88 protein-coding genes, 1 tRNA gene and 4 pseudogenes (1 of these 93 cut by a window edge) are annotated in these 115,343 nt (G+C 62.4%); 62 read left to right on the top strand and 31 right to left on the bottom strand.

Annotated elements, in window-relative coordinates; all coding sequences use genetic code 11:
- From QF047_RS10825 to QF047_RS10810, 4 genes are all read right to left on the bottom strand, one after another.
- A protein-coding gene (locus tag QF047_RS10825; protein WP_307276681.1) for an acetyl/propionyl/methylcrotonyl-CoA carboxylase subunit alpha crosses the window boundary here: on the bottom strand, positions 1 to 700 show its 5' portion. 692 nt of this gene lie to the left of the window's left edge; only the first 700 of its 1,392 coding nucleotides appear in the window; it begins with the start codon at positions 698 to 700; its stop codon lies off the left edge, out of view.
- Positions 697 to 1,239, bottom strand: a complete 543-nt coding sequence (locus tag QF047_RS10820; RefSeq protein ID WP_307276678.1) for a biotin/lipoyl-containing protein — start codon at positions 1,237 to 1,239, stop codon at positions 697 to 699. Before QF047_RS10820 ends, QF047_RS10825 begins: the two co-directional genes overlap by 4 nt.
- Positions 1,236 to 2,339, bottom strand: a complete 1,104-nt coding sequence (locus QF047_RS10815; RefSeq protein WP_307276675.1) for a PEP/pyruvate-binding domain-containing protein — start codon at positions 2,337 to 2,339, stop codon at positions 1,236 to 1,238. The genes QF047_RS10820 and QF047_RS10815 overlap by 4 nt, the downstream gene beginning before the upstream one ends.
- A gap of 93 nt (positions 2,340 to 2,432) precedes the next feature.
- Positions 2,433 to 4,322, bottom strand: coding sequence for a PEP-utilizing enzyme (locus tag QF047_RS10810; RefSeq protein WP_307276672.1), 1,890 nt, complete (start codon positions 4,320 to 4,322; stop codon positions 2,433 to 2,435).
- Positions 4,323 to 4,537: 215 nt separating this feature from the next.
- On the opposite strand from QF047_RS10810, the gene QF047_RS10805 reads away from it, so the two are divergent.
- The 11 genes and pseudogenes from QF047_RS10805 (at position 4,538) to QF047_RS10755 (ending at position 16,855) form a co-directional block, all read left to right on the top strand.
- Entirely contained in the window at positions 4,538 to 5,338 is an 801-nt protein-coding gene (locus QF047_RS10805; RefSeq protein ID WP_307276669.1) for an IclR family transcriptional regulator, read from the top strand.
- Positions 5,331 to 6,167 (top strand): IclR family transcriptional regulator, encoded by an 837-nt coding sequence (locus QF047_RS10800; RefSeq protein ID WP_307276665.1) that lies wholly within the window; start codon positions 5,331 to 5,333, stop codon positions 6,165 to 6,167. The genes QF047_RS10805 and QF047_RS10800 overlap by 8 nt, the downstream gene beginning before the upstream one ends.
- 120 nt (positions 6,168 to 6,287) lie before the next feature.
- Positions 6,288 to 7,118 carry an amidohydrolase family protein gene (locus tag QF047_RS10795; RefSeq protein WP_307281888.1) on the top strand — a complete coding sequence of 277 codons (831 nt, stop codon included), beginning with the start codon at positions 6,288 to 6,290 and terminating at the stop codon, positions 7,116 to 7,118.
- A gap of 301 nt (positions 7,119 to 7,419) precedes the next feature.
- Entirely contained in the window at positions 7,420 to 8,610 is a 1,191-nt protein-coding gene (locus tag QF047_RS10790) for a 4-hydroxybenzoate 3-monooxygenase (protein ID WP_307276662.1), read from the top strand.
- Between the two features lie 92 nt (positions 8,611 to 8,702).
- A complete protein-coding gene (locus QF047_RS10785) occupies positions 8,703 to 8,951 on the top strand; it encodes an FCD domain-containing protein (protein ID WP_307276659.1) in 249 nt (82 codons plus the stop codon).
- Positions 8,952 to 9,309: 358 nt separating this feature from the next.
- Positions 9,310 to 9,951: a biotin transporter BioY gene (locus tag QF047_RS10780; protein WP_307276657.1), complete on the top strand. Its 642-nt coding sequence runs from the start codon at positions 9,310 to 9,312 to the stop codon at positions 9,949 to 9,951.
- 15 nt (positions 9,952 to 9,966) lie between these two features.
- A complete protein-coding gene (locus QF047_RS10775; protein ID WP_307276654.1) occupies positions 9,967 to 10,278 on the top strand; it encodes a CHY zinc finger protein in 312 nt (103 codons plus the stop codon).
- 460 nt (positions 10,279 to 10,738) lie between these two features.
- Positions 10,739 to 11,698 (top strand): DUF2971 domain-containing protein, encoded by a 960-nt coding sequence (locus tag QF047_RS10770; protein WP_307276651.1) that lies wholly within the window; start codon positions 10,739 to 10,741, stop codon positions 11,696 to 11,698.
- Positions 11,699 to 11,852: 154 nt separating this feature from the next.
- Positions 11,853 to 12,115: pseudogene (locus tag QF047_RS10765) on the top strand (hypothetical protein); the annotation flags it as partial.
- Between the two features lie 1,150 nt (positions 12,116 to 13,265).
- On the top strand, positions 13,266 to 14,621 hold the full coding sequence (locus QF047_RS10760; RefSeq protein WP_307276648.1) for a hypothetical protein: 1,356 nt from the start codon (positions 13,266 to 13,268) through the stop codon (positions 14,619 to 14,621).
- A 1,421-nt stretch (positions 14,622 to 16,042) separates the two neighbouring features.
- The gene (locus QF047_RS10755) at positions 16,043 to 16,855 is read left to right on the top strand and encodes an aldo/keto reductase (protein ID WP_307276643.1); all 813 of its coding nucleotides are present in this window, start codon (positions 16,043 to 16,045) and stop codon (positions 16,853 to 16,855) included.
- 180 nt (positions 16,856 to 17,035) lie between these two features.
- Here QF047_RS10755 and QF047_RS10750 read toward each other — a convergent pair whose 3' ends face one another.
- Positions 17,036 to 18,160, bottom strand: a complete 1,125-nt coding sequence (locus QF047_RS10750) for a DUF4192 domain-containing protein (RefSeq protein ID WP_307276641.1) — start codon at positions 18,158 to 18,160, stop codon at positions 17,036 to 17,038.
- A 431-nt stretch (positions 18,161 to 18,591) separates the two neighbouring features.
- Here QF047_RS10750 and QF047_RS10745 point away from each other — a divergent pair, with 431 nt between their 5' ends.
- Positions 18,592 to 19,416 (top strand): trans-acting enoyl reductase family protein, encoded by an 825-nt coding sequence (locus tag QF047_RS10745; protein WP_307276638.1) that lies wholly within the window; start codon positions 18,592 to 18,594, stop codon positions 19,414 to 19,416.
- 68 nt (positions 19,417 to 19,484) lie between these two features.
- Positions 19,485 to 19,820, top strand: a complete 336-nt coding sequence (locus QF047_RS10740; protein WP_307276635.1) for a hypothetical protein — start codon at positions 19,485 to 19,487, stop codon at positions 19,818 to 19,820.
- 155 nt (positions 19,821 to 19,975) lie between these two features.
- Here the strand turns inward: QF047_RS10740 and QF047_RS10735 are convergent, their stop codons facing one another.
- The 4 genes from QF047_RS10735 to QF047_RS10720 all read right to left on the bottom strand — a co-directional run bounded on the left by QF047_RS10735 (position 19,976) and on the right by QF047_RS10720 (position 24,956).
- The gene (locus QF047_RS10735; protein WP_307276632.1) at positions 19,976 to 20,692 is read right to left on the bottom strand and encodes an alpha/beta fold hydrolase; all 717 of its coding nucleotides are present in this window, start codon (positions 20,690 to 20,692) and stop codon (positions 19,976 to 19,978) included.
- A gap of 804 nt (positions 20,693 to 21,496) precedes the next feature.
- The gene (locus QF047_RS10730; protein WP_307276629.1) at positions 21,497 to 21,835 is read right to left on the bottom strand and encodes a hypothetical protein; all 339 of its coding nucleotides are present in this window, start codon (positions 21,833 to 21,835) and stop codon (positions 21,497 to 21,499) included.
- Positions 21,836 to 21,933: 98 nt separating this feature from the next.
- Positions 21,934 to 22,338 (bottom strand): YidH family protein, encoded by a 405-nt coding sequence (locus QF047_RS10725; protein WP_307276627.1) that lies wholly within the window; start codon positions 22,336 to 22,338, stop codon positions 21,934 to 21,936.
- 188 nt (positions 22,339 to 22,526) lie between these two features.
- On the bottom strand, positions 22,527 to 24,956 hold the full coding sequence (locus tag QF047_RS10720; protein WP_307276624.1) for an AAA family ATPase: 2,430 nt from the start codon (positions 24,954 to 24,956) through the stop codon (positions 22,527 to 22,529).
- Positions 24,957 to 25,972: 1,016 nt separating this feature from the next.
- On the opposite strand from QF047_RS10720, the gene QF047_RS10715 reads away from it, so the two are divergent.
- The 8 genes from QF047_RS10715 (at position 25,973) to QF047_RS10680 (ending at position 36,007) form a co-directional block, all read left to right on the top strand.
- Positions 25,973 to 26,752: a hypothetical protein gene (locus QF047_RS10715; protein ID WP_307276622.1), complete on the top strand. Its 780-nt coding sequence runs from the start codon at positions 25,973 to 25,975 to the stop codon at positions 26,750 to 26,752.
- A gap of 339 nt (positions 26,753 to 27,091) precedes the next feature.
- Positions 27,092 to 27,721, top strand: coding sequence for a hypothetical protein (locus QF047_RS10710; RefSeq protein ID WP_223994848.1), 630 nt, complete (start codon positions 27,092 to 27,094; stop codon positions 27,719 to 27,721).
- Positions 27,722 to 28,090: 369 nt separating this feature from the next.
- Positions 28,091 to 28,561: a mismatch-specific DNA-glycosylase gene (locus tag QF047_RS10705; protein ID WP_307276616.1), complete on the top strand. Its 471-nt coding sequence runs from the start codon at positions 28,091 to 28,093 to the stop codon at positions 28,559 to 28,561.
- A gap of 312 nt (positions 28,562 to 28,873) precedes the next feature.
- Entirely contained in the window at positions 28,874 to 30,274 is a 1,401-nt protein-coding gene (locus tag QF047_RS10700) for a hypothetical protein (protein ID WP_157238296.1), read from the top strand.
- 501 nt (positions 30,275 to 30,775) lie between these two features.
- Positions 30,776 to 32,386: a competence protein CoiA gene (locus QF047_RS10695; protein WP_307276608.1), complete on the top strand. Its 1,611-nt coding sequence runs from the start codon at positions 30,776 to 30,778 to the stop codon at positions 32,384 to 32,386.
- A 1,217-nt stretch (positions 32,387 to 33,603) separates the two neighbouring features.
- The gene (locus QF047_RS10690) at positions 33,604 to 34,053 is read left to right on the top strand and encodes a hypothetical protein (RefSeq protein WP_307276606.1); all 450 of its coding nucleotides are present in this window, start codon (positions 33,604 to 33,606) and stop codon (positions 34,051 to 34,053) included.
- A gap of 19 nt (positions 34,054 to 34,072) precedes the next feature.
- On the top strand, positions 34,073 to 34,681 hold the full coding sequence (locus QF047_RS10685; RefSeq protein WP_307276604.1) for a site-specific integrase: 609 nt from the start codon (positions 34,073 to 34,075) through the stop codon (positions 34,679 to 34,681).
- Positions 34,682 to 35,278: 597 nt separating this feature from the next.
- The gene (locus QF047_RS10680) at positions 35,279 to 36,007 is read left to right on the top strand and encodes an HNH endonuclease family protein (RefSeq protein WP_307276600.1); all 729 of its coding nucleotides are present in this window, start codon (positions 35,279 to 35,281) and stop codon (positions 36,005 to 36,007) included.
- Positions 36,008 to 36,163: 156 nt separating this feature from the next.
- On the opposite strand, the gene QF047_RS10675 is transcribed toward QF047_RS10680, so the two are convergent.
- Positions 36,164 to 36,376 carry a hypothetical protein gene (locus QF047_RS10675; RefSeq protein ID WP_307276598.1) on the bottom strand — a complete coding sequence of 71 codons (213 nt, stop codon included), beginning with the start codon at positions 36,374 to 36,376 and terminating at the stop codon, positions 36,164 to 36,166.
- 434 nt (positions 36,377 to 36,810) lie between these two features.
- Here QF047_RS10675 and QF047_RS10670 point away from each other — a divergent pair, with 434 nt between their 5' ends.
- The 4 genes from QF047_RS10670 (at position 36,811) to QF047_RS10655 (ending at position 42,275) form a co-directional block, all read left to right on the top strand.
- Positions 36,811 to 37,668, top strand: coding sequence for a GAF domain-containing protein (locus tag QF047_RS10670; protein ID WP_307276595.1), 858 nt, complete (start codon positions 36,811 to 36,813; stop codon positions 37,666 to 37,668).
- Between the two features lie 241 nt (positions 37,669 to 37,909).
- Positions 37,910 to 40,381: an EAL domain-containing protein gene (locus tag QF047_RS10665; RefSeq protein WP_307276591.1), complete on the top strand. Its 2,472-nt coding sequence runs from the start codon at positions 37,910 to 37,912 to the stop codon at positions 40,379 to 40,381.
- Positions 40,382 to 40,694: 313 nt separating this feature from the next.
- Entirely contained in the window at positions 40,695 to 41,375 is a 681-nt protein-coding gene (locus QF047_RS10660; protein WP_307276589.1) for a GAF and ANTAR domain-containing protein, read from the top strand.
- Positions 41,376 to 41,714: 339 nt separating this feature from the next.
- Positions 41,715 to 42,275, top strand: a complete 561-nt coding sequence (locus QF047_RS10655) for a hypothetical protein (protein ID WP_307276586.1) — start codon at positions 41,715 to 41,717, stop codon at positions 42,273 to 42,275.
- Between the two features lie 28 nt (positions 42,276 to 42,303).
- Here the strand turns inward: QF047_RS10655 and QF047_RS10650 are convergent, their stop codons facing one another.
- Positions 42,304 to 42,558: a hypothetical protein gene (locus tag QF047_RS10650; RefSeq protein WP_307276584.1), complete on the bottom strand. Its 255-nt coding sequence runs from the start codon at positions 42,556 to 42,558 to the stop codon at positions 42,304 to 42,306.
- Between the two features lie 278 nt (positions 42,559 to 42,836).
- Positions 42,837 to 43,544 (bottom strand): TetR/AcrR family transcriptional regulator C-terminal domain-containing protein, encoded by a 708-nt coding sequence (locus tag QF047_RS10645; RefSeq protein ID WP_307276581.1) that lies wholly within the window; start codon positions 43,542 to 43,544, stop codon positions 42,837 to 42,839.
- A 178-nt stretch (positions 43,545 to 43,722) separates the two neighbouring features.
- On the opposite strand from QF047_RS10645, the gene QF047_RS10640 reads away from it, so the two are divergent.
- From QF047_RS10640 to QF047_RS10610, 7 genes and pseudogenes are all read left to right on the top strand, one after another.
- A complete protein-coding gene (locus tag QF047_RS10640; RefSeq protein WP_307276579.1) occupies positions 43,723 to 43,998 on the top strand; it encodes a hypothetical protein in 276 nt (91 codons plus the stop codon).
- A 220-nt stretch (positions 43,999 to 44,218) separates the two neighbouring features.
- Positions 44,219 to 44,470, top strand: a complete 252-nt coding sequence (locus tag QF047_RS10635; protein WP_307276576.1) for a hypothetical protein — start codon at positions 44,219 to 44,221, stop codon at positions 44,468 to 44,470.
- Between the two features lie 487 nt (positions 44,471 to 44,957).
- Positions 44,958 to 45,119: a hypothetical protein gene (locus QF047_RS10630; protein WP_307276574.1), complete on the top strand. Its 162-nt coding sequence runs from the start codon at positions 44,958 to 44,960 to the stop codon at positions 45,117 to 45,119.
- A 135-nt stretch (positions 45,120 to 45,254) separates the two neighbouring features.
- On the top strand, positions 45,255 to 46,148 hold the full coding sequence (locus QF047_RS10625; RefSeq protein WP_307276572.1) for a diacylglycerol kinase family protein: 894 nt from the start codon (positions 45,255 to 45,257) through the stop codon (positions 46,146 to 46,148).
- 41 nt (positions 46,149 to 46,189) lie between these two features.
- Positions 46,190 to 47,011: an alpha/beta fold hydrolase gene (locus QF047_RS10620; RefSeq protein ID WP_307276569.1), complete on the top strand. Its 822-nt coding sequence runs from the start codon at positions 46,190 to 46,192 to the stop codon at positions 47,009 to 47,011.
- Between the two features lie 572 nt (positions 47,012 to 47,583).
- The gene (locus QF047_RS10615) at positions 47,584 to 47,988 is read left to right on the top strand and encodes a VOC family protein (RefSeq protein ID WP_307276566.1); all 405 of its coding nucleotides are present in this window, start codon (positions 47,584 to 47,586) and stop codon (positions 47,986 to 47,988) included.
- Positions 47,985 to 48,260, top strand: a pseudogene (locus tag QF047_RS10610) (winged helix-turn-helix transcriptional regulator); the annotation flags it as partial. The gene QF047_RS10615 and the pseudogene QF047_RS10610, both read left to right, overlap by 4 nt.
- A gap of 993 nt (positions 48,261 to 49,253) precedes the next feature.
- Here QF047_RS10610 and QF047_RS10605 read toward each other — a convergent pair.
- Both QF047_RS10605 and QF047_RS10600 read right to left on the bottom strand, forming a co-directional pair.
- A complete protein-coding gene (locus QF047_RS10605) occupies positions 49,254 to 50,297 on the bottom strand; it encodes a LacI family DNA-binding transcriptional regulator (RefSeq protein ID WP_307276563.1) in 1,044 nt (347 codons plus the stop codon).
- Positions 50,298 to 50,337: 40 nt separating this feature from the next.
- Entirely contained in the window at positions 50,338 to 50,922 is a 585-nt protein-coding gene (locus QF047_RS10600) for a DUF624 domain-containing protein (RefSeq protein ID WP_307276560.1), read from the bottom strand.
- A 201-nt stretch (positions 50,923 to 51,123) separates the two neighbouring features.
- On the opposite strand from QF047_RS10600, the gene QF047_RS10595 reads away from it, so the two are divergent.
- The 12 genes from QF047_RS10595 to QF047_RS10540 all read left to right on the top strand — a co-directional run bounded on the left by QF047_RS10595 (position 51,124) and on the right by QF047_RS10540 (position 66,369).
- Positions 51,124 to 52,401, top strand: coding sequence for an extracellular solute-binding protein (locus tag QF047_RS10595; RefSeq protein WP_307276558.1), 1,278 nt, complete (start codon positions 51,124 to 51,126; stop codon positions 52,399 to 52,401).
- Positions 52,398 to 53,357, top strand: coding sequence for a carbohydrate ABC transporter permease (locus QF047_RS10590; protein ID WP_307276555.1), 960 nt, complete (start codon positions 52,398 to 52,400; stop codon positions 53,355 to 53,357). Before QF047_RS10595 ends, QF047_RS10590 begins: the two co-directional genes overlap by 4 nt.
- Complete coding sequence (locus QF047_RS10585) at positions 53,347 to 54,216, top strand: carbohydrate ABC transporter permease (protein WP_307276552.1); 870 nt, start codon at positions 53,347 to 53,349, stop codon at positions 54,214 to 54,216. The genes QF047_RS10590 and QF047_RS10585 overlap by 11 nt, the downstream gene beginning before the upstream one ends.
- A gap of 23 nt (positions 54,217 to 54,239) precedes the next feature.
- Positions 54,240 to 55,088, top strand: coding sequence for a sugar phosphate isomerase/epimerase (locus QF047_RS10580; protein ID WP_307276549.1), 849 nt, complete (start codon positions 54,240 to 54,242; stop codon positions 55,086 to 55,088).
- Positions 55,085 to 56,134 carry a hydroxyacid dehydrogenase gene (locus QF047_RS10575; protein ID WP_307276546.1) on the top strand — a complete coding sequence of 350 codons (1,050 nt, stop codon included), beginning with the start codon at positions 55,085 to 55,087 and terminating at the stop codon, positions 56,132 to 56,134. The genes QF047_RS10580 and QF047_RS10575 overlap by 4 nt, the downstream gene beginning before the upstream one ends.
- Before the next feature lie 2 nt (positions 56,135 to 56,136).
- Positions 56,137 to 58,236, top strand: coding sequence for a glycoside hydrolase family 36 protein (locus QF047_RS10570; RefSeq protein WP_307276543.1), 2,100 nt, complete (start codon positions 56,137 to 56,139; stop codon positions 58,234 to 58,236).
- Between the two features lie 98 nt (positions 58,237 to 58,334).
- Positions 58,335 to 59,618: a mannose-6-phosphate isomerase, class I gene (gene manA / locus QF047_RS10565; RefSeq protein WP_307276539.1), complete on the top strand. Its 1,284-nt coding sequence runs from the start codon at positions 58,335 to 58,337 to the stop codon at positions 59,616 to 59,618.
- Between the two features lie 18 nt (positions 59,619 to 59,636).
- Positions 59,637 to 60,590 carry an N-acetylglucosamine kinase gene (locus QF047_RS10560; RefSeq protein WP_307276537.1) on the top strand — a complete coding sequence of 318 codons (954 nt, stop codon included), beginning with the start codon at positions 59,637 to 59,639 and terminating at the stop codon, positions 60,588 to 60,590.
- A gap of 74 nt (positions 60,591 to 60,664) precedes the next feature.
- Positions 60,665 to 62,593 carry a glycoside hydrolase family 127 protein gene (locus QF047_RS10555; RefSeq protein WP_307276534.1) on the top strand — a complete coding sequence of 643 codons (1,929 nt, stop codon included), beginning with the start codon at positions 60,665 to 60,667 and terminating at the stop codon, positions 62,591 to 62,593.
- A gap of 151 nt (positions 62,594 to 62,744) precedes the next feature.
- A complete protein-coding gene (locus QF047_RS10550; protein WP_373427761.1) occupies positions 62,745 to 63,758 on the top strand; it encodes an ABC transporter permease in 1,014 nt (337 codons plus the stop codon).
- The gene (locus tag QF047_RS10545) at positions 63,755 to 64,693 is read left to right on the top strand and encodes a carbohydrate ABC transporter permease (protein ID WP_307276528.1); all 939 of its coding nucleotides are present in this window, start codon (positions 63,755 to 63,757) and stop codon (positions 64,691 to 64,693) included. Before QF047_RS10550 ends, QF047_RS10545 begins: the two co-directional genes overlap by 4 nt.
- 47 nt (positions 64,694 to 64,740) lie before the next feature.
- On the top strand, positions 64,741 to 66,369 hold the full coding sequence (locus tag QF047_RS10540) for a hypothetical protein (protein ID WP_307276526.1): 1,629 nt from the start codon (positions 64,741 to 64,743) through the stop codon (positions 66,367 to 66,369).
- Between the two features lie 128 nt (positions 66,370 to 66,497).
- Here the strand turns inward: QF047_RS10540 and QF047_RS10535 are convergent, their stop codons facing one another.
- Complete coding sequence (locus QF047_RS10535; RefSeq protein WP_307276521.1) at positions 66,498 to 66,950, bottom strand: hypothetical protein; 453 nt, start codon at positions 66,948 to 66,950, stop codon at positions 66,498 to 66,500.
- A 799-nt stretch (positions 66,951 to 67,749) separates the two neighbouring features.
- Here QF047_RS10535 and QF047_RS10530 point away from each other — a divergent pair.
- Complete coding sequence (locus QF047_RS10530; protein ID WP_307276519.1) at positions 67,750 to 70,449, top strand: hypothetical protein; 2,700 nt, start codon at positions 67,750 to 67,752, stop codon at positions 70,447 to 70,449.
- A 149-nt stretch (positions 70,450 to 70,598) separates the two neighbouring features.
- On the opposite strand, the gene QF047_RS10525 is transcribed toward QF047_RS10530, so the two are convergent.
- From QF047_RS10525 to QF047_RS10500, 6 genes are all read right to left on the bottom strand, one after another.
- Positions 70,599 to 74,231 (bottom strand): heparinase II/III family protein, encoded by a 3,633-nt coding sequence (locus tag QF047_RS10525; protein ID WP_307276517.1) that lies wholly within the window; start codon positions 74,229 to 74,231, stop codon positions 70,599 to 70,601.
- 1,190 nt (positions 74,232 to 75,421) lie between these two features.
- Positions 75,422 to 75,637 (bottom strand): hypothetical protein, encoded by a 216-nt coding sequence (locus QF047_RS10520; RefSeq protein ID WP_307276516.1) that lies wholly within the window; start codon positions 75,635 to 75,637, stop codon positions 75,422 to 75,424.
- 217 nt (positions 75,638 to 75,854) lie between these two features.
- A complete protein-coding gene (locus tag QF047_RS10515; protein WP_307276514.1) occupies positions 75,855 to 77,225 on the bottom strand; it encodes an NAD-dependent succinate-semialdehyde dehydrogenase in 1,371 nt (456 codons plus the stop codon).
- A 29-nt stretch (positions 77,226 to 77,254) separates the two neighbouring features.
- The gene (locus tag QF047_RS10510; protein WP_307276512.1) at positions 77,255 to 78,904 is read right to left on the bottom strand and encodes a thiamine pyrophosphate-dependent enzyme; all 1,650 of its coding nucleotides are present in this window, start codon (positions 78,902 to 78,904) and stop codon (positions 77,255 to 77,257) included.
- A gap of 150 nt (positions 78,905 to 79,054) precedes the next feature.
- On the bottom strand, positions 79,055 to 80,728 hold the full coding sequence (locus QF047_RS10505; RefSeq protein WP_307276509.1) for an amidohydrolase: 1,674 nt from the start codon (positions 80,726 to 80,728) through the stop codon (positions 79,055 to 79,057).
- Between the two features lie 86 nt (positions 80,729 to 80,814).
- Entirely contained in the window at positions 80,815 to 81,756 is a 942-nt protein-coding gene (locus QF047_RS10500) for a LysR family transcriptional regulator (protein WP_307276506.1), read from the bottom strand.
- 125 nt (positions 81,757 to 81,881) lie between these two features.
- Here QF047_RS10500 and QF047_RS10495 point away from each other — a divergent pair, with 125 nt between their 5' ends.
- Positions 81,882 to 83,195, top strand: coding sequence for an MFS transporter (locus tag QF047_RS10495; RefSeq protein ID WP_307276503.1), 1,314 nt, complete (start codon positions 81,882 to 81,884; stop codon positions 83,193 to 83,195).
- Positions 83,196 to 83,289: 94 nt separating this feature from the next.
- Here the strand turns inward: QF047_RS10495 and QF047_RS10490 are convergent, their stop codons facing one another.
- Entirely contained in the window at positions 83,290 to 84,873 is a 1,584-nt protein-coding gene (locus tag QF047_RS10490; protein WP_307276501.1) for an amidohydrolase, read from the bottom strand.
- Between the two features lie 160 nt (positions 84,874 to 85,033).
- On the opposite strand from QF047_RS10490, the gene QF047_RS10485 reads away from it, so the two are divergent.
- The 4 genes and pseudogenes from QF047_RS10485 (at position 85,034) to QF047_RS22335 (ending at position 90,983) form a co-directional block, all read left to right on the top strand.
- Positions 85,034 to 86,257 (top strand): M20 family metallopeptidase, encoded by a 1,224-nt coding sequence (locus tag QF047_RS10485; RefSeq protein ID WP_307276499.1) that lies wholly within the window; start codon positions 85,034 to 85,036, stop codon positions 86,255 to 86,257.
- A gap of 43 nt (positions 86,258 to 86,300) precedes the next feature.
- On the top strand, positions 86,301 to 87,620 hold the full coding sequence (locus tag QF047_RS10480; protein ID WP_307276496.1) for an MFS transporter: 1,320 nt from the start codon (positions 86,301 to 86,303) through the stop codon (positions 87,618 to 87,620).
- A 352-nt stretch (positions 87,621 to 87,972) separates the two neighbouring features.
- Positions 87,973 to 89,217 carry a PLP-dependent aminotransferase family protein gene (locus QF047_RS10475; RefSeq protein ID WP_307276492.1) on the top strand — a complete coding sequence of 415 codons (1,245 nt, stop codon included), beginning with the start codon at positions 87,973 to 87,975 and terminating at the stop codon, positions 89,215 to 89,217.
- Between the two features lie 300 nt (positions 89,218 to 89,517).
- Positions 89,518 to 90,983 (top strand): annotated as a pseudogene (locus QF047_RS22335) (amino acid permease).
- 139 nt (positions 90,984 to 91,122) lie between these two features.
- On the opposite strand, the gene QF047_RS10460 reads toward QF047_RS22335, so the two are convergent.
- Positions 91,123 to 92,157 carry a DUF4192 domain-containing protein gene (locus tag QF047_RS10460; RefSeq protein ID WP_307276487.1) on the bottom strand — a complete coding sequence of 345 codons (1,035 nt, stop codon included), beginning with the start codon at positions 92,155 to 92,157 and terminating at the stop codon, positions 91,123 to 91,125.
- A gap of 1,560 nt (positions 92,158 to 93,717) precedes the next feature.
- Positions 93,718 to 94,119 (bottom strand): rhodanese-like domain-containing protein, encoded by a 402-nt coding sequence (locus QF047_RS10455; protein WP_307276484.1) that lies wholly within the window; start codon positions 94,117 to 94,119, stop codon positions 93,718 to 93,720.
- A 314-nt stretch (positions 94,120 to 94,433) separates the two neighbouring features.
- Between QF047_RS10455 and fdh the strand changes: the two genes are divergently transcribed.
- The 3 genes from fdh to nrfD all read left to right on the top strand — a co-directional run bounded on the left by fdh (position 94,434) and on the right by nrfD (position 99,972).
- Positions 94,434 to 97,769: a formate dehydrogenase gene (gene fdh / locus QF047_RS10450; protein ID WP_307276481.1), complete on the top strand. Its 3,336-nt coding sequence runs from the start codon at positions 94,434 to 94,436 to the stop codon at positions 97,767 to 97,769.
- 104 nt (positions 97,770 to 97,873) lie between these two features.
- The gene (locus QF047_RS10445; RefSeq protein ID WP_307276478.1) at positions 97,874 to 98,884 is read left to right on the top strand and encodes a 4Fe-4S dicluster domain-containing protein; all 1,011 of its coding nucleotides are present in this window, start codon (positions 97,874 to 97,876) and stop codon (positions 98,882 to 98,884) included.
- Complete coding sequence (nrfD, locus tag QF047_RS10440; protein WP_307276475.1) at positions 98,881 to 99,972, top strand: NrfD/PsrC family molybdoenzyme membrane anchor subunit; 1,092 nt, start codon at positions 98,881 to 98,883, stop codon at positions 99,970 to 99,972. The genes QF047_RS10445 and nrfD overlap by 4 nt, the downstream gene beginning before the upstream one ends.
- Positions 99,973 to 99,987: 15 nt before the next feature.
- Here the strand turns inward: nrfD and selD are convergent, their stop codons facing one another.
- Positions 99,988 to 100,968 carry a selenide, water dikinase SelD gene (gene selD, locus QF047_RS10435; protein WP_373427803.1) on the bottom strand — a complete coding sequence of 327 codons (981 nt, stop codon included), beginning with the start codon at positions 100,966 to 100,968 and terminating at the stop codon, positions 99,988 to 99,990.
- Between the two features lie 89 nt (positions 100,969 to 101,057).
- Between selD and QF047_RS10430 the strand changes: the two genes are divergently transcribed.
- The 6 genes from QF047_RS10430 (at position 101,058) to QF047_RS10405 (ending at position 106,614) form a co-directional block, all read left to right on the top strand.
- Positions 101,058 to 101,152, top strand: a tRNA-Sec gene (locus QF047_RS10430).
- Positions 101,153 to 101,189: 37 nt separating this feature from the next.
- Complete coding sequence (gene selA / locus QF047_RS10425; RefSeq protein ID WP_307276469.1) at positions 101,190 to 102,521, top strand: L-seryl-tRNA(Sec) selenium transferase; 1,332 nt, start codon at positions 101,190 to 101,192, stop codon at positions 102,519 to 102,521.
- Positions 102,522 to 102,523: 2 nt separating this feature from the next.
- Positions 102,524 to 104,320, top strand: coding sequence for a selenocysteine-specific translation elongation factor (gene selB, locus QF047_RS10420; RefSeq protein WP_307276466.1), 1,797 nt, complete (start codon positions 102,524 to 102,526; stop codon positions 104,318 to 104,320).
- A gap of 625 nt (positions 104,321 to 104,945) precedes the next feature.
- Entirely contained in the window at positions 104,946 to 105,362 is a 417-nt protein-coding gene (locus QF047_RS10415) for a CBS domain-containing protein (protein ID WP_306633168.1), read from the top strand.
- Positions 105,363 to 105,516: 154 nt separating this feature from the next.
- Positions 105,517 to 105,936: a hypothetical protein gene (locus QF047_RS10410; protein WP_307276463.1), complete on the top strand. Its 420-nt coding sequence runs from the start codon at positions 105,517 to 105,519 to the stop codon at positions 105,934 to 105,936.
- 240 nt (positions 105,937 to 106,176) lie between these two features.
- Positions 106,177 to 106,614 carry a hypothetical protein gene (locus QF047_RS10405; protein ID WP_307276460.1) on the top strand — a complete coding sequence of 146 codons (438 nt, stop codon included), beginning with the start codon at positions 106,177 to 106,179 and terminating at the stop codon, positions 106,612 to 106,614.
- A 110-nt stretch (positions 106,615 to 106,724) separates the two neighbouring features.
- Here the strand turns inward: QF047_RS10405 and QF047_RS10400 are convergent, their stop codons facing one another.
- The 4 genes and pseudogenes from QF047_RS10400 to QF047_RS10385 all read right to left on the bottom strand — a co-directional run bounded on the left by QF047_RS10400 (position 106,725) and on the right by QF047_RS10385 (position 110,470).
- Entirely contained in the window at positions 106,725 to 107,327 is a 603-nt protein-coding gene (locus QF047_RS10400) for a TetR/AcrR family transcriptional regulator (protein WP_307276457.1), read from the bottom strand.
- Positions 107,328 to 107,546: 219 nt separating this feature from the next.
- Complete coding sequence (locus QF047_RS10395) at positions 107,547 to 108,413, bottom strand: alpha/beta fold hydrolase (RefSeq protein ID WP_307276456.1); 867 nt, start codon at positions 108,411 to 108,413, stop codon at positions 107,547 to 107,549.
- Positions 108,414 to 108,463: 50 nt separating this feature from the next.
- Entirely contained in the window at positions 108,464 to 109,462 is a 999-nt protein-coding gene (locus tag QF047_RS10390) for an NADP-dependent oxidoreductase (RefSeq protein WP_307276452.1), read from the bottom strand.
- Positions 109,463 to 109,757: 295 nt separating this feature from the next.
- Positions 109,758 to 110,470: pseudogene (locus QF047_RS10385) on the bottom strand (SDR family oxidoreductase).
- 584 nt (positions 110,471 to 111,054) lie between these two features.
- Between QF047_RS10385 and QF047_RS10380 the strand changes: the two are divergent.
- The 3 genes from QF047_RS10380 (at position 111,055) to QF047_RS10370 (ending at position 113,558) form a co-directional block, all read left to right on the top strand.
- Positions 111,055 to 111,804 (top strand): GAF and ANTAR domain-containing protein, encoded by a 750-nt coding sequence (locus tag QF047_RS10380; protein ID WP_307276449.1) that lies wholly within the window; start codon positions 111,055 to 111,057, stop codon positions 111,802 to 111,804.
- A 95-nt stretch (positions 111,805 to 111,899) separates the two neighbouring features.
- Positions 111,900 to 112,652, top strand: coding sequence for a lytic transglycosylase domain-containing protein (locus QF047_RS10375; protein WP_307276445.1), 753 nt, complete (start codon positions 111,900 to 111,902; stop codon positions 112,650 to 112,652).
- Between the two features lie 243 nt (positions 112,653 to 112,895).
- Positions 112,896 to 113,558 (top strand): dihydrofolate reductase family protein, encoded by a 663-nt coding sequence (locus tag QF047_RS10370; RefSeq protein WP_307276442.1) that lies wholly within the window; start codon positions 112,896 to 112,898, stop codon positions 113,556 to 113,558.
- Between the two features lie 59 nt (positions 113,559 to 113,617).
- Here the strand turns inward: QF047_RS10370 and QF047_RS10365 are convergent, their stop codons facing one another.
- Positions 113,618 to 113,857 carry a hypothetical protein gene (locus tag QF047_RS10365; RefSeq protein WP_307276439.1) on the bottom strand — a complete coding sequence of 80 codons (240 nt, stop codon included), beginning with the start codon at positions 113,855 to 113,857 and terminating at the stop codon, positions 113,618 to 113,620.
- A gap of 9 nt (positions 113,858 to 113,866) precedes the next feature.
- Positions 113,867 to 115,300 carry a flotillin family protein gene (locus QF047_RS10360; RefSeq protein WP_307276436.1) on the bottom strand — a complete coding sequence of 478 codons (1,434 nt, stop codon included), beginning with the start codon at positions 115,298 to 115,300 and terminating at the stop codon, positions 113,867 to 113,869.
- Positions 115,301 to 115,343 lie beyond the last annotated feature (43 nt).

The raw sequence follows: 115,343 nt of genomic DNA, 5'->3' as shown, positions 1-115,343 counted from the left end.
AGTCGCGGTCCCCAAAAATCTGGGCGCCGCCTTTACCGTCACCAAATACCTGCACTTCCACGTGGCGCGCGGCCGGGTAGAAGCGTTCCAGGTACAGGGAGCCGTTTCCGAACGCCGCCTGCGCTTCAGCTGCGGCCTGGGGTGCCAGGTCCGCCAATTCTATGGAATCGCGTACGAGGCGGATGCCGCGCCCGCCGCCACCATGCACGGCCTTGATCAACAGCGGGTATCCGAGGGAGTCACCGAGTTCTGCGGCTGTTGCCGGGTCATCAATTTCAACGGCGACCGCCACCGGCACTCCGGCCGCGACCGCAACCCGGCGCGCGCTGCTCTTGTCACCGACGGCACGGAGCGTTTCCGGTCGGGGGCCGGCGAAGGCGATACCTTCGGCTTCGAGGAGCTCAGCGAGTTCGGGTTGTTCACTGAGGAACCCGTAGCCGGGATGGACCACGTCTGCACCTGCGTGGACGGCGGCTTCGGCAACATACTCGGGCCGCAGGTACGACCGGCCGGCCTGGGCGGGTCCTATGACGATGACCCGGTCCGCCAGGCGCGCTGCAAGTGAGTCGGTGTCGGCGGCGCTGGCGGCCAGCACGGGGCTGGCGCCGATCCTGCGTGCGGCGGCAATGATGCGCACGGCGATTTCGCCCCGGTTGGCCACCAGGACTACGGGCCTCTTTTCCTCGTGTTGCCCGTTCATGGCGATTCTTCCCCGGCAATAACGGCCAGCGGCTGGCCGAACTCGACCTGTGCGTTGTCCGCGGCCAGGAATTCGGTCAGGGTTCCGGCAGTGCCTGCCGTCACCGGGTTCATCAGCTTCATGACTTCGATGATGCCGATAGTCGTATCTGCCTCCACGGCCGTCCCAGGTTCGACAAAGGGCGGCGCCCCGGGGGAGGGGCTGCGGTAAAAGACACCGATGATCGGGGCTGTAACAACGCTGCTGTTCGAGGCCGGCTCTGCGGGAGCCGGGGCGGAAGGCGCGCGTTCATTCACGGCGGGTTCGGTAACGGCGGGTGCCGCCGAGGGGGCGGGCGCTGGAGCTGACCCGTTCGTTGACGGCGCAAAGGGCTGTGGCGCTGTCACGGCCGTTGGGGAAGTGACGGGCATCTCTGCCGAGCGTGAGAGGCGGACGGAGACGTCTCCGAACTCCACGGCGGCGGACTCGTAGGCGCCGTCGTCAAGCTGGGTGACGAGGTCAAGAACATCCTGCCAGCTCGGCGTGGACGGGGCGCTCATTTGGTACTACCCTTCGTTGCGGCGGCCACGAACCCCAGCAAGTTAGAGGTTGCCGTGGTGGTGTTCTTGCTTTTTTCTTCCTTGCGCTTTTTCCAGTTGGTTTCCGGGCGTGATTGGAGCAGCATGACCTTGGGCGTCCCGTCGGCGTCATGCTCCAGCGCCCATTCGATGTCCTGCGGGCAGCCGTAGTGCTTCTCCACGCGCAGGGCAATGTCAGCAAGTTGCATCACTTCAGGTTCAGTCAGGCAGGCCACGTCCCGGCGGGCTTCGTCCACGTCCCGGAATTCGACACCTACCCCGCCTGGGGCTGGAACGTATTCCTGGGCCTTGGAGGCGATCCGGGTTTTGGTCAGGGTAGGGCCGATTTTGTTCAGCCAGTACTCATCCGGGGTCACTTCACCGGAAACGACGGACTGTCCGAGTCCCCAGCTGGCGTTGATGGCGATGACGGACCGGTCACCGGTGCGCGGGCTGACGGTAAAGGTGACGCCTGCGACGTCGGCGTGGGCCATCAGCTGAACTGCCACGGAGATTTTGGAGGCTTCCGATGCATCGACTGCGGACATGCCGGAGCGGTAGGCGATGGCTTGCGGCGTGTAGAGGCTGGCCCAGCATTCACGGACTTTGGCGATGACGTCATCTTCGCCCACGACCCACAGGTAGGTTTCCTGCTGGCCGGCGAAGCTGGCGGCGTCGCCGTCTTCGTCGGTGGCTGAGGAGCGTACCGCGACCGGAACACGGTCGGGGTCGCCGGTGCCGCGCCGTTGCGCCGTTTCCCTTGAGAGCTGCAGATACGTTTCGCGGATCTCCTGCTCGATGGCGGCCGGCAGTTCGCGGCCCAGGATCAGGTCGACTGCTTCGTCGTGTGCCTGCTGCAGGGAGGCGTTGTTCTGCGCGTCGGCCCCGAGGACGATCCGTAGCAGCTGTTGCCGCAGGTCCGAGGCGTCCCGGTAGTCCTCGTAGGCGTCCACTGTGACGGCGAAACCATCAGGAACGGGCAATCCGGCCTGCACCATTTCGCCCAGACTGGCGCACTTGCCGCCGACCAGCGGCCGGTCGCCGCTGTTGAGTTCGTTGAATTTCCTTGTGTACTTTCCCACGGTGTTCTTCCTTCTTCGGTGGGGGTCGGTTCCGCCGGCAGCGTGTGTGCCGCTGCCGGCGGATGACTGTGTGTTGGGGAGCCGTGCCTTCTGTCAGGCGTCGGTGGACTCGCCCAGGATGGTGACGGTTCCGGCGTCGCCGTCAACGCGGATCAGCTGGCCGGTTTTAATGGTGGAGGTGCCGAAGCCGGTGCCGACAACCGCGGGCAGGCCGTATTCACGCGAGACGATGGCTGCGTGGCACATGATGCCGCCAATATCGCTCACTGCGCCGCGGATGCGGCCGAAGACCGGGGTCCAGCTGGGGCTTGTCACGGGGGAGACGAGGATTTCGCCTTCCTGCACGGTATCGAGCTGGTCGGGACGGAGCACTACGCGCGCACGGCCCTCGGCGATTCCGGGGGAGCCGGCGAACCCTGTCAGATGTGTCCTGCTGCTTCCGCCGTCCTGGGCCGTAAGCCACCGTTCGACGGTCTCCGGCGTGATGCCCCAGAGCATGATGGTCAGCGGCTCGTTGACCTCCCCGGGCACCGGGCCCAGGGCGGGTGGCGGGTTCCAGCTGCTGAGAGCTTCGTAGATTTCCTTGCGCCGCTTGATGATCTCTGGCCAGTGGTAGCCGCCCTGGGGTTTGCCGCCGGCGGCCCAGGCCATCTGGAGGTCCACGACGGCTTCTTCGACCTCGGCCCGGCGCAGGAAGAAGATGTCTTCAACGTCGTCCCAGAAGCCCCAGGTCTGCAGCAGCTTGCTGAATTCGCGGGCTTTGTTCCAGAAATTCGTCAGGAACCAGTGCTCGACATAGAAGTTGTGGTTTTCCACGTAGGGGAACACGGTCCGGGACAGGCCAAGGGCGGCATCGAAGGCGGGCAGGTCCTCCTCGTCCAGAAGGGAGCGGTAATGAACGACCAGTTCGTCACGTTCGGCCTGGAGCTTATCCAGTGGCCTTCTCAGGTCGTCGCCGCCGCGCAGCCTGACAATGTAGTCTCCGATGGCCTGGATCGGGAGCTGCAGATCGTCAATCCAGCTCCGGTGGGAGTGGTACATGCCGGACCCGTACGAGAAGTAAAACCAGGGGTCCTTGCTTTCCTCGAGGGCGGCTAGCCACGCTTTGCCTGCCTCAGAGTTTCCGAGGCTGCTGAGCAGGTCTTCTTCACTGTTGGCGGCATGGACGAGATCGCCGACACCAAGCTCCTCAGCCTTCCGGGCCAGGGCCCGCAGTTCGTCATCGGGACGGAAGAGCAGAACGTCAACACCGCTGACCATGCGGGAGATGGTCTGGTCATCGATCTCCGGGAAGTGCTCCTTGCACAAGGTCAGGAACTGCAGGTAGGCCGCGTAGCCAAGATTCAGGAATTCAGAATGCAGGGTCCAAATCTGGTCACCGTGTTCGAGCAGCCGGTGGTAGGCGGCCAGGAGCAGGTTTCCCTGGCTGGGACCGCGGTCTTCGGTCACTCGCTCGATGGCCTCGAATTCGGACAGCGGCGGAACTTCCAGCTCGTGGACGGCCCGGATGGCGCCGGTGACGCGTCCTTCCCATTCGGCGTAGAGGGTGTCCCAGTTCTGAAAGTAGTAGCCGGCCCGCTTGCCGAATTCCTCCGCCCGTCGTGCCTGTTCCTCGTCGTCTGGGCTGGGAATGGTTGACATGTAGGTGTAGCCGTTAATGACACGAACGTCCAGGCCTTTGGCCGGGGGCAGCGCAAACACACGGGTATTGGTTACCCCAGTGCCGGTGAAGGCACCGTCGATGGTGACCTGGTCAAAGGGGTAGGAGACTTCCGGGTAGTGCAGTGAGTTCCGGAACCAGGTCTTGGCAGAGTCTTCCGCCCGGCGCGTGGGCAGGAACCGGTTGTGGTAGGCGTACATTTCCTCCCACCCCTCGGCACCCTCGGGCGTCTGGATCTCGTAGGGATCCGGGAAACTGCGTTCCTGCCGTCCGTTCTGCACTGGAACGGCGTTTTCGTTCAATTCGCTGTCCGTGGTGGTCATGACTGCTCCTTTGCGTCCATGGGTGTCCGGGTGACAGGGGGACTGGTTTCCAGTGTGGACACATGTGACTCCAATCACCAGCAACCTTTTCACTCAGCGAAAAGAAACCTGGAGTAGGAGCTGAAAAGCTTCTTAGGGCGCGGTTGTCTTGCAGAGGCTTTTCACCAAGTGAAACTGGAGTTAGAGTTTGCTCTAAGCCCGAAAGGAGGAGGACCATGGCAGGTACTGATCCCGCTTCGCCTGGAAAATCAGTCACTGAACGGGCTTTTGCGGTACTCATGTCCTTCGACATGGACCATCGTCAAATGACCCTGTCGCAGATATCCCGCCGGAGCGGGCTGCCGGTGGCGACGACCTTCCGCCTGCTGAATCATCTCGAAGCCATTGCGGCAGTCGAACGGGATCCTGCAGGCCGCTACGCGATAGGCCCCAAAATTTGGGAACTGGGAATCCTCGCACCCACCCATGACGTTATCGGTATGGGAACCCGTCCTCTCTTGCTTCGTCTTGCGACAAAATCGGGAATGATGGTCCGCGTGTTCGTTTGCAACGGAGAGCAGGCGCTCTGCGTGGAAGAAGTTTTGGCCAATGGTGCCAGCGCGCCGGGCAGCGGGCCCGGAATGACCCTGCCCCTGGTGGATTCTGCCGCCGGACATGTCCTCATGGGAGGTATGACCCCGGCAGCCAGGAGCGCCTTGCCATTAACTCGCACGGCGTTCGCCCGAATGGAGGAGAGCATCACCGCTGCCACCGAACGAGGGTGGGCGCAGCAATCTGACGCGGCAGGTCACGTCGAATATGCCGTCCCGATCCGGGCTGAAGGCCGCCCGCCCATGGCCCTGTCCCTCAGCACACCGCCGGCGGCCTCAGCCGCCCGGCGGGCCGGGGTTTCCATCGAGACAATGATTCCCGAGATGCGGGGAGCCGCCCGCAGCCTTGCTGCCATCCTGGCACCCGCGCATCGGACCGGGGAGGACCCTCAAGCAACCACCGGAAGGAAGAACGGCGATGAGTGATGAGCCATACAAGAGCTCGGCGAAGTCCGTTACCGCGAGGGCGCTGGCCGTACTTGCCGCTTTTGATGTCGAAAATCCCCTGCTTACGCTCAGCCAGCTCGCCCGCCGAGCCGGGCTTCCTGTGGCGACCGTGTACCGGCTTGCCGGCGAGCTCGAAGACGGACGTTTCCTTGACCGGGACAATGAGGGCCGCTACGGGCTAGGGGTGCGGCTATGGGAGATGGGCCTGCTGACGCCTATCCACGGACGGCTCCGCGAGACTGCCATGCCGTTCCTCCTCAACCTTCAATATGACTGCAGGGAGACCGTGCAGCTGGCCGTCTGCGACGGCACGAATGCCATCTACATCGAAAAGCTCACCTCCAAGGTTTCCGTACCCCTTCAGAGCCGCATCGGCGCCCGCATACCGCTCCATGCCACAGGCGTCGGCAAAGCATTGCTTGCTTTTAGCCCCGAGGCCTTCACCGACGCAATACTCGCCATGCCCTTGGCCCGGTACACGCCGGATACGATTACTGACCGAAGGTCACTGTCGCGACAGCTGGTGCAAATCCGCCAAAACGGCTACGCCCAAAGCCACCAGGAATACCAGCTTGGATCCACTTCCATCGCCGCCCCGGTCCTCGTCGCCGGCAAAGTCCAAGCCGCAATCGGCATTGTCAGCTACAGCCTCAGGACCGACATGGCCCAATACGTTCCGTCCCTGCTTCACGCCGCCCAAGGATTGGCCCGGCGTCTCGAAGAGGCAGTCGGAACAGCGTATCCGAGCATAAGCGAACCGGTGCCGGAGCACGGCGCTAACGGCACGGATCCGATGCCTGCTCTGTGACCAGCCGTTCAGTATCCCGAGTACCGCCCGCTATCGACCTGTAAAAGCCCTGCCCTGAAAGAGGATTGACCTGTGTCCTACACACTCCAGCTGGACGTCGAATCGCTCGTCGCCATCGACATGCACGTCCACATCGAAGTCGATGACCACGGCCATAACGCACTGCCCTCACCACTGGTGGAAGCAGCCAGCAAATACTTCAAGACAAGCGGCCCCCGACCGGACCTGAACGCCATCGCCGACATGTACCGGGAACGCAAAATGGCGGCCGTGGTCTTCACAGTGGATGCTTCCAGTCACCTCGGCCACCCACCAAACAGCAGCGAAGAGATAGCCCGCGGCGCAGCCGAAAACAATGACGTCCTGATCCCCTTCGGATCCGTGGACCCGCACCACGGCACCAAAGCCATCAGCCGCGCCGTCCGGCTAGCAGAGGACTACGGCGTACGCGGATTCAAGTTCCACCCCAGCGTCCAAAACTTTGACCCTAGCGATACAACGTTCTACCCCTTGTACGAAGCCCTACAAACGCTCAATCTGCCGGTCATTTTTCACACAGGCCAAACAGGCATCGGATCCGGACTTCCCGGAGGATTCGGCATAAAACTCGGACTATCAAACCCCATCCTTCTCGATCCCGTGGCCGCCGATTTCCCCCAGCTACAGATCATCATGGCCCACCCTTCCGTCCCCTGGCAGGAGGAGGCTCTTGCTGTAGCCACCCACAAGAAGAACGTCTGGATAGACCTCTCCGGCTGGTCGCCCAAGTACTTTCCAGAAAGCCTTGTCCGCCAGGCCAACTCGCTTCTCCAGGACAAGGTGCTGTTCGGCTCAGACTTCCCCCTGATCACGCCAGACCGGTGGATGAAGGACTTTGCGCTGCTCGATCTGCACGACGAAGTCCGACACAAAATACTCAAAAGCAACGCAATTCGCCTCCTCGGACTCTAGCCAGGGGTTCACGCGGCTTGCGGCTGCCCCGGATACAGAGCCAAAGGGAATAGCCCACCGATGCTGCGCACGGCGTCGCTTGGCGTCGTGTTCCCTTGCACGAAATGCACCTGCAGGAGTTGGTGCCCGCGCTACAGAACTCCACCGAGGGGTTGGGCGCTACGTGACAGATCCATAACCGCAACCCCATTCAACGGAATGTGTGTGTCCGGACCAACAGAGCGCGACGCACACTGGTTGCCCGCCAGACCTACAACCCGGCACCGCTCAAGCGGAGCCCCGCAACGAAGCGAGACGCGCCATGGCAGCACGCAAGACCGTCACCACCCAAGTAGCCATCATGGGAGCCGGGCCCGCAGGGCTGATGCTGTCCCACCTGTTGGCTAAGGCCGGCATTGAATCCACGGTCATTGAAGTCCGCAGCCACAAGGAAATCTCCGAAACCGTCCGCGCCGGCATCCTGGAACACGGGACCGTGAACATGCTGGTGGACAGCGGCGTCTCGGACCGGGTGCTGCGCGACGGCGACCGGCACGACGGCATCGAACTGCGGTTCAACGGCGAGAGCCACCGCGTCGATTTCAAGGACCTCGTGGGGGAGTCCGTGTGGCTGTACCCGCAGACGGACGTCTTCCTGGACCTCGCCGCGCGCAGGAAGGCCGACGGCGGCGACGTCCGCTACAGCGTCACCGACACTACCGTCCACGACCTCGAAGGCAAGCCAAAGGTCTGGTTCACCGACTCCGACGGCATGGAGCATGAAATCCAGGCCGACTTCCTGGTGGGCGCGGACGGCTCCCGGAGCCACTGCCGGTTCCAGATTCCAGAGGCGCACCGCAAGTGGTACTTCCACGAGTACCCCTTCGCCTGGTTCGGCATCCTGGCCGAAGCCCCGCGCAGCTCGGATGAGCTGATCTACGCCAACTCGGACAACGGCTTCGCCCTGATCAGCCAGCGCACCGCCACAGTGCAGCGGATGTACTTCCAGTGCGACCCCAAAGAGAATGTGGCCGAGTGGGACGATGACCGAATTTGGGCCGCGTTCCGCAGCCGCGTCAACGGTAACGGCTTCGAGCTCAAGGAAGGGCCGGTCATCGAGAAGATGGTGCTGCCGTTCCGAAGCTTCGTCCACACCCCCATGCGGTACGGCAACCTGTTCCTCGCCGGCGACGCCGCACACACCGTCCCGCCCACCGGAGCCAAGGGCCTGAACCTGGCCATCCACGACGTCAAGGTCCTCTTCGAAGGACTCGACAGCCACTACAACTCCGGGTCCGACCGGCTGCTCGAAACCTACAGCGACCGTGCCCTGGAGCGGGTGTGGAAGGCGCAGCAGTTCTCCTACTGGATGACCACCATGCTGCACACCCCCACCGACGCGGACGATTTCTCCCGCGCCCGCCAGCTGGGCGAACTGAACTCCGTTGTCTCCTCCAGGAACGGCATGGCCTACCTCGCCGAGGCCTACACCGGCTGGCCCGGCACGCGGTAACTGCAGCCTTCCTGGACATCTCCGCCGTGAACGGAGGGCTTCGCTGATCACTTCTCGCTTGCGGAAATGAACCGCGCCTTCCACTTGCAGCTGTGGCGCGCCACCCACGGTCCATCACTCATCGGACTGCTGGAACCCTGGACCAGCAGGTGCGCCGGTACACCCTCAACACACTGACCTACCCGGGCAGGTGGCCCGTGGTGCTGGCCGACTACGCCGAACTGCTGGCCGCCATTGAGAACGCCGAACCGGAGCGCGCGGGGGAGATCGCCGCCCGCCACATGTCGGACGCCTTAGGCATCAGGTTGAAGATGTACGCCGAAGATCCCAGGCTGCTCTAGGGCGAATCCGCGCCCTGGCGGCGTTCCTTACAAGACCCGCCGGCCGATGTTCCTGCATACTCCGTCGCAACAGGAAACCCGAGAGTCGGGTGCAGGGCATCAACCGGCGCAAAGAGGTGGGCCAGGATCCAAAAAGCCTGGCCCACCTTGCTATGCATAATTTGAGGCAGGGGGTCAGAAACTCGACGCGGATACCTTTGTGTTGAGGCCTTGGACGAGAGCTCTGCAAGGCAGATCGCTGGTTTGTGGCAATTGATCCACAGATCGTCGGCGCAGTCGTGGCTTCGCTACAAAATGACCGTAGACAGGGCTCTGTAGCCTTCTTCGGAGGACCCGACCACCATTCACAGGAGGAACCATGAGCCACCAGACGACCTCGACTTCGGCACCGCGCCGCCCGGCCCAGACCAGCCCCCGCACGCCGCGTCGGTTGTGGGATGCGCAGTCGCTGGCCCTTATCTCCGTGTTCGGCGCGTTGATTGCAGCCTCGGCGGTCGTCCCGGGCATTCCCGTCGGGAGTTTCGGGGTGCCTATCACGCTGCAGACCCTCGCCATCATGGTGACGGGCCTCGTCCTGGGCGGATCACGTGCCGCCGCAGCGGTGGCGCTCTACCTGCTCCTTGCGTTCGCCGGGCTGCCGATCTTCTCGGGCGGCCGGGCGGGCCTGGCCGTCCTCGCCGGCGGATCCGCCGGATACATCGTGGGGTTCGTCCTCGCCGCTCTGCTCGTTGGCATGGCCGCCGAGCAAATCATCCGGCGCGTCCCCGCCAAGCGGCGCGGCCTTTGGTTCTTCCTCGTTGCCATTATGGTGACCGTGGTCGCATCGCACATGCTCGGCGTGCTCGGCATGATGGTCAACCTCAAGCTGTCGTGGCAGGCTGCTTTCGCCAGTGACCTCATCTTCTACCCGGGCGATATCGTGAAGGACGCCGTGGCATCCGTTGCGGCTGTGGCCGCGCACCGGGCCTTCCCGGACATCCTCGTGCGCCGCGTGAAGTAAGCGAGGCCCAGAGCCATGAGGATCTTCGGCAGGATCGTAGACGACGAAACCCGCTGCATTCACTACCACACCGACGTAGATGTGATAGCCATAAAGTTCAAGTGCTGTCTTCGGTACTATCCCTGCCACCTCTGTCACGAGGAAGAGACAGATCACAAGGTCCAAACTTGGCCCAGGAACGAATGGGCAGAGCTAGCAGTTCTATGCGGTGTCTGCAAAGGCGAGATGTCCATCCACGCTTATCTGGCAACGACATCTTGCCCAAACTGCGCCACACGCCTGAACGAACGGTGTGCCGCCCACACGCATTTTTACTTCCAGACCTGAACGGAACCTCTCCGATGATTCCCCGCGAAGGGCGACGCCAGCGCACAGCGGCTTTGCAGTGACACCCCAGGGCGGCAGTGTGCCTGCCCCAGCGCAGCCACACCACAAGAGCTCTTGCCTTCATTTGCGCCTGAAAAGAAGCACACGCGTTGCCTTTGAGAAGCTCTAGGGGACTGCGTCGACGAGTGGTCTAATCCGCTTCTGCCCTTTCTGCTGAAGAGCCGATAACGGAGATTCGGTAAAGCTGACGAGGCTTGGCTCTACTGGCTGGGGAAGAGGACGGTGTCCAAACTTGGTGCCCGAATATCAAGCCCTGCTCTTGGCTGATCCCCGTCGCCTCGCATCCCTGCTGCCCACCATGCTGATTCGGGGCAAAGCCTTCACCGAGCAATGTGCTGTTCGCGAAAACCGTCATCCACTCATGCCACAGACTTACAACGGCATCAAATAAGGTCGCTACATGACAGTAAACCCGGTGGACGACGTTCCATGGAGCTACGAGCCAGACGACTTAGTGTGGCATTACACCAACTGTCCAGCGTTGAAGAATATCCTCACCAAACATGAGCTTTGGGCAGGGAACACAGCGTTCATGAACGATACGGGAGAACGCAGACTTGCCGATCAGTACCTGCGGGACGCCAAGAGAAGGATGGGAGAAGTCTTCCCTCCCGTGCTGGACTCCTATCTGGACCACGTGGGCGATTGGTACGACAACCTACGATTTACCGGTCCGAACGCCCCTGATGGTACGCGGTACCTCCTGAGTGCTTCGAGGAGCGGCGACTCACTGACTATGTGGCGCGGATACGCTGGCACCGACGAGGTTTCCTACGCCGTCGGGCTAGATCGTCGCCAGTCCTTGAGGATTCTGGCGCATGCAAGCCTTGATAGGAGCCGGGTGGGGCGGTCCAACGACGTCAAAGGTTGGTTCGATGTGTCATACGATCCACAACGCGCTAAAAAGAGGGCTAGAGTCGCCGTCCGCGAAATCTTGGATACCTACTCCGTCGCTTCGGGCAATGAGGATTCTGGCGATGCAGAAGTCTTCAACAAGATCGAGGACGTGACTGAACAGCTTCGGGACGAAACGAAGCATGAAGGGTTCCGCCACGAAGAAGAGTCGCGAATCATTGTAAAAGCGGAGCAACAGTTAGCTCGCTACCGGCCCGGCAAACTGGGGATGATTCCCTACGTAGCCATCACAGGTTCCGACGGCTCTACTGACCCTGTGGTGCATATAGCCAACAAATTGCCGATCCGTGAGATATTCATTTCTCCTGGCAGAGATAGGTTTTATTCTGCTCGAAGTCTCAACTTCCTCCTCGAGAACTGCGGTTATGGAGGCTCATATTTCGAGCCTTGGCATGGCCTGATCAACGAAATCAAAATCCGAGTATCGAGTACGCCGTTCCGCTAATGTGAGGATCGCGGACGTCCTCGTAATTCGGCCCCACGAAGGCCATTTCGTCACGGATCCCGACTGCCGAACCAGGACAGAGGCGAAGCGCATCCCGGACCTTTCCGGGCCTCTCCCCTGGCCGTTTCCGAACGCCGATGATGGAATTTCCGTCACGCTGCGGCCGCGTCGGCGACGGCACAACGATGGCGCTGGCAGGGGAGCGGTTCACCCCAGCTTGGCGTGCCGCCGGATCCTGGCCCGGCTGATTGAGGAGCACGGAGCGGAGGAGCTCTCGTATTCAACGATGCGTGACTACGTGCGGGTCCGCCGGGCGCAGATCAATGTGGAAGCCGGCCGCAGGGTTGAGGTGTTCGTGCCGCAGGAACACGAACCCGGCGCTGGGCCTAGGTAGATTTCGGTGAGCTCTGCACTGTGCATCGATGTCGCCCTGAGTCATGGTCGCAACGTGATTCCGGCAGGTGACAAATGGAATCCCGTCGATCCCGTGTATGACATCAGACGCCTTGTGCGATGGCTGCGGATCGATTATCTTTTACAACATCTCGAATAGTGTTCCGATTAGCGGAATAAGTCGAGTTCAGCCCGGGACAGAGAGGTGCCGAGGACATGTTTGATTCAACTGTGATGGAGCCCGCGAGCGATTCGCGCAGGCGTCGGTTCAGATCATCGAAAGTTGCGGCGACCGTCGCCGCAATAGGCGTGGCGGCGCTGGCGGGGGGCCTGCTGGCTCCCGCGTCCGCTGCAGCCGAGGCAGCGACATGCCAGTTCGTGGGTGCATCTCCCGTTCCCGGCACTGACGTCGAGGCGCCGCTTGCGGTCGATGCAACCTGCGTCGATCCGGACTACAACGAGAGCACATTGGTGATCGACAGCACGGCTTCGCTCGTGCACGTCGATTCGAAGGGCCAGGTGTTTCCGTACACAGAAGTCAAGGGGCACTTCCCGGTTATGGACACGCCGGATTCCCTGCCTCCGGGCGTGAAAAAGGGCCCGACGCTGAACCAGCAGGACATCGTCTGGAGATTCCCTGCCCGCGAATATTTCAAGAACCGCTCCTTCCAGCACACCTACCCGCTTCAGGGCACGGGTCCGCTCGACCTCAACGAGGTGGACCTAGGCTTCGCATTCGCCAACGGCGCCTTCACGGTGAAGGTCAACCACGGCAATCCATTCGGGGGCTACCGAGTGAACGCCGCCACGACGAAGCTTGCCAAGGTTTACGCCGCTCAGCACTACGGAAGCGCCGTCCCGATCAACAGCTATCTGTGGGGACAGAGTGGTGGCTCGGTGCAGACGATCGGTGCCGCTGAGGCCACGACCGGGGTATGGGCGGGAGTGATCCCCGCAGTCATCGCGCCCACAGGTCTGATCGTGCACTCCTTCCAATGGCAGGCCCTCTACGCTCTCGCGTTACCACTGGAGACGCGCTCACAAGTTCGACAGAACGCTGAAGCCGGAAGCGGGCGCAGCATCTATGACGGACTAGATGCCGAGCAGCGCTCGATACTCGACGAGTTGCTCTCAAGGGGGATTCGCTCGCAGCGCCCTGGGCAATGCCCTGACCGTGGATCTCGCAAACGGCGATCAGATCCCGGTCGGAGATGCGACGGTGGGCACCGTTGTCGGTCCTCTCCCTGGCGTAGCCGGCCCCAGCCTGGTTTACGGCCCGGGATCGAATACCATTCGCGCATTGGACGAGACCTACGAGGACGATTTCTGGTCGAAGCCCGGCTATGCGGGCGCCAACCCGCCGAACTACCTCTCGGCCGCGAAGGTGGATGGTTACGCGACGATCACCGACATCGTCCGAGACGCCCAGGGCGTCCCGACCGCGCTGAAGTTCGATCCAGCCACGGTCCCTGCCCTCGGGTCGATCGGCGACCGTCACATGGACTACTACGTCTACGACGGGGAAGGGACCACGCGCACCATCGACAGGACGGATCCGACCAATCCCGTCTTCTCTCTGACGGGCGTCCTGGATACCACGACCAGCACCCTGGCGTTGCCGGTCAACACCAATGTCCTTTCCGCCACCGTTCCTAACAGTTCCGTGCTCCTGGACGCCCTCGACGTGGGCGACAAAATCCGGATCAACAACAGGTTCTTCCTCGCCCAGGTGCACTACCCACGCCACTCCATCCTCACCAACGGCAGTCAGGGCTACGACCAATACAAGGAGATTAACGGCAAAGCGAAGTATCCCCAGCGCGAAGTCCAGATCGTTTCGACCCCGAGTGGCTCCATGGGCGGAATCAGGGAGTCGGGCAACATCAAAACCAAGATGATGGTGATGGAGAACCTGGCGGACGCCAACTCCTACCCCTACGTGGCCGGGTTCTATCAGCAGCAGGTCGAGAAGGCCTTGGGCAAGCGCAAGGCCCAAGAGAATTTCCGAGTCTATTACCAGGAGCACGGCGGGCACTCAAACACCGGTATCGTCCAGGGGATCTTTAACCAGATGGTCCTTGATCTTGTCGCCTGGGCCGAGCAGGGCGTTGAGCCCAAGCCGTCGTCGAACTGGCAGATTGACTCACAGACGCAGGTCGTCCTGCCACAGACCGCGGCGGACCGCAAGGGCCTGCAGCCGGTGGTCCACCTCGCGGCTAACGGTAATGAGCGTGCGGAGGTCGGCGTTCTCCAGCCGGTCAACCTGTCTGCCACGATCGAGATGCCGCCGACCACGGGCAAGATCATCCAGTACAGCTGGACGATCGAGCGTAAGGGCGCGCCCGCCGTCACTGAACCGGCAAAAGTGCTCGCCACCCCCACCAATGTGGTGACCGCCAGTCGGCCCATGAACTTCGCGATCCCGGGGGAGTATGTCGTGACGCTGAACGTCGTCGGCGATCGCAATGGAGTCGCGGGAACGAGTACTCCGCTGGAGAATCTCGACGAAGTCCGCGTGGTCGTCCGCTAACCACCCAGTATCCCGAGGGGGCCGGCAGCACAATGCCGACCCCCTCGGTTGCGCCGCCAGCAGTGCCGCCCCTGCTCCCAAATCCTCCCTTGCATCGAGGAGGAGAAACGCCTCATGGCGTGCTGCTTGGCGCGGAGGAAGGTGCCACGAGTGACTTCGTCCATCTGGTTCATCCGTCGCAGGTGATGCCAGCGGATGTAGCGGCCGGATCATGTCTCGATGCTGAGGATCTTTGGTCCGGTCGATGGCATCAGCAGACCAGGTCTCGTAGCGCGTTCGGAGTTCGTCGTGCCGGGGGAGAACCCCGTGCTCTATCAGGAGGCCACGAACGTACTCCCGGGTCCTCGAGTCGGGCAATGCGTCGAAGATTTCGTGGATGATATTTGGGGCGACGGTGAGGTTTCGGAGGAAGGCTGTGACGTGCTTTTGCTGGATCCAAGTCAGGCCACTGTTGGCCCGTTTCATCGACTTCAGGGCCGCTGCCAGTGGGATCAGTTCGCTGGCCATTGAGCCGGTGGCCGGGTTGGTCAGCAGGTCATCTACGAGATCGCCGAGGGCACAGGTCCAGCAGCGTCCACCGCTATAGAGTTCATCCTCTGCTCCGCACCGCGGGACATCGATGTTGAGGCGAACGCCCGAACAGCGCCGGCATGCCGGCTGCTCATCAAACATTCCGGGCAGGACGCCGTCGTGCCCGCAGGCGCAGAGCCCGCGGGTGCGTTTTGCTTGCTGGTAGCAGTAGCCGCAGACTCCGGCGTCGGGCCATCGAACGACTGTTTGATGGTGCTGGCCGCAGCGGCCGCAGGGGACCGCCCAGCGGATCGGGTCCTCTGCTTTGCGTGGCCTACCCACTATCCTCGGAAGCGACGAGGCGGACGCGTAGTTCCGAAGGCAGTGCAGCCCCAGTTCCTTCGGAAGCTCGACGGCGTCACGGGCAGCTGCGAAGGCATCCCCGAAAGAACCCAGTGACATCCGGGCTCCACGCTCGCTGGGCCAAAGAGCCGATGACCGGTCAGCCGTTGGGAACCGCTGCCGCATCCCGTCGGATGTCCAGGTCTTCAGCTGGTCCACGACCCAGTCAAACTCCGGAACGGTGAGGACGGTGCGCCGTCTGGGCCCGAACCCTGCGGTACCTTTGGCGAAACGGACCTGCAGGGCGCCGAACGGCCATAGTCGCTGACGTGGGGATTGGGGCCGGATCGGGGGCGAAACTTCCTGCCAACACAACAGCGGCAGCGGCCCTGATGAGCCACTCATCGGCGGTAAAGAGGGGCTCCGGAGTTGGCGGATAACGCAGGATGCTTGGCTGGCTGCGTAAACTCATTCACTGAGGCACCGAACCGTCCAGCTTTAGGTCCCCGCGCAGCCGAGCCGGCGACGGAAAATGTGACCGAAAACTGAAACATGTGGATAGGACAGTTATGGCTGACCGAGTTACTTTCCCTATCGCGATCGGCACAGCAAAGTTTGCTTTCAGCGATTTAGTGCGGTCCGAGGCTGTAAAGGCTTTAGTAGACGCTGTGAACGGCGGGGTGACGCTTGTGGACACGGCGCTGGCTTATACACGCCCGGGCATCGAGTCCTACGCAGAAGAAGTCGTTCGAGAGGTGATTGCCGAAGTTGGCAAAGACAGCGTAACCATCGCAACAAAAGGCGGCCACTGGCGCAGGGGAAACGATTTTCCCGTGGATGGAAGCCCCGGGGCCTTGCGCCGGCACTGTCTAATCAGCCTCCGGACACTAGGTGTTGAACGGATCGATTTGTACCAGCTCCACCATCCCGACCCCAAGCTGCCCATCGAGGAGAGCGTTGCCGCGCTGGCAGAACTTCGCTCGGAAGGACTCGTGGCAACAATTGGGCTGTCAAACGTCAGCGCTGATCAACTGGACCGCGCACGGACAGTGACCAAGATCGACGCTGTGCAGAATCGCCTCTCGGTGACGTCATCGGAGGATCTCCCTCTCGCCGCGGCATGTAGGCGCGCGGGGATCACTTACCTTGCATACCAACCTTTGAACGGTGGTGCCAATCCGGTCAGGGCGGTCCTTCGAGTCGCCCAAAGACATGGGGCAACTCCCCATCAGGTAATGCTCGCCTGGGTCATCGCGCAGGGGCCCGGAATTATCCCCATCGTAGGCGCGACCAAGACGCGGAGCATCAGGGAGGCCCTGCAAGCCGCTAACCTCCAACTCGACGCGGCGGACCTCGCCGACCTAGCCGGTGACGCACTCTAAAGGGGCAGCCATCGATGTAGGTGCGCGCTAAGTTTAGTCATCGAAAATCCGTTACAGTTCACCCCTTTTACAGGCACTCCCCCGGCTGTTTCGAAGAGCCGATAACCGACGTTTCGTCAACGAAGGCTGCGGGCCGGTTCGGTTTGTCGTGGCTGGTCTCGGAGCCGGTGGAGTAGCTGCTTAGCAGTGATGGTGGTACCCGCTAATGAGTTTTTTGTCCCCCGGTTGACCTAGGACAAAACTCGCTCTGCCGGTTCGCGCTTTGAGTGCCTCAGGCAGGTCGTAGGGCAGTGTTTTGTAGGCGGTGTTTTTGTTCATGTTCCAGCCGGCGACGATTCCGGAGCCGATCATTTGGTCGCTGAGGCGGGCGAGGCGGTAGGCGGGGTCGGTGTCGAGGGCGAGTTGGAGGAATTGGTGTGCTTTGCTTCCTCTGCCTTCCCACCAGTTGATGTAGCCGATGGCTGTGAGGACGGGTGCTGCGTGTTCGGGGCTGGTGCGGGTGTAGGCGTGCAGGAGCAGTTGTTGTGCCCATTCGATGCGTGACCATTTCGGTGCCTGGTCGGTTTGGGCGAACAGGATCTGTTGCATGGGTTCGTCGACCCCGGGGATGTCGGCGATGAGGCGGTCGCGGATTGCTGGGAATTGCAGGTTCGCGACGAGCGTATGGCAGTCGTTGTCGCTCGGGAAGGTCTTGGAGTCGAGCATGTCTGCCCAGAGTTCCCTGGCCTGCTGCAGCGCGGTGTTGGATGGCTGGGAAGCGATGGTGTCTATGTGATGTTCGACGGCGGCAGCTTTGGCCTCTGCCTGGTTGCTGGTCGGGACGGTGATGCGGTCGGTGGGTTCGACGAAACTGCCGCGGTAGATGAACTCGGCGTTGATCGCGCTTGTCTGGGTGGAGCTGACGGGCAGGGCGAGGCTGGTGCCGGGTTCGCCGTCGTAGGGAGAGAAGGTTTCGTCTCCTACGACGAGTCCGTCCCGGATGGTGATGCCTTGTTCGGCGAGGACCCCGGTAAGGGCGGCGATGGTGCCGGCATATGGTCGGGCCTGGCCGGGGCAGGCGGTTTCGCTGGTGTAGACGGCGAAGAGTATGGATGTGGCGGTGGTGTCGCTGGTGAGGTAGTGGGCGACGGTGCGTGCGTAGGGGAGTTCCTGGCCTGGTTGGCGGGGCAGATCGATGCGCAGGGTCGCGCCGATGCTGTTCTGGTTCATGGTGATGCAGACCAGGCTTTCCTGCGGCCAGAAGCCCAGGGTGTGCCCGATGAAGCTGAGGACATCTGATGGTGTTGTGATCGTGAGCTTTTCCATGATCCCGTGGTTCCCTTCACCCTCTGTGTTGCTGTGTATTCTGCGGTCGTTGGTTATGGCCGTCGTTCTGGTAGGGGACCACCCGCTGGGCTAAGGGGCTGGAGTGCAACTTGGGGAACCGACGCCGTGGGCGAAAACTTCATCTGGGGGCAATGCTTCATCGTTCCAGTGGAGAAGTTTTAGGTTCCGGGGTCGGCGCGGTAGCGCCCTCGTTGCGCGGAGGGTCCGCCCAGCGATCATGGGGCATATCAGAATGACAAACAGCGATACAGCTTTTACGTATCCATCGAGGGAAAAGAATCGAGCCGCATGACTTTCGGCCGATGCCATTCATCCTGCGGTCGAGAACGCGGATCAGTTCCGGTTGTTCCGAGGACCAAGGCAAGGAGCCGTGTGTCGGCGTGGAGTTGCCGCTGTGAAAGGCTGCAGTTATGGAGAACTCATCTCGGGAACATGACCTCGTTCTCTACGGAGCGACGGGTTTTGTTGGCCGACTGATCGCCGGCTACGTCGCGGAGCATGCACCGGCTGGCATGCGAGTCGGACTCGCGGGCCGGTCCAGGTCCAGACTCGAGGCGGTTCGGTCGCAGTTGCCGGTCGCGGCGCACGAGTGGGCCCTCATCGAAGCCGACTCGGAGGACGCGGACTCGATCGCCGCCCTAGCGGCGGGCACGCGCGTGCTCTTCACAACCGTCGGTCCATACGCGAAACACGGACTACCCGTCGTCGAGGCCTGCGCACGGGCCGGTACCCACTACGCCGACCTCGCCGGTGAGGTGTCCTTCATCCGGGAGGCGATCGATCGCTACGACGCCCTGGCCAGGACGAGCGGGGCCAGGCTCGTGCGCTCCTGCGGCTACGACTCCGTGCCGTCCGACCTCGCCGTACTGCTGCTTCATCAGGCAGCAGTAGCCGATGGCGCTGGCGGTTTGGGTGAGGTCCAACTCGTTGCTAGGGCCAAGGGTGGCATCAGCGGAGGCACGCTCGAGTCGATGCGCGGGCAGCTCGACGCGATGCAATCGAGCACCGCCCTGAGGTCATTAGCCGCGGACCCCTACGCTTTGAGCCCTGACCGCACCCGGGAGCCGAGGACACAACAGCCTCTTGACGCCGGTCCTGTGCGCCGTTCCGATGACGGCACCTGGACCGCGCCTTTCATCATGGCCGCGGTCAACACTCGGATAGTGCGCCGCAGCAACGCATTACAGGGCTGGGCCTACGGCCGTTCCCTTCAGTACGGCGAGGTGATGGGGTAGCCCCCGGACCAGCAGGAGCGATCATCGCCAGGGCAATAGCACTCGGGCTCCGGGCATTCACGGCCGCGATGGCGTTCCCGCCCACCCGGCGCTTGCTCGACCGCTGTCTTCTGGCACCAGGTGCGGGTCCGAGCACCAGCACGCAGCGCGCGGGCTGGTTCCACTCCCAGGTAACCGCCCGCACCGAGGACGGCCACCGATACCAGGCGATTGCTGCCGGCCCCGGTGATCCCGGCTATGCCGCCACCGCCGTGATGGCAGGCGAGACTGCACTCGCTCTCACCCTCGACGGTGACCTGCTGCCGACCGCCAAAGGGTCGCTGACACCGGCCACTGCACTCGGCAACGTGCTCATCCAGCGACTCCGAACGGCCGGCCACACTTACCAGATAACCAAACATTGACCGGACCAAGCTGACTAGCGGCCCGATGGGACATTTCGTCTTCTGATGAGGGAACGTCCGAATCCGGCAAGGCTCCCATGACGGAAAGCACAAAGTTAGCCACCGGGGGGAATCCTCGCCCGCAAGCGAGCGGGGGAGAGGGCCGGCGGCGCATGTCACGAGCGGATGTCGAGGTAGTGCAGAACCGCCCGGGCCGTTTCCTCCGGAGCGCTGACGTGGGGGCAGTGCCCTGTGGCCCGAAGCTGCACCAGGGTGCTGTGTTCCAGATTCTTGTGAAGGTAGGCGCCCACTTCCGGCGGGGCAAGCCGATCGTCGGAGCACTGCAGAATCAGGCAGTTCGTATGCAACTTTTTCAGTTGAGGGCGGGTGTCGGAAAAAAAGGTCACCCCGGCGAAGTGCCGTGCGATGGACGGATTTGTCCGGCAGAAGCTGACACGCAGGTCCTCCGCTAATTCCGGCTCCTGCGGGTTGCCCATAACCATCGGCGCCAAGGCCGCGGCCCAGGCGAAATAGTTGCTGTCCAGAGACGCCAGCAGGCCCTCGATGTCTTCCCGCGAAAACCCGCCCACGTAGGCGTCGTAAGGGTCGTTCGTATGACGGGGTGAGGGAGCAAGCAGGACAAGGTGGGAGAAACGGTCGGGGTCCTGCACTGCGGCGATCACGGCGATCATCGTGCTGACACTGTGACCCACCAGGATAACGTCCTCGAGGTCAAGGGCGGCACAAATCTCGAGCAGGTCCGACGCGTACCCATCCAGGGACCCGTACTTCTCCCAGTCATAGGCGCTGATGTCGGAATGTCCTGCACCAACATGATCAAAAAGCACCAGCCGGTAATCATCAACGAAATAAGGCAACAGCTTCCGCCACATAGCCTGATCGCAGCCAAAACCGTGGCAAACATCATCACAGGCCCATCCTCCCGGCCGAGTATGGTGACATTGTTCCGGCCAATTACCGCAGCAGCTGCTTCGATCACGTTCTCACTGACGCTCGCGTAGGGTGGTGTTTTGTCCCAGACTATCCACGGGAAATATAGAATCCTAGGGATCCTCCCACTATGACCTTCAAGGTGACGTCAAGTCGGCCCAATACATGCAAACGCACGGCTTACACCACTCCTCCGACATGAACCATGATCGCGATCAGAGCGTTGACGGGTCGTCTCGGGCGTCCCACGTTCGGTCAGCACTTGGAGAATGCCTGGGTGAAATCAGCAAGCCCGCATTTAGAAAACGACGATTTCGCGCCTTTTGTCAGCTGTGGCAGAGGGCCTAGGATGTGGCGGCCGGGGAAGTTGCTTGGTTCGTTTCGGAAGGCTCCTGCCGCAGTCTAAAAGAGCTGTGACAGCCGACCTCGGGACGGCTTTTGAGTTGCTCCAGTTGGCTAAAGCGGGGTGTGGGCATTGTCCACACTTTCGGGCTTGGATTCGCTGGTAGAGGCGTCGTATTGGCCCGGATTCCGCATGTTTCCGGGACTTCTCAGTGATTGCAAGGCCAGGAATGCAGTTCGAGTCCCACCTCGGGCACAGTGTTTCCGCAGGTCAGAGGCTTTTTGTCCTTCTAGTGTTGACAAAGCTTGACCTAGATGAGGTTTGAGGTGTAGCGGGATCGGCATGTCAGGTCTCTGACGGTCGTTATCTAGGCTGCGGTCCTAATTTCGGATCGAGCGGCTTTCTAGTCAATCACCGCATGAACTTCTGGGCGCCGTAGCTGCGGCGAGGTCGCCACGTAGGGTCGCCGTCTTCTTCTCACCAGGAGCGCGCTGCATCTTGTTAGGGGGCCAGGATAACGGCCACGCCCAGCAGCCCTAAGACCAGCCTGCGATGGTTGTCCAGAGCACAGCGGGATGTCGGCGTCGGCGGATTCGCGTGAAATGCTGTGCGAGCTGGCCTTGTAACGTTGGCGCTGGGTGAGGTAGATCGCAGCGGCCGTGCTGGTGGCCACGGCGACGAGCACCAGGATGGGGAAGCCGTGGTGGGGCAGCCAGCGTAGGAAGATTGCGCTCTCTGTCACCAGGGCCAGCACTGTTCTGCCCCATGCGAGAGTCGTCCGCTCCGGCTGGAGGCCGGGGCTCCGTGTGCGACAGCGGGCGGCCGGCGTGGTGGCACTAGTCAGCGCCAGAGGATAAAGACCAGCACGACGGCTGCGGCCAGCGCCCCGGCTCCGGCCAGCAGCGGCACAATCAGGGGTAGGGGCAGGGGAGCTTTGTTCCGCATGCTGCGTTCGACCCGTATCCAGCGCAGGGCGGCGCCGGCACTGAGAAGCATGCCCAGCGTGAGCAGCAGGACAGCGATGCCTTTCCTGACCGGTTCAAGGAACAAGTCAGCAGTGAAAGCTTCGATGGCGATGCCGCCAGCAAGGAGCGCGAGTGACGTTCGGATCCAGGCCAGGAACGTGCGCTCGTTGGCCAGGGTGAATCGTGGGTCGGGTTCTGTGCCGCCTGGGAGGAGCCGTTCGGCCAGCTTCCCCCTTCGACCAGGGGTCTGGCCGGGGTCTAGCGTCCGGTCAGCTTTCATCTAAAGAGCCACGGTGCGGAAGCCGCAGTTGCCGCCGGAGGATTCGGGGGTGTTCGATGTCTTGGCTGCTACCCTGCTCACCACGGCACGACCTCAGCCGGCACAAGCCGCCTGATCAACTGTCCACGACTTGCGGGCAACCCCAGGCCAGCCGCGCTCGATGTGACTGCAGGCAGGATGGACCGCCCTCAAGCAATTGCAGCTTCAAGGCCGCTTCCGGAGTTGGACGCCCGGCTTGCTAGAAGCACGGGGTCCAACTCCAACGCAGTACACATGTCCATAAAATGCTTGGCATCGTGGTTTCGCATGAGTTCAAACACGGCATGAAGAACGGAAACAGCCTCGGGACGATTGACTCCCCGCGTGGTCTCCACACGTTCTTGGTGCGAGTACTGATGCAGGTAAGTGACCATTCGCTGACGTGTCAGGCCTTCATCAACCTGGTCAATTGCTGCTTGCATCTGAAGTCTGAAATCACCCATTAGGGCGGGGAATTTGAAGCTAAGAAATCCCTCCAACATCCGTCGGCAAATGTTCGGCAGGATGATGGCCGCGTCCATCTCGTGCTCAATTGTGGGTTCACCTTGGCACGAGATCAGCGTTGAGGCCGCCCTCCAAAACAGATAGTGATATTCCGATCTCAGGCGTGTACGAAGCGCCTTGTGCTCCTTGTTTTGGTCAGACCCCCAATCGCGCCAGACGGGCACGCGACGTGCAACCCCCACTTCCACTCTCCTGCCCTGAGCCTGAAGCTCTAGAATCCTGAAGCGGCGCCCTTGTTTCATTACGCTACTCTGGAGCCGATCTAGTTGGTTGGACCAAATCCGAAAAAGTTCGAAGTTGTGGGTCATCAGGAAGACCTGGCCACAGTCGCGTGTAGGCTTCTGGCCGCATGAACAATCCAGTGGTGCTCCGCACGAGCAAACGGAAGGCTGGACCAATTCCGACCAAAGGAGGCTCGACGCGCCGACTGTAAAGTTCTCGTCCAAGCTAGACACGGGATCGTCAATAACGATGATTTGGTCACGACGGCTCCGACCTCCGGTGTTGAGGCTCCGAACGAAGTAGAGCAACGCCAAAGCCGTGCATTCCCCCTCACTCAGGTGCAGAGCCGGCTCGCCGTGCCTATATATCGCGTACCGATTGCCTTTCACAGGCTCGACCCTGAGGTCGGACCTGCCCAGAAGGGTTTGCAGACGCTGGTTTAGCCATTCGGCCGGGGGCGCAGGATCAAGTTCGGCATTTTCTAACTCAGTGATGACACGCCGAGTACCTTTGATCGCCTTGGCATTGTCTTCAACAGCCGTTGCGGCAGCGTCCGCATCATGCAGTGCCGCCATATAGGTCTCTTGTTGCTCACCGATCCAAAAGGCTTCCAGGTTTTGGCAAGCCGACTTCCGAACAGCTTCAAACCGGGTACTTCTGTCGTTGTGGGCAGCAAGGAGCTTCTTGAGCGGCCTGACGTCCGGAATAGAAAACGACTTAGTCCGCCAACTCTCCGGAAGAGGAGCCGCATCATGTAGGTGCTGCTGCTTGCGTTCGAGGAACTCCCGGAGCTTCTCCAGTTCGCTAAGATCTTTTTGAATTTGGATCTTCAGTGAGCTTCGAAGCAGGTCATATTCCGTCCGAAACTCTGGGTAGAGCAGTCCCGACTCAGGAAAAAGCGCGTGCAACTTGCCTAACGAAGCGACCAGGGCTTCGAGCTGTTTGCGGAGCAGGCGCAAATCATTTTGCAGCTCACGCGAGCTGGAGTCGAAGTGGCGGTTTAGAGCCTCTAGGCGCTCTCGAGACAAATCGCCGGTACAGAAGAGGCACACATGCTCATGGTTGTGGAGATCCAGACCTTGTTGTACCCAAGCAGCCCGTTCGGGGTGTGCTGCCAAAGTATCAATGACTCGTGCTGTTGGGATCCGATCCAAAAGATCGCTGAGGGTCGAACACGATAGAGGCTCTATAGCTGAAATCAGAGGTATGTCGACCTCCTCGAGGAACGTGCTCTGAGCTTTCGCTATCTCTTCTTCGGTCCTAAAATCACTGCGTTCCTCAAGCGGCATCGCGAAGGGTAGTCGCTTCAAGACGTTGCGAGCGTCGTAACCTCGACCGTAGCCGTCTACGCCGCCAAGGGTGGACGTAACGAGTGTCCCGATGCTTTTAAGAATGGCGTTAGGAAGCGCCTGCTTGCGCTTGGCTTCTTTCGTCAAAGAGTCGGTTAGGCGCGACAAGTCGTCCAAGCGCGTACGCGCGGCTCGGAGCTCTTTCTCACGGTTCGCGTTTGCTTGACCGATTGCCAAGAGTGCTTTGGCCTCGCCGACCGAAAAGTCGAAGCAATCGGCAACATAATCCTTGTTGAAGACTGCCATCCGATCCCAAAAGGCGTCCTCAGAAGATACAACGGTTCTCGTCTCTGTGATTCCCGTACCGGAAACCTCCACAGAGACGCCGGCTTCCCATGCATCGGGTGATTGGGCGGGGGAAAGGAGCGACGCTAAGGTCGACTTGCCAGTGCCGTTATTGGCATAGATGAGATTGATGTCGCTGAAGCCTGTGAAATCGCTGCTGGGAGACCAGTTCTGAAAGATGCGGAAACTTTTGATGGACCGGACGTTCTCTATGCGCAATTTTTCCCCCGACTTATATGTGCCTGTGTCATCCTAATTCGTGCTGGTGCCGTGTCGACGATGACACGGCGGCATCAGGAAAACTAAGAATGGACGGGTAGATATCGCCAAGGTCAGCTCAGCGTTCTCGCAGCTACTTCCACTCCCGTACTTTGAACGCCGATACTAAAGATTCTGTAGGGCTGGGGCAGTGGCGACTTTAGAGGGTATTTTCAGAAACGCCACCATGGTCGGGCTCATGTCGCCCGGCAGCACTGTGAAAATCGTGGATCACACCCACGTGGACACCCATGAGAAAACGTCCGTCCGCACCTTCATTTTTCTGTCTTATGCTCTGATGGGACAGGAGCAATCATCAGCCCGGGACCCGAGGCGCGTACGCAAGAAACTTGACAGGATCCAGTAAGGTCAAACTTAGAAGAAGCTGCCCTCCTCCTAGCGCAAGATCCGATTCTGCAGCACTCGAGGACCGGAGCTGCAGACCGACCCGCGGCGCTGAATTTGCCTGGCGATAGTTACCCGAACCCTCGACTTGCAAGTGACACGGAAGTCGCGGGAACATCGGGCATAGCTCAAGAAGGACCCGAGCCTGCCGCAGGGGTCATCTCTTTGCGAAGGCCGCAAGCACTGCTGATGATCTGCGTGCACAGTTAAATTTGGAGCGACTGCTAACGTAAGAAGTAGATACCAACGTGCGCTGTTACGCGTAACCAAAAACCATTGACACGACCCGCTATCAATGCTTCGTATAGGCAGTCTGATAGCCAGCGTCAGACCGTGTGATCATCGCCGTTGAATTGGTAGCGGCATACGGGGGATACTGCCTCAACAACCTTCGAACCTCTGCAACAGCAGGGGTTCTTTTCTTTTAAGCACCGAAAGGAGCCAACCTCTACGCCCTAAGTCAGCCTCAAAATCATGACCGCTAAAAGGATCGTCCCCTGGACGGTCCTTTTCTTTTGCCCCTATCCGAAACTTCCGGGCGCCGCAGACGCCCTCAGACACGAAAGGTAACCATGAAGTCACACCCATATGCACGCTTCATCAACTGGACCGCGGCGACTTACATCGAGGAACGCCAACCGGGCACCGGGCAGTCTCAGGCGGTACTCACTTGGCTACGGGCCTATGGCATTACAGCCGCAAGGGTCGACACCTTCCTGCGGCTTCACGGCCGGCACTCCGCGACGATGCCCAACGCGCTTGTCATGGACATTCTGGAGCTCAGCAACTCAAAGGTCCGCCAAACGCTCAAAGACGAATACCTTCTCGATGCGCTGCTCCATACGTGGAACTCCCTGGCGGATGTCTACGGCAGGGCCGCTACCCCGGCCAACCGCGAAGTGGCCAGACTCCAGCTGATGGTTGAAGCCGGCCACGCGCTCATCACGGCAGAAGGTACGGGATACCCCGGAGAAGAGACATTGCTGAGGAGGTACTGGCTGGAGACCGAGATGTTGGACCTTTCCCGGATTCACAAAGGCACAGCTGATTTCAAAGATGTCGGCAGTGACCTCGAGTACATCAAGCGGCAGAGAAAGGAGCTTCCACAGCGGCCAACTCCTGTGCAGCTCCCACAGCAGCAGCAACCTACAAAGCCGACTTCAGCGCACAGGAAGACGCCAAATGGTTCGGCAAACCCGCGCCCTGGCGCCTTCACGCCTGCCCAGGACCCGGATCGACTCCCGCCCCTGCCGACCAGCGGCCGCCATTGGCGTAAGCCCTCTGCAGATCTGAACGATGGACTGTATGGAAACTGGCGCGACCGTTGGGACAACACGTTGCCCGAACGGTAAAGCAGGCGACTATAACACCCGCCGCTTACGGTCACTGAAGGCGGCGTCCGCGATCGACGCGTCACGCAAGTGATTCTCGGGCAGTAGATGTACGTAGGTCGAGGTTGTGGTGGTTGTGCTTGGTGACCTAGCTGTTCCGTAGCTTGCGTAGACGTGTGCATTCGCTTTGCGTCCTGAATCTTCGTCGTAGTCTTCACTCCACGGTGCAGCCTGGGTTTCCGGTGTCAATGGCCTCCCTTCCGGTCGTATGGCGAGCCGTACTATGCTGGCTTTCCATACAGCGGACGCGGCTGGTGGCGTTAGGCCGGATCTCTAGGGTGTGACTCCGAAAGGGAGGACATGGCTTCTTTCAAAGAACGTATGGCAGCTGCCAAGGATTCGATTGTCAATACCTACAAGGAGGCGGCTGCTGAGGATAAAGCCAAGCGAGAGGAGAAGACAGCCGAGGAGAAAGCCAAGCGAGAGGCGAAGGCAGCCGAGGAAAAAGCCAAACGAGCGACACTCATCTTGGAGTTGACCAGCGTCAAGGGCTTTTTGAGGCTGTACCCCGACTTCATAGAATGGAAGCTAGGCATAGGAGTTGCTGACGACGTGCAAAGGATTCTGTACAGCGAAGTTAACTCTGTAAGCATGCATGGCTCGATCGCCCCACCGGGCGGCGTTACCGCAACTTTCTTGTCCGGTGGGATGAACCTTTTGGCACCGAAACTGAAGTCGATCACGCTGAATGTCGGCGGAGCCGCCCACACGTTTGAGTTCAACTTGGAGACCACCGACAAGGTGCGCGAAGCGGTCGACCTCATCTCCCGGAAATCTTTTGAGGCGAAAAAGAAGCCTACGCAGGCCCTTGCAACGAACGCACCGAGCGCCGCCGACGAGATCGCGAAGTTGGCTGCGCTGCGTCGAGACGGCGTACTTACCGACGGAGAGTTCACAAAAGCTAAGGCCACGCTTCTCGGGGGCGATTAGGCCGCCCCTCCAGGGGCCCGAAAGTTGCCCTTGGAAGCGGTTTGCGCGGAAGGCAGAGCACATTTCCTGCCTTGCTTGAGGGTATTAATCTCATCCTTCTTGACTGCGTATTAGCCAGTCCGCAAAAAGTCCGCAACAAGGCATATTCGGACCATCACAGCCAACACGAGTATCTCTGAGAATAAGCCGAAGTCCCGCACCCCTCAACAGGGACTGCCCCGGCTCTTGTTGACTCGGGGTCTTAGGCCGCTGTGAGCGCGGTCCGGTTGATTGTTTCTGAAAAAGTGTAGCGTCCAACGCTAAGCCTCAGTACGCCCGGAAACGTTGGAAGCCCGATACCATGAGGCGCCTAGGCGAAGGAGACGGGGAATGGAAAGAGCGGGTCTGCCGGACCGAATTGCTGCAGGAATGCAGGTGCTCATCAGTGGGGATAAGCCAAAGCCAGGCGGCAAGAGCCTCCAAAAAGGCCACTACTACGCGGACGGCGGCAATGCGTTCTGGGGCCTTCTCTACGACTCCGGGCTGACCTCCGAGGCGTTGACCTGGCAGGATGATGAAGACCTTCCGCGACTGGGGATCGGTTTGACCGACCTAAACAAGTCCGACGAACTTGGCTCCGGCCACGCGCGGTGGGAGGCACTGGTGCGCGAGTTCCGGCCTCAGTGTGTGGCCTTCAACGGCAAGGGTGTTGCCGAAGATTACGTCGAGCACGCCGATCCCGGTCAGCGTGTCGAGATGGGCCTTCAGGACTGGAGAATCGCTGGTAGCGAGTGTTCGTGCTGCCCAGCAGTTCCGGTGCGAACAGGGGCGGGGGCCGGCTCGATTGGTGGGCGCGGTTAGCCCTGCATCTGGGGCGACGCAGCGACAAATTGGGGGAGTAGGCCGACGTTTGAAACGGCGTCGGTGCGAGCGGAGCCCCATGGCGGCCTCCCGGGCGGGTCCGTCCTCCTGAAGCGTTGATCTTTGCACGCGGTGTTTCGGGCATGGAGCCAGCCGTTGCTTTGGCGCGTACACGGCAGGCGTTACACCGCGAATCCTTGGATGCCAGGGGCAGGAGGGGACACCGAGTGATGATCTTGCGAACGATAGTTCCCGAAGGCCCATCGGGGTCGACAGCTTCGCCCCATTGCGCGAAGCCTGTAGAAATAGTGGATGACCACGGATGAGCCTGACTACTTTCTTTTCATTGGAGACGTTGACAGCGAATCGGCCACAACGAAACTGAGGTCAAGCGGTGCCACGTATCATAAGAAGCTGCTTAGTTCGAAGCCTGAAAATTGGGCCAGGATCGTCACCATGATTACCTCGCCGCACTGTCGTGGTGTGCTTGTCGTTCTGAGACGCAACGACTACGAGGCAATGTGCCGACCCGAGTATGAAGAAGCGTCTAGGGCCCTGCTGGATGCTCTCGCCGACCGTTCTCACGCGGTTCTCGTCCATGAGGCAGTATTCCTCACCGACGAGCAGCGCGCGGCCCACGATGTCCCGGCAGATGAGCGTTCGAGGGAGAATGTCTTTCCTCTCGGGCTTAGCGATGAGGATCGCGCCCTCTTCGAATCTATGAGGGAGGAATGGGAGGACCCCTTCAGAGCGATTTCCGACGCCACTCGGGAGCGCGTGAACGCCATGCTAAGGGATCGTCAACTCAACGTCTTTCCGTACCGCACGAACGTGGAACGTTCGATCATTGCGAGCGGGTTCTTGGAGGACAATGAGCGGCACCTGCTCTTCCGCTTCTACGTCCCCAGCGGTCGTCTCTACGCGCAAGAGGCGGACGCTCTCCTCGGCCTGTTCCGCGAGTGGCTTGGCCAGACGGGCCACAGCCGCGTTCGTCAGGAGGGCTACAGCACTGCCGCCGGTCAGGTGTTCGAATTCTTCAGCGGGGACGGCCAGCCTGAGGGTGGATTGAGCCGCTACTTCGAGGATTTCTCCTCCTTCCTCGGTGACTGCGTGGCCACGCCAGCGGCCGCTGCCGCCCAACTGATAGCGAACGGTGTAGCGGAGGACGCGGCAGCAATTATTGTGTCGCGGTATGCGACCAGGGCACGCCGTCTCAGCCTCGACCTTAAGCAACGAAGGGAGGAGCGGATGCTGAGCTTGAAGCACGAACTCGAGAACATCGTCCTTGAGGTCGACGGGTTGACGAGTAGGAATGTAGAGGCTGTTTTGGACGAGATGCTTCCGCCTCCCGCGGCTATCGGGATTATCGAGGGGCCGAGGATGAACCCAAGTCATTCGTTAACAGTCAATAATTTCAATCCGCAGTTCATCAACGAGGTTACGGGTTCGGTGGTCCAGAACATCGCGGGAACCGTCAACCTGGGAGCTGAAGCGAAACAGTTGCTAGAACTCATAGCGACTTTTGGCGGCCACGAGCGCGCTCAGCTGGAAACGGCGGTTCATGAGCTTGAGGACGGCGGTGCGCGAGGGGCCGAACGTGTCGCGGCGCGCGGTCGTCTCAAGCGCTTCCTGGCGGACCTCGGTAACCGCGGGCTCGGCGTAGGCCTCAACATCCTGCAAAAGTACGTAGAACACAAGATCGGCGTCACGTAACCGGAAACCTGGACCCTTTGTAAAGAAGGCCGTAAGCCGGTCCGCTAGCGTGTGGCAGCCTGAGCTCATGTTGAGACGACCCGCCCCGCTTGAAACCCCTCTAAGACGGGGCGGAGAAAGTTTACATCGAGCCGGGATCTCCCGTCTCTATAAAGGATCGTTTGTTGAGATCGCCTATGGGGTTGGCGAGGCCGGAAGCGGAGGACTACGAAACGCAACGTGTCCCCATAGGTCTGCGAAACCCAGCGAAGGTTCCTGCATCGGCTCCGGAACCCCGGGGTCACCAACTAACGAAGGAACCGGCACGAATTTTCTTCCCTTGCTCGCCAACGCCCCTCCTCACCTCCGGCTGGCCGTGCTCGTGCTCCTGCATTAACCATCGAACCGCCGTGCCGTGCGCCTGGTACGCGCTTATTAGTTCCTCTGCTGCTGGCGACGCCGGGGGCTATACATTGATCCCTAGATATCAGCAGCAGAAATGGGGGAGCTTCTGTGCAATTAGTGGCGTACCTGAAGGGTGAACGCGTCGATGCCACACAAATGGTGCACGAACCGTGGCGGGCCTTGGCGAATCACCCTGACTACGCAAGCCTGACGCTGATTGAGTGCGGCCTACGTGCCAGCCGGGTAACACGACGAGGCAGACAGTTTTTCAAGCACTACCCAGACATTGAGTGCCCCATCCAGCACAAGTCTGAGTCAGCTCAACACCTGGCGATGAAGCAGGCGCTGAAAGACAGAATCAACGCGATGCCAGAGTGGCGTGCTGAGGTGGAGCACCCGCACCCAGACCGGATTTGGATTGCCGACGTCTTGGCTACTCATGCCAGCGGCAAACGACTCGCGTTCGAGGTACAGCTGTCACCGCAGAGCGAAGATGAGTACATTCGCCGGTCTCAGCGTTACGCAGACGATCGCATCGGGGCGGTGTGGGTCGTCCCTGACGACCTCGATTGGTTCCGGGTTCGGCTGCCGATGGTCGTTACGGGCTTCGGCAAGTCCAGCGACTTGCCCGAGGCGCCGGGGGCGCTGATGGACCTCGCCTCCTACCAGCCGTTGTTCGGCAAAAGAGACCGTGTTGGGGCTGCAGTGGACGCGGTCTTGCACCCGACCTTTTATTGGCCGCACGGAACGCCAAAGCATCAGCTAGATGAGATCGCCAAACTGGAGCGAATGAAGGCCGCAGCGGCGGCGGCGAAACTGAAGCGGGAAGAGGAGGCTGCAGAGTTGCGGCGCATGGCGGAGGAGAAAGCGGCGCTAAAGGCAGCGGAGAAACTGGCGCGGGAAGAGGAAACGGCAGAATTGCGGCGCCTGGCGGAGGAGAAAGCAGCGCTAAAGGCGGCGGAAGTAGAAGTCAGGTTCGTCGCGTCCGCCACAGCGCCGGCCGCCACAGATGCGCGCCCGATTATCGCTCCCAAGTGCGTCTGGGCCAGCGAAGTCCTGTGCATGGAGGGAGGCCATCCCATGATCATCTGGCGGTCGACGAAACCAACGACCCCACGGACGCCCGCGGACACCATGTGGCGCCCTCCGAGCGAGAACTTCGACAATGGCCGTGCTCACGTCGATGCATGGTTGGCTGCGGCCGGGAGCAGCTTAGCTAAGGCGAAGGTCTATCAGGTGAGGGGCCAGCCTATGCGACGGACATTCGTGTGCCCCGAATGCAAGCAGGTCGTTCAGGGCCGGTGGGTGTCCGCGCTACCTCCAGAGAAGTGGACGCTTATCGCAGAAGCAAGCGCTGCCTCCGTTGGGGCCCGCGATGTGCTGAACCGGAAGCCGCCCACTCAACCACGTGACTCTTCAGAGAAGCCACGGCCGGGACGGCTGCCCGTGCAGGTCGAAGAGAGCGACTGGAGATTCATCGGCCCACGCCGCAAGCCGTACTGGATGACCGAATCGGGGAACGAGGAACTGCCTTATCGCTTGGCCGCCAAGAAGGCCCATGCCGAACGAATGGAGCAGCTCCGAGCAAACCCCCGGTACCGCGTCAGCCCTAACGGATTCCGCTTTGAGTGCACAGACTGCGGAGGAGAGTTCGAGGACGACAACGAGGGCATCCATGCTGACAGAGGTTGCATCACCCCTGGCAACCGCCGCTTCGGCTGGCGGTAACGATGAAAGCCGCCTGTCTGTGTCTATCGATGAAGGACAGCGATCTGCGATAGGCGTCCCCACTGACGGACCGCTGCGGTCAGGTACCTTGGACTCTAAGGCTGGACGCCCCAACAAGGCGCAATGCGTCGGACCCTAAAGAGCTGGAATTCTTCATGCCGCGGGAGCCTCGACTTCCGCTTCCGCGGTGGAGCAACAGTTTTGGCGACGGAGTGCACAGCTTGCGTGCCTCGCTTGACAGGCTCGCCTTCGAACTTTGCCATGTGACCGGCCAAGCAGGAAACGATTCTCGAGCGGCTCAAGCAGGTGCAGCCCTGGCATTCGGCCAAACCGAAAACCCACGCGCTGGCCTCTTATCCACCGCCTAGATATCTTGGACAAACACCGAACCAAGGTCGACGTATTTGCGCTTCCAACGGGTTTGTCTCCGCACCCGAGAAACCAACGCAGATCTATTTCCCGTTGCCGAACAACCGGACCAATGGAGGGACAAGATCAAACATCTTGGCTCGATACCGTATGGCGCTGCTCGGCCAGCTCCAGCCATGGCTCTATCAAGAGACCATGCGCATTTTCTTGTTCGTCACGTCCGGAAGGTGGCCTGAGTCAAGCAATCCCGTGCCTGAACCGGAATGGGTCGCATTACCGCCCCTGAACCCATCCGGCCGGGCCGTTACGTCCTCACGGTCGTCCTCGCGGCCATGTAAAGCGTGATCATTCATGGATCACATTGTTCCTGAATGCCTCGAAAGTCTCCGTCAGGTTCATGCATCCGCGGCCCCACGTGGCGGCCACCTTCCTCAGTGAGCGTTCTCCCGATGTTCTCCTGGGCGTCACTACGACCGCCGAAGTTGTGTTTTGGCGTGAGCCAGCGGGCCATTTCGGGACAGACGTGGTCGGAAGCCATGAGGTCGTGCTGGCCTGGAACGGCTTCAATAGTGAAATAGCGGGTGTTGACAATGTCAACGCTTCTCGCTTCTTACTGGGGAGGAGACCGGCCGGACTGCTCCGGTTTCCGCATGTTTTCGGGGATTCCCAGTGTTTGCAAGGCCGGGAATTCGGTTCGAGTCCCACCTCGGGCACAGTGTTTCCGCAGGTCAAAGGCCTGTTGGAAGCTTTGGTGTGTACAAAAATCCAAAAAGTGTGTACACGAGCGTACCGTTTTTCGTATGGCAAGCATTGCTACTCGCACCAAAAAGGACGGTTCCAAGTCCTAAATGGTGCGTTGGCGGGATCCAAAGACCCGCGCTTCACAGGGCCTCACAGTAGCCAGCCTCACTGAAGCAGAGACGCTCAAGCGCCTGCTGGACGCCAACGGCCAGTCGTTCGAGATCGCGCAGCATGCCATCCTCTCCAACGAGAAGCGCACACCGACTGTTGCTGAGGTCATCCAGGAGCACATCGACTTGCTGATTCGTCCGTCGAGCGGAACCACAAAGACCTACCAAACCATGTTGGACCTCCATGTCCGGAACGTCATCGGCCACGTGCCCGTGGACAAACTCGATTACCGGCTCGCACTGGGTGAAGTCGATGATGGCGAAGGGCAAGGCCCCGAAGACCATCCACAACGTGCATGGCCTGATTTCGGCGGCCATGAATACGGCGGAGATGCTGGGCTACATTACTCGGAACCCCTGCCGCGGGGTTCAGCTACCGGGCATTGAGAAGGCCGAGGACGAGGCGATGTTCCTCACCCATGCAGAATTCAGCCTCATCATGGAGGGGATGCGGGAGCGGTACAAGGCCTTCACCAACTTCCTGGTCATGACCGGTACCCGATTCGGTGAGGCAACCGCCCTTACCGTGGCTGACGTCGACCTGCTCTCCAAGCCGCCCACCGCTCGGATCAACAAGGCCTGGAAACGGGACGGCCAGAACCAGTTCTACATTGGGGCGACGAAAACAGGTGCCGGCAAGCGAACCATAGGGTTGAACCCTGCGCTTGTGGAATTGCTGATCCCTTTGGTAGCGAGCAGGCCCGGGAAGGAACTTGTGTTCACGACGCCCAAGGGTGGGCGCATCATCCACAAGCTCTACTGGCACCACTACTGGGTGCCCGCCGTTCGCACCGCCCAAGCAATCGGCCTGACCAAGAACCCACGCATCCACGACCTCCGCCACACCCACGCGTCCTGGCTGATCCAGGACGGCGTGCCCTTGTTTACCATTTCACGCAGGCTCGGGCATGCCTCTACCAGGACTACTGAGCAGGTCTACGGGCACCTGATGCCGGAGGCCCTGCAGGCGGGTGCTGACGCTACTGAGCGGTCGATAACGGCTTTCCTGCGCTGACGGCCGCGCGGCTCAGCACGACGGGAGGGCTGTCCCCGGGTTCTCTTGCCTGACCCGTCAGTTCCGGTCATGTCGGTCGGAGTCCGAGCTGCCATGAAAGTGGAAAGTAGCGCCTTCCTTTGGAGATCCCGTGGAGATTGAATTCTTTGAACCCGCCGAAGCTGCTGCACTAATGCGCTGCACGGAGTCCTGGCTGCGGGAAGGCGCGACCAGCGGACGCTTCCCCCACGCATGCTGGGGAAAGGAAAGATCATTTTTACTTCCGAGCACATCCTGGAAATCGCGAAGTTGAGTGAGATTCTTCCCGGCAGCAGTGCGTGCCCGCTCTCGGTCAGTCGACCGGGGGCAAAGGAACGGCTTATTGGTACTCCTCGAAAGTCAGGTTGGCCACCGCGAACGGACCAACCACGTCGAGACATGTTCGCGTCAGGTCGGCAAAACAAGTGGCGATGAGCGGACGGACCGGCACCGGCCCGCCGCGAACCGTCCAAAGGGCCTTTCGAAGTAGCAGACTGTGATGGGCGCCACGGGCCGGCCTGCGTACAGCCGACGGCTGTGGGAGTTAGCGTGGAAGGGCCCGCTGACTGCAGAAGGATCATGAAGACCAACCGCTTTGCCACCAAGACCCTTACCGCTGTAACCGCCATTTTGTTGGCCGGCTCCCTGGCCGGTTGTGACGCTGCCGCCAACGCCTTTGAGGTCATCGAGTCAGCTCCAGGCAGTGCTACCAATGCCCCAGCCTCGGCAGACCCGGCCTCAGCCAGTGGCATTGCGAACACCCTCGTCCAACTGGAGCGCATCCCGGTGAAGGGTCGCGCCCCGAAGACTGGCTATTCACGCGACGAGTTTGGACCGGCGTGGGCCGACACGGACCACAACGGCTGCGACACCCGCAATGACATCCTCGCCCGGGATCTGACCAACGAAACGTTCAAGCCCGGCACCAACAACTGCGTGGTCGCTACGGGCACCCTGGCTGATAAGTACACCGGCACCAACATCAACTTCATCCGCGGCCAGGACACCAGTTCTGCCGTCCAGATCGACCACATGGTCCCCCTCAGCGACGCCTGGCAAAAAGGCGCACAGCAGCTCAGCGCCGATCAGCGCAAGGAACTCGCCAACGATCCCCTGAACCTCATGGCCGCTGACGGATCCACCAACAGCGCGAAGGGCGACAAGGACGCCGCCACGTGGCTGCCGCCGAACAAGGCGTTTCGTTGCGAATACGTCTCAAAGCAGGTGGCGGTGAAGGCCAAGTACAAGCTCTGGATTACTGAAGCTGAGCACGATGCCATGGACGGGGTTCTCAACGGCTGCCAGTAGTGGTGGCTTGCTGACGCCACGCCGCCATGGCGACGATGACGTCCTGCTGCACCGCAAATTTTGTCAACGCCCACAAACTATGCCAAACATGGAGCGTGCGTGAACGTTTCTCCTCACAGTTCCCCGGCCCCCGAACGCGATACGGGAAATAAGGGTTCACCAGTCGGGGGCATCGACGGCCACGTTTGACGGAACTTCAACGTCGGCAGGGTCGAGCTCCGGACGGACCCTTCGGAACCGCAGTGAGTGCCGGAACGATTGGCCAGACCATGCGGCGTCGGCAAGGACTTCAACGACGACGGGATCGACGAGCGTCAGCTCGGTAGGGGATGCGTCACGGTTGAACCGGTCCAGTGTGGTCCCTTTCACCACGGCCGGCCATGGGTGGGGTCCCGCAGTGGGCTGCAACCAGCGGGAGAGCGTCCTGCTGTCCGCGCTTTCAAGGGGGAGCTGTGGCCAACGATTCGCAGCTCGCCACCGATAGGCACGGCCACGATTTCTGTCGGCCGCTTGATGGGGCCGATAACGGCTGCGCAGACGACGTCCACCTCCGAGACGTGCTTGGCTTTTAGCCACATTCGTTTCCCGCCCTCATAGGGTTGACTGGAACACCGCCACAGCACATGATTCGCTTTCAACACGCTCATGACAAGGCAACAGCAAGACAAACTGCCTAAGTTGAGAACCACCGCGGGCCGCCGGCCGCCGGGGTTGGACCAGTTGCGCGACAGAGCCCGATCGGCCCTACTTCGACTCCGCGGAGGGCTGGCCGCGGACGCGAAGTAGTAAGTAACCTTATTAGGATGGTTTTGCGGCTGCGGAAGACTTTGTTCCCTGAAAATGAGACCTCGTTGGAGGTGGACGGCATGGATGAAGAAGTACAGCGGCGGCTTGAGCTCGCTGCCGCGCTCGGTTTAGATCCGCGGTATCTCCTGGCTGCTAAATCAGGTCGTTCGCGGTGGTCGAACCTTGAGTTGGACACCTACCTGTTTGGCGCCGCGGCCTTGTCCAGACGTGATTACGGCCATAGTGCCGGCAAGAGAGCCAAGCGGCCCCCTGCGGGACGGCAGCAGGAAGCCTCATCCCCGGCAAAAGCAGGAAGACCCGGGTGGCGCCCAACTAATCAGAAGAGGACCCGTGAGCATGCGCTGTCGACGCTTGGGGCCGCCGGCAAGTTCCTGCTTACGCCCGAACAAGCAGAGAGGGAACGCCTGAAATCGCTGCACGAGACGGGCCTGCTACAGACCGGGCCGGAGGAAATTTTCGACCGGATCGTAGCTGCCACCAGGAAGTTCTTTGACGTCGGTGCTGCGTCACTGTCACTTATCACCGAAGACGCTCAACACTTCAAGTCCGCCGTCGGGCCTCTCCGTGAGGAGACTCCCAGACAAATCGCGCTTTGCACGGCGACCGTTGAACGGAACACGATGCTGATCATCAACGACGGGCTCACCGATGACCGCTTCGCGTCCAATCCCCTCGTCGTCGGAGAGCCTCACATCCGCTTCTACGCCGGCTACCCATTACACGGGCCACACGGCTGGAACATCGGCACCCTCTGCATCATTGACCAAAAAGCCCGGGCCTTCCCCGCAGCTGAACAACAGGTGCTCCGGACACTCGCCGCAATCGTCCAGCACCATATAGACGCAGGCACCTAGCGCACCCTGATCCCTTGGAGTGGTCCGCGTGGCTCATACAGACCGTGACGGAGACCTCCCCGGTCGAGCCATAACCCGCAGCGCTGGATCATCTGCCGTCTAGCCGAATGTCAGAGATCCTGATGGGTCTGGGTCAAGAAGAGGGCAGGAAAGGGGTGTCCAATGAATATGGGCCCATTGTATAGTTCACCCACAGACGCAAGCACGTGGGACGATACTGGGCGGACCTCGGAGGCGATGAATGGCTGGGGAGCATCACGACGATTTGCTGATGCAGTCGCTGCTGCTTGATGAGATCGGGCAGTCCGTGATTGGAATGGACAGCCACTGGCGGGTCACTTACTGGAACCGTGCCTCCGAGCGTTTGTATGGTTTCAACGCATCCGAGGCGTTAGGGATGACACCCCTTGATTTGCGTATCGTCGGCAATTTTCACGCAGCGGGGCCAGGGCCAACCGGAGAGGAGATCGCCGAGCGGGTAACCCGTGGCCAGGACTGGGCGGGGGAGTTGTGGATGCGTGACCGGGCCGGGAGGGAATTCCCGGTCCACGGGACGATCAGCCCGATCAGGGGCCGCCACACCGTGCCGGTGGACATCGTGGCGATTTCCAAAGACATCACCGACAGGAAACACCAGGAGGCGATCCTGCGTCGACTCTCGGCGATGGTGGAGTCCTCCGGAGACGCGATCATCGGCGCTGACATGGATGGAAAGATCACCAGCTGGAACGCGGGCGCGGTGAGGATGTTCGGCTGGAGTTCTATGGAAGCCATCGGGCAAACCCCCGAGCTGTTTACTACCGCGGACGCTGCGGACGACAATCGGGTCGCTGAGCGGATCCGCAGCGGTACCTTCGTCCCAGGGCTGGAGGCGCGGTGGCGGCGCAAGGACGGGTCGCTGATCGATGTGGAACTGACAGTCTCCCCTGTTTACGGACAGGACGGTGAGCTGGCTGGAGCCTCCGGGATCGCCAGGGACATCACGCAGATCAAACGGCTGAAAGCCGAAGCCGAAGCCGAGCGACGCCGGCTCCTGGCCGCCCAGGAGATGGCGCACGTGGGCAGCGTCGAGCACACCGTGGCGACCGGGGAAACCTGGCATTCGGAGGAATTCGTCCGGATCCTAAGGATGGACCCCGATGAGTCATCATCCCGCGAATGGATGCTGGAGCGGACCCACCCGGAGGACCGCGATCTCGTCCGCCAGGTATGGCAGGACCTGGACGCAGGCCTGGGATCGGCGGACTTCGAATACCGGATCATCAGGCCCGACGGGGGCCAGCGGTGGCTGCACTCGCGGATCCGCAGCGTGAACGACCCGGACGGGAAACCGCTTCGGTTCCTTGACACCGTACTGGACATCACCGAACGGAAGAACGCTGAACAGATCCTGGAGTGGCAGGCCCGCCATGACGCGCTCACCGGCCTGCCCAACAGGTACCTGATCACCGAGGTCCTGCAGGGCTTCCTTGACCGGGGAGGCCGCCCGGTGGTGATGTTCGTCGACATCGACCGGTTCAAACTCGTCAACGACGGCATCGGCCACGGAGGCGGCGACAGAATTCTGATGCTTCTGGGGGAGCGCCTGCTGGCCGCGGTCAGGGCCGGGGAAACGGTCGGCCGGTTTGGTGGTGACGAGTTTGTCATAGTTTGCGAGAACTTGCTGATGCGCGGTGCCAGGGTGCTGGCTGAACGGATCAGGGAATGTACCAGGCTTCCTTTTGACGTTGACGGGCGTCAAGTTTTTCTCAATGTCAGCGTCGGCATTGCGCTGGCCGGGCCGGATGACACTGCCGAGTCCATGCTGCGTGGTGCTGACACGGCGATGTACCGGGCAAAAGCATCCGGCGGGGACGCTTCAGTTGTCTATGACGTGCGGATGACGAGACGGGCCACCGGCCGGCTGGACCTGGAATCGGACCTGAGGCTTGCCCTGGACCGGGGAGAACTGCGCCTGAACTACCAGCCGATCATCGACCTCGAGACGGAGGCTCCGGTGGGCTTTGAGGCGTTGCTCCGGTGGAACCACCGCGAGCACGGCGTCATCACGCCGGACACCTTCATTCCCATCGCCGAAGAGACGGGCCTGATCCTCCCGATCGGCACGTGGGTCCTGCAGGAAACCCTCCGCCAGGTGCAACAATGGCGCCAGGAGGTGCCCGGCGCGGAAAACCTTTCGGCGGCGGTCAACATTTCCGGGCGCCAGCTCGTGGCCAAGGATTTCCCGGACATCGTGGAGGCTGCAATCCTTGCCTCCGGCATCGACCCTGCTGCGGTGCATCTGGAAATCACCGAAACAGTGCTCATGGACGAGCCGGACCTGCCCAGGGAGACCCTGCAGCGTCTTCGGCGCGTGGGCGTGGGACTCTCCATCGACGATTTCGGCACCGGCTATTCCTCGCTGAGCTATCTCAAGTGGCTTTCCGCGCGGACTCTGAAAATCGATCGGACCTTCATCGAGGGACTTGGCATCGACTCCCACGGGCGAACAGTGATCGAGCTCGTCCTGGGCATGGCCAAAAGCCTGAAACTGGGCGTCATCGCAGAGGGCGTTGAAACCAGCGGCCAACTCACCGAGCTACGGCGGCTGGGTGTACGCCTGGCCCAGGGATTCCTGTGGAGCAAACCGATACCCTCCGAACACGTCCCTGCCTGGCTGAACACTCTCTCCACAGATACGCGCCTCCAGGAACCCGCACAACGGCAGGCATGATGCAGGCTCCCAACCCGCAACGTTCCAGTGCAGGCCGCAGAGGAGGACCTCCGCTTGGTCCGATACAGCGCGGCGCCCTGCTCCAACACGCGTGCCACCTCCCTGGGATTCGCGTTCGTTAGCAGTGCGTGCCTGCTTTCCACCCGTGAGGGGCCATACTCAGAGGAAGTGCTGCGTTTGCGGCTTCGCTGTCCTTGAGTCCCCCATCCGGGGGCTGCTGTTTGGGCACAAACAAGGAATGAGGCCAGTCATGGCCCTCGAGCCACGTCGATTGCTTTCAGAACTCGTTGTCGATCATCTGCAGGACCTTGTCTTGAAAACTGAGGACGTGAGGGAGATGCTGGACGAGCTCGCTGACTTCACGGCATTGACACTGTCTGATCCTGCGATTGCCTTCTGCAGCATCACGTTGATTCGTCACAAGAAGCCCGTGACGGTGGCCAGTAGCGAAAGAGGAGCAGTGAGGCTCGATGAAACCCAGTATTCGGCCGGGGAGGGGCCCTGCCTGACCGCCATCCGTGAACAGGCTCCCATTCACGTCCCCGACCTCGTGCGGGAACACCGCTGGCCTGCCTACACCGCCGCGGCGGTAGTGGAAGGAGTTGGTTCAAGCCTGTCCGTGCCGTTGATCCTGGAAGGCGAAGCCGAAGCGGGCTTGAACATGTACTCCACCCGCTCGCATGGATTCAGCGGTGAGGACATCGGAAGGGTTGAATCCTATGCGTACCACGCGTCCAAGGCCCTTCGGCTCGCGGTGCGGATCAGCCAACTCGCCGAGGCCAAAACCCATCTGGCAGCCGCGATGGAGTCCCGCACCGTCATCGACTTGGCGGCCGGGGCCATCATGGCGCAAAACCGGTGCAGTCAGGAATCAGCAATGAAGATCCTGAAAATCGCATCTCAAACCCGCAACGCCAAACTACGGGACGTGGCTGCATCCGTGGTCGCGTCACTGTCCCAGGACCCGAAGGTGCACACGCATTTCGATGCTTAGCTACCTGGGTAAGAAACGGTGACGCAGGGGACGACGACAGGGACTGCATGAGGGCTGGACGCATAGGGGCCTTGGGGTCAAGCTGTGAAAATGCCGCCCTTGTCGCTGTGATTCCCGAGCCCAATTGGTCCAGACATGGGGGGAGTGTCCTGCAAAAGTGTCCCAGGTCCCCGGAGCAGGGACACGTTGGGGTCATGCTCTGCCATACCGTAGAGCCCGGGTCTACGACGGCTGACGCCATGCGGAGACTCGGTGGCTGGCTCACCACCAAACCCATTCACGCGACTGCATTGGGCACACCACAAAAAGCGGTAACCCAGGGTGTGGAATCCTTGGAGCATGATGGCGCTGAGTTGGCAGTTGATGACGACCGGCGTTTTCGTAGGCGGCGGCAGGTTGGCGGTTCCTCTGGCAGAGATCTGGAGCACGGACCCGGTGACGCTTCGGGACGTGGTCATGGACCGGAAGGCAATGAGTGCCAGGCTGGGGGAGTACCCGAGCCTGGAGCGGGTCTGGGCGTTGTCCCTGCTGGGCCGCGACGGGCAGGCGGTTGCCGAAGGCCGGTTGCTGCTGGCTGGTTCGGCGGACCGGTTCCGGCCCTTGCTGGTGTTGGCCCACGCCTGCCGGCGTTCGCACCGGTGGCATGAGGCGGCGTTGCTGCAGGAAGAGGCCCTGCGCCTTGCTTCGTCACCGGCGCGGGAGGCTCTGGTCCGTTACGAGATCGGGGTGCGTTTCTTTGATGAAGCCCTCTACCGGGACGCGGCAGCTGAATTGGAATGGGCTTATGACCTGTACCGGGCGGCGGGCCGTCAACGCATCGCCAGGCTTTGCCTGCCGGCGCTTGAACGGGCACGGGAGGTTCTGGCTCTGTCCCCAATCCCTGACCACCCGCCTATCTGAGGCGCGCCCGATATCGGCCCTCGCCGTGTCAGACCAGGCTGGGTTGGCTTGCGAGTATGTAATCCACCACGGCGGGGCCGGTCACGGACAGTTCCGGCCAGTGGTTCCGGCCGCCGCTGTGGTGTTCCGGCGTGTGGCCTTCTTGTCTCATTGCTGCCAGAAGGGACTTGATTGAGCCGGGCTTTTCGGCGTTGAGCAGACACCAGCTGAGGTACACCCCGTAAATTTCGTCTTCACGGAGGCCGGGCTGCTTGCCGGGGACACGGGTGATGCTCTCGGACAAAAAACGGCTGTAATTCGCGACGCCCATTTCTGTGACCCTTCTGCTGGTGAAGCCCTACGATCTTTGTTTGTGCTGGTTGCCCCGGCTGCGGATCCGCACACAGGCAATTCGGGGCCGTGGAAGCAGCGGATGGGTCGGCATAGCCGTTATTTTCTGGGCGTCACCCCCTCCTGCAACTTGTCGCAGGGCGTTTCGCCGTGCTGCACCCCGGTTGATCTGCGAGGGGGCGATCTCGGGCGCGCGGTTCGTCGTTGATGATTGGTGCGTCCGGAACGTGCTTATTGTTGTCGGCGCTGTGGTGGGGAGAGTTGTGTCGCGAGGCCGGTGAGGAGGATGCTGAGGCCTTGGTCGAGTTCGGCGGAGCCGTCGTAGTCCGCGAGGACGGGGCCCAGTGCGCGGAGGTGGGGGAAGTCTTTTGCCGGCAGGCGGTGCAGGCCCAGGCGCAGGACGGCTTCGTTTTCTTCCGGGTCCACGATGTATTCCTGGAGTTCGTTCAGGATGTGTCCGTAGAGGAACCCGTAGTAGGCGCGGTATACGTGCAGGGCATCTGCGGGAGTGAAGCCGGCCTCGATCAGCAGGGTCAGGATCTGTTCCAGCGGGCGCAGTGTCCCCAGCGGGCGCATGCCCAATGGGGTGGACAGTGGCCGGGTGACCAGCAGCGGCACGACGTTGGGGTGCCGCAGGGCCAGGAGCCGGAGGTCGTGCGCGATCCGGCGCAGCTGGGCCTGCCAGTTCGGGTCATCAGGAAAGATGGCCAGTTCGTTCAGGACCATTTCCGACACCCCGTCCAGCAGGGCTGCCCGGTTGGCCGCGTAGCGGTAGAGGCTCATCGGATCCCGGCCGAGTTCCTGGCCCAGCCGGCGCATGGTCAGGGCGTCAAGTCCTTCAGTGTCCACCAGTTCCAGCGCCGTGGAGAGAACGAGTTCCCTGCTCAGACGGGCCTTGGACGTGCCTGCCTGGTTGGTGGATTTTGCGGGGGAGGCCATGAGGGGTCCGTCCTGTTCGATGCGTCAAACCCACTCAGTGGAAGATACGTAAGCTTGCTTATTATTTAGTCTACGCCTAAAGTCTACAACGTAGAGAAGTTGTCGTACTGGTTCCAGTCAAAGGATCAGAGCCGGCATGGCCGTTACGGCCGCTCACACCAGAGCTCAGGAGCACCACTTGATTAGCCACACCCAGAACGAGCAGGCCAGCACGGTCCGCAACGCCAACGACATCAAGATCTCAACCCGGACCCTTGAGTTCGCCGTCTATGTTGGGGCCGTGCTCGCGACGATCATCACCGCGGCAGTCGTGGGGGACGACGCAAGCGAAAACGGTGTTGACGTTTTCAACGCCAATGATGCGATGCAGTACGTCACCTTCCTCACGGTCGGTCTGATGGTGGCCCGCGGACTGGCGAAGGCCGGCAACCGGGTTCATCACAACAACGCCTAACAGCGCTTGTCCGGCTTCCGTGCCGGATATTGACTGATCCTGGCGCGCCACCCTGACGGGTGCTGCGCCAGGATCATCCTGTCCCACCCTTGTTGATCCTGCCGGAACTGAACAAAGTTATGATCCGGCAGTTCCGCTCCGTGTCCCACGTGCAGGGCATTGAGCTTGAGGCCGCTGTAGCCGAACGGCGGACACCCGCACCGTAGTGAAAAGAGCCACCATGGCACATTCACAGTTCGACCAGTTCCTCAGCGACGCCACCTACCGTGACAGGGAGTCCGAGTCGACTCTTGACGGCGATTCCTTTTACGGCCTGTACACGAGTTGGTGTTACCTGTCGGGCAGAACCCCGACAGCGGAGCACGTCTTCTGGGCGGCGATGAATCAACGCGTCAGTCCAGGGCAGTGCCTGAAGATGAAGGGCCCGGCCGCTGCGGACTATATCCTCACCAGTTACGCGGCAGTGGTCTGAACGTCTCGATGAGCACAGCGTCGAGTAGTTACGTCCCCCGGGACACGCACCAGCCGCGCGGGAAACGCCCCTGGTGTGCCAACTGCGACACCGACCTGCACCTCATGGCCGAATCCCATGCCGTCAGAGGCAGGCGGACAGGAACCCTCGCAATCGCCGTCCACTGCTTAAATTGCTGGCAATCACGCGTGCTGGACACGACCGAAGAGCACCTCGCGGCCCTTCCAACACCTTCGGCGACGCAAGAAGGGCTGGTTCACCAGGACGATGGCTACTTGCACTGCGGAGAATCCATGTTCCTGCCCGGGCCCCGGGCTGACACCACCCTGCGGACGTTCCCTGCCCAGCACGGCCCCGCGGACTCACTGGCAGCCTATCTCGCGACCCAAGTCCTGCGCTGCCGGTGCGGGTTCCAGATGGAACTGCCCCGCTAACCAACCACCAAGTCGTATGCCCGGACACGGAAGAACCACAAAGGACCCCTCACATGATGAACACCAGCCACACCGCCGCACCCCCAGCCGCCGCCCGTGGCGGGCAGGGAACTCCAACCAGCATCGAGGACCTGGACCTCACACCCGAGGGCCTCGCCGACGCTCCGGCACACCAGCAGGACTCCGAAAGCATCGTCCATACCGGCAACAGCTAAGCGCTGGTCCCACTAGAACCGGGGGCCGGCGGCTGAAAGGCCAGCAGGACGATTCCCCCGAATGGCGCAATCCAAGGCACCCCGAGGGACGCGCAGCGTTGATCAGCGCCACCATAAAGACCAACGGAGAGCACCATGAGTACGACACGGACCTTTGAATCAATCATCATCATCTTCAACCCCAACAGCACCGGTGACGCGCCTAAACTTGCCGCCGATCTCCAGGCCAAGCTTGCCCGGCTTCTTCCCTACCCCGCAGACGTCACGCTCCAACCCACAGCCCATGCCGGGCATGCCATCGAACTCGCCCGCGACGCTGCCAGCAGCGGCCAGAACGTGTTGGTCATCTCCGTCAGCGGAGACGGCGGCTATAACGAGGCCGTCAACGGCGTCATGCAGGCCAACAACCCCAACGCGGTATGCGCCGTAATGGCAGCCGGAAACGCCAACGACCACCGGCGCACCACCGGAACCCAGCCACTGGAAGAAGCCATCTCAGAAGGGACAGTACGGCACATCGACCTGCTGCGCATCCGGACAGGCGACAACGCCGACGCCCAGTACGCCCACTCCTATATCGGGTTCGGCCTGACACCCGTGATGGCCATCGACCTGGAAAAAGGCAGTAAAGGCGCGTTGAAGGAAATGGTCTCCGTCATGCGCACCTTCTCGAAGTTCAAACCTTTCGAGATCCGTCAGAGCGACGGCAAACGCCGGAAGTTCGACAGCCTGGTTTTCGCGAACATCGCAGAGATGGCGAAGTACGCAACCCTCAGCGAAGCCGACAGCCACCCCGCCGACGGCAAATTCGAAGTCATCACCTTCGCCCACCGGGCAAAGTGGCGGGTCCTGCTCAGCGCCATGAAGGCAACCACTCAGGGACTCGGCGATCAGCCAAGCGTCAGCAGCTACCGGTTCACCACCCTCAAACCCATCCCCTACCAAATCGACGGTGAAGTGAAGTCTGTCGACGCCAAGACACCGGTCACCATCGAAAGCGCACCGGCCGCCCTCGCCACCCTGGGGTAAGCACAGGACGCCAGCAGATGACCGGAACGAAAGGAAAACCGGTGCAAGCCCCAAGCAACACAACAGATGAGGCAAAGCCGGCACACATCGGGGGAGCTCTGTCCTGGCTGCGCCAGCCATTGACGCCGCGGATCGTCAGCACGGAGTCCCTGACCTCGCACGTGCACTCTCTGGCGGGTCCTCCGGGCGCCTCGGGTCCGGTGTTCGTGCTGCTGCACGGCATCGGGATGTCCCACCGCTACTACCGCAAACTCCAGATCCACCTCGCCCGCCACGGGGATACCCACGCGATCGACCTGCCCGGGTTCGGCGCAACGCCCAGGCCGGACCGGCAGCTGAGTGTGGCCGCCTACGCGGCCCACATAGCAGCGGTACTTCAAAGGATGGGGCTCCTCCACGTTGTGTTGATCGGGCACTCCATGGGGACCCAGTTCGCGGCCGAACTTGCTGGGCAACGCCCCGACCTGGTCTCCCATGTCGTGCTCCTGGGCCCGGTGGTGGATCCGGCACACCGTACCGTCTTTCAGCAGTCCCTGGCGTTAAGTCTTGACTCACTGCGGGAAAGCCCCGTAGGCAATGCCATGGTCTTCACCGACTACCTCCGGTCCGGCCCGCGGTGGTACCTCACCGAACTTCCCGTCATGATGTCCTACGACCTTGCAGCGCAGCTGGCTTTGGTACCCCAACCTGTGCTGGTTATCCGCGGTTCACGCGATCCCGTAGCACCAGGGCCCTGGTGCGAAAAACTCGCCGCAACCGCCCTGCACGGACGCTTCCTCGAAATACCGGGAAAACCCCACATGGTTCAGCATGGTGCCGCCGCTCTCACCACAGCCGCCATACTGGCCCTCACCGGGGATTAAAACCCGACCAGGGGGCTTGCCTGCTATGAGTTCGTGCGCGGAGGCTCCCGGCACGGCAGCGTGCTGGTAGGCAAGAGCACCAGGCCCAGCCGTTTGTGAAACCAAAGGAATGATCTTGGCCCGGCATTGGCTCACCTCTCGAAGTGGGTTGCTGTCCCGGCCCTTCCGGAGACGCAAACGACGATCTCCTCCGCAAGGTCGCTAAGTAACTCGTTGCGGTGACTGGAGCCGAGCCGGAGCCGTTCGTGGCGCGCGTTTTGGGACAATTTCCGGGACAGTCCGAATACGCGAACTCGGGGGATTGGGATCGGTGGGGGAGTGTCCCGCTATGAGTGTCCCAATTCTAAGGAAGTGGGACACCGCTAGTCCTTTGGCCTGGCGGGCTGCAGATAGGGACCTTCACCGGGCAATAGAACGAGCGGGGTATACGTGCATCTCGACACCCGCCTTGGCGCGGGCAAAGCGTTGGAATCTTTGCGCCCGTTGGCCGACCGGCTTACGGACACCCGGTCCGGCGTGTTCTGCGCGGCCGAGGCTTGACGTCTCACTTGCATTTTGCAAGTATGGGCCGCATGAGCCTTTTCATCACCTGCCCCGTTGAGAGCGTCGAGCGCGCGACTGCCTTCTATACCGCCCTCGGCTGGACCCTCAACGCCAAGATGTCCGATCACAACGTGTCATGCTTCGCGATCGCGCCCGAGCAGTACGTCATGCTCGGCAGCCGCGAGATGTACGCGAGTGTCGGCGGCGCCGAGGAGCTGGTCGGCGGATCCGACACCCCCTCGAAGGTCACGGTCTCATTCGACCTCGGCAGCCGCGAGGCGGTCGATGAGCTCACCGAGCGCGCCGGCGGCGCCGGCGGGCGGATCGGTGACACCGACGACTACCCCTTCATGTACCAGCGCCAATTCGACGACCCTGACGGCTACCACTACTCACCGTTTTGGATGAAGCCGGACGCCGATCCGACCGAGTGAGCAACCTCGCCGCGGCCCTCGACATCGTCGGAGCACGGTGGGCCCTGCTCGTCGTGGAGCGGCTGCTCGACGGGCCACAGCGCTACGGCGATCTGCAGCGCGACCTCGGTGTGCCGACCAACATGCTCGCGACCCGCCTGCGCGAGCTCGAGGCCGCCGGCGTACTGTCCCGCCTGCCCCTCCGGCACAACACCCGGGCCTACGCGCTGACCGATCGCGGGCTCGCCTTGCGCGAGGCGATCGTCGCGCTAGCACGCTGGGGCGGCGAGGAGTGGCCTAGTCGTGGCCCGGAATCGCGATGCGCTCCGACAACCTCCCCCGCAGCTACCGCGCCGGCGCCAGCCTCTCCGCCACCCTCGTATGGATCAAATCAGACTCGATCAACAGGGCCTAGTAGCGCCTCAGAAACTTGAAGCTTCTAAGACACCCGAACGGGCTAGGCACCGCGCAGCCACTCCCTGTGAGTTGCAGCGGTGATGGCGTGGTTTCCGCAGCGCTTTGTAGCGGAGCGGCAAGTCCCGTAAGCCCATCGGCATACGGCCAGTGCACACCCCACATGCCGTGCGAGAAGACGTATTGTGGTCCGCATGTCCGTCCTCGTTGAAGTCATCGCGGCTGTAGTCCAGGGCGTTCTCGAAGCCGTAGGTGATCTGCTTTTGCACCGTAACTCAGGCGATCATCAGGACGAAGAGTGATCTGAATCAGGCTGGTGGAGCTCCCAGATTCCCATTAACCTGTGGCCTGGATGTGAATAATCCGGGCGCTCCCTCGCGAGGTGCGCCGTGCGCCATATAACAGTGTGAAAACACCGCCAGCTATTGCTGAATGCGAATCGTTCGGTCCCCGCTTCCCCCAGGTCAGCGATGCCTTCGTGAACTGTCCCGTTAGGGAGTTCGGCTTACGGCACCAAGGGTGACAAATAGCGCTGCGAAAATGCGGCCACTTACGCTGCGATTCACACCCATTGCAATCCTTGCGCGTCTCATCGAATCAGTCGCACCGCAGCGTTTCACAAGTCCTCAAGGTTAGCGAGACACTTCGCACGTACCCGATCCGCTGTCCAGTCACCGGAGCCTCCAACCCTTGCCCTGTCAGGTTGAGTGCCAGGCTCGTCCCAGAAGAAAGTCAAGGCGTCCGGCCCCCATTCGTCAGGTTGGGGTGTGGTCTAGCTGGACCATTTCGCCTGAGTTGGTTCCGGACCTGAGTCCAGTTACATAGGGGTCGCGTACGCCTGTGGACGTACCGACAGTTGCCCTGCACGGCGCTCACCGGGAGGGGGAGGCTACTGGCCGCAGACCTGGTGCGGCGGTGGACTCTCTTTCCAGAAGTTGGGGTCGGACCGTTGAGTCAGCAATGTCCTCCGCTCCGGACAGCTGCTGTTGGAGCAAACGGAAGGCTCTAACACCGAGGTCCTTGAAGTCGGGTGAGACTGTGCTCAGGGCGGGCCATGTGAACTCGCTGAAGGGCTGGTTGTCCCAGCCGATGATGGAAACCTCGTCGGGAACCGCTACTCCTTTCTCGGTTAGTGCGCGGAGGGCTGCGAGAGCGAGTCCGTCATTTGAGCAGAAGACAGCTGTTATTCCTGGGTCGGCGGCGATCCGGAGTCCTTGCTCGTAGCCCGATCTCGGAGCGCGCGAGGCTTCGAGTACAGGCGGCGGTTTGATGCCGGCATCCGAGAGTGCATCGTGCCATCCTTGGTATCGCCCCGAGAACTGGGTCAGGGGATAAAGGCCCAGGTGATGGACTGTTGAGTGTCCCAGGTCGAGCAGGTGTTGCGTGGCCTCGCGTCCGGCTGCGTACTCATCAATGAACGCGTAGGGAAATCCGGGCTGGCCAGCTGAGAACCCGGATGCGGCGACAGTGAGTATGCTCTTCGGCAGTTGCTTAAGCACCTCTGCGCCTGATGGATCGAAGTCGAGGACGATGATCCCCGCAAGCTGCTGTTGCAGGGCTATTTCGAGCGCGGCCTTCACATCCTGGTCTTCTGAAGATTTCACGGCCGATATCACGACGGAATAGCCTGCTCCCTGCGCCACCTCCTCGATGCCGGCCAGCGTGTTGGCGTAGCCATAGGTGGAGGTGCTGGCAGCAAAGATCGCAATCATCGATCGTTCGCCGCTCTTGAGTGCTCTGGCTAGTGAGCTCGGCCGGTAATTCAGCTCTTCGATCGCAGCCAACACCCTCTGCCGACGCTCCTCGCTGACCGGGATGTTTCCGGTTAAAACGCGCGAGACTGTTGGTACGGAGACACCCGCAAGGCGGGCCACGTCGGCGATCACCGGTTGGCGGGAATCTTTCGTAATTCTCATGTCCGTCCTTGCCGTTCCAATTTGAGCTTCATGGGGAAGGTTATCCCGTGGCGCCCTGGTGGGCGCGCATTTGTTGGCGGACCAGAAGCCAAGCGAGAAAGGCAGGGACTAATCCGCTGCCCAGTGGAATCAACGTCGGCAGGCGGAAGGCCAGAAGCAGCCAGGTGCTCAAGACAACCACACAGCCGGCAAGGGGCAGGGCCTTAGCCAGCATCAGACCCCGAATCGAAATCAAAAGTTCCCGGCCTGTGACGTCATCCTCAGCAACCATGGACACTGCCAACAGTGCCACGTAAGCCGCGGCCGCAATGCCACAGATCGGGATGATTACGCACAGTGCCAGCACGCCGGCAGCCCCTGGCGTTGCGAGCCAGAACAATATGGAGAAGACAGCAGCAGCAGTGGCTACCGGCACGGCCAAGCCCAGGTATCCAAGACGGGACCAGGCCCAGGAGAACTCCCGGAAGAAAGACCGGGCCAACCCGGGGCGCTCTTCGATGACCGCCTTGCGCAAGGCGCGCTGCAGAGCGACGGCCGCAGGAACCATGGTGAAAAGCGGAAGGCTGACGAGCAGGAACAGGACCTGCAGCAAAAGGGTGTCCCCGACCGTTTCCAAAGCAGCCATCACTGCTGCACTTCGTGGTCTGCGCCTTTGCTGTTCCATAACTTCCATTCACTGTCTGCAGCATCATTGCCGGGGGAGCGGCGCCGCTTTACGTCTCATCATCCTATTGAATGACCATTGTGACTTGCGCCTCTGATATCGATATCATACACTCAATGCAGCGCCATCCAACGCCGGATGGCTACATCAGGAGGATTTGATATGGCACGTCGACGTGCAGGATTTCTCGCGCTGGCAGTCGCCGGCACCCTGGCCCTTGGAGCCTGTGGCTCCGGGGGCGCATCTACTGCCCCCGCTTCGAACCCCGCTGAGGTGACAGGGACTCTTCGGGTCCTGGTTCCCAGCTACCCAGCCAGCAACGAAGGTAAAGCCGAGCTTGAGAAGGTAGTGGCATCCTTCAAGACGAAGTACCCGCAGGTAACTGTTGAACCTGACTTTGCCACCTTCGACACCCTCAACCAGAAAATCTCCACTTCCATCGCTGGAGGCCAGGGATACGACGTCCTGGTGACCGGGATCGGCTGGGTACCTCCGTTTGCCGCCAAGAACGTCTTTGAAGACCTCTCAACGTTCGGCGCCACCGCCGAATCGCTGGGCAAATCGACGAACCCCGCCCTCGTCCCGGCTTCGGAATACAAGGGCAAGGTGTACGCCGTTCCGTTGATCGCCGGGCCCAAGCCTTTGGCCCTGCGCAAATCACTCTTCGAGAAGGCGGGTCTTGATCCGTCAAAGCCGCCGACAACCATGGCCGAAATCAAGACCGCTGCCGAGAAGCTCACCGTCAAGGATGCCGCCGGGAACATCACCCAGGCAGGCTTTGACTTCTGGGCCGCGCCGGGTGGCTACCGCCAGGACTTTGTTGCTCTGCTCGGTTCCTTGGGCAAGCCCCTGTACAACACCGACGGTGAGGCAGAGTTCGCCGGTTCCGAGGGCGTTCAGACCCTTGAATGGATGAAGGGCATGGTGAACAACGTGCAGAAGTACGGCGCGCAGAACGCCGCGAAATCCCCGCTGGTCAACACGGGCGAAGCTGCCATGGGGTTCACCGGCGGATATATTGACTGCTCGGACAAGGGCGTAGGCAAGGCCGTCTGTGACGACCTCGTTTACTTCAACGTCGAAGACAAGGAAGGCTCCATGTTCACCGGCGGCCAGCTTGCCTCCGTGGGTAAGAGCAGCAAGCTTAAGTCAGCGGCGTGGGACTTCATCCAGGAGCTGAGCAAGCCAGAGGCTGAAGCCGGCATCGCGACTCTGAACTTCGCGGTACCAGCAGGCAAGGACGCCGCGGAGTCGCCGGTCGTAAAGTCCAACCCCGCAAGCACGTTCGTGGCCGCAAACCTCGACGACGCCAAGTTTGAGGGCGGAGCCGCAAACTGGCTCGAATTGCGTGGGACGTTTGGAACAAGCCTTGACGATGCCCTTCTGGGTAAGAAGTCAGTCGAGGAAACGCTCAAGGCTCTGGAGCAGCAGTCAAAGTGAGCACTCTCAAAGAGACCAAACCAGCGGTGCGCGCGGCGGGGGCGGCTAACACCCGCGCCGCGCGCCCTGCGGGGCGGAAGTCACGTCTTACCCGACAGCAGTCCCGCGCCGGTTGGCTGCTCCTGGCACCGGCCCTGCTGCACTCGACATTCTTTCTCGCCGTGCCCGCCCTCGCCGCAATCTTCCTGAGCTTCACGAACTACGATTTTTCCGGCGCCTGGCAGATGATCGGCACGGAAAACTACGTCGAGCTGTTCCAGGACGCCCGCTTCCAAGCGGCGTTCCGCAACACCATCCTTTACACCGTCGTCGTCGTTCCGCTGTCCATGGTTTTGGCTCTGATCATAGCGCTGGGACTAAACCAAAAGATCCGAGGCCTCGGTTTCTTCAGGACGGTCTACTACCTGCCCGTCGTGACCGCGACCGTGGCGGTCGCCTCGGTGTGGCTCTGGATCTACCACCCCAGCGCCGGCCTGGCCAACGCCGTAGGGAGCCTCTTCGGGCTGACCCGCTCTGAGTGGCTGAATGACCCCGCCACAGCCCTGCCTGCTCTGATGGCCGTCGGCATCTGGCAAGGACTGGGTGCCAAGATGATCGTCTATTTGGCGGCTCTGCAGGGCGTCTCCAACGAACTGCTTGAGGCCGCGAACCTGGATGGCGCCAATCGCTGGCAGGTTTTCCGCAACGTCATCTGGCCCGCCCTCGGCCCGGCCCACTATTTCGTGCTGATCACCGCCATCGTTCAGACGTTCCAGGTCTTCGACCTTGTCTTCGTCATGACCAAGGGCGGTCCGGTCAATTCCACCACCGTGCTGACCTTCGACATCTACAACAACGCCTTTGAAGGCCTCCGCCTCGGTTACGCCTCGGCCGAAACGGTGATCATGCTCATACTCGTCGCTGCCTTCATCTACCTGGGTGGTCGTTCACAAAGGAAAAACCAGGATGCGCAGTAAGAATCTCACGCCGGGGCGCGTAGTCCTCTATGTCGTACTCTCACTGGGCAGTCTGCTCATGGTCGGCCCGTTCATCTGGATGATCCTCACCGCGCTCAAATCAAACAGCGAAGTTAGCACGTTCTCCTGGCTGCCCACGGAATTCCACTGGTCCAACTTCGTGGAGGCCATGGACGCAGCACCATTCCTCCGCTATTTCTGGAACAGCCTGGTCCTTACCCTTGGGGAAACCGCGCTGACGCTGGTTTTCTGCACCATGGCCGGATACGCGTTGGCAAAAGCTCCGATCCGCGGCGCAAAGGGAATCCTGAACTATTTCATCGCCTTGATGATGGTTCCCTTCCAGATCATTCTGGTGCCGTTGTTCCTGCTGGTGAAGTCCATTCCCCTCTTTGGCGGCAATGACATCCTCGGGATGGGCGGAACCGGGTGGCTCAACACCTGGTGGGCTCTGATCATTCCCTTGGCGATCGCACCGCTCTATACCTTCCTGGCCCGCCAGTTCTACGTCACGCTTCCTTCCGAGCTGGCCGACGCAGCGCGGGTGGACGGACTTGGAGAGTTCGGGATCTTCTTCCGGATCATGACGCCCCTGGTCAAGCCGGCCCTGGTCACCATCGGTGTCTTCCAGATTGAAGCGGCGTGGAACAGCTTCCTGTGGCCCCTCATCGTCACCAACTCAGATGAGCTCCGGCCCCTGCAAGTGGGGCTCGCGATCTTCTCGCAGGATCCTCTGAACGTGCAATGGCCCTACCTCATGGCCGGCGCTACGCTCGCCACGCTGCCCATGATCATCCTGTTCATCTTTGCCCAGAAACGTTTCGTTGAAGGCATGGCCAGTGCAGGCCTCAAGGGCTGACCCTTCCAAACAAGAGGAACAACATGATCACGCCGTCAGCCTCAACGCTGGGCGCACCCGGAGTACCCCTGGACGTCATCCTGGCATGGTTGCAACAACACCGGATCCATGGCATCGAACTGCGGTTCGCACCGGGGGAAATCGCCGACCCGGGCTTGGGTACTGCGGCCCGGAACGAGCTCCGGCGCCGAATTCAGGCAGCAGGTGCGCAGGTCACGGGCATCGCTAGTTACGTGAAGGTCGCTGCCCCCGGTGCCGATGAAAGTGTCGTCGCCGAGCTCATCCAGGCAATCGACTTCGCCAGGGATCTCGGGGCGCCAATGGTCCGGGTATTCCCCGGCGCAGACACCGGGCCCGCCGCCTTCACCGAAGTCCCGCCCCTGGTGGAATCACGTGCAGAGGTGGATGAGCGGGCGGCAGGAAGGCTCAGTGCCGTCACCTCCTACGCGGCTGGTCTCGGCGTCCTTCCGGTGCTGGAGACCCACGATTCCCACCCCACCGGAAAGGACGTCGCAGGGATTCTGAACCGGGTAGATGGACCCGTGGGGGTGGTATGGGATGTGCTGCATCCCTGGCGTGTAGGCGAACCGCTGGACGAGACGTGGAACACGCTCCAGCCCTGGCTGACGGCCGGCCGCGGCTGCCTCCAGATCAAAGACGCCGACATGCCCGCCAGCAGTGCACCCCTGCCCATCGGCGAGGGTTCATTGCCGACCGAGGAGTTTGGCCAACTGCTGGTCCGCAACGAATACCGCGGCCCGGTCACTCTTGAATGGGAAAAGGCCTGGTACCCGCAGGCGGCGCAACTGGACATCGCACTGGATTCCGTCCGGGCGTGGCTCGACAGACATTGGGAAAAGGACATCAATTGAGTGCAGCACTGCACAGCACCACCGCGTCAGGAACGCCTGTGTTCAGGCCCAAAGTGGCCCTGGCAATGCAGGATGCCGACCTGCGGGACGCCCTGTTTTCCAAACGCCTCCGCAGCCGGCTCGAATCGATCTGCGACTGCGACTTCAGCATGGTCATCCAGGACTTCGACACGACGCCCGACGAAGCCATCCGAGACGTCGATGTTCTCCTCACCGGTTGGTTCTCTCCCCGCATCGACGCAACGGTTCTTGCCCGCATGCCCCGGCTCAAGCTCATTGCCCACGCAGGCGGAAGCGTCAAGGGCCATGTCCTGCCGGAATGCTGGGAACAAGGCATCATCGTGACAACGGCTGCAGAAGCCAACGCATTGCCCGTGGCCGAATACACCCTCGGGCTCATCCTCCTGGCAGGAAAGTCAGCGATCACTGCCAGCCACCTCTACAGGCAGCGCCAAACCAAGATTGACCGGGAGCTGGAGTTCCCGGACACCGGCAACTACGAGCGGGCCATCGGAATCGTCGGAGCCTCCACCATCGGAAGGCTGGTCCTTGAACGCCTGCGGCCCTTTGATTTTGATGTCACCGTGTATGACCCAACGATCAGCGACACCGAAGCGCTCCGGCTGGGCGCCCGCCGGGTAAGCCTGGATGAACTTATGCGCTGCAGCGACATCGTGTCCCTGCACGCGCCGGTTCTGCCAGAGACCCTGCACATGATCGGTCCCGCCCAGCTTGCCGCCATGAAGGACGGCTCGACCCTGATCAACACGGCCCGGGGGGAACTCGTGGACCACAACGCACTGGTTGCTGAGCTGGAAGCAGGCCGGCTCAATGCTTTCCTGGACGTCACTTCTCCGGAGCCCTTGCCCGCCGGCCACCCGTTGTTTACCCTCCCCAACGTCCTGCTGACACCCCATATTGCCGGTTCGATGGGTACCGAGCTGCACCGCTTGGCAGCCTACGCGATCGATGAAATTGAACGTTACGCCGCAGCCGCCCCGCAGAGGTTCCCGGTCAGCCTGACCGACCTGGTGAGGATGGCATAGCAATGGAAAACAACAGCTACATTGAATGGTCCAACGGCACCCTGCACGTGGCGCTGCGCATGGGAAGGGACAGCCCTGTCGGCGTCGCATACCTGCACCCGGCCGAAGCTCCTCCGGCACCGCTGGCTTCCGGTCCTGCACTGGTGGAAATCCTCACCGTGGAGGAGGGAAGAGCCAGAACCAGCCAACGGTACGCCGAATCCACCGTCGGTAAACGCCTCAGGTACGTCAGTCACGCCGCCGCATCGGAGGGCAGTTGGAACATCCTCACAGTGCTCCAGCGCGACACTGAAACCGGCCTGGAAGCAAGAACTGTCCTCCGCGCAGCCGACGGCGCAAGCACGGTACAGGCCGTGACGACCGTCCGCAACACCGGACTCAAACGCGTCGCGCTTCAGGCCGTCACCACATTGGCCCTCCCACTCCTGGCCGGACACCAGCCTGCCGAGGCCACAAGTTTGCAGCTCGCCTCGGCCACCTCACAGTGGCTGGGCGAAAACCAATGGACCCTGAAGGACCTGCGCCGGTCCCTGCCGGATTTGAACCTGGGCCTTCACGAACAGGACCAGCGCGGGCATCTGCTTCGCGCTTCGACCTCTTCCTGGTCCACTGGGGGGCCTTTGCCCACAGCGGCACTGGTTGACGCCGACGACCAGTGGTGCTGGATGTGGCAGGTCGAACACAACGGGGGATGGGCCTGGGAACTAAGTGAGACCCGTGACGCCCTCGGCCTCGCCCTGCTCGGCCCGACAGATGATCAACACAACTGGCTCCATTCCCTAGAGCCCGGCGACGAATTCACTACCGTCCCAGCCGCCCTGGCCATCAGCCGGGACGGTCTGCAGGGGGCGCTTGCCCAGATGACCGCGCACCGCCGGGCGCTCCGGGGCCCCATTTTTTCGGGCCGGCCGCCCGTGATCTACAACGACTTCATGAACACCCTGATGGGGGATCCGAGCACCGAAAGGCTCCTTCCGCTGGTCGCAGCTGCCGCTGACGCCGGTGCTGACATCTTCTGCATTGACGCCGGCTGGTACGACGACACAACCGACTGGTGGGACGCTGTGGGGGAGTGGCAGCCCTCAACTGCACGGTTCCCCAACGGTCTCTCCGAGGTCACTGACGCCATCAGCTCCGCAGGCATGGGTGTCGGGCTCTGGCTGGAACCGGAAGTGGTGGGCGTCCGAAGCCCCATGGCCGTATCTCTCCCCAAAGAGGCATTCCTTCAGCGCCGTGGTGTCCGGGTGGTAGAACACGGCCGGTACCACTTGGACTTCAGGCATCCGGCAGCGAGAGCCCACCTCGACGAGACCGTGGACAGACTCGTGGAAGACTTCAGCACGGTCTATTTCAAGCTCGACTACAACATCACCGCCGGTACCGGAACTGATCTCGGCACCAGCTCCTCCGGCGCGGGCCTGCTCGGACATAACCGGGCCTACCTTGACTGGCTGGACGGTGTGAAAGCACGCCATCCCCAGGTAATCATCGAAAACTGTGCCTCCGGTGCGATGCGGCAGGACTATGCGCTGCTGGCACGCCTTGACCTTCAGTCGACCTCGGACCAGCAGGATCCGCTGCTGTATCCGCCCATCGCAGCCAACGCCTTCCTCAGCGTCCTTCCCGAGCAGGCAGCCAACTGGGCCTACCCTCAGCCCGAAATGGACGACGAGGAAATACGGTTCACCATGGCAACCGGGATGCTCGGCCGGATGTGCCTCTCGGGCTTCCTCGACAGGATGACAACCAGCCAGTTGGCGTTGGTAAGCGAAGCCGTATCAGCGCACAAGGAAATACTGCCGGAGATCCAAACCTCCACCGCGTTCTATCCGTCAGGAATACCCCTGTGGAATGACCAGTGGTTATCCGTGGGACTCCGGGCTCCTGCAAGGGACTTGGTGACCGTCTGGCAGCGCGGTCATGCACAGAACGAACTGCCCCTGCACCTGCCCCGTTGGGCCGGACAGGAAATCACAGTTCTCTGGCTGGGATCGGGCAAGGGTTTCGAGACGAAGTGGGACCCCTCCGGGTACTTGTTCCTCTCCGCGACATCAGGGACCGGACACCCTTACGCAGCGACCTTCACTGTGCAAGCTGCATAGGGCACGCCTGCACGGGTGAAACCCAATAGTTGACGACTCCCTCCCACCGCTAAACCCGTCCGCGCCATTTGCGGTTCCTGGTTCCGAGAGAAGAAGCTATGTACAAACTGAACAACCGGATCAGGGATTACGCCTGGGGTTCCACGACACTCATCGCTGACTACCTTGGCCGCACACCCTCAGGTGCCCCTGAGGCGGAGATGTGGATCGGCGCCCATCCAGGAGCGCCGTCAGTGGCAGTCCTGGACACCGGCTGCGAATGCTTGAATGAGTTGATTGGTGCTGATCCGGAAGGCCTGCTGGGGCCGGACAGCCACGCCGCCTTCGGGAGCACACTGCCTTTCCTGATGAAGGTGCTGGCGGCTGAGTCTCCACTGTCACTTCAGGTACACCCGACACGGGAACAGGCCGCGTCCGGCTTCGCAGCCGAAGATGCTCTCGGCGTCCCGAAAGATGCCCAAACACGCAACTACAAGGACCCTAACCACAAGCCCGAGATGATTCTGGCCCTCACGGACTTCGAGGCCTTGTGCGGGTTCCGCCCTGCAAGTGAGACCAAAGCGGTTTTCGACGCGCTTGTGACCTTTTTCAGGGAGACAGGGGCCGAAATCCCCGAGGTCCTGCAGCAGGCCAGCTCCGCTCTTGCCAGCGCCGAGGACCCAACTGCTATCCGTCAAACCTTCACCGGACTGATCAGGGGCGGCGATGAAGTCTCCGGTGCGGTTGACGCCGTGGCGGCGCTGCTAGGCTCGGCGATCCCCGAGGGTCCCCACACCGCGGCTTTGAAAACGGCGCTGGAGCTCAGTGAAGCGTATCCAGGGGACCCTGGGGTTTTGATATCCCTGATGCTAAACAGGGTTTCCCTTCGTCCAAACGAGGCCGTTTACCTGCCTGCCGGGAACATTCACGCCTATCTGCACGGTTTGGGCATCGAAGTCATGGCTTCCTCCGATAACGTGCTGCGCGGCGGACTAACCGCCAAGCACATTGACGTTGAAGAACTGTTGAGAACAGTCGACTTCACGCCCCTGCCCGTTCCAAGACTTGCCGCAACTTCTCCCGCAGAAGGGCACCTGATCTGGCAACCTCCCTTCGACGAGTTCCAATTGCAGCGGATCGAGCTGGAACCCCGAACCCCAAGCATGGAGCTTCCAGCAGGGCTTCCGGTGCTTGTCTTAGTGGCCTCCGGCAGTGGCCTGCTAGACACCAGACTGCAGACATTGGAACTGGGGAAAGGCGACAGCGCTTTTGTCGGAGCCAATGAAAACCCTATTACGTTGCGGGCAGGCAGCACGGAACCACTGGTTGCCTTCGTCGCTACCACAGGGATCCAGCAAGCGATACCCCATTCACGGCCCGCCCGCCCTTCGACCAATCCGTAACGACACGGCAGGCATGATATGACCAACTCAGCGAACTCCCTGTTCACCGCCGACGGGGTCCCTACGGCCAGTGGCGCAACCGGCGCCTTGATCGGCTTGGATATCGGTGGCACCAAGACTCACGGCGTGCGGTTCGAAAATGGCGTGCCTGTCGCCGACAGTATCGCCGGCAGTGCCAACATCCAGAACGTCAGCCGGGAAGCTGCCCATGCCCACCTCGCAGAGCTTTTCGCGGATATTGGCTACGAAGACGTCGGGGAGGTATACGCCGGTGCCGGCGGAATCGACACGGAAGCCGATGCCGAAGCCCTAAAAGCTCTCATCGCCCCTTTCGCACCGCAAGCCCTGACCACCGTCGTCCACGACTCCCGGCTGCTGCTGGCAGCAGGCGGTGTCAGCAGCGGAGTGGCCGTCATCGCCGGGACGGGGTCAGCGGCTTGGGGACGGAATCCGCGCGGAGTCGAGGCACGGGCAGGGGGCTGGGGATACCTGCTGGGAGACGAAGGAAGCGGATATTGGCTCGGCCGGGAAGCTGTCCGCCACAGCCTGCGCAGAATGAACCAAGGCTACGAAGCGGACGCCCTCACACGGAGTCTCCTCCGCGCATGCGATCTGGATCATCCGAATCAACTGATCGCGCTGTTCCATTCGGCGGGCACAGGACGGCGGTACTGGGCGCAGCAGGCACGTCTGGTAGTAGACGCCGCTGACGCTGGACACGTTCCTAGTCAGAAGATGCTTGACCGTGCCGGGCAGGATCTCGGTGATATGACAGCGCAAACGCTGTCTCAATTGGGCATTACCGGACCAGTGGTTCTGGGCGGAGGCCTTGGCATGCACGTACCGCGGCTTCAATCAGCTTTTCGTGAAGCCTTGGCCAAGGACGGAATAACCGATGTCCGCCCGGTTACCCAAGCCCCTGTCTTCGGTGTCACCCAGCTCGTCGCCGAACATCTGGCGAGGTTGGCCTAGCAATACCGTAATTTCTCGCTCCTCAAACATTGTCAAAAATTTAGTCCGCCGCGTTGAAGCGGCATGGAGGTCCTATGCAAACCGTTCACGCTCCCGCAACAGAAACGATCCCGGTCGCCCCCTCGACGGGTGTTCTTTCGCCACTGCCCCTGCCGGCTGTATCCCTGTCGGGAGGCTTCTGGGGGGAACGCCAGGAACTGAACCGCGCCGCCATCATTCCCCATGGCGTCTCCTGGGTCACCCGGCTTGACTGGCTGGGCAACCTTGAGAAGGCGGCTGGCAAGGAAAAGTACGAGCACCGAGGACGGGAATTCGCCGACTCTGAAATCTACAAGCTGATCGAAGCCATGTCCTGGGAACACGCCCGCTCCGGCGCAACCGAACTCGACGAGGTTCTGGACGCGTTCATCGATAAGCTGGCCGAAGCCCAGGACCCAGACGGCTACGTCCACACCTTGTTTGGCAGGCCCTGGCAGCAGCCACGCTACTCGGATTTCAAGTGGGGCCATGAACTTTACTGCTTCGGCCATCTTATTCAGGCCGCAGTAGCCAACCACCGTGCCACGGGAGCAACAAAACTACTGGACGTTGCCCGGAAACTGGCCGACCACGTCTGCACCATGTTCGGCCCCGATGGGCTGGATAAAGTATGCGGGCACGCCGAGATCGAGGTAGCCCTCGTGGAGCTGTACCGGGTCACCTACGAACGGCGCTACCTGGACCAGGCCAAGACCTTCATCGAGCGCAGAGGCACCGGAACGCTGCCCCTCTTCGAATTCGGCCAGGCCTACTGGCAGGACGACACGCCCGTCCGCGCGGCCACCGTCCTGCGCGGCCATGCCGTCCGTGCCCTGTACCTCGCCGCCGGCGCCGTCGACGTTGCGGTTGAAACCAACGACACCGAACTCCTGGACGCCCTGAAGCTCCAATGGAGCAACACCGTCGCCCGCCGCACCTACATCACCGGCGGAATGGGCTCACACCACATGGACGAGGCCTACGGGGAAGACTTCGTGCTCCCGCCGGACCGCTCGTACTGCGAAACATGCGCAGGCGTCGCCTCCATCATGTTTAGCTGGCGCCTGCTGCTGGCAACCGGTGACCCGCAATACGCGGACCTGATCGAGCGGACCCTATACAACGTTGTGGCGACCTCCCCCTCCGCCGACGGCAAGTCCTTTTTCTACGCCAACACCCTGCATCAGCGCTCCACCGCGGGGGAAGCACCATTGAACGAGGACGGCGTCTGTATCCGCGGAGGCTCCAGCGGCCGTGAAGCATGGTTCGAAGTGTCCTGCTGCCCGCCCAACGTCGCTCGGACTCTGGCAAGTCTCAGCTCCTACGTCGCAACCACTGACACTGCCGGTGTGCAAATCCACCAGTACGCCGCAGGACGCATCCGCGCCGAACTGGGCCCCGGCGCCCTGGTCCTGGATGTGGAAACCGACTACCCAACCACCGGTAGCATCAAGATCACCGTGGTCGAAGCGCCAGATTCGCCGGTCAGCATCAGCCTGCGGATCCCCGGCTGGGCAACAGGAGCGACAATGGACGCCGGCGAGGGCGCGCAGCCTTCCGTACCTGGCACAGCCACAGTCACCAAGGCTTTCCTGACCGGGCAGGAAATCAGTCTGAAACTGCCCATGGAGCCCAGGTTCTCCTGGCCCGATGACCGCATTGACGCTGTCCGCGGCTGCGTTGCCGTCGAACGCGGCCCCGAAGTCTTCGCCTTGGAATCCGTTGACCTGCCGGCCGGATGGGAGCTCACCGACGCCCACATCGACACAGCGGCTGGCCTCGGTGAGAAGGACGGCACCGTCACCGTACAACTGGCCCCACTGCAACGGGAGCCATCAAACCGTTCATGGCCCTTCGCAGGCGAGTATGACACGCCTGCTGGTCCCACGCGCGCGGTGGCATTGATCCCTTACCACTCCTGGGCCGAACGCGGCAGCTCGACCATGAGGATATGGATCCCGGTACACACCCCGGTCATTCCCTAAGACTTAAAGCCGGCCGGTGTGACTTGAACAACACACCGGCCTGCCTTACGGTAGTTCGTGATATCGATTTCATTCCGGGGTTTTCCTTCGATGCGCAGGGCCGCGTCCCCCAGTTCAGCAAAGCTCGACTCCAACAAAGGCGTCAGGAACTATGTCCAACATCAAAACGACCTCCTTGGCTGATCCGGCGCGTACGCAGGATCAGCAAACCGGGCCAGGTCCACAAGCCGAGGCTCGCGGGCCCGCCAGGAATAAAAGCACGTTCAGGTCGCGGCTTCGCACCGACTTGCCTCTGCTGCTGCTCGCCGCGCCAGGCATCCTGCTGATCCTGGCTTTCCATTACGTGCCGCTCCTCGGGAACGTCATCGCCTTCAAGGACTACCAGCCGTTCATTGGCATCTGGGACAGCCCGTGGGTGGGATTCGAGAACTTCACGGTTCTCTTCAACGGCGACGCGGCATTCATGAGGGCACTCGGTAACACGCTCATCATCCTGTTGCTTCAGGTCGTGCTGGTTTTCCCCGCACCTATCGCACTGGCTCTGCTCCTGAACAGCCTCATATCCGATCGGGTCAAGCAGTGGGTCCAGAGCATCCTCTACCTGCCGCACTTCATGTCCTGGGTCATCGTTGTGGCAATATTCCAGCAGATGCTCGGCGGTGGTGGATTACTGAATTCCATGCTCCGCTCGGCGGACATGGCCACACTGTCGATCATCGGCAACCCGGACCTCTTCAAGGCGCTGATCACATCCCAGGTGATCTGGAAGGACACCGGGTGGGCCACCATCCTCTTCCTGGCGGCGCTGGCTGGAATCGACCAGTCCCTGCACGAAGCCGCCGCAGTGGACGGGGCCTCCCCCTGGCGGCGGATCTGGCACGTTACCCTTCCGGACCTGCGCGGCCTGATCATCCTGTTACTCATCCTCCGTCTGGGCGATGCACTCACTGTCGGATTCGAACAGATCATCCTCCAACAGCAACACGTCGGGCTGGAAGTTTCGGAAGTACTGGATACCTACGTCTTCAACAACGGCGTCATCGGTGGCGCATGGGGTGTCAGCACCGCAGTAGGACTGGTCAAGGGAATCGTTGGCCTCGCCCTGGTCCTCGGAGCCAACAAAATCGCCCACATGTTCGGCGAAAGGGGCGTGTACCAATCATGACCAATTCCACCCTTAGCAAGCGCAAGGCCTCGGCGCGGGCCCGGCGCCTTGCCGGCACCGAGCGTCCGATGTGGATGGGCAGGCCCAGCCCGGCCGTGCAAGCCCTAAAGGCTATCGTCCTGACCCTCGCCTGCGTGCTGGTGATTCTGCCTTTTATTGCGGTGATTTCAACAAGCCTGTCCGATGAGGAGACGGTCCGGCAGGCCGGCGGGTTCGTCCTGTGGACCACCGAACCGACTTTCGCCGCCTACCAGCAAATATTCTCCGGCGGGGTTGTCACCCGCTCAGTACTGGTCAGCACCGGCGTGACCCTGGTCGGCACACTCATCAGCATCGTCACGACCGTGGCCCTCGCATACGGGTTAGCCCGGCCCAAGACCCTGGGCGCGAAACCGCTGTTGATGACCGTTCTCTTTACCCTTCTCTTCGCTCCGGGACTGATTCCGTCCTACCTGATGGTGAAAGAACTCGGGCTGATTGATTCCTACTGGGCACTGATCCTTCCGGTCTGCGTGAACGCCTTCAATGTGATCGTCGTGCGGTCCTTTTTCATGGACATCCCACAGGAACTCATCGACAGCGCCCGGATCGACGGCGCTTCGGAGTTCACCATCCTTAACAAAATTGTTCTGCCGTTGTCCCGTGCCGTGATCGCCGTGGTCTCCCTCTTCTATGCAGTGGGCTACTGGAATGCCTTTTTCAACGCCGTCCTCTACCTCAACGACAACTCCAAATGGCCTCTACAGCTCGTTCTGCGCACCTTCGTTGTCCAGGGCCAGACCTACCAGCAGTCCCTCGACGGCTCCATACCGCCTCCACAGGCAGCCCTGCAGATGGCCATCCTTGTGGTCTCCATCGTGCCCATCCTGATCGTTTACCCCTTCCTGCAAAAACACTTCGCCAAAGGCATGCTCACCGGAGCAGTCAAGGGCTGACCCCCGCTACAAGCCAGGCCCGCAGCACTTTTCAAAGGAGAAATGACATGACCGTACTCAAACCATCCCGACGGGGATTCCTCAGCGCAGCCGTCCTGCTGGGAGGAGCAGCTGGAACCGGGCTTCTCTCCGGCTGCGCCGGTGGCTCCTCCACCGGAAACACTGCCGCCAACAGTAAAGTGGCCCTCCCCGCATACATTCCCTCTTCCCTGGTTGAAGCTGACCTGCCCGGAAAGGGCGCCGCAATCCAGGCCGGATTTTTCAAGTACCCCCTCGATGATCTGAAGAGGACCGTGGAGGCTGCGCCGGGCAACGGCAGCAGCTTCAGCTTCCTCACCCTGACCTTCGGAGCGGTCGGAACCGCGAAAGAGCAGAACAAATACTGGCAATTCATGAACAAGGAGCTGAACGCAGACATGGACGCCCAGACCACTCTGGCGGACTCGTACCTGCAGAAAGTCCAGACCGTTGTCGCCGGCGGCCAAATACCCGACATGGTCACCTTCGGCAGTAACTATCCGATCCCGCAGACGCCTGCCCTGCTGAAATCCAAATTCACCGAGATCACATCGCACGTCTCGGGCGATGCCATCAAGGACTACCCGAACCTGGCCAACATCCCCACCGAGGCGTGGCAGGCAACTGTCTTCAACGGTGGCATCTACGGCGTTCCCTGCCCGCGGCCGACGGGCGGTGCTCCCATTCTCGCCTACACAGACAGCTTTGCGGCAGCAGGTGTAACGGCAGCACCCAAGAACCTCGAGGACCTCCGGGACGCCCTCAAAGCCGTGACTGACCCCGGAAAGTCTCTCTGGGGGGTATCAAATGCCTTCTCCGCCGCGTATTACGGGCGCCTTGGCAACGGGTCTCCAAACAACTGGCGTGTAGAGGGCGGGAAGTTCACCCACGAGATCGAAACCGAAGCGTTCGAAGCGGCGTTGGCGTGGGCCGCCCAGGTCAAACAGGACGGATCGATACATCCCGACGGAATCACCGTGGAGGACGGCAACCGGCTCTTTGCCGCCCGCAACGTGGCCACCACTCTTGGCAGCGCCACCGGCTGGCCCGGTGTGTACGCGGCAGCGGTCAAAGCAGGCACCAAGGTTGCACCCTGGGTGGCCCCGGCCGCTGAAGGAAAGTCAGCCGTACTTCACGCCGGCAGCCCGTACGGGTTCTTCACCGCATTCGCAAAGACCGACGACGCCGAGCGCATCAAGGAAATGCTTCGAATCGCCGACTACATGGCATCGCCGTTCGGCAGCCAGGAACACCTCAACGTCACCTACGGCGTCAAGGACCTCCACTGGACAAACAAAAACGGCGTCATCGCCCCCACGGACCTGGCAAAGACCGAAAAGGGCATCAGCTTCAGCTACCTCAGCAACGCGCCCATACCCCAGTTCAACCCCGGCTTCGAGGAAGGCACCAAGCTCATCCACGAATTCCAGACCAAGACTGAACCCACGCTGGTCACTGATCCCAGCCTTGTTCTCTTCTCCGACGCATGGAGCAACAAGAAGGCCCAGCTGAACACGCTGATCACTACCGCCATCAATGACGTGGTGCTGGGCCGTAAGCCCGTGTCGACGATCAAAGCCGAACTGGTTCCGGCATGGAAGACAGCCGGGGGAGACCAGGCCCGCAAGGAATTCGAGGAAGCCTTGGCTGCAGGATAGACCCTTTGTATCCGGCGTGCGGGAACGGTCTCGAAGAACGCCGTTCCCGCACACCCGGCCACCTGACGGCGACGCGGGCCAGCACCTATCCACTCCAACCGCATTATCAGTCCCGAAAGGACCCCATGTCATCCGCCATCGGCCTGAACGCCCACGCGCAGGACACCGGACGAGCTCACACCGACTACTGGCAGGATTTCGTGGACTTCGGCCACGAACAATCCGAAGCCGAGCACGCGCTCAACAGTGAGGCGAGTATCGTCATGGCGGATGACATGGATGTTGAGATCCCTGGGCTCCCCACTGGTGCTGACACGATACTCATCGGGCACCCCGGTGAGCCGGGCAGGATAGCGCTGCCGCTTCAACCGGCGGCGACCAGGCTCGCAGACCTGCGCTTCACCATGAAGGTCGACCCGCTCCAGCAGAACTACCTGACGGTCAAGTTCTGGGGCGAGGACTCGTCGGCCTACAAGACCCTGGTCCTCGTTAACGGCGAGCAGGCAGCTTACCGCACCGTCGGGGACTACGAACCAATCAACGTTGGCACACGGGGCGGTCTCCCTGGCCGGTTCTTCCACGCGACCGCCGCGCTTCCGCTGGCTTCAACCACCGGGCAGCAGATCGTCGAAATCACCCTCAGGACATACGCCCTGTCCTACCGGACCCTCGCGGGAGAGACCGGATTTGAAAAGGCCACCAATATTTCGCGGCGGTTTTTCTCCGCCGGTACACACACCGTCCCTGCCCTGCCACCTTCAACCCTGCTGGCCGGTCCACACATGACAGCAGACAACACACCGCAGCCTTCCTGCCTCAAGTCCCAACGAGGGCCCCTTGAGCAGGAAACCGCGATGGTGCACGGCTTCCGCCGGTGGCAAAAAAATCACTTCAACGCGCTGGAAGCCCGCACTGACCAGGGCCAACCGCTGCCGATCAGCAGGTACGACGACGACCTCCGCTTTTACGCCGAAACGCTCCTGCTGGAATGGTCGCCCGCCACAACCAAGGAGCATAAGCGGCAGGGCCTACGGCGGATCTTTGCAACCATCGACCACTACACCCGCGAATACTACGGAAACGTTCTCCTGCTCGGAACCGGGGGACACCAATCCGACTGGGGCGGCTACTACGCGGCCCTCGGTGAGGCGCTGTACATCGTCGAGAACCTGATCGCTGACCAGGACGCGTACGGCTCCGAAGAGTTCGATTCCTTCCTCGCGGAGCCATTCTCCACCGGCACCACAGAGGGCAGAACCTCACTTGCGGACACCGGCTGGGACGGCGGCCCGCTGACCCGGAAGGCGGCATGGGAACGCGTCCTGAAAGCCAACTTCGACTTCGCCCGCTCCCGCGCTCAGCTACATCTACAACCAGGTGATGTACACCTACGAAGGTGCCTGGAAGGCGCACGAAGGGCTGCGCGTCATTGGCTCGACCTTCTACCAGGGAAAGGAACGCAGCCACCGCATCGTCCGCGAGTTCCTGGGGACAGCGCCGTTCCTTGGCGAGGAAGTGCTGATCGGACCCGACGGCCGCGAACTGGAGGTGCATCACTCGCTTTTCCATCACGACGGCAACGCCGAATACACCGAAGACTATGTCCAGGTCATTATGAAGGGCCTGGCCCAAAGCAAACTTACCGACGACGGCAGCCAGGTCCGCAGGATGCCGTACGGGCCGCACTACTACGGGCTGACCCTGGCCGGGCTTACCCGCGAAAACGGCTACGTCGGAGTGTACGGGGAATCAACAAACTACTTCCCCTGCTGGTTCTTTCGGACTCTCGGGCACGCAGGCGACGAAGCACTCAACGATGACATCCTGAAAGTGGCTTTGAAGAACCTGCACGCGCGGGGATTCACCCGGTATCAGGGACAAACAGCGGCGGGACACCGGGCCATGTTCATGCAGCAGGTGATCGATGACCGGAACAGCGACTACCCGGGCCGCCCGGCCTACGGCACCGACGAGGAATCCGGCGCCGCCCTGCGCTATGCGGCGCTGGAAGAATTCATGGCACGGAACCCGGACCGGTACTCCGCGCCGGAATGGGAAGAGTACCGCGAGTATGCAAGGGAAGCCACCGGCTACGCCCAACAGCAATTGCTGGACGCGCAATTCTTTGACTCATTTCAGCGGCGCTGGCTCGACCGTAAACTCAAATACGATCTCCGGATCCAGGAAACCTTCCACTACCTCACCGGGGGCAGGGAAGCCCTTCTCGGGTCTGCCGGTGCCGGCCGCATCCTGCCCCACGCGCATCTGGAGGCCTTCTCCTCGCAGGAGCTGAGGGAACTCGGCGTCGAAGCGGGCTGGGACAACACATCCTTTGCCTGGGTCGACATCGACAATTTGCTGGTTTCTGTGCGCGACGGCGACAACCACCTCTTTGCAAACCTGCTGGAACGAAACACTGGAATGTCGGGCGCAAGCAGGGCCCACCTGCAGTACGGAAGTACCGAACAGCTCCTCCACTTCCAGGCCGACGTCGACATGACCACCAGCTACGTGGCGATCCGGGGCACAACCCGTGAGGAATACCGGCAAAAGGCCCAAGACGAAGTTATAGAAGGCCGGCCTTTCGCCCTCACAGGGGAACTCCTTCCCGTGGCCGCCCAGCCCGGCGTCGGGGAGATCCGGCGTGAAAACTTCATCGAGGACAATCCCTATTCGGCCTATCCGGAGCTTGTCACCGCCTGCGTGGGGGAGTACCTCATCGCGATCAACACCACCCGAACCAGCTACGGAAACAGGCGCTCCATTGCTGTCACGTTGCCCTTTGAACACGACCAAGATGGCGTTCAGGACGTGGTCAGCGGGGCACGGCTTCCCGTGGCTAACGGTCAACTGACGCTTGAGCCGTTGTCCGCCGTCGTCCTCAAAACAGGAATGTCGCCATGCGGCACGCCGATCGCGCCCGCCTGCGTCCCGGCAGTCATCGCCACGCCCGGGCACGGAAAAGTCGGCCTGAGCTGGAAACCAGTTGCTGGAGCGACCAGCTACACCGTCGCTAGGACGGGGAGAGACTCCGAACCGAAAATTTTGGCCGAAGGAATCCCGGGTACTTCGGCGATTCTTGACGCCGACGACCAGACACCGGCTGACTATACCGTCACTGCAAACGGCACCCTTGGAACAGGGCGGCCCTCCCGGCCGGTGCGGTGCTCGGCCTTGCCGAGCACCGGGGGCTCAAGCCTTCAGCCGGCCCTGATAGGGCGGGGGACTGCTGCCCTGATCGCATCCTCGACAGACGGGTATGAGTTCAGAGAAGTGCATGCCGCTGGGTTTGCCGGTGGCGATGACGCGAACCTTTATCTGCGCGAAGAAGCCGACGCTGTGGCGGCCGCAACGGCTCTGGCAGAAGGATCGTTCCAAATCACGGCACGCCTCACCGATGCGGCAACCACGGCAGGTGTGTGGCTGCGGGAGAACCTGACAGGGCGTGCCCGCTACGTTTTCTTCGGACTCGACCACGGCTCCCTGGTGCTGCGCACACGCACCCTGGATACCCGCGAAGACTTCGGCGCAGGAAACCCCGGCGACGACGCCGGCGGGGGACAGACGCGAAGCCCCTACACATGGAAGGTCCGCGGCCTGCCGGTTCCGGACCGGCCATGGCTCGGCCTGCAACGCGACGCTGAGGGCCACCAAATCACTGCACTTATTTCTGCTGATGGCAGGTTGTGGCAGCGGGTCGCCCAGGACATCGTGCCCATGGCGGAAATTGTGCACGCCGGCGTCTGTGTATCCGATGACGCCGTGTTTGAGGCCGTGGGCATCTCGCGTCTCCCGCGCGACATCCCGGTGCTGACAGCTGCCCATGGGGAATCGACCGTTCAGTTGACTTGGACCAAGCCCAAGGCGGTAACCGTCTTCGACCTCTACCTTGTTGACGAGGATGGCCCGTCACTGGCCGGCGAGAATTTGTGGCAGACCTCCGTTGTCCTGCCCGCACCCTCACGGCCTTGCAGGTACAAGGTTGTGGGAAAAGGGCCCGACGGCCGGACGGTCGGAAGCCGTGAGCTCCTGCTGGGAATCCCGGACGGCTCAGACTCGGGCGAACACCAAGGGACGTGATCTTCCCGGAATGCCGGAAGGCCGGTGGAGATAGCTGATAATGCCATTTCCACCGGCCTTTTATGCGCCGTGCCAGCTTTCAGTTCTGAAGGTTAGCTGAGGCGGGCCCTTTTCGGGCCGCCTCAGCTAATCCTTCCGCCTTCTTGGCCCTACGAGGCCTTCATGAGGACCAGAGCCTGATGAGCGCTGACGTTCACGGCGGTGCCGTTGATGGAGCCGTTTGCCTCGGGGGTAGCGCCCGTCCAGTCTCCTGTCAGTCCGAGCTCAGTGCTAGCGGCGGCGTCCCCGCTGTTGAGGACAACCAGGGCACGCTCTCCGTTGGAAGCGACAAACTCGAACGCTTTGAGGGTCCCGGAGCCGGTCGCGCGTTCGATAGTTTCGATTGGCTTTGTGTCCTTCGCCCGCGGCTGCAGCAAGACCGTGTGGTCTGTTCCGGCAGGTTGGCCAAGCTGCAGCCACTGCTGGTTCTCCTGCGGCCAGTCACCGGAGACTTTGCCCTTGTCGAGGCCAACCGAGGGCTGGGCCGATCCGAGGAGGTGAACATCCAGATCCACTCCCTGATAACCGTGGGCCGTAAGCAGACCGGGGGTCTGATCTATCGACGTGGTCAGCGTGTGCAGATTGAACCGGCTCGGTACGGCGGACTTGATACGGTCCCAGACAAGGAAGGCGCCGAAGCCACCCTTGAGCTGGAGCATGTTGCGCTGGTAATCACTAGCGCCAGGCGTGGCCCCACCGGTCTGGACCAGGTCGAGCTTGTCCGAGTAGTAGCGGACAGGCGTTTCCACAGATGGGGCCGTACCCTGCCAGGCACCATCTGACTGGAACTGAATAACGTTGTGGGCCGCTGCACTGTTGAACCAGACATTGTCCCCGTTGAAGTAGCCACCAACACCCGAATCCAGGGCCAGCGGCACCGACTTGCCCCAGAGGGAGAAGCCGCTGCGGTCATCGTGGTTGTGACCCAGCGTCCGGGGGGTGTTGGACATGATCAGGTAGTTCTCGTCGGCCGTTCCCACCTTGTCACGCAGGATGTCGTACCCAACGCTCTTGATCGCTGTGGAGGACAAGGCCGGGTCCTTGGACGGAAGAGCCGGGTCAGTGTTCAGCAGCGGCGGCAACGCCCATGGGTTGGCGCCGGTGTCGGCCATCGGTGACCCTGCCCGGTTCCAGGTCCACTGCATGGCCGCCGAAAGCTCCGGGTCGGAATCCTTGTACAACGCGGCGTTCCAGCCCAGAATCCGGTAGGGCTTTTCGTTGTAGTCAGCATCGCCAATGGCGGGCATCAGGACGGTTCCCGGTGCCTTGGTGTTGGTTGAATCGACGGGAGTTTGGACGTTCACGAGGAAGGAGAACATCTTCTTCAGCTTTGCGTCATTGACCAGGTCGGCCCCACCGGCCCGCTTGAGGGCCTGCGCAAACGGTACGAGCCTCACCAGAGGGGCGGCGTGGTAGCGGATGGTTTCGGGAAATGCCCCGTCCTCCCCGACGACGGTCTCCAAGGTCCATTCAACTTCGCCCTGGGCGTGGGCCCGGTACGTGGCCGATGAGGTCAGGTTCGGGAGGGCCATGCTGACGAGACCGACGCCGATAGCCCGGTCAAGATTCCAGTTCGAGATCCGGCCTGCTTCGGTGGAGCGGTCGTAATAGGTCAGGTTCATCTGGGTGTCCTGCATCCAGCCGAGCCGGTCGGTGAGCCAGGCGCGGTCGGTGGCGCTCATGGATTTGGAGTTGATGACAAGGTCCAGGGCCTGGGCAAAACCTCCCATGGCGCGGCCGAAGTGCACGGCCCCATAGCCGTCCTCACCGTTGGGCTTACCGCCCGTTGTAAGGGCGTAGTTCATACCCCAAATGGATTCACCAACGAGGTATTTGAGTCCCAGGATCGCCTTTTGTGCTGCTTCTTCATTCCCTGTCACGAGGTACACGTTGGCGCTTGCCTGCGTTGCCTCAAACAGCGGGGAATCCCACCGGGTATGTGTATCCCAGTTGTAGGCGGGTGCCTTATAGGCTGCCCCGACTGGTGCCCCGGCGTCATTCGTGTATGAGACGCTCCACGTGAGCCCGGCACCTTCAATGAGTCCACGCTGGCTGATCGTGGCACCCAGGGAATAGCGCGCTCCTGCTGTTGTCGGAAGATCCTGGTTCAAGGACACGGTGGCCTTGTCCGTGGGGGAAGCACCGGTGTATTTGAGAGATGCGGCACCGGTTGCGGCCCACTCACTGGTCTTGCTGACCTCAGCACCCGCAGTTGTCGCAGTCCAAGGGCTCACGCCTGAGCCGAATTCTTCGAAACTGTTGTCCGGAATTGTCACGGGCTGACCGTTGGCCAGGGAGGTGAGGGTGATGGCATCGACCATGGTCGAGCCTTTACCCTCAACATCGAAGGACAGGTGCATCTTGGTTGCGCCGGCCGGGACCGTGTAGATGTTGCTTTGCCCCCGGTGTGGGTTGGCCAGGTACGCGGGGTCCTTCAGCTGTTCAACTGTCCATTTTTGGGACAGCGCGAGCTGGCGCTGGTACTCCTCGCCGACGACGCCTGTCTTGACGCGGTCCTGCAGAGCCTTGACCTCGGAGCTGTTGAGCAGCAGTGACGGGCGGGCGATTGCTTGGGCGTCCTCGTTGATGACGGTGCTGCGGATGAGGGAGATGTCGTCGAACCAGGCTTGGCCTTTGCCTGTGAGCCGAACGAATGCCCGCGCCTCGGTTGCTGCCGCGGGAGGAAAGCCCTGCAGGCCGCTGGCATGCCATCCGGTAGCGCCACTCACGGGTTGTGTCAGCTGTTCGCTGAGCGTGACGCCGTTGCCGTCCAGGTACTTGAGCCCGGCGGTGGCCGTGCCGTTGGCCAGGTCCGTCTTCACTCCGGCGGAGAAGTCGTAAGCGGCAAGCCGTTCGATCGGGATGGGGGAGGACTCCAGAACCGACTGGTCGCCTTCCGATTTATTGATGAGAGTCAGGGAATTTTGCCCGGTTTGGGCAGTTCCGGAGTCGGTACCGGCTGTATTTCCCTCGGCAACGCCGGATACCATGGTTTGCTTTGCGAGGGTGATGTCATCAAACCACGCGGTCCCGCCGTTGTAGAGCCGGTAGTCGATTCGGACCGAGACAGCACCGGCCGGTGCTGCCAATACTGACTCAACATACGTCCAGTCCGAGGTGGACACAGTGTTCTGGATTATCCGGTCACCGCCGACTGTTTGGCCGTTAGCGTTACGGAAAATCACCAAGGGCCGGATGTCACCAGGGGCCGCGTCCTGTCCCTTAATCCAAAATCCGAACTTGTAGGTACCTGGAGAGATCGGGACATAGTTGACTTGCTGCCAGTCACCGATGCCCCCGGGGACGCCGTCAATGCGCAGTGATTTGGTGCCAGTGTGGGCAACAGCTTTGTCCCAAACCATCGTGGCTTTGGCTGCGGAGTAGTTAAATGTCTTCCAGTTTTCAGGGGTTGTTGTCCCTGATTCCACCGAGGGGTTCGGGACTGTGACAGGGGTCCACTGAACGGAGGCAGGGGACCATCCGGCCGGCCCTGGTTGGCCGGTATCGGGAGCAGTTTCTGCGCCTCCATTTGGCACGAGTTCCCGCTGCTGACGGACGTCGGGGGAGATGTCATCGACATCCACGGCCGCGGCTCCCAGGACGTGTATCGAGACCTGCACGTCCTTCGCGTCAGCTGGGGTAGCGGCTGTCAGGGACAGCTCGGACCAGGATCCTGGCTTCATCCCGCTAGGGGCGGACACCTGCTGGCCTACTTCGCTACCGTCGGCTGCAGTGAACCTCACCCGAAGTTCAACCCTTGGTGACCCTTCCGCTGGCCGCACCAGCGCACGGTAGTAAACAACATCAGAGGACTTCTTCAGCTTAACGGCAGGGGAGCTGAGCACCGTCGCGTCAGTCTCAGAGACTGAGTTGATTCTGGCACCTGATTTTCCCGTCCGTGCCGAAGTCGTGCCAGTAGAGGCCGTCCCCGGTCCGCTCCGGCTCCAGCCCTCGGGCAGAGACGGCTGTGCACCTTCTTCGAAGGTCGCTCCTGGAATAGAGAAGCCCTGGGAAGTATCTGTCGCAGGTGCTTGGGGGAACGCCGCGACTGCGCCCCCGGCAGTTACAGTCGCCACAAGCAGGGAAAGTGCGAGGGCAGCCCCCAAAGGGCGGCAAATTGCTGGGTCTTTCAAAGGTGAACCCCTTCGTTCGTCATATTCGAAGCAGTAATTGGGCAGGGCCAAAGGCAGCAGCCAATACGAGACCTGTATCACTGATATCGATATCAGAATAGGTGAACTGGAGGTTTCTCGCAACAGATGCTCAGTGGCGTCAGGCAAGGGAAAGGGCCCAAATCGTCCAGTTTCCAAGGCTTACTGTGACCCAACAGGATGATCGGGCCACAGCACGCTGGCCACATTCCCCGACGGCAAATATAGGAATTTCTTTCATCGTAGAAGCGGGAGTTGTCGCAGCTACCTCTACTCCCGTTGGTCCGGAGCCGATAATGGACCTTCCGTCAACCTGCCCTGACTCGGGCTATGCCCTTACTTTCAAAGCATGGTGCCGAAACTAGAAGGTGACCTTGAGTGGTCCACGGCTGGGGTCAATCCAGGTTATCCATGGCTGGAAGTGGGAGCCGTTGGGATAGCTCCATGGCAGCAGTAGCGGTGGATAACCTATGAGAACTGTCCCTGGCTGTGGGCGGCGGCAGCGTACTTCTTCAGGGTAAGGCGGAGAATCAATTCCCATTACTTTTGCCATCCTGACAAGGAACCGCTTGTCGGGTTGCGGTGTAATTCAACCGGGGCTCTCGACGCAAGGCCGCCAGCTCCGCAGGCTTCGGAACCAGGTTTGCCAATTCACTTTCCGCAGCAAGTCGTTTCTTTGCTACCACGCAGGGCATACCTGCGTACCTGACCTGTTCCGCTGGCTGGCCGCTAGTCGGTTTCCGGTCCTGAGCAGTAGTGGCAATCCTCTGTACACTGGTCGGTCATGACGTTGCCGGCTGCAGGTTGTAGCCGTCGTGGATATGGAACAGGCGGCGGCCGCCAATAGGGTTGTGGACCCAGATGATGTCACCATCCGCTGTCCGCGCGTCCACTTCGCCGGCATACTCGGTGCGCCCGCTGCTGCCCAGCTGCACCCTGTCTCCCACCTTGATGTCGTCCCAGCCGGAGGCACCGGCGCGTTTCGGCTTTGAACTCACAATTTTCTCCTTGAGCTTGGTCGCAGAATGTAGTCGGGGCGTGTGCTCTCGTCGGTATCTTGGCCGCTTCCGTGTGTGTGGTGCACTTCGGTCCAAGGTGTTGTTTTCCGTGGCCCGGGCGGTTGGGGCCAGCTGCCGATCGAGACGTTTTTAGTGCTCTTATCCCAATTAGCTGGTCAGGTGGTGGCAGAGCTTCTATGTGTGACGGGATGGGCAATTATTTTCCAGTGCGAATGAGCTTCCTGTTGACGAATTCGTCCATGCCGTACTTGCCTAGTTCGCGGCCGACGCCGGAGCGCTTGATGCCGCCGAAGGGCAGCTCGGGCGCGGTGCCGGGTGCTTCGTTGATGTACACCATGCCGGTATCAAGTCGGTCCGCGATCGCCTTGGCTTTAGCTGTATCTGTGGACTGGATGACGGCCCCGAGGCCGTACACGGAGTTGTTGGCCAGTTCCACCGCGTCATCCTCGGACGAGGCGCGGTAAACAACAGCAACCGGGCCAAAGAGTTCCTCAGAAAAGGCCCGCATGTCCTCGGTAACGCCGGTAAGGACCGTGGGCTGGTACCAGGCTCCAGGCTGTTCCAGCGGGGCGCCGCCGGTGAGCACGTTGGCGCCCTTGGCAATGGCGTCGTCAACCTGCGCGGCGAGGCCGTCACGGGCAGCTGATGAGGACAGGGGACCCATGAACGTGTCAGCCTCCGTGGGATCGCCCACCTTCACCGACGTGACGGCACCAACGAACTTCTCGACAAATTCGTCGTAGACAGCATCGGTCACGATGATGCGCTTGGCGGCGTTGCAGGCCTGGCCGGTGTTGCCGAAGCGGCCGAACAGCGCGTGCGCGGCGGCCTGGTCAACGTCTGCGGAGTCCAGCACCAGGAAAGGGTCCGAGCCGCCCAGTTCCAGAACTACCTTCTTGAGGTTGCGCCCGGCAATTTCGGCCACGGCCGATCCTGCGCGCTCCGAGCCGGTGAGGGACACGCCCTGCACGCGGGGGTCTGCGATGATGCCGGCCACCTGCTGGTTTGTGGCGAAGACGTTGACGTAGGCTCCTTCGGGGGCGCCGGCGTCCCGGAAGATCTGTTCCATCGCCAGTGCCGACTCAGGGCACTGTGGTGCGTGCTTGAGCAGGATGGTGTTGCCGTTCATCAGGTTGGGGGCGGCGAAGCGAGCCACCTGGTAGTACGGGAAGTTCCACGGCATGATGCCAAGGAGCACCCCGAGCCCTTCCTTGCGGACAACCGCCGTACCGGCTGCAACGTCAATGTCCTCGTCCTCAAGGAAGCCGGGGCCGTTGTCAGCGTAGTAGCGATAAATGGACGCAACAATGTCCACTTCGATCTGTGCCTGGAAGATGGGCTTGCCCATTTCCTTGGTGACGATCGCGGCCAGCTCGTCGCGCCGTTCGGTGTAGAGCTCGGCGACGCGGTCCAGGAGTTTCACCCGGTCGGCAAGCTGCGTCTTGTTCCATCCTTTGAATGCGGTATCGGCGGCGGTTACAGCCGCGGTGATCTCTGCGTGGGTGGCCGTGGGGTAGCTCTTAATGTGCTCTCCGGTGGCAGGGTTGGTGACGGCATACAGGCTCATGCTGTTCTCCTTTAGGGGGACCGGATCGCTTAAGGGAGGGCGATCTGCGGGTCGGTGATGACGTGGATGATGGCGGGGATGCGCTGGTCCTGCACGGCTTTAAGGGCGCGTTCGACGGCGATGGCCGCGTGGTCGTCGTTCGTTACGGTTTCGCCGTGCCCGCCGAAGGCGCGGGCGAAGCCGGCAAAGTCCGGGTTCTTCAGCTGGGTGCCGCTGACGCGGCCGGGGAAGTGGTGCTCCTGGTGGTCCCGGATGGTGCCGTACTGTCCGTTGTCCATGACAATGATGAGCATGGCGGCGCCGTGCTGTACGGCGGTGGCGAACTCCTGGCCGTTCATCAGGAATTCACCGTCGCCGGCGATGGCGACCGCCAACCGTTCCGGGCTCTCAAGCGACGCGGCAACGGCTGCCGGGACGCTGTAGCCCATGGATCCGTTGCGCATGCTCAGCTGGGACGGGAACACCTGGGTGGGCAGGTACCGCTGCGCCCAGGCGCAGTGGTTTCCGGCGCCGAAGCTGTAGACGGCGTCCTCGGGCAGGCGGTTAACCAGTTCGGCGACAACGGCGCTCATGTGCCCGGTTCCTTCCCGGGTGGCCGGCAGGGAAGCCAGGTCGGGCAGTGCGGCGAAGGCGGCCTGTGCTGCGCGGCCGGTTGCACGCCAGGTGTTCCATTCTGCGGCCTTGCCCAGTTGGACATCCTTGACGGCGCCGGCGAAGGCGACCGGGCTGGCGAGGATATGTGCCGTCACGGCACCGGAACGCCCCCGCAGGGAAGTGTCGATGTTGACCAGGATGTTGGTTGCATCGTGGCCCTGGCGCACGCTGTAGCCATCGGTGGGAACGTCTGTGGGAACGGCCCCGATGGCCAGCAGAACGTCGGCTTCGGCGAAGATCCGTGCGGTGTCCTGGGTCCGGCCGTAGCCGAGGGCTCCGACGAAGACCTCGGAGTCGAAGGGGATGCGGTCCGCGGCGCGCCAGTCCTGGATGACCGGGATGCCGTTGGCCTCGGCAAAGGTGGTTACGGCGGTGGCAGCTTCAGGGGTCCAGCGCTGGCCGCCCACGAAGATGGCGGGCTTCTTGGCGGAGCCAAGGGCGGTGGTGATCAGCTCAAGCTCCGCGGGGGAGACTGCGCCCTCGGCCACGGTGATCACGGGGTGGAGTTCACCCTCGAACGGATGTGTGATGACGTCTTCAGGGAGGCCGACGATCACCGGGCCGGGGCGTCCGGACTTCGCGGCGAAGAAGGCTTCGGCCACCACCTCGGAGGCACGTGAGGCCTCGTCGAGGACAAAAACCCGCTTGGCCTGGGTGCCGAACCAGGCGTGGGGATCGAACTCCTGGAAGGACTCGCGCTGGCGGTCCGCCACCGGAATCAAGCCGACGAACAGGACCATGGGGGTGGCGTCCTGCCAGGCGGCGTGGATGGCAACGTAGGCGTTGGCTGCGCCCGGGCCGCGGGTCACCATCGCGACTCCCGGTTCGCCGGTGAACTTGCCGTGTGCTTCTGCCATGTAGGCGGCGCCGCCTTCCTGGCGGCAGACGATGGTTTCGATATCCGCCCCGTGTAAACCATCGAGGACGGCAAGGTAGCTTTCGCCCGGTACCGCAAAGACACGGTTGACGCCGTGCAGGGCCAGCGAGTCAACGATTGCCTGGCCGGCGTGGTTTTTCTTCTCCAACGTGGTGCTCCTCATCAGGGGTGTGCCATAGGGCTACGGAAAGGGGATGCTGGCCGCAATGGCCTTCTCTTGGTCTCAAGTATTGGAAACCAGCTTCATGCTGTCCAATGCATATGTGGCCCCAATGCCATAACAAAAGGGCATGAACTATTACAGGCTTCCAGCGGCCAACTGGCCGCCGACAACCGTGACGGTGGGTCGGACGTCGCTGATCCTGTCGGGCGCGACTTGGTAGAGGTCCTCGGAAAGTGCGACGAAGTCGGCGAGCATGCCGTGTGAGAGCGAGCCCTTGTAATGGTCTTCGCGGGCCGCATAGGCGCTGCCAACGGTGTAGGCCCGCACGGCTTGGGCCACGCTGATCCGTTCGGCCGGTCCGAAGTCCGCCCCGGACGCCGTGCGCCGGTTCACGAGGTCATGGATATTGAGGAGCGGATCCGCGGAGACCACGGGTGCGTCGGTGCTGGCAGGGACCTCTATCCCGGCATCGAGGAAGGCCTTCACCCTGTAGGTCAGCGCCACCCGTTCCGGGCCCAGCGCGCGGGTGGCGCCATCGCCGAGTTCGTTGATGAACCGGCCCTGCGGTACGGGAATGAGGTTCAAGGATGCCATGCGCCGGATTTGTTCATCGCCGGCAACGTTCACGTGTTCGATCCTGTGCCGCACATCCTGCCGCGGGTATAGCTGCTGGGCTTCCTCGAAGATGTCCATCACCACGTCCAGGGCGGCGTCACCGATGGCGTGTGTTGCTACCTGCCAGCCGGCACGGTGTGCGCCGATGATGCGTTCGCGCAGGTCCTCGGCGGGAAACTGGAGGAGTCCGCGATTGTCATGGCCCTCGGCTGCGTCCAAGTGGTAGTCGCAGCACATGAAGGCGCTCCGGCCAATGAGTGAGCCGTCGGACAGGATCTTCGTGGGTCCCAGCCGCAGCCATTGGTCGCCGAACCCTGTCCGGATGCCGAGGTCCAGGCCGAGGCGTTTGGGGCCGTCGTCGTGTTGGCCGGTCTGCCCTGGGTTGCTGTCCAGGCCGTGCAGGGTGGTGAGGTAGGGCATCACCGTGGCGCGGACGCCCAGCAGGCCGGCATCGCGGGCGGCCTGGTAGCCGGCGATGTCGGACATGGTGTGGCCGATGTGCTGTGGGGCTCCCAGTCCTGGCTCGGTAATACTGGTGATGCCCAGTTTCAGCAGAGCGGCGCTGCCTGCACCTACCATCGTGGCCACGTCCTCCACTGTGGGGGCGGGAATGGCGTCCATGACCAGCGCGCGGGCCGTTTCCTGAAGCAGGCCGACGGCCCTGCCGCTTGCGTCGACGGGCGCGGCCCCGCCCTCGGGTGAGGGGACGCTGCGGCGGTCGGGGTAGCCGGCGCGTTCGAAGGCTGCGGTGTTGGCCACTCCCATGTGACGGGAGTTGTGCATCAGCCAAACCGGGCGGCCATGGCTGACGGCGTCGAGCTGCTCAGCCGTCGGGTGCTGGTTTCCCAGGTAGTTCTGGTCGTATCCCGCGCCCTGGACCCATGCCCCGGCGGGGGCGTTCCGGCAGGTGCGGTCCACGGCATCCAGCAGTTCATCCATGGTTGGGCAGGCGGAGGGGCGGACATCGACCTGCACCAGGGCTTGACCCACGTAGCTGAGGTGGCAGTGGGCGTCGTTGAAGCCGGGGACGACGGCGGCGCCCCCCATGTCGTGGATGTCGCGGAAGAGGGACTGGGGGAGTTCGTCGTCGAGGCTGATGATGCGTCCGTTGTGGACGCCCACGCTGTGCACCCGCGGGCGGCTTCCGTCCTGGGTGTAGAACGTTCCGTTGGTGTACAAGGCGTCGAAAAGCATGCACTTCTCCCAGTCTGGTGGATAGGCGGTAGCCTCCAGTATCAGGACCGGGCTTCATGCTGTCTAAGACCTAAAAGTTCGCTAACTTATCCCTTTTCAGCATGTTCTTTTGCACTTTCCGCCCCTTCCTCCACGAGGGCTCCCCGTCCGTTGAGGAAGTCCCGTAAACGAAGCGCGGTGGCGCGGATGGCCTTTTCCGCGAAGTGCCCTGGAATCCACGCCGTGTGCAGGGGCAGCCGGAGGACATGGCCTGGCTTTCCTTGGGCGCCAGCGAGAATGCGGATCGGGTGGGTGCCGTACGCGGGCAGGTCGGTGGTCACCCCAATACCGTGTCCGGCAGCGGCCAGGGCCATGATGGTCTGTCCGTCATCGCATTCGGAGACCTGGCGGAAGCTCAAGTGGGCCTGGTTGAGTGCATCGTCGAGAAGGTACCGGCTGACGCTCTGGTGCGAGGGCAGGATGGCATGCTGGCTGGCCAGGGCCGAAAGGGGGAGTTCAGATACCCCCTCCAGCGCCCACGGATGGTCTGCCGCCACGTACGCGGTCAACGGGATACTTCCGAGCGGCATGGTTGCCAGCCCGGATTCAGGTGCCGCCGGGGATACAGCGAAGTCGCTGCCATGCAGAAGAGCATCGGTGATGGCGAAGTGGCTGGTCTCCCTGGTAATGATCAACGGATCCTCCGGACCCGTCGTGGCAATATAGGGCGCCAGGAAGCCGCGGACTGAAGCGGCGGTAGCAGCAACCACCAGCGTGGCTACCCGTCCTGTGCGGAGCGCATCTGCCGCGTCCTCCAGGGTCTGGGTCTCCAGGATCAGGCGACGGGCGGCAGGGACGAAAGCACGGCCGGCAGGGGTAAGGACAAGCTTGTTGCCCTGAGCCTCGAAAAGGCTTAGCTTGAATTCCTTTTCCAGTGTCTTAATCTGCCGGCTGAGCGCAGGCTGGGCTATATGGATAAGCTCAGCCGCTGCAGTGATCGTGCCGGCATCCACGACGGCCAAAAAGTACTCAAGACGGCGAAGGTTCATGACAATAGCATGCCGTTTGGGTATGCGATTGCGCAAGAAGAGGTATTGGCGGGTATGCACCGGCTCACAGTACCGTCGTCTACAGCAAGCACGGATCTGCACTCTTTAGCCGAAAGACCCACCCAATGACTACTCCCGCTTCACGTTTGGCCGCACACGCCCCGGCCAAGGAACGTGGTCCATCCAGCCCAGGCAAGGTGGTAGCCGCCGCCTTTATCGGCACTGCCCTTGAGTGGTATGACTTCTTCCTCTTCGGAACAACCGCAGCCATCGTCTTCGCGCCGCTTTTCTTCCCCGGCACCGACCCGGTGGCCTCCACGGTCTCCGCCTTCCTCAGCTTCAGCGCCGCCTTCGTTGCCCGTCCCATCGGTGCCATCATCTTTGGCCACGTAGGGGACAAGTACGGGCGCCGCGGGGCGCTGGTGGCAACGGTGATGCTCATGGGCGCCGCGTCCGCCCTGATGGGCTTGTTGCCCACCTATGCGACGGCCGGCGTCGTCGCCCCGATACTGCTGACGCTGCTCCGGGCGGTCCAAGGTGTGGCAACCGGCGGGGAATGGGGTGGGGCCACGCTGATGGCCATTGAGTACGCCCCTGCCAAGCGCCGTGGCCTGTACGCAGCCCTCGTTCAGCTCGGCTCACCCGTGGGCACCCTGCTTTCCACCGGTGCCATTACCCTGGTTGCCCTGTTGCCCAAGGAAGACTTCATGGCCTGGGGCTGGCGTCTGCCGTTCATCGCCTCGGTTCTCCTGGTGGCGGTGGCGCTCTGGCTCCGCTGGAACGTGGATGAAACTCCCGAATTCCAAGAACTGCAGGCAAACGATGGAACCAAGAAGGCTCCCGTCGTCGAACTGTTCCGCAAGCACAAGCGCAGGCTGGCCATCGGAGTCTGCACCTATCTGGTGGGCAACGCCGGCTTCTTCATCCTGACCACCTTCATGATCAGCTACGTGGCCCGGGTCCTGGGCCTGCCGTCCACGGTGATCCTCACCGCCATGACCATCGGAGCTGTAGCCCAGATGGTCATAACAGTGGTCGCCGGACGCCTTGCCGACCGTTTCGGCCCGGCCCGCGTAGGGATCATCGGCTACTCCATCTTCATTGCCCTGGCATTTCCCATCTTCGGGCTCGTGGACACCAGGGACCCGGGCCTGATCATCGTGGCCATGGTGCTGGCATTCGGTCCGTGTGCCATCACCTACGCGATCATCGGCGCCCTGATCGACCGGCTCTTCCCCGCAGAGGTTAAGTACACGGGCATGGGGCTTTCGGCAAACCTGTCCGCCGTCGTCGCTGGATTCATGCCGGCGCTGGCCACTGTCTTCCTGTCCCTGTCGGGGAATGCTTCCTGGGGACCGGCCACCCTGCTGGTGGTGATCGGCCTGATCTCGCTCGGCGGGGCCATCGTGACCTCGAAGGTCAGGGCTGACGCCAGATAGGGCGAACTGCAACCGCATAAGGTACCCCCGCAGCCGTACTGTGGGGGTACTGGCGTTTTATGCCCGCTGCGCCGCCTGCCCACGTGGGCGGCGTTTAGTCCTTGAGCCCGTAGCGGACTGAGCCGCCGGTGACGGTCACGAGAACTTTCGTTTCCCTGAGCTCGGCAGGTCCCACTGCGAAAATATCCGTGTCCAGCACGGCGAAGTCGGCGAGCATACCGGGACTGAGCGTGCCTTTGATGTTCTCTTCGCCGGACGCGTAGGCGGGTGCTGAGCAGTAGGCATGCAGCGCCTCTTCCAGTGTGATCCGCTCCTGTGGTTCCCATCCGCCGTCTGGCTTGCCTTCCGCGGTTGTCCGGGTGATGGCGGCATGCAGCCCGTGGAACGGGTTGGGTACTTCCACGGGGGAGTCGGATCCGAAGGCCACGGTGGCTCCGGCGTCCAGAAGGCTGCGCCAGGCATAGGAGGCCAGGTCCCGGCCCTCGACCATGCCCAGGATGGGCAGGTCGCTGGGGCAGTGCTGGGGCTGCATTGAGGCCACCACGCCGAGCGTGCTCAGCCGGGGGACATCGGCAGGCTTCAGGAACTGGACGTGCTCGATCCGGTGACGCAGGTTGTGTTGTGCCGTGATGTTTTGGATGTCCTCCAGGGCGTTCAGGACCAGGTGGTTGGCGCGGTCACCGATGGCGTGGACGGCGACGGCGATTCCTGCCGTGGCGGCCCGTGTGGCCAGCCTCAACAGCTCGGGATAGGCGGTCACTTCCATGCCGTGGCTGGTGCTGCCCGGGAAAGGCTCGCTCATGTGGCAGGTATGGGAGCCCGCCGCGCCGTCAGCGAAAATTTTCACAGCGCCGTGACGAATCCAAGCGTCGCCCTGGCCGGTCCGGATTCCGCCCAGGATCGCTGCTTCCAGGTCATCGTGGGCCAGGAGCTTGTGCACCCGCAGGGCAAGCGCGCCCTCATCCCGGAGCTGTCTGTAGCCCGCAAGGGCGTCGGCTCCGTCGATGTCGTGGACCCCCGTCAGACCCAGGGAAAGAAGATACTGCTGGGCCTCCCGCAGCTGGTCGGCCAGATTTCCGGATACTCCTGATGCGGCGAGTTTCCGGACCGGGTACACCGCGCTCTCCCGCAGGATCCCGGTGGCATCTCCGTGGGCGTCACGGACAATTTCACCGCCGGCAGGGTCGGGCGTGGTCCTGGTGATCCCGAGCAGCTGGAGCGCCTGCGAATTGGCCCACACCGTATGGCCGTCCGCGCTGGTCAGGGCAACAGGGTTCCGTGGGCAGAGGGAATCGAGGCTTGCCCGGTCGGGCTGAACCGGGATTTCCCATGCGTTGAAGTCCCACCAGCCGCCCAGAATCCACTCTCCTTCCCGGTAGCGGGGCTTCACTTCTGACACCTCGGCAAGGGCTTCCGCCAGGCTTCTGGCTTGCCGAAGGTCTACCTCGTGCATGGACCGGGCCAGGCTCGCGGTGTGGATGTGGGCATCCGTGAGCCCTGGGATCACGACGGCGTTGCCCAGGTCAACCGTCTTCGTCCCTGCGGGTGCGTGGGCCCGGAGCTGGGCTGCCGTGCCGGCAGCAACAATCACGCTGTCCTCCACCAAGAGGGCCTCGGCCCGTGGCTGGTCCCGATTGAGGGTGTGGAAAGTGGCATTGGCAAAGAGGGTGGCGGTCACGGAAACAGAGTAAGGGTTGTCAGGGCTCCTTCCACCATGCCCTGACGGCATGAATTCAGTGCAGTTTTGGTCATGGACGGCAAGTAGCCCAGCTCACATACTCGAATGAAACCCCCGCCATGTTGAGGCGGCTGGCTTGTTCATTCGAAGGGAATACCGCGTGTCTGCCGACAAAATTCTTGAAGATGCCCGTGAGCTGCACGGCGACATCGTTCAGTTACGCCACGACCTGCACCGCCACCCCGAGCTGGGCCTTGAGTTGCCGCGCACCCAGGAGAAAGTGCTCGAGGCATTGGCCGGCCTTCCCCTGGAGATCACCCTGGGCAAAGGCCTCACCTCCGTCGGCGCCGTCCTGCGCGGCACTGCCGGTGACTCCTCTGGCGTCGACCGCCCCACGGTGTTGCTCCGCGCAGACATGGACGCCTTGCCGCTCCAGGAGGAAACCGGCGTCGGTTACACCTCCCAGGTGGCCGGCCGCATGCACGCCTGCGGGCACGACCTGCACACGTCCATGCTGGCAGGTGCCGCCCGGCTGCTGGCCGAGCGCCGCCACCAGTTGGCCGGCGACGTCGTCCTGATGTTCCAACCCGCCGAAGAGCAGCTGGCAGGCGCCCCCATGATGATCGACGAAGGGATCCTGGAGCTCTCCGGCCGGCGGGCGGACGCCGCCTACGGCCTGCACGTCTTCAGTGCCGGCGGCAACACCGGCCGGTTCGAGACGAAACCGGGAGTCATGATGTCCGCCGCGGACGCGCTCTTCGTCAAGGCCATCGGCCAGGGAGGACACGGATCGGCGCCGCACCAGGCGAAGGACCCCGTCCCCGTGCTGGCGGAAATGATCCTCGGCCTCCAGCACATGGTGACCCGCCAGTTCAACGCCCACGACCCCGTGGTGGTCTCGGTGGGGATGGTCAAGGCCGGCGAGGCCATCAACGTCATACCCGATACCGCCGAGTTCGGTGCAAGCCTGCGGATGTACTCGGACGAGGCCCGCGCCAAAATGCAGTCAGCCATTCCACGTCTGCTCGAGGGAATCGCCTCGGCCTACGGGCTGACGATCGAGATCAGCTACCAGGTGGGCGGACGGGTCACGGTGACAGACGAAGCCCACACAGCCTTCGCAGCCGACCAGATCGAAGAGCTGTTCGGTGCCCAACGCCATCACCGGCTCGCCGCTCCGCTGGGCGGCTCCGAAGATTTCGCCGAGGTCCTGGCCCGCGTTCCGGGGAGCTTCATCTGCCTGGACGCCACTCCGGCAGGCCGCCCGGACGCAGCCTTCAACCACTCGCACCGCGCCACGTTTGACGACAGCGTCCTGGTGGACGGCACAGCCCTGTACACCCAGCTCGCCGTAGCCCGACTCGCGCAGCTCACCGGCATCTGACCGCACCCTCCATCTCAGAGACCCTCCCACCCAAGGAACTCCCATGACCCACGATTCAGCTTCCGCAGCCCCGGCCCTGGCCGGTCCGGTCGCCCCGGCCCGCATCAAGGCCACAAAAGAGCAGCGGCAGACCCTGCTAGCTACCGGTATGGGCAATGCCCTCGAGTGGTACGACTGGGGGATCTACTCCGCGTTTGCCATCTACTTTGCCACCGAAGTCTTCAACCCGAAGGACCCCCTCGCGGCACTGCTGGGAGCCATGGCAGTGTTCGCTGTCGGTTTCGTTGCGCGGCCGGTAGGCGGGTTGCTATTTGGCTGGATGGCAGACCATGTCGGCCGGCGGGCCTCCATGATCTCCACCGTAGGCCTGGCTTCCTTCGGTTCACTGATGATCGCCCTGGTACCGACCTACAGTGCGGCCGGCGCATGGGCTGCCGTGGTGCTGTTGACGGCACGCCTGCTGCAAGGACTCGCCCATGGAGGGGAGATGCCCTCAGCCCAGACGTACATTGCCGAGACAGCCCCCGCCGCACGCCGCGGACTATGGTCCTCGCTGATCTATTTCTCCGGGACCTCCGGCATAGTAATCGGCCTGCTCTTCGGGTACTTCCTGAATCTGATGCTGAGCAAACAGGACATGCAGGCCTGGGGCTGGCGCATCCCCTTCATCATTGGAGCTGTGCTGGGCCTATACACGCTCATCACCCGCTCACGCATGAAAGAGACTGAAACGTTCACGGCCGCCAAGGCCACCATACGCCCGCCGCTTTGGCCCGAAATCCGCAAGAACTGGCGTTCTGCCCTTCGCGTCATCGGCCTCGGGGTGGGCGCTACGGTCTGCTACTACGTCTGGTCCGTCAGTGCAGTCCAGCAGGCCGTCCTGATCCACAAAATGGACCAAGGCACAGCGCTGCTGGCGAGCGTCCTGAGCAACGTAGTCCTCATCGTCTCTCTGCCCTTCTGGGGGATGTTCTCGGACCGCTTCGGCCGGCGCGCAAACCTGATGATCGGGACCGGCGCGCCAATTATATTGTTCCCGCTGCTGGTCAACACCGTGGGCCAGAGCTTCTGGTCGCTGTTCCTCCCTGCAACCCTCATCCTGGTCCTGATGGGCTCCACATTGGCTATTTCCCCGGCCGTCTTTGCCGAGATGTTCCCCACACGTATCCGCACCGTGGGCGTGGCTGTTCCATACGCCGTAGCAGTCGCGATCTTCGGCGGAACGGCACCCTACCTGCAGAGCTGGGCAAATGCTGCCTACGGGCCGTCCGCATTCATCGCCTACGTCGTCGTACTCCTGACAATTTCCACCTTGGTGGCCTGGAAGCTACCGGAAACAAAGGGCAAGGATCTGACGAAGTAGATGACCCAAGACGTAAGGCACTAGCCCCCGCCGCACCGGAACTAGCGTTCGGTGGCATTACGCACTCCGGTATGGGTCGTGAGTTGGGCAAGTGCGGCATGGAGGAACTGGGCAACCGCAAACTGGTCAAAGCAGACCGGTAGCAGCGGGACTGCCCTGCCCTTCAACTCGATGGGTGTTCGGGCGTTTCCGGCAGAAAGGGTACTACCCTTCCAAAGAGCTTGACTGAGTCGAAGCCCCTTCCGATCATGCCGACAGAGCATGCTTACCTCTCCTTTTCGGTCTTAGACAGCATATGTGAGGGCCATCATACTGAATACAGCCCCCCACCCCCGCTTTGAAAGGAACGCTCATGCCCGTAGTCGCGGAAGTAACCGTCGAGGCAGCCCTGGCCCACCGAGTGCGGTCCGCCCGACCCTCTGAGGTGCGCAAGGTTTTCCGTGCCGCCCAGCGCCCGGGCATGATCTCGTTCGCTAACGGCGCGCCATATCTGGGTGCCCTGCCCTTTGACCAACTGGCTGCCTCCGCACAGCAGATCCTGGCGGAGACCGGTCCGGTGGCCCTTCAATATGGTGCAAGCCAGGGCCTTCCGACGCTGCGCAAGCACATCACGGCGCTGATGGAGCTGGAGGGGATCACGGCAGATCCGGATCAGGTAGTGGTCACCGCCGGCAGCCAGCAGGCCCTGGACCTGGCGGCCCGGATCCTGGTCAACCCCGGCGATGTCATGTTTGCGGAGGCGCCGTCCTACGCCGGCGGCATGGCCGTCTTCAGCGGCTACGAGGCACAAATCGTGCACATTCCCATCGACGCTGACGGCCTGATCCCTGACGAGCTCGAGCAAGCCATTGCCAAGGTCATCGCCTCGGGCCGGACCGCCAAAGGCCTGTACACCATTCCGAACTTCCAAAACCCGGGAGGCGTCAACCTCTCTGCCGAGCGCCGCCTCAGGGTCGGCCAAATTTGCCGCGACAACGGACTATTGATCTTCGAGGACAACCCGTACGGGCTGCTCGGTTTCGACGGTCAGACGCTGCCGGCCATCCAGCCCGACTTCCCGGACATCACCATGTACTTTGGCTCCTTCTCCAAAATGATCGCCCCCGGCCTGCGCCTGGGCTGGGTCCTGCCGCCCGCTTCCCTCTTCGAGCACTTCATCAACACCTCCGAAACCACGCTGCTCAACCCGCCGGTCTTCAACCAGATGCTGCTCAGCTCCTACTTGGATAACCCGGCCTGGCAGGACAAGCTGCAGGAATACCGCCGCCTATACCAGGAGAAACTCCTCACCCTGCTGGAAACCCTCGAAGACGTCATGCCCAAAGGAACCACATGGAACCGTCCCAGTGGCGGCTTCTACCTGTGGGTAACCGTTCCGGAGGGCATCGACACCGACGCCCTGGTGCACGAGTGCATTGAGCGCGGCGTCGTCTATGTTCCGGGCACGGCCTTCTACACCAACGGCAAAGGCCACAACGAACTGCGCTTGTCCTTCTGCCTACCCACGATCGACCAGATCCGCGAGGGCGGGGCCATCCTGGGCGAAGTCTTCAGCCAGGCGGCCGAGGCTGCCAAGACCAAGGGACCCGCAGCATGACCACAGGGTACTAGTTTTTCCGTCCTTCCATCCCATGATCAGCCTTGGCGAGGGATTCCCGCCCACTACAGCGAGGCGTTCGCCCACTACGCGGCCTCACAGGCCGGGAACCGGGCGGTACGTGACGGTGCCCTTGCCATGGGCTTTCACCTGATCGACTTGGTGACCTATACCCAACACCGCAGTGGGCTGTTCGCACTCTGAACGGTCCTATTCGCTGGCTTCCTACGCCAGCCCGCGTTGTCGCCCGCCTATGGCAGCCGCGGCAGAATTCTAACGACGCACAAAAGGAACACATCAATGAACCTTACCGAAGGCACTGACCCCAAAAGACCGTTGCTCGAGGCCGAAGAATCCGCAGCCTATGTTGAGCTGGCCGACGCCGGTTACCGCAAGACCATGTCCAACTTCCAGATCCAGATGATTTCCATCGGTGGCGCCATCGGCACCGGCCTTTTCCTGGGCCTGGGGTCCCGGTTGAACGCGGCGGGCCCGGCCTTGGTGCTGGCCTACGCAGCCACCGGCGCCGTAGCTTACCTGCTAATGCGCGCCATCGGTGAACTCGTCATGCACCGTCCCACCACCGGATCTTTCGTTTCCTGGTCCCGCGAGTTTTTTGGTGACCGCCTCGCCCACCTGACCGGCTGGATCATGGTGATCCTCGGTTCACTGCTGGGAATCGTCGAGGTGGCCGCCGTTGCCATCTACGTTCAGTACTGGTGGCCGGAGGTACCGGTGTGGATCCCGGCGCTGGTGGCCTGGCTCCTGATAGTGGGCTCCAATCTGTTCTCTGCACGTATGTTCGGCTTTATCGAAGTCGCCGCAAGCTCAATCAAGGTTGTAGCCATCCTGATGTTCATCGGTGCAGGGCTGCTCCTGGTCTTTTTCGGCGGATCCATGGGACTGGAATCAGAGGCCAGCGTGGCGAACCTCGTCAACGACGGCTTCTTTAACAACGGGGTGCTGGTGGTGGCCCTGGTCAGCCAAGGCGTGGTCTTCTCCTACTCCGGGGTGGAACTTTCGGCGGTGGCCGCCGGTGAGGCGAAGGAACCGCGGAAGGTCATGCCGAAGGCCATCAGGAGCATCGTCTTCCGCATCGTCGTGTTCTACATCGGCTCGGTGCTGGTCCTGTCCATGCTGCGGCCCACCAGCGATTACAGCAGCGCTGAGTCACCGTTCGTCACCGCCCTGGCAGGTTCGACCTTCCTTGGCTGGGTTCCGTGATGAACTTCGTGGTGCTCACAGCAGCGATCTCCGGTATCAACGCAACCCTCTATGCCACAGTCCGTGCCCTTCGTACCCTCGCGGCTAACGGCGAGGCGCCGGCGTTCGCGAACAAGATGACAAAGCGCGGAGTCCCTGCTGGGGCTCTATCCGGGATTGCTGGCTTCTATTTCCTGGGTGTGCTGATGACGGCCTTCTTCGGTGGCGCGTCGGTGTTCGAGGTAGCCCTCGGAGCCTGCGCGGTGTGCATCCTGGTCCTTTGGATCACCATCTTTGCCTGCCAGATACGCCTCCGCCGGCGCCAGGACACCGGCCGGCTGCCGGTGGTGGGTTTCCGCATGCCGGGTGCGCCCGTGACCGCTTGGATCGGGATTCTGGCCTTGGGCGCGGTCTTCCTGTCAATGGTGCTCCCCGGCAGCAGCGACTCCTGGTGGATGAGCCTGGTGGGAACCGCACTCCTGCTGGCAGGCATCACGGCTGGCTACGAAATCAACCGCCGCCGTCGGCCCGCCGTGGAGCGGCCGGGGGTATTGCGCCCTTAGGTGTCAGGCCGTCAGGCACTTCGCCCCGGATGTCACGCCCTGGCTGACCCGTCCCATCCTAATCAGGCCGAACACTCCGCCCGGGTGGCCGAAATCACCGGATCGGATGAGCCTTTGATCCTGCCTTCCTGGACATGCCTCAAGGCAAATCAAAGGGCAGGGTTTTGTAGGCGGTTTCTTTGTTCATGTTCCAGCCGGCGACGAGGCCGGAGCCGATCATTTGGTCGCTGAGGCGGGCGAGGCGGTAGGCGGGGTCGGTGTCGAGGGCGAGTTGGAGGAATTGGTGTGCTTTGCTTCCGCGGCCTTCCCACCAGTTGATGTAGCCGATGGCCGTCAGGACGGGTGCTGCGTGTTCGGCGCTGGTGCGGGTGTAGGCGTGCAGGAGCAGTTGTTGTGCCCACTCGATGCGTGACCACTTCGGGGGCTCTTGGGTTTGGGCGAAGAGGATCTGCTGCAGGGGTTCGTCCACCCCGGGGATGTCTGCGATGAGCCGGTCACGGATTGCCGGGAACTGCAGGTTTGCGACGAGGGCGTGGCAGTCCTCATCTGCTGGGAAGGTCTTGGACTCGAGCATGTTGGCCCAGAGTTTCCGGCCTTGCTGGAGTGCGGTGTCAGTGGGTCGTGAGGCGATGGTGTTCATGTGGTGTTCGACGGCGGCCGCTTTGGCCTCTGCCTGGTTGCTGCCCGGGAGGGTGATGCGGTCGGTGGGTTCAATGAAGCTGCCGCGGTAGATGAACTCGGCGTTGATGGCGCTGGTCTGGGTGGAGCTGACGGGCAGGGCGAGGCTGGTGCCGGGTTCGCCGTCGTAGGGGGAGAAGGTTTCGTCTCCGACGAAGAGTCCGTCGCGGATGGTGATGCCTTGTTCGGCGAGGACCCCGGTGAGCGCGGCGATGGTGCCGGCCTGGGGTCTGGACTGTCCAGGGACAGGGGTTTCGCTGGTGTAGACGGCGAAGAGGATGGAGGTGGCGGTGGTGTCGGCCGTGAGGTAGTGGGCGACGGTGCGTGCGTAGGGGAGTTCCTGCCCGGGTTGGCGGGGAAGATCGATGCGCAGGGTCGCGCCGATGCTGTTCTGATTCATGGTGATGCAGACCAGGCTTTCCTGCGGCCAGAAGCCCAGGGTGTGCCCGATGAAGCTGAGCACATCCGATGGTGTCTTGATAGTTAGCTTTTCCATGATCCCGGTTTTCCCTTCACCCGTTGTGTTGACGTGATTCCTGCGGTTGTTGGTTGTGGGCGTCGTTCTGGTAGGGGACCATCCGCTGGGCTGAGGGGCCGGAGTGCAACTTGGGGAACCGGCAACGGAGACGAAAACTTCATCCGCGGGGACTGCATTCACGATGCGTGTGCAGAAGTTTTCGTTTCCGGGGTCGGCGCGGTAGCGCCCTGGTTGCGCGGAGGACCCGCCCAGCGATCATGGGACATATCAGAATGACAAGCATCGATAGAAGTTCCACTTGTCTATCGAAGCGAAGGAACGAAGCGGCATGACTTCGGGATCAGCAATGATCCGTTCGCAGGGCGCGTCTTTCGTTATTCCGGCCCATGCTAGGTCGCTCCCGGCCGGCCGCAGAGTTCGGACGTGTTTCGGCCCGAGGGCGGTTTGATCCCTATTGGCTGGGGCGGTGCCCGCGGTGACGGGGGCCGTTTCCTTGAGAAAGGGGACGGAAGGGTGGATGCCCTCGTGGATGTCACGCCTGCCCATTAGTACGGCAGATATTTCTGCTGCGGCAGAAGCAGAATTTAGTGATTTGGTTCGCGCGGCGGCTTCGATTGCGGCGGTGGCCGTTCACGCCTCAGCACCTCGATGTCATGGCCACTGCGTTCGGAAAATGCGGTCGCTGTCGACGGTATTAGCCTTGGTTTGGCTCCTACTGGTCTCGTATCGGCTTTGATCACGTTTCGCGGATTCCCAGTGTTTTTAAGGACCCGAGTGCGGATCCATGCTTCCACTGCGTTATGGAGAAGTGATCCGAAGCCGCCTCGACCAGTGGTGTTGGCGCGATAGGAGCCAACCCCCGAAGCGGCGCTCCCAAGGGGTAGGGTGTGCCCTAGCCGACGAAGGGGTCACGATGAGCTACAAATATCGAACTGTTCGGGTTCGCGGTACCGAGCTGGTTGGAACAATTGCGAGGAAGCACGGGAGTGCGACTGAAATCTACGAAACGTCCAAAGACCTGAGCACATCAGTAGTTCCTGTGTTCTTCGAGGCAACGGGCGAGATCCGTTTTTTCGACAGGTCAGTGCTGGAGGACGTTGTGGCACCAGCCAGTTAACCCCGGTAGGCATACCCGGGCCGGCCACGCAGGCCCGGGGTGTGGGACCCATTTCAGGGGCAAATGAGGGTGTGGACAATGTCCACACTTTCGCCGTCGAAACGGGTCGCACATAGATTGCACTGCTTCGGATTCCGCATGTTTTCGCGGGTCCCCAGTGTTTTCAAGGCCCGGAATGTAGTTCGAGTCCCACCTCGGGCACAGTGTTTCCGCAGTCAAAGCTTTTTGGTCCTATTACTGTTGACAAAGCTTGAGGCGAATCTCAATTGCAGGTGAATGAGTGGGTCTTAATGTGTCCAGAGGGGGCGGTGACTTCCAACCCTGACCATGCTGCGGTCCTTGAGCCTGCTCCGTACACCGCCTGCTGAGCGTCTGTGGACCGCTGGACGTGGACTGGCAAACCGATGCACTCCGCGTCGCGCTGGATTTTGTAGCGTCCAGGACTACAACCGGGCAATTTATTAGCCGGACAGGGTGCGCAGCGCTGCCCAGGCTTGGAAACCGCCGATAAGGTCGGTCGCGCGCGTCAGTCCCAGCCGTTGCAGGGTGTGTGCAGCGAGGCTGGAACTGTAACCCTCATTGCAGACGACCACGATCCGCCGAGCGGGGTCGTCAGCGATCGAGAGCCGGTGGGGGCTGGAAGGGTCGAGCCGCCATTCGAGAACGTTTCGGTCGATGACGACCGCTCCGGGAAGATCACCGTCGCGGTCTCGCTGATCGACCGGCCGAGTGTCAATAACAAGGGCGCCCGCTGCCATCTCCCGCTCAAGATCGGAGGGGTGAACACGCTCGAGCCCGATGCGGCTCTCAAGTAGTAACCGGTTGATTGCAACACCGTCATCGGGAGTTTCGCACTGCTTCACCGTTTCCCTCGCTTTGCCTGCTGATCCGTCGGTCGTCCCATCATGGAACGTTGAGCCATTTTAGTCGCCAATGACAAGGCAATGGCGGGAATGCCTCCTGCGCGCGGGTGACCCCGAGCAGCCGTGACGGCCTCAGCCGATTGCCCGTATTCCGTCCACGGCTCCAGCGGCGGAGCCTCTTCGGAAACCCCCGGGCGGGGAACATCCGGCAGGTTGAGTCAGCTCAGGTGGCTGGTCAACGGGGCCGAATCGCGGCAATGACGCGCCCAACTTTTTTCTGTCACACCCGCCGTGCTTTGGGATATGCTCCTGAAATGGCACCGCGAAGTTTTCTTCAATGGCCGGTCATCCGGCAGCTAAGCACGGGTGACCTGCTGGGCCGCGGGCCCTCGGTCACCTCGCCGCGGACAAAGGCGATCGCACCGCGGACGTCCACGGCGGACCGCGTTGTCCAAAGTGTGTGCCCTTACTGTGCCGTTGGATGTGGACAGCGTGTCTACGTCAAGGACGAGAAGGTTATCCAGATCGAGGGCGATCCGGATTCACCCATTTCCCGCGGCCGGCTTTGCCCCAAGGGCTCTGCCAGCGAACAGTTGGTCAACTCGCCGGGCCGGCAGACCAAGGTGCTCTACCGGGCCCCGCGTTCCACCGAGTGGGAACACCTGGATCTGGTTACGGCGGTCGAGATGGTGGCGGACCGGTTCATCGAAACGCGCCGCAGGACGTGGCAGCAGGAGGATGACCAGGGCCGGCTGCTCCGGCGCACCATGGGCATTGCCTCGCTGGGCGGCGCAACCCTGGACAACGAAGAAAATTACCTGATCAAGAAGCTCTTCACCGCTGCAGGGGCGGTGCAGACCGAGAACCAGGCGCGCATATGACACTCCGCCACGGTTCCCAGTTTGGGAGCCTCGTTTGGACGCGGTGGTGCAACGCAGTCACTGCAGGACATGGCCAACGCCGACTGCATTATCATCCAGGGTTCCAACATGGCCGAGTGCCATCCCGTTGGATACCAGTGGGTGGCGGAGGCTAAAGCGCGCGGAGCGAAGGTCATCCACGTGGACCCCAGGTTCACGCGGACCTCGGCGGTCTCAGATAAGCACATTCCCATTCGTGCCGGCTCTGACGTTGTGCTCCTCGGCGCGCTCATCAACTATGTCCTCACTAATGACCTGTGGTTCAAGGAGTACGTCACTGCGTACACCAACGCTGCCACGCTGGTGCACGAGGATTACCGCGACGCCGAGGACCTGGGCGGACTGTTCTCCGGCTTCGATCCGGAGAAGCGCGCTTACGACACGTCATCGTGGGCCTATGCGGAAAAAGCTGACGGTGCGATTGATGAGCCTGGGCCCGGTTCGGAGCACGGGGCCGATGCAACGGCGCGCGCCGCCGGCCACGCTTATGGAAGTGGCGGCCCGCCCTTGGAGCATGCGGAAGTCCAGCGGGACGATACTCTCCAGGACCCGCAGACTGTCTTCCAGATCGTGAAGCGGCACTACGCCCGTTACACCGCGGAGATGGTCCAGGACATGTGCGGTATCGATGCCGCGGACTTCGAGTATCTGGCCCGCGCCATCACGGAAAACTCCGGTCGCGACCGGACCACTTGTTTCGCCTACGCCGTCGGTTGGACCCAGCACTCCCTTGGAGCGCAGTTCATCCGGGCAGCCGCTATCCTGCAGCTTCTGCTCGGAAACATGGGACGCCCCGGCGGCGGAGTCATGGCTTTGCGGGGCCATGCAAGCATCCAAGGTTCCACAGACATACCGACCCTGTTCAACCTGCTGCCCGGCTATCTGCCAATGCCCAGCGCCGGCCGCCATGACACCCTCCATGAATATCTGGCGACCATTGGGTCTAAGAAGCAGAAGGGCTATTGGGCCGACGCCGACGCCTACACCATCAGCCTGCTCAAGGCCTGGTGGGGTGACGCGGCGCGACCGGAAAACGACTGGGCCTACGACTACCTTCCGAGGTTGACCGGCGCGCACGGTACTTACGAGACAGTGATGGGGATGCTCGAGGACGAAGTTGAGGGCTACTTCCTTCTCGGACAGAATCCTGCAGTGGGTTCCGCTCACGGACGGATGCAACGCCTGGCAATGTCGCATCTGAAGTGGCTGGTAGTGCGTGATTTGAACCTCATCGAATCGGCCGCCTGGTGGAAGGACGGTCCGGAGATCGAATCCGGTGAGCTGCGCACCGAGGACATCGAGACCGAGGTGTTTTTCCTGCCGGCAGCAACCCACGTGGAAAAAGCGGGCTCCTTCACGCAGACGCAACGCCTGCTGCAGTGGCGCCACCAGGCGGTCGCACCGCCAGGGGACTGCCAAAGTGAATTGCAGTTCTTCTTTGAGCTGGGCAAGCGGATCCGGGAGAAGCTGGCCGATTCCGACGATCAGCGCGACCGTCCGCTGCTTGACCTGACCTGGGACTATCCCACGGACGAACACGGCGAGCCCGACGGAGAGGCAGTGCTTGCCGAGATCAACGGTCGCCACCTGGATGGCCCGGACGCAGGCAAACCGCTCTCGGCGTACACCGAGCTGCGCGCTGACGGCTCCACGGCGGCAGGCTGTTGGATCTATACCGGTGTGTATGCCGACGGCATCAACCATGCCGCGAACCGAAAGCCCGGCCACGAGCAGGGACCGGCGGCTCCGGAATGGGGCTGGGCGTGGCCGGCGAACCGCCGGATCCTGTACAACCGTGCGTCGGCCGATCCGGCCGGTAAACCATGGAGCGAGCGGAAGAAATACATATGGTGGGACCAGGAGCAGGGTAAATGGGTCGGCGACGACGTGCCGGACTTCCCGGTCGACCTGGCGCCGGGCAGCAAACCGGACCCCTCTGTTGGCGGCTCAGCGGCACTCAGCGGAGATGATCCCTTCATCATGCAGGCCGACGGCAAGGGCTGGTTGTTCGCGCCGAAGGGCCTGATGGACGGACCACTGCCCACCCACTACGAGGCCCAGGAATCGCCGGTGGCCAACGCGCTTTACCCGCAGCAGCAGAGCCCGGCGCGGCTGGTGTTCCCTCGCGCTGACAACCTCAGCGCGCCAAGCGCCGGTACCAGTGGCGCGGACGTCTATCCGTATGTCTTCACCACATACCGGCTCACCGAGCACCATACGGCGGGCGGAATGAGCCGCTGGTTGCCGTACCTGTCAGAGCTGCAACCGGAAATGTTCTGCGAAGTCTCGCCCGAACTGGCCGCTGAGTGCGGACTTGAACCCTACGGGTGGGCCACCATTATTTCGCCCCGCTCCGCGATCGAGGCGAAAGTGCTCGTCACTGACCGGATGCGGCCCCTGGCCATCGGCGGCCACACCGTGCATCAGATCGGGCTGCCCTACCACTGGGGCGTCGGCAGCAATGCCGTCGTCAGCGGTGACGCGGCTAACGACCTGCTGGGTGTGACGCTGGATCCCAACGTCCAGATCCAGGAATCCAAGGTGGCCTCCTGCGACATCCGTCCGGGCCGCCGGCCGCGAGGGCAGGAACTGCTTGACTTGGTTGCCGAGTACCAGGCGCGGGCCGGACTAACCATCGAAACCGGTAACCGCGCGGTCACTGACCCGGCAGCGGAAGGCGTCGATCCCGACGCCGCTAAGCGCGGCCGCGGCGACGGTAGGCCACGCTGATGAACCTGGCCGCTACCGCCATCACCGAAGCACATATTGCCCCGCCCGGACAGCCACTGCCTACAGGCAGTCTTCCGGGCACCGACCTGACGTTGGAGGACTAGATGGGCCAGTTGTCCGGACCGACCGACCCCACCGCCGACGCACACTGGGAGCACAACCATCCGCGCAAGGGGTTCTTCACCGACACCTCGATCTGCATTGGTTGCAAGGCCTGCGAAGTTGCCTGCAAGGAGTGGAACCACAACCCGCAGGATGGAAACCTGGAGTTGCTGGGGTCCTCCTACGACAACACCGGAGCGCTGGGCGCCAGCACGTGGCGGCACGTGGCATTCATTGAGCAGGGCCAGGAACGCATAGTCGAGGCGCGGGAATCAGGCCGTGCTCTGGTCAACCTGGGCATGCCGCGCATTGGTCCTCCGGCCCCGGCAGCGCCGACTGTGACGGACCTCGCGGATGCCGATACCACTCCGCCGGACACGGCAGACTTCCGGTGGCTGATGTCTTCCGACGTCTGCAAGCATTGCACGCACGCCGGATGCCTGGACGTCTGCCCCACCGGCGCCCTCTTCCGCACCGAATTCGGCACCGTCGTCGTGCAGGACGATGTCTGCAACGGCTGCGGAACGTGCGTGGCCGGGTGCCCCTTCGGGGTGATCGAGCGCCGCAGCAATGGCACGGTCAAAGTCGCCACCAGCAGGGAAGAACAACACGCCAAGCATCCCGAGGTCCCCAATGTCGGCATCGCCCAGAAGTGCACTCTGTGTTACGACCGGCTGGTGGCCGACGAGACGCCCGCGTGCGCGAAGGCATGCCCGACGACGTCCATCAAGTTCGGCGACCACGATGACATGGTGCACACGGCCCGGGAGCGCGTCGCCACCCTGCACGCGCAGGGCATGACCGAAGCGAGGCTTTACGGCGCGAACGAGAACGACGGCGTCGGCGGAACCGGATCGGTCTTCCTGCTGCTTGACGAGCCCGAGGTGTACGGGCTCCCGCCGGACCCGCGCGTACCCACAGCCGATCTGCCCCGGATGTACCGGCGCGCAGGCATGGCGGTAGCGGGCATGGCCGCAGCCGCTGCTCTGGCTTTCCTGGGAGGACGGGCGTGACCCTTTCAGAGTTCGACAGCTTCCGGCCAGCCGAACCTGCCCGCCGTCGCAGGCAGGACGGCAAACGTGCCCCAGGCCGCCGCCGGAACAACGGCGACGGCTCCCGCGAAATGCCCATGGTGCCGGACCCGGAATTCACCTCTTACTACGGCCGTCCTGTAGTGAAGCCCGCGCCGTGGGGTGATGATGTTGCCATCTACCTGTTCCTGGGCGGCGTGGCCGCCGGTTCGGCCCTGCTTGGCCTCGGCGGGCAGCTGACCGGACGGCCGACGCTGCGCCGGAATGCCCGTCTGGGCGCTTTGGCAGCGGTGAGCGCCGGTGCTGTTGCTTTGGTCAAGGACCTGGGCCGGCCGGAACGTTTCCTGCATATGCTGCGGACCTTCAAGGTGACCTCGCCGATGAGTGTGGGCTCGTGGATTCTCAGCGCCTTCAGCGCCGGTGCGGGCGTCTCGGCGGTGGCGGAAATCGATCGGATGAGCGGGGCGCGGCTGCCGCTGGGACCCCTGCGCAAGGTGCTGCAGGCTGTCGAAGGACCGGCAGGCGTTGAGGCTGCGTTATTTGCCGGACCACTGGCGGCGTACACGGCGGTGCTGCTTGGCGACACCGCAACACCCACGTGGAATGCCGCGCACGAGGAGCTGCCTTTCGTTTTCGTGAGTTCGGCGTGCCTTGCCTCTGCCGGGCTCGCCATGGTCACCACACCGGTCCGCGAGACGGGTCCTGCCCGGAACCTGGCGGTGCTCGGCGTATTGGGTGACGTAGCCGCCATGAAGGTGATGGAGCACCGGATGGACCCTGTAGCAGCGGAACCGCTGCACCAGGGCAAAGCAGGTGCCATGCTGAAATGGAGCGAGCGATTAGCGGTCGCCGGCGGTTTGGGCACACTCCTGGGTGGTCGCAACCGTCTCGCCGCTGCGGCTTCGGGACTGGCTTTGCTGGCCGCTTCGGCCCTGACCCGCTTCGGCGTGTTCGAGGCCGGCCTGGCCTCTGCCAGGGATCCGCGGTACACCATCGAACCCCAGAAGAGCCGGCTCGCGGCGCGCCGTGCAGCCGGCGTTACCGGCGACGCGATCACTACAGGCAGCTGACCGAACCGCCAGGTTTCAGCGGATTTCGATGCCCCGCCCCGCAGTGGTGTGGCCAATGACGGGGTGCCCGGGCAACTCGCCGACCACCAGCAGGCCGCCTGAGGTCTGGGCATCGGCCAGAAGCAGCAGATCGTCTTCGGTAACGCCCGGTGCGGCCTCTATGTGCGGCCGCACCCAGTCGAGATTGCGCCGTGTCCCGCCGGAAACGAAGCTATCCCGCAGCGCTTCCCGCGCCCCGGCAATCAGCGGTACGGCGTTCAGATCGATCACTGCGCCCACTTCCGAGGCACGGACCATCTTGTAGAGATGTCCAAGCAGGCCGAAACCGGTCACGTCCGTCGCTGCCCGGACGCCGGCGGACACCGCGGCTTCGGCGGCGTCGCGATTAAGGCTTGCCATTGTCTCTACCGCCTCGGCGAACACCTCACCGGTTTTTTTGTGCCGGTTATTGAGGAGTCCGACGCCGATCGGCTTGGTGAGCGTGATGGGCAAGCCGGGCTGTGCGGCGTCGTTGCGGAGCAACCGGTCGGGATGGGCGACGCCGGTGACCGCCATGCCGTATTTCGGCTCCGGATCGGCAATGGAGTGCCCGCCGAGTACGGGGCAGGCCGCCTCAGACGCCACACTCAGCCCGCCGCGGAGGACTTCGGTCATCAGCTCCAGCGGCAGGACATCCCGGGGCCATCCGACGAGGTTGATGGCGGTGACCGGACGGCCGCCCATCGCGTAGATGTCCGAGAGGGCGTTGGCTGCCGCGATCCGGCCCCAGTCGAAGGCGTTGTCAACGACAGGAGTGAAGAAGTCGGCGGTGGTCAGTACCGCCAGGTCGTCGCGCACCAGGACTGCTGCCGCGTCGTCACCATTGTCAAGACCGACCAGCACGTCCGCGCCGGGTTGGCCGATGAGGCCGCGGACTGCCTCTTCGAGCTCGCCGGGCGGAATTTTGCAGGCGCAGCCCCCGCCGTGGGCATAGTCGGTGAGTCGGTAGGCACCCACGGGAACGGACGAGGTTTGCAGGATTGACGTTCCAGCATCATTCACCCGCTTAGCGTACCCCTGCAGGCAAGCCTGCTATATTGGGGCGCGGTGGCGTCCGGGTCCTGGTGGGCCCCCCGGTCTTCAAAACCGGTGCGGCTGAGTATCTCGGCCTGGCGGGTTCGATTCCCGTCCGCCACCGCCAACCACCGGCAGGCCGATGCCGCGAAATGAGGAGGGCTGTGGACAAGGTTGATCCTCGCCGCCTGATTCCTCGCACGAATGACCTGCTGGCACTGCCCGCCGTCCGCGAGGCCCGGATGCGGCTGAGCGAGCACGTCATCCGCGAACTCGTCCGGCACGTCCAGGAACAGGCCCGGCGTGGTGAGCTCCCGCCCGGCCAGGTGGAACCAACGGTGCTCGCCGCCGTCGCTGGCCGTCAGGCAACAACCCTGCGCCCGGTATTGAACGCCACCGGCGTCATCGTCCATACAAACCTTGGGCGGGCACCTCTTTCCGCTGGCGCCGTCGAAGCTCTTGTCGCAGCCAGCGGCTACGTTGACGTGGAGCTGGACCTGGCAGATGGAAGCCGCTCCCGTCGCGGTGCCGGGGCCGGGGCCGCCCTGCTCGCCGCCTGTCCCGCCGCCGAAGACGCCCTGGTGGTCAACAACGGAGCTGCGGCGCTGGTACTGGCCACCACAGCCCTTGCTGCCGGCCGGGAGGTGGTGGTGAGCCGTGGCGAACTCGTTGAGATCGGTGCCGGCTTTCGGTTGACCGACCTGATGGAGTCCACAGGGGCAAGGCTTCGGGAGGTGGGCACCACCAATCGGACACATCTGCATGACTATGCCGGAGCCCTGGGGCCGGATACGGGCTGCGTACTGAAGGTCCATCCGAGCAACTTCCGGGTGGACGGATTCACTTCCGCTGTGCCGGTGCACGAGCTGAGCGCGCTCACCCAGGCAAACGGAGTACCACTTGTGGCTGACCTGGGCAGCGGACTGCTGGCACCCGACCCGCACCTCCCTGATGAACCTGACGTTGCCTCAGCCTTGGCGGGCGGGGCCGACGTCGTCATCGCCAGCGGCGACAAGCTGCTGGGCGGACCCCAGGCAGGTTTGCTTCTTGGCCGCAAGGAGATCATCACCCGGTTGGCCCGCCACCCGCTCGCCCGTGCCGTCCGTGCCGACAAACTCGCCCTCGCCGCCCTGGAGGCGACCGTCGCGGGCGGACCGCCGCCCGTCGTGCAGGCGCTGCACGCCGACGTCGGACAATTACGGCGCCGCACCGACCGGCTCGCCGAAGCCCTCGGCGTACCCGTGGTGCCGCATGACGGCAGGGTAGGCGGCGGGGGTGCCCCCGGAGTGCCCCTCCCGGGGTGGGCGCTCCGGCTCCCAGAGGGACTCGCGCGTCCTTTGCGTGCCGGCGACCCCGCCGTGCTGCCGCGAGTTCACGACGGCTCGTGCCTGATCGATCTGCGCTGCGTGCCCGAAGGGGACGACGACCGGGTCCTCGAGGCGGTGCGGCAGGCACTGGCAAACCTCGAGGTTGCGGACGCAGGCAGGGCGGGCTGACGGTGCACGTCGTTGCCACGGCCGGACACGTCGATTCGGGCAAGAGTACCCTGGTCCGGGCCCTTACCGGTATGGAGCCGGACCGCTGGGAGGAAGAACGGCGCCGCGGGCTGACCATTGACTTGGGTTATGCGTGGACCACGTTGCCGTCCGGACGGGACGTTGCGTTCGTTGATGTTCCTGGCCACGAGCGTTTCCTGGGCAACATGCTTGCTGGAATCGGCCCGGCGCCGGTGGTCTGCTTCGTCGTCGCCGCTGACGAGGGCTGGCAGGCGCAGTCTAGCGATCACCGGGACGCTGTCGCTGCGCTGGGCATTGAACACGGCGTCGTAGTCCTCAGCCGTATGGACCGGGCATCCGGGCAGCGGGTTGCAGACGTGTTGGCCCGGACGCGCACAGAGCTGGCCGGGACTGGCCTGAGGGACGCCCCCGCAGTTGCGGTTTCCGCCATAGACGGTACCGGACTGGCCGAGCTGCGTGCCGCGCTCGACGGCGTCCTGGCCCACGTGCCTTCTCCCACCACCGATGGGCGGGTCCGGTTGTGGGTGGACCGCTCGTTCACGATCACCGGTGCCGGAACTGTGGTGACCGGAACGCTGGCAGCGGGGTCGATCATCCAGGGGGACGGGCTGAGCCTGCTCGGTCACTTTGGTTCCCGGCCCGTCGTCGTCCGTGGCCTGCAAAGCCGAGACACCTCGTACACCTCCGTAGGTCCCGTCAGCCGTGTGGCACTAAACCTTCGTGACGTTTCCGCCGCTGACGTCCGCCGCGGGGACGCACTGTTGACCCCGGATGCCTGGCCCATCACGGGGGTCGTTGGCATCCAGCGGACGACGGGCGTGGCCTATACGGATGTGCCGGAGCAACTGATGGTGCATGTTGGCACTGCATCTGTACCGGCCCGGCTGCGTCCTTTCGGTGCGGACCACGCCCGGCTGGTCCTTGACCGGCGCCTGCCGCTCGTTCTCGGGGACCGGCTGGTGCTGCGTGACCCGGGGAGCCGCTCGGTGCTGGGCGGCGCACGTATCCTCGACGCCGACCCTCCGGCCTTGCGGCGGCGCGGCGACGGCGCCCAGTGGGCGGAGCGGCTTGCCGGCATGGACCCCTCAGGCGACGTCCTCAGTGAAGTAGCAGCCCGCGGGGCGGTGCAGGTAGAACATCTCCGCCGGCTCGGGCTGCTGTCCGGGCACGACGCGCAGGCGCCCGCCGGCGTGCGGGTGCTCGATGATTGGTGGGTGCACACTCCTGTCCTTGAAGGATGGCAGCATCAGCTGCGCAATGCAGTTCAGGCACTGCAGAAGCGAGACCCTTTGGCCCCAGGCCTTTCCATGGGGGCCGCCCGGGATCTCCTTAAACTGCCTGACGAGAAGTTGCTGTCCCACGTTGTCCGCGGGGCAGCTGTGGAACAGGATGGTGGCTACTTCCGGCTGCCTGGCAGCCGGAGCAACCTTGGTGCCATCGAGCCGGCAATTGCAGAATTGGAGCGCAGGCTGCGCGCCGATGCATTCCAGGCTCCGGAAGCCGACGAGCTGGCGACGTTGGGCTTGGGCGCGCGGGAGCTGGCCGCCGCCGAACGCACGGGGCGCTTGCTTCGGTTGCGTGACGGGGTGGTGCTGCTGCCTTCGGCGCCGGCCCTTGCGATGCGCACCCTCGCCAGCTTGGAGCAGCCCTTCACCACAAGCCAGGCACGTCAGGCACTGGGCACAACACGCCGGATTGCGGTTCCGCTGCTGGAGCACCTGGATTCGCGCGGCTGGACTCAGCGCCTGGATGCAGGTCACCGTACGGTGGTGCGTTGACCCTGCGGATACGGGTGGAAGGGTGCTCCAGGCTCGACCTGATGAATGCGAGCGGCATGACTTAGCAAGCTATGTGGGGGGCGCTTCAGTGCGGCGGCTTTGTCAGCCACGTCAGGCTGATGTTCGTCAACGGTGGGCTCGAGCCGGTACCGAGGGCTCGGGGCGGGGAGACTTGGCGTGGAATATTCCGCGTCCGTGTTCCTGCACCAATGCCGACGGCGAAACCCAAAAGAAGCACAGCATCGCGTGCTCCTGTCCGGGCCTTCACATTGCAGCACTCAGTGGACCGTTTCAGTGCATTTCGGGTCTGTCGTGACCACGCGCACGGATCTACACTGAAGCATTCCGCGATGCCTGCGGGCTGGCGCTGCTGAACGGGTTACCGAAGGTCAAGGACGTATCGGGAAGGGCCGGCGATGGGCAGTGCGTGTTCCTGTTTGGCGCAATCGCGGCTCGACTGGTCTGCCACGGCGCGTACTCAATGGCCCGTTCACGGTACGGAAAGTTCTAAGGGCCGTGCCGAAACCGAGTCAGCGGCCGGCCGGCAAATTAGGAGGAAGTCGTAGGAATCAAAGAGACCAGGAACTTCACACCCCCACACCCGCTCAACACTAAGGAGAAAGCCATGGCCACAGCACGGGACATCATGACCGGCGGAGTCGAATGCGTCGGTGAGAACGAAACGCTGGAAGCAGCGGCACGAAAGATGAAGGAACTGGACGTCGGCGCACTGCCCATATGCGGCGAGGACAACCGGCTCAAGGGCATGATCACGGACCGGGACATCGTCATAAAATGCTTCGCCGAAGGCGGCGATCCACGTACTGCAAAGGCCGGGGATTTTGGCCAGGGTAAGCCGGTGACCGTTGGTGCGGACGATTCCATCGAAGAAGTGATCAGGACCATGGGGGAGCATCAGGTGCGCCGGCTGCCGGTAATTGACGGGCATGACCTGGTGGGCATCATCAGCCAGGCAGATGTGGCGCGCAACTACCCGGAGGACAGGGTCGGGGAACTCGTCGAACTCATCTCCTTCTACTGAGCGGGCCAGATTCCGGCGCGGAAGGCAGTGCCGGCGCGAGTGGCTCTGCCTTCCGTGACCACGGACCCAGTCGGCAAGGAACCTTTTTGGATAAGGGGAGGCGGGCTGGCCTTCGTTATGCTCTTCATTCCGGTTGCGGCGCTAGAGAGGATCGATGATGAAAGTCCTGGCCTCAGTCTCGCTGGTGCAGCTCATTGTCCAACTTGCGGGAGCGCGCAAAGCTCTCCGCGACCAGATCCCGTACGACCTTCCCCTTATGCAAGGGAAGACGGAGAACGTCACGCGCGATCTGTGGACCATCGGCAGCAGACTGTCCGCCCCGGCGCCTTTGCTCGCCGCCCAGGCGGCGGGAATCGTTCTGCTGTTGGTCCGGCCGCGGCCCTGGCTGCGTCAGGCGATTGGGTGTCTCGGCGCCGTCTACATCCCTGGCATCCTGTCAGAGCGCGTCACTCGGGAGTCGTTCCGGCACCCAAACAGGGAGATCACCCCGCTCACGGCCTCGGCACTTGGCCTCTCTCTTGCCATGGCGTTGCTCGGTCTGGCCGGACGAAAGCCACGCACTTCCCCAGGATAAGGGCGTTATGGTCTTGCCCTCCCTTGCCCGTCAAGGGCCCAACTCCATACCATGCGAAGCTTCATGCGATTAGTCGAAGCCCTTGTCCAACTGGATCTGAGGCAGGCGCTGCGGCTGCCCAAATTCCACCACCTCTGCTTATAAGGCGGCAAGGGTGACCGGCGGCGAGGCGTTGAGCTCTGGCGGTCGGGACTTCAGCTAACTAGGCTCTCAAGCATCACCCGCCTAGTAAGGGGATTCATGATGAAACTGAGCCACATCCCTCTCCGCCTCGCCACTGGAGCGTTCATTCTGAATGCCGGCTATAGCAAGCGGAATCTGGACGAGGACACTGCCGCACAAATGCAAGGCATGGGGGCCAAGGTTTACCCACAGCTCACCCGGATGGAACCAGAGGCGTTCGGGAAGTTGCTCAGCTACGCCGAGATCACTTTGGGCGCGATCCTTCTCGCACCGTTCGTGCCGAGCCGTCTTGCCGGGCTGGGCCTTGGCATCTTCTCGGCCTCCCTTCTCACCATGTACCGAAGAATCCCGGAAATGACTCTGGAAGACGGGATCCGGCCCAGCCAGCAAGGCACCGCACTGGCAAAGGACGTCTGGATGCTCGGGATTGCCGCCGCGCTGATCCTTGACCGGACGCCCGCAAAGGGGTCATCCCGGAAGGTGCTGAAGGTATAGCAGCCATCCGCTGCCACCAGTGGGACATACCCGCGGTGCCCCAGGCGTTCGCACTTGCCAAAGGGGCGATCCCTGGCCGGTGGACCTCGTCGAGGTTCTTGCTGGAGGAGTTAGTGGGGCACCAGCAGGCTGACTTGGGACCTGATGTCCTGCACAATGGCGTCGGTACTCGAGGCGGCGTTCACGGTCGCTGCCATGCTGACGAACATGATCGCCGAGACGATGCGTGCCGTCGTTGCGGCGTCACCGGCACCTCCCAGCCCGTCCCTGCCAAGGACGGCAGCGATGGCCTCCTCGGTCTGCGCGACGATGGAGAGGGCCTCGGTGTGGTGCGGCTCTGTCGGGTCCCCGAAGACCATCTCCCGGAGGTATGTGCGTCCGTTGTCGACTTGGGTCCGGTTGCACTCCACGATTGGCCGCACTAGGGCCATCACTGCATCCAGTGCATCCGGAGTGGTCTCGGCATCCGCCCGGCCCCGCTCGAGGGCTTCGGCGTAGTGCGCGTTCTGGACGAGCAGGAGGAGTTCACCTTTGGTCTTTGCGTAGAGGAACAGGGTTCCGGTGCCGATGTCGGCCTTGTCGGCGATTTGCTGGGTTGTAACGTCCTCGACCCCGTGTTCGGCGAACAGCTCACTCGCTGCGGCGGTGATGCGGTCGAGTTTCTGTTGTTTGTTCCGCTCGCGCCGTCCGAGCGGCTGGGACGTGACAGGCATGGGGTTCCCTCCGGACTTAAACTGACTCGACTCAGTAATGAGTATAACGATTAATGCGTTCCCGAGTTCCTCCCGCGGTTTCTTCTTTTGTTCTTGGTGGGGGAGGGCCCAGGCCTGGCCTGTGAGCGGGCTTTACCTCGTAGATGTGGATTGCGGAAGCCAACGGCATCGTTGACGGTGTGGTGCCCGTGGGTGCCTTCCTGCCGGAAGCTGGACTGGTCACTGAGCGAGGAATTCGACGGCGGCTGGGGCGAACTTGGCGTGATACTGGAAGATGCCGCCGTGACCGGAGTCGGGGTAGATGATCAGGTCGGATCCCTTGATACGTCGATGGAGGTCCTCGGAGAGCACGGAGGGAACCATGCGGTCGTTGTCCCCGTTGGCGATAAGGGTTGGGTGCGTGAGCGTGGACAGGTCCGCCGGGGCGGAGCGACCGAACTTCTGGATCGCCTTCAGCTGCGTCTGGAATGCACGGGTGCTGATCGGCTTGTCACGGTCGACCGTGCGCTCCTTGAGGCGGTTGATGAACGCTTTCGCTGCGGGTTTGCCCGTGGTGTTGCGGTTAAAGAACAGGAATTCCTTGGGGTCCGACCTCGTAAGGGTTGCGCGGAAAATGTCCCAGTAGGTGGTGCCAACGACCCTGTCGATGTCCTTGCCTCCCCGCGGGCCGGTTCCGGTCAGCACGAGCTTGCGGAGGAGGTTCGGATGCTTGAGGGCGAGGTCCTGGGCGATCATGCCGCCCAGGGAGAACGCGAAGATATCGATTTTGCCGAACCCGAGGGCGTTGATGAAGGTGTACGCGTCGTCGGCCATTGCCTCGATGCTGTGGGGAACATTCCCGCTGGAAGCGCCGACGCCGGGCTGGTCGAAGGTGATGACGTGGCGGTTCTTGGCAATGGGGTCGATGATCCGGGGATCCCAGTTATCCATGGTGGCGGCGAGGTGAACGAAAAACACGACCGGAATGCCTCCCTTGGGCCCCAGCTCACGGTAGGCAAAGGTAACGCCTCCGGCGGTGATGGCGCTGGCAGGTGCATTCGCGTATGAGGTGACGACGAATTCGTTCGGTGTGTTGGTGTTGTCCATGACGGTTCTTCTTCTGTCTGGTTTATGGGATGGAAAAGGTGCGGGCGGGTTCAGTGGGTCAGCGCGACCACTGCCTTTCCGCGGATACCGCCCAAGGCCAGGGACTGCAGCGCCTCCGGGGTCTGGTCGAAGGTGAAGACCCTTCCTACGGTTGCGCGCAGGACGCCGTCGTCGACGAGGGCACTGATCTGCCGCAGTTGGTCGCCGCTGGCGCGCATGAAGAGGAACTCGTAGCTGACGCCGAGCTTCCTCGCCTGCCGCCGGATCTTGCTGCTGAGCACGGTGATCGCCAGGCGCAACACAGGATTCAGGCCGGCTTCGCGGGCGAATGCCGGATCGGGCGGGCCGGAGATCCCAATCGCCTTCCCGCCGGGCTTGAGGACGCGCAGTGACTTCTGCAGGTTCTCCCCGCCGAGGCTGTCGAGCACCAAGTCGTAACCGCTGAGGAGCTGCTCGAAGTCCTGGGTGCGGTAGTCGATCACGATGTCCGCGCCGAGGTCCCGCACGAAGCCGGCGTTGGAGTTGCTCGCGGTGGTTGCAACGGTGGCGCCGAGGTGCTTGGCGAGCTGGATGGCGATCGAGCCGACTCCGCCGGCGCCGGCGTGAATAAGGACCTTCTGCCCCGGGCGCAGGTTGCCCCGCTCGACGAGGGCCTGCCAGGCGGTCAGCGCCACGAGTGGCAGCGAGCCGGCCTCCTCCATGCTGGCCGACGCGGGCTTCAGCGCAAGGTCCTCATCAGCGACGGCGATGCGCTCGGCGAACGTGCCGATGCGGTCTTTGTCAGGACGGCCGTAAACCTCATCACCCGGCTTGAACCCTCGCACCTTGGACCCAACCTGCAGGACGGTGCCGGCGACGTCGTTGCCGAGGATCAGCTGGAGCTTGTAGGGAAGGATTTGCTTGAACTCACCCAACCGGATCTTCTCGTCCAACTGGTTCAAGCCCGCCGCTTGAACCTGCACGAGCACGTCCCGTTCACCGACGGCCGGCTCGGCGACCTCCGCTTCGCGCAAGGGATGCTTGTACTGGGTGACGACGAACGCTCGCATGCGTGATGCTCCTTCAGTGAGGGGGTGGTTACCGGTCGCTGCCGTGGTGCAGGCTTCTCCCGGCGGGGCCATCTGAGTCGGTGCGGGAGGGTATCCATGCACTCGTTGCTTGGACCAACAGATTTTTGATCTAACTCAATTATGACTGCACTCAGATATTTGTCAATGGGAGTTCCTGGCTTTGTGCGCGAAGCGCGTAAACCGTGGCGCCACCTGCTCCGGCTCGCCCATTTCGGTTGGTTGATTCCGGGCTCGTAATGCCGTGGTCATCATGGCCGCGGCACTATCGTTTTTCTCAGGCTTTGTTGTGCGTCAGTTGCGGGTAGACGGCCTCGATGGGGCTGCTGAGTCCGGCCTTGAGCTGCACGGATGTCTCGTCAGCGAGAACTTCGTACTCGCCGGATTCGACGGCGTCCATCACGGTGCGTACGAGTTCAGCCGGGTCCATCTTGGGATCGGTTGCATGCGCGGCCATGGCCGTGTCGACGTACCCGACGTGGACGCCTACGACGTGCACCCGTCCGGGGCGAGTTCCAGGCGTAGAGAGTTGGTGGCTGACCAGAGGGCGGCCTTGGAGGCGCTGTAGATGCCACCAACGGCGTACCAGCTCATCGCGGAGTGGATGTCGATAATTACTGATTCATCTTTCGCAGACAGGATTGGTGCGAAGGCGCGGGCGAGGAACAGCGGGCCGAGGAAGTTCGTTTCGACGTTGGTCCGGATTTCCGCGTCGGTGTGGGTGAGGATGCCCGGGCTTGCCACGGAGGCTCCGGCATTGTTGATCAGCACTGTGACGTCCCCGGCGGCGTCGATGGCTGCCTGGATGGAGGCGGAGTCGGTGACGTCGAGGGTGAGCGGGACGATGCGGGCGTCTTCCCAGGTGCGCGGGGTGCGGGCGGTGGCATAGACCTTGCTCGCACCCCGGGCGAGGGCGTCGTGGACGAAGTGGGTTCCGATGCCGCCGTTTGCGCCGGTGACGAGGACGACTGCTCCATTAATTGAGGGCATTTTGTTGGTCTTTCTTGTTACAGGACTACATCCCCGCCGGTCGGCGCGGATGGTGGTGATGCGTCTTAGCGGCTGCCCGTCCCTGGCTCGCAGTGGAGCGGGCACGGCGGGCGGCCTGAGGGGTTTCGTCGAACGTGGGCAAGGGACGGGTAGGCCGGTCTCTTTGCATCCGAAGTGTTAGAGCATTATTTCCGCGCAGGGCTGCGGGGAATAGTGATAACACTCATAACTGAGTGCAATCAGATAGTATTCCAGGGAAAGCAAAGATTTTGCCCACGGCCTCGAAGTGCAATGTGAGGATCCTGTCCAGCTCGGCGCAGTTCTTCGCCTCCTGTTCCAGGACCTGCAAATTAGAGTACGGCCGCGGCGATGATGCTGCGGGCTTCGGGTCCACTGCTGGCTACCGGACGAGTCGCACGGTGTGCCATCATGGCGCGGGCCCGACGCCCAACCTGTGGGAGAAGGGTAGGTTCTTCTTCTGCCGGGTACTGAATCTTGCCGTAGGCTGGGAGGGAAACGTCCGGAAGTGGGCGTCTTCACGCGGCGCTGTCTTTCTGCCGTTGAAGACTCCCTAAGGACGCGCAATGGACGCTATACCCCCCCCGGCAGAACTGCAGGATGGAATCGCCTCGCGGCTCCAGGACATGGTCCTGGAAACTTCGGACGCTGAGGAGTTCTTCCAGGAACTGGCCGTCTTCTCCGCGTCCCTCCTCTCTCCACCCAATTCGAAGGTGCACTGCAATGTCACCGTGGTGCGCAGGAAAAAACCTGTCACGGTAGCATGCAGCAGCGCCACGGCACGGGTGATGGACGAACTCCAGTACGCCTTCGGCGACGGGCCTTGCCTGACCGCCATGCGCACCGGTACCACCGTCTACGTCCCCGACGTTTCGCGCGAACACCGCTGGCCGGAATACATCCGCGCCGTCGCCAAACAGGGAGTCCAATCGATCCTCGGTGTGCCCCTGCGGCTGGAGGGAGAATCCACCGCTGCTTTGAACATCTACTCTTCGCGGCCATACGGAATAACGGGGGAGGACATTGCCCGCGCGGAGCTGTTCGGTGAACAATCCGCCAAGACCCTCCGGCTGGAGCTGCGCCTGACACGACTGCAGGAAGCGAAGGACAACCTGGAAGCGGCGATGAAGAACCGGACAGCCATCGATATTGCAGTAGGCGTGATCATGGGCCATAACCGATGCAGTCAGGACGCCGCCTTCACCATACTGAGGAAAGCGTCCAATTCCCGCAACGCCAAACTCCATGACATAGCAGCGGGAGTCATCGCATCCATCTCACCTGAGGCGAGTTTGCACACATACTTCGATGAATGACGTGATTTGGCGCCCGAAACGTATCGACCGTCCACCGCTTCGCAAAATCGGCGGTTCCGCAGGCGGTCAATGAGCCCGGATGGTTTGATTAGTCGGTGCTCCGTCTAAAACGCCTATTGGTTTTCACCCTGTTCGCGATGTGCGCCATCACCGCATTCTCGTTCTGGGCAACTCGGCAGCCCGGTGCAGACGCGGGCGGGGCGCTTTCTCCACCGCCGCGGGCGGGGGCGGAACTTGACACATTATCCGCCGGGATCACCACCGCCGTGAACGTAACCCAGAGTCCCGATGCCCAGTGGCTTACCCAGGCTGCCGCCCGGACGGGGATCCCTGCCCGTGCGCTGCAGGCTTACGTTGCTGCGGCCGTCAGGGCCAATGATTCCGCTCCGGCGTGCGGAATCGGCTGGAATACGGTGGCAGCAGTGGGCGCCGTCGAATCAGGGCACGGAACTTACGGCGGCAGCAGCCTTAACACCGCAGGGCAGGCCACGGGCCCCATTGTGGGCCCAAGTCTCAACGGCGTCGGATTCGCGGCCATCCCGGACACGGACGCCGGTGCCCTGGACGGCGACGCGCGCTGGGACCACGCCGTCGGACCCATGCAGTTCATTCCCTCCACCTGGGAGCTTGCAGGACGGGACGGGAACGGGGATGGAACAGCGGACCCGTTCAATATCGACGACGCCGCCCTGAGTGCGGCGACTTACCTGTGCGCCCACGGCCGAGACCTCTCAACTGCGCAAGGGTGGACGGACGCCGTCTACGCCTACAACCAGTCCGATCCCTACATTCGCCAGGTGCGGACCCAAGCCAAGGCATATGCCGTGAAGGCCGGCACCGCCGAATGAGTCCACAGCGTTGAGGGGAGGCATGGTTTTCACGAGCACGACGGCGTTTCCCGCGCCCGATGTGCGCCGTATCAAGGATTCCCGGGGGATCTGGCGAGGAGCTCCGGCGCCGTGCACCTCCCTGGATTGCTTGCAGGTCACCAGCACCTGCGCTACGGTCGGCGCAGTGCTTGTGTGCTGCAAGTGTTGAGGCTGACAGATCCGCGCGCCGCCTCCGGCGCCCGGCCACGATCAAGGAGTCCGATGTCACTCGTTCGCGTTCACAATTTCTCCGTTTCGCTCGACGGATTCGGTACTGGCGAGGGGCAGGAGCTGGACGCGCCTTTCGGGCACGCCGGGAGGCGCCTGATGGAGTGGGCTCTTCCGACGCGCACTTTTGCGCAGATGGGCCTGCACGGCGAGGAAGAGGGCTCCAACGGAATCGACGAAACCTTCGCGAGCCGGTGGGCCTCCGGCATCGGTGTGGAGATCATGGGCCGCAACAAGTTCGGGCCTCAGCGCGGCCCCTGGGACGATGAGGAATGGCAGGGCTGGTGGGGCGACAACCCGCCGTTCCACACCCCGGTGGTGGTCCTCACCCACCACCCTCGTCCGCAATTGACGATGAAGGGCGGCACGACCTTCCACTTTGTGGATGCCGAACCTGCCGAAGCCCTTGAGCACGCCCGCGCTCTCGCCGGTGACCTCGACGTGCGAATCGGGGGCGGCGCCACTACGATCCGCCAGTTCCTCGAGGCCGACCTGATCGACCAGATGCATATTGTCCTCGTACCGATCCTTCTTGGCCGCGGCGAACGACTGTGGGACCGCCTCGAAGGACTGGAACAGCGCTTCCAGATCGAGGCAGCGCCGTCACCGAGCGGTGTCATCCACATGACGTTCGCCCGACGCGACCCATCGCTCTAGCTGCCCTCGAGGCCGCGGGGCTCGATCCCGGGCGGAGACAGTCACTGACTTGCGAAGTGTTACCCGTGCCTCAAGACGTCAGGAAGCTCGTCCACGTAGACCGTCTGCGGCGGCTCGAAGTAGATCACCAGTACCTCTTCACCCACTGCGAAGTCGCTCGTCTTGTCGAACGGGTGGGCGTGGAGGGCCATGGTGCCGCCGAGGTAGGGCAGCATCACCTCGCCGATAGTGCCCGGCCCGATGTGCCCTGTCACCCGCCCGATCTTTCCTGTCAGGCTCCGGTCAACCTCCTTGTGCATCCGGTGTTCCTATTCGTCGGGAGCCGTGGGCGGACGCCTGGCTTCTTGGCCTTTCTTGAGCGCGGACGCGAGGGCGGGCAGGTAGTCACCCGCCTGTGCCAGGATTCCGCCGAGCATCTTGTTGACGCCGTCGCCGCCGTTCAGGACGGTCATCTGGCCCACGTGTGAGAACGGTTCGGCTGCAGCGGCGATGATGGCGGGCATGTTCTCGGCGAGCTGCTGGGAAATCACCGCGTCCTGGTTAGTCCCCAAAGCCTCTGCCCGCGCCTTGATGCCGTCTGCCTCAGCCAGAGCCTTGGCCTTGATTGCGGAAGCCGCGGCATCGCCCTTGGCTTTGGTGGCCGCGGCTTCGGCTTCGCCGGTGACTTTTGTGGCTCCGGCAGTCGCGGCCGCTGCGGTGGCATTCGCGTGGGCCAGCAGTTCCGTCCGGCGCGCGTTGGCCTGGGCATCAAGCTCGGTGCGGCGCGCCAGTGCCTCGGCGGCACTGATGTCCGCCGCCTTTTTCCCTTCCGCATCGGTCCGCGTGGCGTAGGCCTTCGCATCCGCCGGTTTCCGGACCGTGGTCTGGAGTTTCTGCTCTTCCCGGTCCGCCTCGAGCTTGGCCACTTCGGTTTCCTGGACCACCACCTGCTGCCGCGCTGTGGCATCGGCCAGCGGGCCCGCCTGGGCAGCGTTGGCCTTGGCACGCTCGGCATTAGCCTGGGCCACCGACTGCCTGATGGCCGAAACACTCTGCGCGTCGGCGATCAGCGCCGCCGCCTCCGCTTCCTTCTCCGCCGCTTCCCGGTTGCGGGTGGCCTCGGCGATCCGTGCCTCCATCTTCACCTGCGCAATATGAGGCTTTGCGATGTTCTCGATGTATCCGGTCGGGTCCTGCAGATCCTTGATCTGCAGGGAATCCACCACGAGCCCCAGTTTTTCCATCTCCACGCCGCTGGCGCTGCGGACCTGCGAACCGAGCTTGTCCCGCTCGCGGATAATCTCCTCCATGGTCATGCTGCCGATGATGGAGCGCAGGTGGCCCTCAAAGACGTTGTATACCTGACTTTCCATTTTGGGCTGCTGGCCCAGGAACCGGCGCGCCGCATTGGCGATAAACGGCGGAGCGTCGCCAATCTTGTAAATTACCACACCTTCCACAATCACCTGGATGCCCTGAGAGGTGACGCAGGAAACTTTGAGCTCAGTTTCATTCAAGGTGAGCGACAAGGTGCGCACCGTCTGGAGGCCGGGAAGGACGAGCGCTCCTTTACCCGTGACGATTTTGAAATCCATGCCGGCCCGGGTTTCAAGGGTGCCACGGGTCAGTCCGGAGATAATGAGGGCTTCATTGGGTTCCGCCACCTTCCACATCAGTTTTGTTGCCGCCCAGATAAAGCCCACGGCAAAAACCACCCCCAGGATGATGGCAATAAGAGGGAAGAATGCTGTGAAATCCGGCATAACCAGGTCCTTTCAAGGGTGCGGAACAGGCATTGCGGTAAAA

The organism is Arthrobacter sp. W4I7 (assembly GCF_030816215.1).
In the GTDB taxonomy this organism is placed as follows: Bacteria; Actinomycetota; Actinomycetes; order Actinomycetales; family Micrococcaceae; genus Arthrobacter; species Arthrobacter siccitolerans_A.
The sequence above is the reverse complement of the archived record's forward strand: the minus strand, read 5'-3'. Positions and strand labels throughout refer to the sequence as shown.

Coding starts and splice junctions, on each gene's coding strand:
- QF047_RS10715 (WP_307276622.1), top strand. CDS start 25,973: ATGAAGTCACACCCATATGCACGCTTCATCAACTGGACCGCGGCGACT.
- QF047_RS10410 (WP_307276463.1), top strand. CDS start 105,517: ATGATGAAAGTCCTGGCCTCAGTCTCGCTGGTGCAGCTCATTGTCCAA.
- QF047_RS10395 (WP_307276456.1), bottom strand. CDS start 108,413: ATGGACAACACCAACACACCGAACGAATTCGTCGTCACCTCATACGCG.
- QF047_RS10600 (WP_307276560.1), bottom strand. CDS start 50,922: ATGGCTGCTTTGGAAACGGTCGGGGACACCCTTTTGCTGCAGGTCCTG.
- QF047_RS10615 (WP_307276566.1), top strand. CDS start 47,584: ATGAGCCTTTTCATCACCTGCCCCGTTGAGAGCGTCGAGCGCGCGACT.
- QF047_RS10515 (WP_307276514.1), bottom strand. CDS start 77,225: ATGAGCCTGTATGCCGTCACCAACCCTGCCACCGGAGAGCACATTAAG.
- QF047_RS10685 (WP_307276604.1), top strand. CDS start 34,073: ATGTTCCTCACCCATGCAGAATTCAGCCTCATCATGGAGGGGATGCGG.
- QF047_RS10460 (WP_307276487.1), bottom strand. CDS start 92,157: ATGGAAAAGCTAACTATCAAGACACCATCGGATGTGCTCAGCTTCATC.
- QF047_RS10700 (WP_157238296.1), top strand. CDS start 28,874: ATGACCACGGATGAGCCTGACTACTTTCTTTTCATTGGAGACGTTGAC.
- QF047_RS10360 (WP_307276436.1), bottom strand. CDS start 115,300: ATGCCGGATTTCACAGCATTCTTCCCTCTTATTGCCATCATCCTGGGG.
- QF047_RS10585 (WP_307276552.1), top strand. CDS start 53,347: ATGCGCAGTAAGAATCTCACGCCGGGGCGCGTAGTCCTCTATGTCGTA.
- QF047_RS10725 (WP_307276627.1), bottom strand. CDS start 22,338: ATGAAAGCTGACCGGACGCTAGACCCCGGCCAGACCCCTGGTCGAAGG.
- QF047_RS10530 (WP_307276519.1), top strand. CDS start 67,750: ATGTACACCTACGAAGGTGCCTGGAAGGCGCACGAAGGGCTGCGCGTC.
- QF047_RS10740 (WP_307276635.1), top strand. CDS start 19,485: ATGGCGTTCCCGCCCACCCGGCGCTTGCTCGACCGCTGTCTTCTGGCA.
- QF047_RS10480 (WP_307276496.1), top strand. CDS start 86,301: ATGACCCACGATTCAGCTTCCGCAGCCCCGGCCCTGGCCGGTCCGGTC.
- QF047_RS10555 (WP_307276534.1), top strand. CDS start 60,665: ATGCAAACCGTTCACGCTCCCGCAACAGAAACGATCCCGGTCGCCCCC.
- QF047_RS10655 (WP_307276586.1), top strand. CDS start 41,715: ATGATGGCGCTGAGTTGGCAGTTGATGACGACCGGCGTTTTCGTAGGC.
- QF047_RS10400 (WP_307276457.1), bottom strand. CDS start 107,327: ATGCCTGTCACGTCCCAGCCGCTCGGACGGCGCGAGCGGAACAAACAA.
- QF047_RS10690 (WP_307276606.1), top strand. CDS start 33,604: ATGGTGCGTTGGCGGGATCCAAAGACCCGCGCTTCACAGGGCCTCACA.
- QF047_RS10415 (WP_306633168.1), top strand. CDS start 104,946: ATGGCCACAGCACGGGACATCATGACCGGCGGAGTCGAATGCGTCGGT.
- QF047_RS10445 (WP_307276478.1), top strand. CDS start 97,874: ATGGGCCAGTTGTCCGGACCGACCGACCCCACCGCCGACGCACACTGG.
- QF047_RS10505 (WP_307276509.1), bottom strand. CDS start 80,728: ATGCTTTTCGACGCCTTGTACACCAACGGAACGTTCTACACCCAGGAC.
- QF047_RS10820 (WP_307276678.1), bottom strand. CDS start 1,239: ATGAGCGCCCCGTCCACGCCGAGCTGGCAGGATGTTCTTGACCTCGTC.
- QF047_RS10380 (WP_307276449.1), top strand. CDS start 111,055: ATGGACGCTATACCCCCCCCGGCAGAACTGCAGGATGGAATCGCCTCG.
- QF047_RS10705 (WP_307276616.1), top strand. CDS start 28,091: ATGGAAAGAGCGGGTCTGCCGGACCGAATTGCTGCAGGAATGCAGGTG.
- manA (WP_307276539.1), top strand. CDS start 58,335: ATGTACAAACTGAACAACCGGATCAGGGATTACGCCTGGGGTTCCACG.
- QF047_RS10800 (WP_307276665.1), top strand. CDS start 5,331: ATGAGTGATGAGCCATACAAGAGCTCGGCGAAGTCCGTTACCGCGAGG.
- QF047_RS10750 (WP_307276641.1), bottom strand. CDS start 18,160: ATGGAAAAGCTCACGATCACAACACCATCAGATGTCCTCAGCTTCATC.
- QF047_RS10370 (WP_307276442.1), top strand. CDS start 112,896: ATGTCACTCGTTCGCGTTCACAATTTCTCCGTTTCGCTCGACGGATTC.
- QF047_RS10645 (WP_307276581.1), bottom strand. CDS start 43,544: ATGGCCTCCCCCGCAAAATCCACCAACCAGGCAGGCACGTCCAAGGCC.
- QF047_RS10770 (WP_307276651.1), top strand. CDS start 10,739: ATGACAGTAAACCCGGTGGACGACGTTCCATGGAGCTACGAGCCAGAC.
- QF047_RS10630 (WP_307276574.1), top strand. CDS start 44,958: ATGATGAACACCAGCCACACCGCCGCACCCCCAGCCGCCGCCCGTGGC.
- QF047_RS10495 (WP_307276503.1), top strand. CDS start 81,882: ATGACTACTCCCGCTTCACGTTTGGCCGCACACGCCCCGGCCAAGGAA.
- QF047_RS10605 (WP_307276563.1), bottom strand. CDS start 50,297: ATGAGAATTACGAAAGATTCCCGCCAACCGGTGATCGCCGACGTGGCC.
- QF047_RS10810 (WP_307276672.1), bottom strand. CDS start 4,322: ATGACCACCACGGACAGCGAATTGAACGAAAACGCCGTTCCAGTGCAG.
- QF047_RS10545 (WP_307276528.1), top strand. CDS start 63,755: ATGACCAATTCCACCCTTAGCAAGCGCAAGGCCTCGGCGCGGGCCCGG.
- QF047_RS10540 (WP_307276526.1), top strand. CDS start 64,741: ATGACCGTACTCAAACCATCCCGACGGGGATTCCTCAGCGCAGCCGTC.
- QF047_RS10790 (WP_307276662.1), top strand. CDS start 7,420: ATGGCAGCACGCAAGACCGTCACCACCCAAGTAGCCATCATGGGAGCC.
- QF047_RS10550 (WP_373427761.1), top strand. CDS start 62,745: ATGTCCAACATCAAAACGACCTCCTTGGCTGATCCGGCGCGTACGCAG.
- QF047_RS10795 (WP_307281888.1), top strand. CDS start 6,288: ATGCACGTCCACATCGAAGTCGATGACCACGGCCATAACGCACTGCCC.
- QF047_RS10405 (WP_307276460.1), top strand. CDS start 106,177: ATGATGAAACTGAGCCACATCCCTCTCCGCCTCGCCACTGGAGCGTTC.
- QF047_RS10670 (WP_307276595.1), top strand. CDS start 36,811: ATGGTTTTGCGGCTGCGGAAGACTTTGTTCCCTGAAAATGAGACCTCG.
- QF047_RS10595 (WP_307276558.1), top strand. CDS start 51,124: ATGGCACGTCGACGTGCAGGATTTCTCGCGCTGGCAGTCGCCGGCACC.
- QF047_RS10475 (WP_307276492.1), top strand. CDS start 87,973: ATGCCCGTAGTCGCGGAAGTAACCGTCGAGGCAGCCCTGGCCCACCGA.
- QF047_RS10805 (WP_307276669.1), top strand. CDS start 4,538: ATGGCAGGTACTGATCCCGCTTCGCCTGGAAAATCAGTCACTGAACGG.
- QF047_RS10775 (WP_307276654.1), top strand. CDS start 9,967: ATGAGGATCTTCGGCAGGATCGTAGACGACGAAACCCGCTGCATTCAC.
- QF047_RS10755 (WP_307276643.1), top strand. CDS start 16,043: ATGGCTGACCGAGTTACTTTCCCTATCGCGATCGGCACAGCAAAGTTT.
- QF047_RS10735 (WP_307276632.1), bottom strand. CDS start 20,692: ATGTGGCGGAAGCTGTTGCCTTATTTCGTTGATGATTACCGGCTGGTG.
- QF047_RS10390 (WP_307276452.1), bottom strand. CDS start 109,462: ATGCGAGCGTTCGTCGTCACCCAGTACAAGCATCCCTTGCGCGAAGCG.
- QF047_RS10665 (WP_307276591.1), top strand. CDS start 37,910: ATGGCTGGGGAGCATCACGACGATTTGCTGATGCAGTCGCTGCTGCTT.
- QF047_RS10680 (WP_307276600.1), top strand. CDS start 35,279: ATGAAGACCAACCGCTTTGCCACCAAGACCCTTACCGCTGTAACCGCC.
- QF047_RS10710 (WP_223994848.1), top strand. CDS start 27,092: ATGGCTTCTTTCAAAGAACGTATGGCAGCTGCCAAGGATTCGATTGTC.
- QF047_RS10580 (WP_307276549.1), top strand. CDS start 54,240: ATGATCACGCCGTCAGCCTCAACGCTGGGCGCACCCGGAGTACCCCTG.
- QF047_RS10500 (WP_307276506.1), bottom strand. CDS start 81,756: ATGAACCTTCGCCGTCTTGAGTACTTTTTGGCCGTCGTGGATGCCGGC.
- QF047_RS10365 (WP_307276439.1), bottom strand. CDS start 113,857: ATGCACAAGGAGGTTGACCGGAGCCTGACAGGAAAGATCGGGCGGGTG.
- QF047_RS10625 (WP_307276572.1), top strand. CDS start 45,255: ATGAGTACGACACGGACCTTTGAATCAATCATCATCATCTTCAACCCC.
- QF047_RS10745 (WP_307276638.1), top strand. CDS start 18,592: ATGGAGAACTCATCTCGGGAACATGACCTCGTTCTCTACGGAGCGACG.
- QF047_RS10780 (WP_307276657.1), top strand. CDS start 9,310: ATGAGCCACCAGACGACCTCGACTTCGGCACCGCGCCGCCCGGCCCAG.
- QF047_RS10560 (WP_307276537.1), top strand. CDS start 59,637: ATGACCAACTCAGCGAACTCCCTGTTCACCGCCGACGGGGTCCCTACG.
- QF047_RS10570 (WP_307276543.1), top strand. CDS start 56,137: ATGGAAAACAACAGCTACATTGAATGGTCCAACGGCACCCTGCACGTG.
- QF047_RS10635 (WP_307276576.1), top strand. CDS start 44,219: ATGGCACATTCACAGTTCGACCAGTTCCTCAGCGACGCCACCTACCGT.